This window comes from Marinobacter halodurans, from assembly GCF_004327985.1.
GTDB lineage: Bacteria > Pseudomonadota > Gammaproteobacteria > Pseudomonadales > Oleiphilaceae > Marinobacter_A > Marinobacter_A halodurans.
On record NZ_SJDL01000017.1, the window covers coordinates 1 to 96,296 of the forward strand.

80 protein-coding genes, 1 pseudogene and 1 CRISPR repeat array are annotated in these 96,296 nt (G+C 62.0%); of the genes and pseudogenes, 36 read left to right on the forward strand and 45 right to left on the reverse strand.

Annotated elements, in window-relative coordinates; genetic code table 11:
• Window positions 1–444 precede the first annotated feature (444 nt).
• Window positions 445–1,230, forward strand: a complete 786-nt coding sequence (locus EZI54_RS11825; RefSeq protein WP_131482097.1) for a CLCA_X family protein — start codon at window positions 445–447, stop codon at window positions 1,228–1,230.
• Between the two features lie 204 nt (window positions 1,231–1,434).
• Entirely contained in the window at window positions 1,435–1,869 is a 435-nt protein-coding gene (locus EZI54_RS11830) for a universal stress protein (protein WP_131482098.1), read from the forward strand.
• 99 nt (window positions 1,870–1,968) lie between these two features.
• Here EZI54_RS11830 and EZI54_RS11835 read toward each other — a convergent pair whose 3' ends face one another.
• The 3 genes from EZI54_RS11835 to EZI54_RS11845 form a co-directional block, all read right to left on the reverse strand.
• The gene (locus tag EZI54_RS11835; RefSeq protein ID WP_131482099.1) at window positions 1,969–3,180 is read right to left on the reverse strand and encodes an MFS transporter; all 1,212 of its coding nucleotides are present in this window, start codon (window positions 3,178–3,180) and stop codon (window positions 1,969–1,971) included.
• A 193-nt stretch (window positions 3,181–3,373) separates the two neighbouring features.
• Complete coding sequence (locus EZI54_RS11840) at window positions 3,374–5,803, reverse strand: response regulator (RefSeq protein ID WP_131482100.1); 2,430 nt, start codon at window positions 5,801–5,803, stop codon at window positions 3,374–3,376.
• A 213-nt stretch (window positions 5,804–6,016) separates the two neighbouring features.
• Complete coding sequence (locus EZI54_RS11845) at window positions 6,017–6,802, reverse strand: ZIP family metal transporter (protein WP_131482101.1); 786 nt, start codon at window positions 6,800–6,802, stop codon at window positions 6,017–6,019.
• Between the two features lie 253 nt (window positions 6,803–7,055).
• Between EZI54_RS11845 and EZI54_RS11850 the strand changes: the two genes are divergently transcribed.
• Window positions 7,056–7,721 carry an AbiTii domain-containing protein gene (locus EZI54_RS11850; protein WP_131482102.1) on the forward strand — a complete coding sequence of 222 codons (666 nt, stop codon included), beginning with the start codon at window positions 7,056–7,058 and terminating at the stop codon, window positions 7,719–7,721.
• A 97-nt stretch (window positions 7,722–7,818) separates the two neighbouring features.
• Entirely contained in the window at window positions 7,819–8,478 is a 660-nt protein-coding gene (locus EZI54_RS11855) for a DUF2238 domain-containing protein (RefSeq protein WP_131482103.1), read from the forward strand.
• Between the two features lie 6 nt (window positions 8,479–8,484).
• Here the strand turns inward: EZI54_RS11855 and EZI54_RS11860 are convergent, their stop codons facing one another.
• Together EZI54_RS11860 and EZI54_RS11865 are read right to left on the reverse strand one after the other, a co-directional pair.
• Complete coding sequence (locus EZI54_RS11860; RefSeq protein ID WP_131482172.1) at window positions 8,485–9,303, reverse strand: ATP-grasp domain-containing protein; 819 nt, start codon at window positions 9,301–9,303, stop codon at window positions 8,485–8,487.
• A gap of 84 nt (window positions 9,304–9,387) precedes the next feature.
• Window positions 9,388–9,801, reverse strand: coding sequence for a DUF2721 domain-containing protein (locus tag EZI54_RS11865; protein WP_131482104.1), 414 nt, complete (start codon window positions 9,799–9,801; stop codon window positions 9,388–9,390).
• A gap of 372 nt (window positions 9,802–10,173) precedes the next feature.
• Between EZI54_RS11865 and EZI54_RS11870 the strand changes: the two genes are divergently transcribed.
• Window positions 10,174–10,506: an anthrone oxygenase family protein gene (locus tag EZI54_RS11870; RefSeq protein WP_341352852.1), complete on the forward strand. Its 333-nt coding sequence runs from the start codon at window positions 10,174–10,176 to the stop codon at window positions 10,504–10,506.
• 127 nt (window positions 10,507–10,633) lie between these two features.
• Here the strand turns inward: EZI54_RS11870 and EZI54_RS11875 are convergent.
• From EZI54_RS11875 to EZI54_RS11890, 4 genes and pseudogenes are all read right to left on the reverse strand, one after another.
• Window positions 10,634–10,957, reverse strand: a pseudogene (locus tag EZI54_RS11875) (SDR family NAD(P)-dependent oxidoreductase); the annotation flags it as partial.
• 211 nt (window positions 10,958–11,168) lie between these two features.
• The gene (gene alr / locus EZI54_RS11880) at window positions 11,169–12,257 is read right to left on the reverse strand and encodes an alanine racemase (protein ID WP_131482106.1); all 1,089 of its coding nucleotides are present in this window, start codon (window positions 12,255–12,257) and stop codon (window positions 11,169–11,171) included.
• Between the two features lie 42 nt (window positions 12,258–12,299).
• On the reverse strand, window positions 12,300–13,634 hold the full coding sequence (locus EZI54_RS11885) for a D-amino acid dehydrogenase (RefSeq protein ID WP_341352853.1): 1,335 nt from the start codon (window positions 13,632–13,634) through the stop codon (window positions 12,300–12,302).
• 118 nt (window positions 13,635–13,752) lie between these two features.
• Window positions 13,753–14,109 carry a RidA family protein gene (locus tag EZI54_RS11890; RefSeq protein ID WP_131482108.1) on the reverse strand — a complete coding sequence of 119 codons (357 nt, stop codon included), beginning with the start codon at window positions 14,107–14,109 and terminating at the stop codon, window positions 13,753–13,755.
• 183 nt (window positions 14,110–14,292) lie between these two features.
• Here EZI54_RS11890 and EZI54_RS11895 point away from each other — a divergent pair, with 183 nt between their 5' ends.
• On the forward strand, window positions 14,293–14,787 hold the full coding sequence (locus EZI54_RS11895; protein WP_131482109.1) for a winged helix-turn-helix transcriptional regulator: 495 nt from the start codon (window positions 14,293–14,295) through the stop codon (window positions 14,785–14,787).
• A 26-nt stretch (window positions 14,788–14,813) separates the two neighbouring features.
• Here the strand turns inward: EZI54_RS11895 and EZI54_RS11900 are convergent, their stop codons facing one another.
• From EZI54_RS11900 to EZI54_RS11930, 7 genes are all read right to left on the reverse strand, one after another.
• Window positions 14,814–15,866, reverse strand: coding sequence for an MBL fold metallo-hydrolase (locus EZI54_RS11900; RefSeq protein WP_131482110.1), 1,053 nt, complete (start codon window positions 15,864–15,866; stop codon window positions 14,814–14,816).
• Between the two features lie 74 nt (window positions 15,867–15,940).
• On the reverse strand, window positions 15,941–18,190 hold the full coding sequence (locus EZI54_RS11905) for a glycoside hydrolase family 15 protein (RefSeq protein ID WP_131482111.1): 2,250 nt from the start codon (window positions 18,188–18,190) through the stop codon (window positions 15,941–15,943).
• Window positions 18,187–18,939: a TVP38/TMEM64 family protein gene (locus tag EZI54_RS11910; RefSeq protein WP_131482112.1), complete on the reverse strand. Its 753-nt coding sequence runs from the start codon at window positions 18,937–18,939 to the stop codon at window positions 18,187–18,189. Before EZI54_RS11910 ends, EZI54_RS11905 begins: the two co-directional genes overlap by 4 nt.
• A gap of 40 nt (window positions 18,940–18,979) precedes the next feature.
• Entirely contained in the window at window positions 18,980–19,339 is a 360-nt protein-coding gene (locus EZI54_RS11915; protein WP_165495739.1) for an EF-hand domain-containing protein, read from the reverse strand.
• A gap of 260 nt (window positions 19,340–19,599) precedes the next feature.
• On the reverse strand, window positions 19,600–20,583 hold the full coding sequence (gene egtD / locus EZI54_RS11920) for an L-histidine N(alpha)-methyltransferase (protein ID WP_131482114.1): 984 nt from the start codon (window positions 20,581–20,583) through the stop codon (window positions 19,600–19,602).
• A gap of 3 nt (window positions 20,584–20,586) precedes the next feature.
• Complete coding sequence (egtB, locus tag EZI54_RS11925; protein ID WP_131482115.1) at window positions 20,587–21,882, reverse strand: ergothioneine biosynthesis protein EgtB; 1,296 nt, start codon at window positions 21,880–21,882, stop codon at window positions 20,587–20,589.
• Window positions 21,883–22,140: 258 nt separating this feature from the next.
• Window positions 22,141–23,232 (reverse strand): DUF2156 domain-containing protein, encoded by a 1,092-nt coding sequence (locus EZI54_RS11930; RefSeq protein ID WP_131482116.1) that lies wholly within the window; start codon window positions 23,230–23,232, stop codon window positions 22,141–22,143.
• A gap of 304 nt (window positions 23,233–23,536) precedes the next feature.
• On the opposite strand from EZI54_RS11930, the gene EZI54_RS11935 reads away from it, so the two are divergent.
• The gene (locus EZI54_RS11935; RefSeq protein ID WP_242674441.1) at window positions 23,537–25,174 is read left to right on the forward strand and encodes a L,D-transpeptidase family protein; all 1,638 of its coding nucleotides are present in this window, start codon (window positions 23,537–23,539) and stop codon (window positions 25,172–25,174) included.
• A 43-nt stretch (window positions 25,175–25,217) separates the two neighbouring features.
• On the opposite strand, the gene EZI54_RS11940 is transcribed toward EZI54_RS11935, so the two are convergent.
• From EZI54_RS11940 to EZI54_RS11950, 3 genes are all read right to left on the reverse strand, one after another.
• On the reverse strand, window positions 25,218–26,423 hold the full coding sequence (locus EZI54_RS11940) for an MFS transporter (protein ID WP_131482117.1): 1,206 nt from the start codon (window positions 26,421–26,423) through the stop codon (window positions 25,218–25,220).
• A gap of 235 nt (window positions 26,424–26,658) precedes the next feature.
• Entirely contained in the window at window positions 26,659–29,553 is a 2,895-nt protein-coding gene (locus EZI54_RS11945; protein ID WP_242674442.1) for a mechanosensitive ion channel domain-containing protein, read from the reverse strand.
• Window positions 29,554–29,691: 138 nt separating this feature from the next.
• Window positions 29,692–30,384: a pseudouridine synthase gene (locus tag EZI54_RS11950; RefSeq protein ID WP_131482118.1), complete on the reverse strand. Its 693-nt coding sequence runs from the start codon at window positions 30,382–30,384 to the stop codon at window positions 29,692–29,694.
• Between the two features lie 166 nt (window positions 30,385–30,550).
• Here EZI54_RS11950 and EZI54_RS11955 point away from each other — a divergent pair, with 166 nt between their 5' ends.
• Window positions 30,551–31,756, forward strand: a complete 1,206-nt coding sequence (locus EZI54_RS11955) for a M48 family metalloprotease (RefSeq protein WP_131482119.1) — start codon at window positions 30,551–30,553, stop codon at window positions 31,754–31,756.
• A gap of 26 nt (window positions 31,757–31,782) precedes the next feature.
• Here EZI54_RS11955 and EZI54_RS11960 read toward each other — a convergent pair whose 3' ends face one another.
• The 3 genes from EZI54_RS11960 to EZI54_RS11970 are packed head-to-tail and all read right to left on the reverse strand — an operon-like array spanning window position 31,783 to window position 33,647.
• The gene (locus tag EZI54_RS11960; protein WP_131482120.1) at window positions 31,783–32,220 is read right to left on the reverse strand and encodes a RidA family protein; all 438 of its coding nucleotides are present in this window, start codon (window positions 32,218–32,220) and stop codon (window positions 31,783–31,785) included.
• A complete protein-coding gene (locus EZI54_RS11965) occupies window positions 32,217–33,143 on the reverse strand; it encodes a sigma-70 family RNA polymerase sigma factor (RefSeq protein WP_131482121.1) in 927 nt (308 codons plus the stop codon). The genes EZI54_RS11960 and EZI54_RS11965 overlap by 4 nt, the downstream gene beginning before the upstream one ends.
• Before the next feature lie 15 nt (window positions 33,144–33,158).
• Window positions 33,159–33,647 carry a carboxymuconolactone decarboxylase family protein gene (locus EZI54_RS11970; protein ID WP_131482122.1) on the reverse strand — a complete coding sequence of 163 codons (489 nt, stop codon included), beginning with the start codon at window positions 33,645–33,647 and terminating at the stop codon, window positions 33,159–33,161.
• Between the two features lie 152 nt (window positions 33,648–33,799).
• Here EZI54_RS11970 and EZI54_RS11975 point away from each other — a divergent pair, with 152 nt between their 5' ends.
• Both EZI54_RS11975 and EZI54_RS11980 read left to right on the forward strand, forming a co-directional pair.
• Window positions 33,800–34,291 (forward strand): GFA family protein, encoded by a 492-nt coding sequence (locus EZI54_RS11975; protein ID WP_131482123.1) that lies wholly within the window; start codon window positions 33,800–33,802, stop codon window positions 34,289–34,291.
• Window positions 34,292–34,407: 116 nt separating this feature from the next.
• The gene (locus tag EZI54_RS11980; protein WP_131482124.1) at window positions 34,408–35,430 is read left to right on the forward strand and encodes a class I fructose-bisphosphate aldolase; all 1,023 of its coding nucleotides are present in this window, start codon (window positions 34,408–34,410) and stop codon (window positions 35,428–35,430) included.
• Window positions 35,431–35,465: 35 nt separating this feature from the next.
• Here the strand turns inward: EZI54_RS11980 and EZI54_RS11985 are convergent, their stop codons facing one another.
• The 3 genes from EZI54_RS11985 to EZI54_RS11995 form a co-directional block, all read right to left on the reverse strand.
• Entirely contained in the window at window positions 35,466–36,041 is a 576-nt protein-coding gene (locus tag EZI54_RS11985; RefSeq protein ID WP_131482125.1) for a GNAT family N-acetyltransferase, read from the reverse strand.
• 76 nt (window positions 36,042–36,117) lie between these two features.
• Window positions 36,118–36,747 carry an HPP family protein gene (locus EZI54_RS11990; RefSeq protein WP_131482126.1) on the reverse strand — a complete coding sequence of 210 codons (630 nt, stop codon included), beginning with the start codon at window positions 36,745–36,747 and terminating at the stop codon, window positions 36,118–36,120.
• Window positions 36,748–36,866: 119 nt separating this feature from the next.
• Window positions 36,867–39,296, reverse strand: a complete 2,430-nt coding sequence (locus tag EZI54_RS11995) for a putative bifunctional diguanylate cyclase/phosphodiesterase (RefSeq protein WP_131482127.1) — start codon at window positions 39,294–39,296, stop codon at window positions 36,867–36,869.
• A gap of 242 nt (window positions 39,297–39,538) precedes the next feature.
• On the opposite strand from EZI54_RS11995, the gene EZI54_RS12000 reads away from it, so the two are divergent.
• Window positions 39,539–39,805, forward strand: coding sequence for a DksA/TraR family C4-type zinc finger protein (locus tag EZI54_RS12000; protein WP_131482128.1), 267 nt, complete (start codon window positions 39,539–39,541; stop codon window positions 39,803–39,805).
• A 7-nt stretch (window positions 39,806–39,812) separates the two neighbouring features.
• On the opposite strand, the gene EZI54_RS12005 is transcribed toward EZI54_RS12000, so the two are convergent.
• Both EZI54_RS12005 and EZI54_RS12010 read right to left on the reverse strand, forming a co-directional pair.
• Window positions 39,813–40,703: a patatin-like phospholipase family protein gene (locus EZI54_RS12005; protein ID WP_131482129.1), complete on the reverse strand. Its 891-nt coding sequence runs from the start codon at window positions 40,701–40,703 to the stop codon at window positions 39,813–39,815.
• 130 nt (window positions 40,704–40,833) lie between these two features.
• A complete protein-coding gene (locus tag EZI54_RS12010) occupies window positions 40,834–41,778 on the reverse strand; it encodes a hypothetical protein (RefSeq protein ID WP_131482130.1) in 945 nt (314 codons plus the stop codon).
• Between the two features lie 288 nt (window positions 41,779–42,066).
• On the opposite strand from EZI54_RS12010, the gene EZI54_RS12015 reads away from it, so the two are divergent.
• Window positions 42,067–42,351, forward strand: a complete 285-nt coding sequence (locus EZI54_RS12015) for a hypothetical protein (RefSeq protein ID WP_131482131.1) — start codon at window positions 42,067–42,069, stop codon at window positions 42,349–42,351.
• Window positions 42,352–42,470: 119 nt separating this feature from the next.
• Here the strand turns inward: EZI54_RS12015 and EZI54_RS12020 are convergent, their stop codons facing one another.
• Both EZI54_RS12020 and EZI54_RS12025 read right to left on the reverse strand, forming a co-directional pair.
• Entirely contained in the window at window positions 42,471–43,070 is a 600-nt protein-coding gene (locus EZI54_RS12020; protein ID WP_165495740.1) for a CBS domain-containing protein, read from the reverse strand.
• Between the two features lie 84 nt (window positions 43,071–43,154).
• Window positions 43,155–43,466 carry a hypothetical protein gene (locus EZI54_RS12025; RefSeq protein ID WP_131482133.1) on the reverse strand — a complete coding sequence of 104 codons (312 nt, stop codon included), beginning with the start codon at window positions 43,464–43,466 and terminating at the stop codon, window positions 43,155–43,157.
• Window positions 43,467–43,817: 351 nt separating this feature from the next.
• Here EZI54_RS12025 and codA point away from each other — a divergent pair, with 351 nt between their 5' ends.
• The 6 genes from codA to EZI54_RS12055 all read left to right on the forward strand — a co-directional run bounded on the left by codA (window position 43,818) and on the right by EZI54_RS12055 (window position 51,781).
• The gene (gene codA / locus EZI54_RS12030; RefSeq protein ID WP_131482134.1) at window positions 43,818–45,077 is read left to right on the forward strand and encodes a cytosine deaminase; all 1,260 of its coding nucleotides are present in this window, start codon (window positions 43,818–43,820) and stop codon (window positions 45,075–45,077) included.
• Between the two features lie 238 nt (window positions 45,078–45,315).
• The gene (locus tag EZI54_RS12035; RefSeq protein WP_131482135.1) at window positions 45,316–46,335 is read left to right on the forward strand and encodes an AraC family transcriptional regulator; all 1,020 of its coding nucleotides are present in this window, start codon (window positions 45,316–45,318) and stop codon (window positions 46,333–46,335) included.
• 302 nt (window positions 46,336–46,637) lie between these two features.
• Window positions 46,638–48,452 (forward strand): choice-of-anchor D domain-containing protein, encoded by a 1,815-nt coding sequence (locus tag EZI54_RS12040; RefSeq protein WP_242674443.1) that lies wholly within the window; start codon window positions 46,638–46,640, stop codon window positions 48,450–48,452.
• A 90-nt stretch (window positions 48,453–48,542) separates the two neighbouring features.
• On the forward strand, window positions 48,543–49,349 hold the full coding sequence (locus EZI54_RS12045; RefSeq protein WP_131482136.1) for a DUF6160 family protein: 807 nt from the start codon (window positions 48,543–48,545) through the stop codon (window positions 49,347–49,349).
• Between the two features lie 366 nt (window positions 49,350–49,715).
• Window positions 49,716–50,474: a substrate-binding periplasmic protein gene (locus EZI54_RS12050; protein WP_165495741.1), complete on the forward strand. Its 759-nt coding sequence runs from the start codon at window positions 49,716–49,718 to the stop codon at window positions 50,472–50,474.
• Window positions 50,475–50,890: 416 nt separating this feature from the next.
• On the forward strand, window positions 50,891–51,781 hold the full coding sequence (locus EZI54_RS12055; protein ID WP_242674444.1) for an NAD-dependent protein deacetylase: 891 nt from the start codon (window positions 50,891–50,893) through the stop codon (window positions 51,779–51,781).
• On the opposite strand, the gene EZI54_RS12060 is transcribed toward EZI54_RS12055, so the two are convergent.
• Both EZI54_RS12060 and EZI54_RS12065 read right to left on the reverse strand, forming a co-directional pair.
• Window positions 51,754–52,170: an ATP-binding protein gene (locus EZI54_RS12060; protein WP_131482139.1), complete on the reverse strand. Its 417-nt coding sequence runs from the start codon at window positions 52,168–52,170 to the stop codon at window positions 51,754–51,756. The two genes, EZI54_RS12055 and EZI54_RS12060, sit on opposite strands and share 28 nt — an antisense overlap.
• Before the next feature lie 116 nt (window positions 52,171–52,286).
• The gene (locus EZI54_RS12065) at window positions 52,287–53,222 is read right to left on the reverse strand and encodes a succinyl-CoA synthetase subunit beta (RefSeq protein WP_131482140.1); all 936 of its coding nucleotides are present in this window, start codon (window positions 53,220–53,222) and stop codon (window positions 52,287–52,289) included.
• A gap of 427 nt (window positions 53,223–53,649) precedes the next feature.
• Between EZI54_RS12065 and cfa the strand changes: the two genes are divergently transcribed.
• Window positions 53,650–54,798: a cyclopropane fatty acyl phospholipid synthase gene (cfa, locus tag EZI54_RS12070; protein WP_207389204.1), complete on the forward strand. Its 1,149-nt coding sequence runs from the start codon at window positions 53,650–53,652 to the stop codon at window positions 54,796–54,798.
• A gap of 11 nt (window positions 54,799–54,809) precedes the next feature.
• Here the strand turns inward: cfa and EZI54_RS12075 are convergent, their stop codons facing one another.
• On the reverse strand, window positions 54,810–56,243 hold the full coding sequence (locus EZI54_RS12075; protein WP_165495742.1) for a L,D-transpeptidase family protein: 1,434 nt from the start codon (window positions 56,241–56,243) through the stop codon (window positions 54,810–54,812).
• 289 nt (window positions 56,244–56,532) lie between these two features.
• Here EZI54_RS12075 and EZI54_RS12080 point away from each other — a divergent pair, with 289 nt between their 5' ends.
• Complete coding sequence (locus tag EZI54_RS12080; protein ID WP_131482143.1) at window positions 56,533–57,264, forward strand: murein L,D-transpeptidase catalytic domain family protein; 732 nt, start codon at window positions 56,533–56,535, stop codon at window positions 57,262–57,264.
• 461 nt (window positions 57,265–57,725) lie between these two features.
• Complete coding sequence (gene cysQ / locus EZI54_RS12085; RefSeq protein ID WP_131482144.1) at window positions 57,726–58,508, forward strand: 3'(2'),5'-bisphosphate nucleotidase CysQ; 783 nt, start codon at window positions 57,726–57,728, stop codon at window positions 58,506–58,508.
• A 174-nt stretch (window positions 58,509–58,682) separates the two neighbouring features.
• Here the strand turns inward: cysQ and EZI54_RS12090 are convergent, their stop codons facing one another.
• The 3 genes from EZI54_RS12090 to EZI54_RS12100 form a co-directional block, all read right to left on the reverse strand.
• Window positions 58,683–58,904: a DUF308 domain-containing protein gene (locus tag EZI54_RS12090; RefSeq protein ID WP_131482145.1), complete on the reverse strand. Its 222-nt coding sequence runs from the start codon at window positions 58,902–58,904 to the stop codon at window positions 58,683–58,685.
• A 439-nt stretch (window positions 58,905–59,343) separates the two neighbouring features.
• A complete protein-coding gene (locus tag EZI54_RS12095; RefSeq protein ID WP_131482146.1) occupies window positions 59,344–60,750 on the reverse strand; it encodes a sodium-dependent transporter in 1,407 nt (468 codons plus the stop codon).
• Window positions 60,751–60,972: 222 nt separating this feature from the next.
• Entirely contained in the window at window positions 60,973–62,073 is a 1,101-nt protein-coding gene (locus tag EZI54_RS12100; protein ID WP_131482147.1) for a Glu/Leu/Phe/Val family dehydrogenase, read from the reverse strand.
• 861 nt (window positions 62,074–62,934) lie between these two features.
• On the opposite strand from EZI54_RS12100, the gene EZI54_RS12105 reads away from it, so the two are divergent.
• Window positions 62,935–63,708: a sulfite exporter TauE/SafE family protein gene (locus EZI54_RS12105; protein WP_131482148.1), complete on the forward strand. Its 774-nt coding sequence runs from the start codon at window positions 62,935–62,937 to the stop codon at window positions 63,706–63,708.
• Here EZI54_RS12105 and EZI54_RS12110 read toward each other — a convergent pair.
• Window positions 63,598–64,482 (reverse strand): substrate-binding periplasmic protein, encoded by an 885-nt coding sequence (locus EZI54_RS12110; RefSeq protein ID WP_131482149.1) that lies wholly within the window; start codon window positions 64,480–64,482, stop codon window positions 63,598–63,600. The two genes, EZI54_RS12105 and EZI54_RS12110, sit on opposite strands and share 111 nt — an antisense overlap.
• Window positions 64,483–64,889: 407 nt before the next feature.
• Here EZI54_RS12110 and EZI54_RS12115 point away from each other — a divergent pair, with 407 nt between their 5' ends.
• Entirely contained in the window at window positions 64,890–65,762 is an 873-nt protein-coding gene (locus EZI54_RS12115; protein ID WP_131482150.1) for an MBL fold metallo-hydrolase, read from the forward strand.
• 423 nt (window positions 65,763–66,185) lie between these two features.
• Here EZI54_RS12115 and EZI54_RS12120 read toward each other — a convergent pair whose 3' ends face one another.
• The 3 genes from EZI54_RS12120 to EZI54_RS12130 are packed head-to-tail and all read right to left on the reverse strand — an operon-like array spanning window position 66,186 to window position 71,082.
• Complete coding sequence (locus EZI54_RS12120; RefSeq protein WP_131482151.1) at window positions 66,186–67,283, reverse strand: DUF4340 domain-containing protein; 1,098 nt, start codon at window positions 67,281–67,283, stop codon at window positions 66,186–66,188.
• 3 nt (window positions 67,284–67,286) lie between these two features.
• On the reverse strand, window positions 67,287–70,181 hold the full coding sequence (locus tag EZI54_RS12125) for a Gldg family protein (protein WP_131482152.1): 2,895 nt from the start codon (window positions 70,179–70,181) through the stop codon (window positions 67,287–67,289).
• The gene (locus EZI54_RS12130; RefSeq protein WP_131482153.1) at window positions 70,174–71,082 is read right to left on the reverse strand and encodes an ABC transporter ATP-binding protein; all 909 of its coding nucleotides are present in this window, start codon (window positions 71,080–71,082) and stop codon (window positions 70,174–70,176) included. The genes EZI54_RS12125 and EZI54_RS12130 overlap by 8 nt, the downstream gene beginning before the upstream one ends.
• A gap of 450 nt (window positions 71,083–71,532) precedes the next feature.
• Between EZI54_RS12130 and EZI54_RS12135 the strand changes: the two genes are divergently transcribed.
• Window positions 71,533–72,087, forward strand: coding sequence for an isochorismatase family protein (locus EZI54_RS12135; protein ID WP_131482154.1), 555 nt, complete (start codon window positions 71,533–71,535; stop codon window positions 72,085–72,087).
• Between the two features lie 59 nt (window positions 72,088–72,146).
• Window positions 72,147–73,505, forward strand: a complete 1,359-nt coding sequence (locus EZI54_RS12140; protein WP_131482155.1) for a nicotinate phosphoribosyltransferase — start codon at window positions 72,147–72,149, stop codon at window positions 73,503–73,505.
• 9 nt (window positions 73,506–73,514) lie between these two features.
• Here EZI54_RS12140 and EZI54_RS12145 read toward each other — a convergent pair whose 3' ends face one another.
• From EZI54_RS12145 to EZI54_RS12170, 6 genes are all read right to left on the reverse strand, one after another.
• Window positions 73,515–73,790, reverse strand: a complete 276-nt coding sequence (locus tag EZI54_RS12145) for an ACT domain-containing protein (protein WP_131482156.1) — start codon at window positions 73,788–73,790, stop codon at window positions 73,515–73,517.
• On the reverse strand, window positions 73,787–75,508 hold the full coding sequence (ilvG, locus tag EZI54_RS12150) for an acetolactate synthase 2 catalytic subunit (protein WP_131482157.1): 1,722 nt from the start codon (window positions 75,506–75,508) through the stop codon (window positions 73,787–73,789). The genes EZI54_RS12145 and ilvG overlap by 4 nt, the downstream gene beginning before the upstream one ends.
• 305 nt (window positions 75,509–75,813) lie before the next feature.
• Window positions 75,814–77,652, reverse strand: a complete 1,839-nt coding sequence (locus EZI54_RS12155; RefSeq protein WP_131482158.1) for a protein kinase domain-containing protein — start codon at window positions 77,650–77,652, stop codon at window positions 75,814–75,816.
• 67 nt (window positions 77,653–77,719) lie between these two features.
• A complete protein-coding gene (locus tag EZI54_RS12160; RefSeq protein ID WP_131482159.1) occupies window positions 77,720–79,318 on the reverse strand; it encodes a dihydrolipoyllysine-residue acetyltransferase in 1,599 nt (532 codons plus the stop codon).
• 26 nt (window positions 79,319–79,344) lie between these two features.
• Entirely contained in the window at window positions 79,345–80,322 is a 978-nt protein-coding gene (locus tag EZI54_RS12165; protein ID WP_131482160.1) for an alpha-ketoacid dehydrogenase subunit beta, read from the reverse strand.
• A 1-nt stretch (window position 80,323) separates the two neighbouring features.
• On the reverse strand, window positions 80,324–81,520 hold the full coding sequence (locus EZI54_RS12170; protein WP_123632775.1) for a thiamine pyrophosphate-dependent dehydrogenase E1 component subunit alpha: 1,197 nt from the start codon (window positions 81,518–81,520) through the stop codon (window positions 80,324–80,326).
• Between the two features lie 411 nt (window positions 81,521–81,931).
• On the opposite strand from EZI54_RS12170, the gene EZI54_RS12175 reads away from it, so the two are divergent.
• The 11 genes from EZI54_RS12175 to tssI all read left to right on the forward strand — a co-directional run.
• A complete protein-coding gene (locus EZI54_RS12175) occupies window positions 81,932–82,894 on the forward strand; it encodes a helix-turn-helix transcriptional regulator (RefSeq protein WP_131482161.1) in 963 nt (320 codons plus the stop codon).
• A 138-nt stretch (window positions 82,895–83,032) separates the two neighbouring features.
• Window positions 83,033–85,456 (forward strand): CRISPR-associated helicase Cas3', encoded by a 2,424-nt coding sequence (gene cas3, locus EZI54_RS12180; protein ID WP_207389205.1) that lies wholly within the window; start codon window positions 83,033–83,035, stop codon window positions 85,454–85,456.
• Window positions 85,457–85,473: 17 nt separating this feature from the next.
• Window positions 85,474–86,175 (forward strand): type I-C CRISPR-associated protein Cas5c, encoded by a 702-nt coding sequence (gene cas5c / locus EZI54_RS12185; protein WP_131482163.1) that lies wholly within the window; start codon window positions 85,474–85,476, stop codon window positions 86,173–86,175.
• 5 nt (window positions 86,176–86,180) lie between these two features.
• A complete protein-coding gene (cas8c, locus tag EZI54_RS12190) occupies window positions 86,181–88,178 on the forward strand; it encodes a type I-C CRISPR-associated protein Cas8c/Csd1 (protein ID WP_242674446.1) in 1,998 nt (665 codons plus the stop codon).
• A complete protein-coding gene (gene cas7c, locus EZI54_RS12195) occupies window positions 88,175–89,017 on the forward strand; it encodes a type I-C CRISPR-associated protein Cas7/Csd2 (protein WP_131482165.1) in 843 nt (280 codons plus the stop codon). The genes cas8c and cas7c overlap by 4 nt, the downstream gene beginning before the upstream one ends.
• Before the next feature lie 6 nt (window positions 89,018–89,023).
• Complete coding sequence (locus EZI54_RS25440) at window positions 89,024–89,311, forward strand: DUF4258 domain-containing protein (RefSeq protein ID WP_131482166.1); 288 nt, start codon at window positions 89,024–89,026, stop codon at window positions 89,309–89,311.
• Complete coding sequence (locus EZI54_RS12205; RefSeq protein ID WP_131482167.1) at window positions 89,311–89,535, forward strand: type II toxin-antitoxin system MqsA family antitoxin; 225 nt, start codon at window positions 89,311–89,313, stop codon at window positions 89,533–89,535. Before EZI54_RS25440 ends, EZI54_RS12205 begins: the two co-directional genes overlap by 1 nt.
• A 16-nt stretch (window positions 89,536–89,551) precedes the next feature.
• The gene (cas4, locus tag EZI54_RS12210; protein WP_131482168.1) at window positions 89,552–90,178 is read left to right on the forward strand and encodes a CRISPR-associated protein Cas4; all 627 of its coding nucleotides are present in this window, start codon (window positions 89,552–89,554) and stop codon (window positions 90,176–90,178) included.
• Window positions 90,175–91,194 (forward strand): type I-C CRISPR-associated endonuclease Cas1c, encoded by a 1,020-nt coding sequence (gene cas1c / locus EZI54_RS12215; RefSeq protein ID WP_131482169.1) that lies wholly within the window; start codon window positions 90,175–90,177, stop codon window positions 91,192–91,194. Before cas4 ends, cas1c begins: the two co-directional genes overlap by 4 nt.
• Window positions 91,195–91,204: 10 nt before the next feature.
• Complete coding sequence (cas2, locus tag EZI54_RS12220; protein WP_131482170.1) at window positions 91,205–91,498, forward strand: CRISPR-associated endonuclease Cas2; 294 nt, start codon at window positions 91,205–91,207, stop codon at window positions 91,496–91,498.
• A 178-nt stretch (window positions 91,499–91,676) separates the two neighbouring features.
• Window positions 91,677–95,208: a CRISPR direct-repeat array (repeat unit 32 nt; unit sequence GTCGCGCCCTCCGCGGGCGCGTGGATTGAAAC).
• A 267-nt stretch (window positions 95,209–95,475) separates the two neighbouring features.
• Window positions 95,476–96,296 (forward strand): type VI secretion system tip protein TssI/VgrG (gene tssI, locus EZI54_RS12225; RefSeq protein WP_131482171.1); only part of this gene is annotated, 821 nt, incomplete at its 3' end.

Sequence of the window (96,296 nt, forward strand, 5' to 3'; positions counted from 1 at the left end):
AGATTTAACGGTATCTCCCAACTCTCCGGTTATAGAGACAGCATAGCCTTCAGCACCAAATATTTTTGATTTGGAGGATTTCCATTGTTCTAAGTACGCTAATAGCTCATTCATGGTGAAACATAACATTTGTATATGAGTCGTCACGACCGTTTTTCCAACGACTCATATTTCATTTCCAACACGTCTCCAACCTAGGCAGAAAATCCCCTCAGGTCAATAACTTCCCATTATTCTGCTTTCTGGTTTTCCAAACAAAAATGATCATAAAGACCACTATCCTCATTTTCTGTCGAAGCGGCAACCTGCTGATTTAAAAGCCGAAGTCATAGATTTTCAAAATTCCGCCCAGTTCATGGTCGCAACGACTGTTTTTCCGCTTGCCAAGGCCTTGCGGGCCGGCATAAACTGTATATTTAAACAGTGCTTGCGCAGTTCCTGTCCATGCCCCGAACCTTCTACCGCCGAGGCCCGGATCACCGGGCCGGTTCCGATGTTTCCTTCCTCGATATGCGTCGCCGTTTCCAGTTCCGGTCGGTGGAGATCGGGCGGTGGGTGACGGAGCCGGAGAAGGCGCGCAGTGCCGGGCTGTTCTATGACGCGCTGTGCGACCTGATGACGATCCTGGGCGGGACGGAATCGTTGATTTCCCTGCGGGGGACACTGGGGCTGCAATACGGCATTGGCGGGCAGCGCGGCGTGTCGGCGCATTACACGCCGGCGACACGGAGCTTTTCGCTGGCCAAGAACGCCGGGCCAGGGAGTATCGCCCATGAATGGTTCCACGCTTTCGACCACTACATCTGCGACAAGCTCTATGCCGGCAGCCCGCCCGGTGCGTTTGCGTCCAAGCGCTGGCTGGGCAAGGAGCAGGGCGTCGATCATCCGCTGAACCAGCGCCTGCAGGCCTGCTTTGCAGCGGTGATGTTGGATGAGAGCGGGGATGCGCCCAGCGATCTGTTCCGGCAGTCGGTGAAGGCCGACAAGGCCGCAGGCACGTTGTATTTCAGTCAGCCGGAGGAGCTGTGTGCCCGCGCGTTCGAAGCCTTTGTGCAGGATGCCGACTGCAAGAATGCGTTCCTGGTCCGGGGCACGCGCGAGACCGAGGAGGCCAGGATGGGGCTGTATCCCCGAGAGACGGAAAGAGTACGGATCAATCGGGCCTTCGCGGACTATTTCGGGGCGTTGGGGCGGGCCCTGAAGGCAACTGGGGCGTCAGCCGTATCATAGGAGGATGTTTACCCAGGCCCCCGGCGAGTCCCGGCACGGATTACCCTCGACAAGGGCCCGCTCAAGTGACCGAGTTCCGGCATGGACGGTGGTGGTTGATCTCGACCTCAGCGGCAACCGCTGAGCAGTGCCCCCGGCAGGGTACTAGACTGAAATCATAGACCCGGGAAACGGGCGATCAACCACAGGCGAAGGAGTGAGGTAATGTATGAGCGTATTGTCCTGGCATTCGACGGATCGTTGGAAGGGCGCGCCGCTCTGGGCGAAGGCATGGCGCTGGCGGCGTTATGCGACTCGAAAGTGTACCTGCTTTCGGTCCTGGAACTGACCGGCTCCGCTGGATTCGGTGAGGGGATTCACCCGATCGACGACTTCGACGACGAACAGCTGGGCTACCTGCGCAAACTTGTCGACGAAGGCCTGGAGCAGTTGAGGGCGTCGGACGTCCACGATCCGGAAGGCCACGTAGCCTTCGGCGATCCGGTGGAGCACATTGCCGGGCTGGCGAAGGAGGTCCGGGCGGATCTGGTAGTGGTCGGCCACCGCCACCAGGGACTGTTGGCGCGCTGGTGGCAGGGCTCCCTGAGCCGGGCGCTTCTGGACGAAGTGGACTGCAGTATCCTGGTGGCGATGAACTGACGGATGCGGGGGCATCGCAAGACCTCGCAGGTTCGCACCATTGACCCCCCACGCGTCTGGCGATGGGCTGGGGCGCGGAGGAGGGAGAGAGGGGGACGGTTAGTCGGACTTCTGGAGCGCTCCGGCAACCTGCCCCCGTGGTTCCGTGAGCCAGAACAGCACCCCGGTGCCGCCCAGTGCTATCCCCAGCGTACAGGCGCCGGTCCAGCCGGCGAACTGGAACAGGTAGGCGGCGCCTGCCGAGCCGGCAGCGCCACCCAGGAAGTAACAGGTCATGTAGGCCGTGGTGATGCGGCTGCGCGCCTCAGGCCGGATCTGGTAGATGGCGCTCTGGTTGAGGATCTGGTTCCCCTGTACGCCCAGGTCCAGCACGATGATGCCGACAATGATGGCCGTGAGGTGATGCGGCAGTATGGCCATCAGCCCAAACGACAGTCCTATCAGGGCCTGGAACAGGCCGGTGCCGATCCGGGAGTAGCCCTTGTCGTGCAGGCTGCCGGCCAGGTTGGCGCACAGCGCCCCCGCCACACCCAGCAAACCGAACAGGCCTATCACCGAATCCGGATAGTGGTAGGGCGCCTGCGCCAGCAGGAAGGGAATGGTCGTCCAGAACGCGCTGAAGGAGGCAAAACCCAACGCGCCGTAGAGGATGCGGCGGCGTAGCAGGGCTTCCTCGCGCATCAGCGCCAGCACCGACAGCAGCAACCGGCCGTAGGGCATCCGCGATTGCGGGGGTTCCTCCGGCAGCAGTTGGCGCAGGGCCAATGCCTGGAACAGCATGATGCCCGCCGCGATCCAGTACACGGTGCGCCAGCCCAGCAGGTCGGCGATGCTGCCGGAGACCACCCGCGCCAGCAGGATGCCCAGCAACAATCCCGTCATGACCCGACCCACCACGCGGCCCCGCTCGGCATCGCTGGCCATGTGGGCGGCGAACGGCACCAGGATTTGCGCCACCACGGCCGTGATTCCGGTCACCAGCGCCGCCAGGATGAACAGGCTGCCGGTAGGCGCCAGTGCCATGCCGATCAGGGACAATACGGTAACGCCGGTAATCACCGTGATCAGCCGGCGCCGCTCCAGCAGATCGCCCAGCGGGACCAGCAGCATCAGGCCCGCGGCATAGCCGAGCTGGGTCATGGTGATGATGATGCCGGCGGTGCCGCGGCTGATGTCGAAGTCCCGGGCCAGGGTGTCCAGCAACGGCTGCGCGTAGTAGATGTTGGCCACCGCCAGGCCGCAGGCAACGGCCATGACGAAGGTCAGCAGGTCATTGGGACGCAGGTTGGGAACGGCCGGATTTTCAGACATGACGGTCAGTCTTCCCTGGTATTGGCGGTGGATGGTGATCGGAATCGGGATGTCAGCGGGCAGGCACGGGCTGTCGAATGGCAAGCAAGGCCGCCGCTATGGCAGAGAGCCGTCCAGTATACCTCACATACGGGCGAGGCGAGCGGATCGGCCATATTGCCGGAGTCATGGGCCGGCGGCGTTTGGGCGGGGATCAGGTCGCCGCTGAATACTGCATGGTCAGGCCGGGCTTCTGGATGAAGTAGCCCTGGAAATAGCGGATACCCCGCTCCCAGAACCGGGACAGGACCCGGGCATCCTCGACCCCGGTGACGATGATGGGGGTGGACCCCAAAAAGTCGTGCAGTTCGTTGATGAATCCGTAGAGCTCTGCGGTCTGCTCGCTGTGCCGACCCAGTTCGGAGCTGAGCTTCACGAAATCCACCGGTCCCACATCGCGCAGCATCTGGATGATGTTACTGTCCGGCGTGACGTGTTCGATGATCACCCCGCAACCGAGTTCCTGCAGGGTGCGGAACAGTTTGCGCGCACGTGGCACGTCCTTGACCACGATGGGTACGGAAAAGGCAAAGTAGATCCGGCGCTGGCCCTTGATGCCCGATCCCCGGATGACGTTGGTGATGAACGGCTGCATCTGCTCCACGTCTTCCAGCGGAGAGGACAGCTTGACGATCACGGCCTGTGATGCCGAGGCCCTGCCTTGCAGTTGGACGAGGCTGGCAACGGCACTCTCGATCACCCAGCGGTCCAGTTCGTAGAAGTTGCCGCGATTGCCTGCCGGTAGCCACGGCAGGAACTGGTGCGGCATATAGACCACCTGATCGTCATCCACCAGCCGGATCAGGGCTTCGGACAGGGTTTCCTCGTTGTCCATGTTCATCACGGGCTGGAAGTGCAGGGTGAAGGCCCGGGCGTCGATCAGGCTGCGAACCTGGTCGGTCAGCCCGCTGTGATTGGCTGCGCTCTCCTCGCGATGCCATTCCAGGCTGCCGCCCCCGGTCTTGAGGGCCTGGGCGCAGGCGGACTCGACATGGCCCAGAACCTGGTCCAGGTCCTGGGCGTGGTCCAGGTGCATCACTCCCATGGCCAGCGTCACCGGCTTGGTATCCTGGCCCGGTGACCAGCGCTGCCGGTTCAGCTCGGCATGGAACTGCTCGATGGCGCTCCCGGCGGATTGGTCCTGCGGTATATCAAACAGCAGCAGGAAGTAGCCGCCGCCCAGGTTGCAGCCGCGGCCATGGATTCTTGAATGGCTGGCTAAGTAGGACTCCAGCTGCCCGTTGAGATTGAGCATCGTCCGCATGCCATGGCGGGCTTTGAGGTATTCCTCATTGTCGATGGCCAACTGGAGCAGATAGTAGGGGGACGATGTCGTCCCGGGGTCCAGCGAGGCCATGCGCTGCTCCAGCCGGTTAATGAAATAGTCCTGGTTCTGCAGGCCGCTCGGCCCATGACGCTGGCTGAGCAGGTCGATCCGGGCGCCGATCAGTTGGGCCTTCATAATCTGCGCCTGCAGGCATTGCAGGAATGCCTCGTCGTCCAGTGGCTTCTGGAAGTAGGCGTTGCCGACGATGCTGTCCTGGCGGTGCCGGGTCTCCAGGTCCCTGGAGGCGGACACAAAGATCAGCGGGATCGTCATGTAACGCGGATCCTGGCGCAGGATGCGCGCCAGCTCGAAGCCGTTGCAGCCGGGCATCTGGTAATCCAGCACGATCACGTCCGGCTCGAACTGCTCGATCCGCTCCAGCAGGCGCACCGACTGGGACAGGGTGTCCGCCTCATAACCGCGGTCGGTGAGCAGGTCCTGGTAGTAGTCCAGCAGGTCCTTGTCGTCATCCACCCAGAGGACGCGCGGGCGGACATTGCGGGTGGTTTCGTGAATCTGTTCGATACGCCGGGCCAGGAAGTCCATGTCCAGCGGTTTGGTCAGGAACACATCGGCGCCCGCCTGCAGGGCGCGCATGCGGGCCACCATATCCGTTCGCGCCGACATGATGGCCACGGGCACCTTCGAGCCGACGTGGCTTCGCAGCCGATCCAGCCAGACCAGGCCTTCCAGCGGACCCTGCGGAAAGCTGACATCCAACAGGATCATCTGGTAGGCGCGTTCCTTGGCGTGCCTGGAATAGGCTTCGGGATCGGCAAACGTGTGCACGGTGTAGCCCAGGTCCGCCAGGCCGCGGTCGAGCTGGGCCGCCTGGTCCGGATCGTCCTCGATGACGGCGATGTGAAATTCGCCCCGGTCGGTGGGGCGGGTTTCGGTCGCCGGGGAGGCGGCCTGGTCGCCGTTGGCCACGGCGTCGTCAATGGCCCGCTCCAGGCGGGCCAGGGCGTCGGTGATCTGCTGGCGTTCCAGGGCGTTGGCTTCCAGGTGGAGCTGGGCATCCTCCAGGCGCTTTTCCAGTGCGCCGGCGGCTATGGTGATGGCCGGGAAGTGGAACGTGGAGCCGCTGCCGGTCAGCTTGTGCACGGCATGCACCATGTAGTTGAGCACTTTGGCGTCCCAACTCACGTGCCGCAGGCGATCCCAGGCGGTACGGATCTGGCGGATTCGCTGCGGCAGGCCCTGGATATACTGCTGTCTGAGCTGGAGGAATTTCTGGTCGGCGTTGCTGTCAGCCATCGAGCCTGTTTCCTGCCTTACGGTGTTCTGATTGGGGCGGAGGTTTTGAACGGACTGCGAACGCGTTCACAGTCAGACCATACTAGAAATCGCCGGTGAATGAGCGAATCTTTCACAGAGTTAATGCTGACTGAGCGGGCTTTCGTTGGGGCCCAAATCCAGCGATACGGCCCCATGGATGGTCGGGACCTGGGCGGCGGAGCATGACCGACATCAGCCGAGCGTCGCGTCCAGGAACATCATTACCGCGAAGCCACCCAGCAGGGAGAACGTGGCCAGCGTGCGGTAATCGTTGCGGTGGGTTTCGGGAATGATCTCGTCGCTGATGATGAACAGCATGGCGCCGGCGGCGAAGCCCAGCGTCCAGGGCATGATGGGCTCGGCCAGCCATACCATGCCGGCACCGAACACGCCGCCGATGGGTTCCACCAGACCGGTCAGCACGGCCAGGGCAAAGGCCTGCATGCGCGAGTGCTGGATCGTCAGCAGGGAGATCGCCACGGCAAGTCCCTCCGGAATGTTTTGCAGCCCGATACCGATGGCCAGGACGATACCGTTGCTCAGGTTGCCGCCGCCAAAGCCGACGCCGACCGCCATACCCTCGGGAAAGTTGTGCAGGGTGATTGCGATGATGAACAGCCAGATGCGTTTGATCTTCGCGCCCTCCGGCCCCTCGCGCCCGAGGGCGAAATGCTCATGGGGCAGGCGCTGGTGGATCTGGTAGAGCAGCACAGCGCCCATCATGACGCCGGCGATGACCAGCAGGGCGGCCATCCAGGTGTGGCCGGTGAGCTTTTCGCCGTATTCCAGGCCTGGCAGCAGCAGTGAAAAGAACGAGGCAGCCAGCATCACGCCGGCGGCGGCACTGAGCAGGCTGTCCTGCAGCCGGTCGGACAGGCTCCGCACGAGAAGCACCCCCGCCGCGCCCAATGCGGTGCCGTTGCCGGCCAGGAAACTGGCGATGGATCCCTGCCAGACGATACTCAGATCCGTAAACATGCGACTCCTGTTTACCGCTGGATTGCCGTGCCCCGACGGTACGACCGAGTATGGCACCCTGGACCGGCAACCGACGACTATCGCCACGATAGGGGCGCTATTACCTCCTGTTACGTCCTGCAACCAATCACTCACAGATCTGGCGGGCGCATCTGCCTATTTTTTGAGCATGCTTTGCCCGATCTTCCTCCGGTGAGGCTGCCCAAGGACAACAATACAGGACCGCTCCCGGCAGGTCCCAGGAGGTAATGGAATGGAAACACCGGTCGATGACCTGGACCAACGGCTCCAGGATGCCAATGATCCGCTCACTGACATCATGCCCGCCGCCATCACCCTGGCGATGATGTGCCGCCACCGCACCATGGCAAACTGGTTGCGGACCGAATTCGACGGCTATGGGGAAGGTGATCAACTGCCGCCATACCGGATCGGTTTGCCCGGCCACCTTGTGGCCCGCTCGCCCCAATACGGATGGATTCCCGCGCCCATCGACGATGAACAGAAAGAGACGCTGGGGCACCAGAACCTGCACGAGGGCGTGAAGTCGCTGGAGAAAACCTGCCTGGCCTGCAAGAAAGGCAGTGGCCATCGCATCACCTATGACCCTGAAAAGCTGGCTGAACTCCAGAGCCGTATCAATCTCAGCGCCGAACTGGCCATTACCGTATCCCGCGACACCTACTCCGATCTGCTGCGGGTGATCCGGTCGACGATCTACCTTTGGACCCAGTCCCTGATGGGAGCCGGTCTCGGTGGCGCCCATAACTCCCTGTCGGCCAAGGAACGCGAACAGGTGGCTCATCTGGACGACCCCACCCAGTTCTGGCGTCGGGCGATCACCGAGGTGGACACCCTGCCGGTGCCCGGTGTGCGGAACGTCGGCTTTCTGGAACGGCTGTTCGGCGGGGCCGGATAAAGGGGCGGCTACCGTCCAGGCGTTCAGCGGATCCGCGAATCAATCGGAGGCTCCCTGGGGGCATGGCGATTTGGCGCGTTCGTGCTAGATTAATCGCATGCGATTCCGGATCACCCACAGGCGCATCACCTTTGCCCTGCAGCTTGTGCTCGCGACGGAGGCGGCCTTTGCCCTCTGGGAAATGCACTGGCTGACCGCCGGCTTTACGCTGCTGATCATCGGCATCACGTTCTTTCCGGCGCTGCTGGAGCGTCGGTTCCGAATCTTCGTGCCACCGCAACTCCAACTGCTGGCCATCCTGTTCGTCTTTGCCTCGCTGTTCCTGGGCGAGGTCAGGGACTATTACACGCGATACTGGTGGTGGGACGTGCTGCTGCACACCAGCTCAGGCTTCCTGCTGGGGATCGTCGGCTTCCTGCTGGTGCATATCCTCAACGAGATCGAACGGATCGACATGCACCTGAAGCCCGGATTCGTGGCCTTTTTCGCGTTCATGTTTGCGGTGGGTTGCGGTGCCCTGTGGGAAATCTTCGAATTCACCATGGACCAGGTATTCGGGACCAACATGCAGAAGGCGATGCTGGGCGACCCCTCCGGCCTGACCGATACCATGTGGGATCTGATCGTGGACACCATTGGCGCCCTGGTGATTGCCGGGCTGGGCTATCGCTTCCTCAAGCACGGCCGGCGCGAGTCGTTCCTGGAGCGCTGGATCAATTCGTTTATCGAGCGCAATCCGCAACTTTTCGGCAACTGACTGGCGTCAGACAGCCTGGGGCAACGGTGGCACCGGGTCCAGCGGCGTATCCGGATCCTTGGGGGTCTCCATCCGGTGCAGGTAAGCCAGGATGGCATCCTGCAACCGGGTCCCCCGGTTGAGGCCCTGGTTGCCAAACAACCGGTTGAACTCCAGCACGTAGGGGTGCTCTCCCACCATGGCGATATCGAACCCGGCGTGGTCAACGCCCAGCTCGCGGGCCAGGGTCAGGGCCAGCTCCACCGCGGCGTCCGGCACCTCGGCGGTGTCGATCCGGCCGCCCCGCGCCACATTGTTGTAGAACCCCTGCGCCGCCTGATGCCGCCAGTAGGCGGTTACCACCTGATCGCCCACGATCACGACCCGGATGTCCCGGTCGATGGGCAGGTATTCCTGGGCGTAGAGCACCGGGGCCGACTCACAGTAACGCTGCCAGTCGGCACGGTTCTCGATCAGCCACACGCCTTCGCCCATGCTGGCCTTCGGATGCTTGGCCACGAACGGCAGGGGCATGGTGTCCCAGATCAGTTCCCGCTCCTGCGGGCCGTTGGGTTCGATCAGCGTCCACGGCGTATTGCCGGGGACCACCGTCTGGAAGGCGCGGGTCATCTCGATCTTGTCGTGGCCGATGCGGTAGCTGGCCTCGCTGGGAAATACGCGGCAGCCCAGGCCATAAACCAGCGCATTCAGTTGCCAGTATTCCGGGAACAGCACCCAGTCCGCATCGGCCAGGGCGTCCTTGTGTTTCAGGAAATGCTCCGGTTTGACCACCGTGGTGTCGGGGAAGCCGAGAGTGCGGAAAACGTCGAACGAAATACAGCGCATGGCAATGGAGCCGGTAGCCAGAATTGAGCGCATTTTAAGCAGAATGCGCCAAAAGGGAAGCGCGTATTTATACCGGGGGCCGGGTCAGGTGTTCGAGGTCGTGGTGGTCCGGTGCCGCGCCTCGAAATCCTCCAGCTCCACGTTGATGGCGTTGGTGGAAATAATGATCTCGTACAGTGAATAGAGCAGGGACAGCGACAGCAGCACCAGGCTGATACCGAAGCAGATCACGCCCAGCGTGTGGGCGCCCATGAACAGGGCGAACATGGAGATGGTGCAGAGCAGGAAACTGAGCACCCCGCAGGCCTGCATGCGTTTGGTGAGGGTGATGCGCTTGCGCAGGCCGCCGATCTGCCGCGCCAGGACCTGGTACTCCCGCTCGGTTTCCATCTGCTTGAGCTGACGAATCAACTGCGCCAGTACCAGGAACCGGTTGGTGTAGGCCAGAAGCAGCAGCGAAATGGCGGGAAACAGCAGGGCGGGGGTCGTCAGTGACAAAGTGGGCTCCTTGGAGAAGGTTTGCGTCGCCCGCCTATAGTGTAAGAATTTGACGGTGCCGTCGAGAGACGGTCGGGCCGCGGGTCGGTGCGACGGATCCATGACATGTCTCCAGTGAGGCCTCGTTGACGGATTCCCGTCTACTCGGCAAGGTTAAAGGGACACAGGACAAACAGTGGGTAAATCAGGCAGGACGCACTCGTGTCCCGCATGAACGGAGTCAACCAGGGAGGATCCACCGTGTCGATGGCCATGTTGCTGACAGTTCTAGCCGTAATGGGGTGTGGGCTGATTGCCGGACTTTTTTTCGCCTTTTCCACAGCCGTGATGGGAGCCTTGGGCCAGCTCTCTCCCGCAGCGGGTATTACGGCCATGCAACGGATCAACCGGGTGATCGTCAACCCCCTGTTCCTGGGCGTGTTTTTTGGTACCGGGGCCCTGTGTCTTCTGTTGATGGTGATGGCGGTGCCCTGGCGGGGTGAGACGTTCTGGCTGGTGCTCGGGGGCGCGTCCTACCTGGTCGGCAGCCTCGGTATTACCCTGATTTGCAATGTTCCCCTGAATCACAGACTGGCGCATGTGGCGGCCGAATCCAGGGAAGCGGACATCGTCTGGGCGGATTACCGGGAGCGCTGGGTCTGGTGGAATCACCTGCGGACGGTATTCTCGCTACTGGCCACGGCGTCGCTGGCGCTGAGCCTTTAGAGGGTGCAAAAGCTCCAGGGAAATAGGTTGGGCTGACGCAGGAAGCCCAACAACAACCTACGTGCTGACCGACGCTCGCGACGCTTTTGCAACGCCTCCCTTAACCGGAAGGCTGGTCGGGGTGGGGCCGGGCCATCTCCCGGTCCTGCAGGACGGGGAGATGGTGCGGGCCAAAGATACCGACGTTGTTGACCAGGATATCGGCGGTGGGCTCGGCTTTAACCAGCGCTTCGCAGCCCTCGGAAGTACCCACATCGGCGGCAACGCCCCGAACCTCGGCGCCGGGCGCGTTTTCCCGGACCTTGGCGACGGCGGCATCCACCGTGGCCTGTTTGCGGCCGTTGACGACGACGGTCGCGCCGCAGCCTGCCAGCCCTTTGGCGATGGCCAGGCCGATGCCCCGGGTGGAACCGGTGACGATGGCGACTTTGCCCAGAAGATCAATATTCATGGCAGACTCCTTTCAGGTTGGGGTTGCAGACTTGAATGTCCGGATGAATCAATCGGACAGGTCTGACTCCAGCAGGATGAGGGATACGGCCGAATCTGCAAACCCCGTAGTTTGCCTGAGGACCGGTGCCATGTGGGAGGGGACGCCAACGCCGGGAACCGTTACAAGCGAACCACGCCCGGAACCTGGCGGGGAAGACGCGGTGCGGTGGTCAGCCGCCGCGGTAAACCCGCGGCACCCGCTGCGTGATGCCGGTGAACAGGTGATAGGCGATGGTGTCGCAACAGGCGGCCACCTCATTGGCGCTGAGGCATTTGCCCCAGAGCTCCACCTCGCTGCCGGTGCCCGCGTCGGGCAGGTGGGTCAGGTCGACGGTCAGCATGTCCATGGACACCCGACCGGCCAGCCTGGTGCGCTGCCCGTCGACCAGCACCGGCGTGCCCTCGATCGCCTGGCGGGGGTAGCCGTCGGCGTAGCCCATGGCGACCGTGCCAATGCGGCAGCGCTGCGTGGCGACGAAGCGGGCACCGTAGCCGACCTGCTCGCCCGGTTCGACCCAGCGTGTGGCGATGACCCGGCTTTTCAGCGTCATCGCGGCCTGGAGCCGGCGGCTGTGGGGACTGTCCTTTTCCAGGGGGGATGCCCCGTAAAGCATGATGCCCGGACGCTGCCAGGCCTGGCGGGCTGGTTCGTGATCCAGCAACCCGGCGGAATTGGCGACGCTGGTTTCCACGTCCGGTGCTCGCAGTTCGGCGGGTATTCGCTCGATCTGGTTGGCCACGGAGATGCCCTCGGCGGCTTGCAGGTCCGCATTGGCCAGGTGGCTCATGACCACCACGCGCGCCACCTGGGGCAGCGACTGCAGACGCCGGTAGGCGGTCACCGCCTGATCGGGGGCGAAGCCCAGCCGGTGCATCCCGGTGTCCACCTTGAGCCAGACTGTCAGCGGTCCCGACAGCGCAGCGTCAGCAATCTGCTCCAGCTGTTCCTGGTTGTGGACGACGGCCCAGAATCCCTCGCGGGGGATGATTGCCAGTTCGCTGGCTTCAAAGAAGCCCTCCAGCAACAGGATCGGGTGCGTGAGGCCGGCCTGTCGCAGCGTCAGGGCCTCTTCAATGGAGGCGACGGCGAACGCTCCGGTCTCAGCCGCCAGACTGTGGGCGACCCGGGTCGCACCGTGTCCATAGGCGTCGGCCTTGACCACCGCCAGCGTGTTGCTGCCCGGCGCCAGCGATGCTGCGAGTCTGAAATTGGCGCGGATGCTGTCCAGGTCGATTTCGGCGACGGCCGGTCTGGCCATGGGGTTACCTCATGTTGTCGATGCGTGCTGATCGTTACGGGTTCATGACAGGTAGCGCTGGATGGACAGACCGTCTGTGGAGATCTCCGGCGTCCTGCCGTTGATGACGTCGGTGACCAGCCGGGCTGAGCCTTGCGACATGGTCCAGCCCAGGGTGCCGTGGCCGGTGTTCAGGTACAGGTTGCGCAGGGGCGTCTCGCCGATCACCGGCACGCTGTCGGGCGTCATCGGGCGCAAGCCGCACCAGAAGCTGGCGTTTTCCAGGTCTCCGGCGCCCGGGAACAGGTCATTGACCACGAACTCGGTGGGCTTGCGGCGTTTTTCCTTGAGGCTGAGATCGAAGTCGGCGATCTCGGCCGTGCCGCCGACCCGGATACGGTCGTCGAAGCGGGTGACGGCCACCTTGAAGGCTTCGTCCATTACCGTGGATTGCGGGGCGCGGTCGGCGTCCAGGATCGGCAGCGTCAGGGAATAGCCCTTGATGGGGTAGATCGGCAGGCGCAGACCCAGCGGGTTCAGTAACATCGGGGTGTAGCTTCCCAGGGCGACGACAAAGGCATCGGCCTGCACCGGGCCGTGGGAGGTGTGCACGGCGCTGATCCGGTCTCCATCCTTTTCCAGGGCTTCAATGGTGGTGTTGAGCCGGAACCCGACGCCGGCGTCGGCTGCGTGCCGGGCCAGCGCCTTGGTGAATTTGTTGCAGTCACCGGTTCCGTCCTGCGGGAAGCGCAGCCCGCCCACGAACTTGTCCGGCACGTTGGCCAGGGCCGGTTCATGCCGGACACAGCCGGCGTGGTCGATCACTTCGTGCTCCACGCCACACGCACGCAGCGACGCGAGATCCGCGCCGATGGAATCCATCTTCTGCTGGTCGCGGAACAGCTCGATGGTGCCCCGGTTGCGATGGTCGAAGTCCAGCGGGAGCTGCTGCGTGAGCTCGGCCAGGCAGGTCCGGCTGTATTCGGAAATGCGCAGCATCCGTTGCTTGTTGACCTGGTAGGCCTGTTCGGTGCACTGCCCCAGCATGCGGAACAGCCAGCTCGCTGTGCGCGGGTTGATGGAGCTTTTGCTGACCAGGATCGGTGCCATGTCCTGCATCATCCACTTCATCGCCTTGAACGGCACACCGGGCGCCGCCCAGGGACTGGTGTAACCAAACGACAGCATGCCGGCGTTGCCGAAGCTGGTTTCGTCCGCCACCGCCTCGCGACGCTCGATCACGGTGACCTCATGCCCCGATTGGGCCAGGTACCAGGCCGTCGATACACCGGCCACGCCTCCGCCCAGAACCGCAATCTTCATAGCCATGAACTCCCATCTGTTGTACTGGCGGCAAACGTGTTGTCGCCTCTTCAACGGAATTTTAAGGGAATTCATGGATGAAAAAGCTTCAAAAAAAGCATTTGTTCAGTGTAATAACCTGAAAAAATCGAGTTATGCAGTTTAAAATGCTTTACCTGTTGCTATCGGAATAAAGCCGGCGCACCGGCGTGGATTAAGGGGTCGCGGCGGCGACGACCGACATCTCCACCAGGATGGGAGGTCGTGCCATGCGGGCTTCGACGCAGGCCCGGGCCGGCTTCGGCAGCTCGGCAAACCACGCGTCCCAGACCTCGTTCATGGCGGCAAAGTCCTTCATGTCGTGGATGTAGATGGTGACCGACAGGATACGGTCGACGCTGCTGCCGGCCTCATCCAGCAGGTCCCGGACCTTGGCGAGGCAGCGTTCGGTTTGCTCGCGGATGTCCCAGGCTTCGTCCCCGGCGGTCTGGCCGCACAGGTAGACAACACCCTGGTGCTTGACGATGCGGCTCATCCGCTCGGTGGAATGGATGCGTTCGATATCGGACATGATGGGTTCCTCTCAATGAATGGGGGATGGGGTTGGCCCTATTCTAGTACAGGGAGGGGCATGAAAATGCCGGTTAAGCGCCGTTAATCCAGTGAAATCATCTGCCTTTGGTTATGATGACAGGCGGAAATTCCGATAAGGGCCCCGGGTTTCGGGCCAGGTTACGACAGGAGCAGCCAAGCCATGCCGACCACGACCGACCGGAAAAAACGCACCCTCGATCGTCTGGACCGCCGTATCCTCGCCGCCCTGCAGGATGATGGCCGCCTCAGCTACGTCGACCTGGCCGAGCGGGTCGGGCTCAGCTCCACGCCCTGCATAGAGCGGGTTCGCCGGCTGGAAAAGGAAGGCTATATCGAAGGCTATTACGCCCGCCTCAACCCGGCCCTGTTGGGCTTTTCGATGCTGGTGTTCGTGGAGATATCCCTGTCCTACCAGTCCCGGGACGCCTTCGAGACGTTCAACGAAGCGGTGGAAAAACTGCCGTTCATGCTGGAATGCCACCTGGTGTCCGGGGACGCGGATTACCTGATCAAGGCTCGCATCAGCGATATGTCCGAGTACCGGGCCCTGCTGGGGGAGATGCTGCTGGTGCTGCCGGGCGTGAAGAATTCCAAGAGCTACATCGTGATGGAAGAGGTGCAGGAGTCGATGCGTCTGCCGATCGACATCAGTTGATGCTCCCGCCCTGCGCGGGGCTGCGATCAGGCCGCGCCGTCGGCCAGGGAATCCGCGTTGCTGCCGGCATGGTCCGCGGCGTCCGCCGCCGCAAACGTGCGCGTCTCCCCGTGCTGCATGATCCGGAACCCGGCCGGCTCAAGGCTGGCCCCTTCCAGCGCCTGGTGCAGTCGCCGGGGCGGCTCGTCCATGGGTTCGTCGGTCAGCACGAAGGTGCCCCAGTGCATGGCCACCGATTGCCGGGCACCTATATCCTGGTGGATATGCACCGCCTCCTCCGGCGAGACATGGACCGGTGACATGAACCAGCGTGGCTCGTAGGCGCCGATGGGCAGCAGCGCCAGGTCGATCGGCGCGAACAGGTCGCCGATCTGGCGGAAGACACTGCCGTAACCGGTGTCGCCGCCAAAATACAGCCGGTAGCCGTCGATCTCGATCAGCCAGCTGCCCCACAGGGTGGCGTTACCGTCCCCCGGCCCGCGGCCGCTGAAGTGCTGGGTGGGAAGGAAGAAGACCTCGTCGCCCTCCGGCAGGCTCTGCGATTCCCACCAGCCCAGTTCAATCAGGTTGCGGATACCGCGTTTTTCAAACCACGGACGCAGACCGGTGGGAACACAGAAACACACGGCATCGCCGAAACGCCGGTGCAACTGCCGTACGGTGGTTTCGTCCAGATGGTCGTAATGGTTATGGGAAATCAGTACGCGATGGATGGTGGGCAGCGCTGAGACGTCCAACGGTGGCGGCGTGTAGCGTTTGGGGCCGACAAAGGAAAATGGACTGGCTCGCTCGGACAGGACCGGATCGGTCAGCACATTGAGCCCGCCATACTGGAACAGGAACGAGGCGTGCCCGAGCCAGGTCAGTTGGGGCGCCTGCGGCGGCCGGTTGAGCCGGTGGGCGTCCGGGTGCAGCAGGTGATAGCGCTTGCCCTTGGGAAAACGCCGACCCGGCGCCAGTTGCCAGCGCAGGAAATCGCCCAGCCCGTGGCTGACGGTGGGCTCGATGTTGCGAAAACGGCCATTGGCTCGACGGTGCTGTGCGGCGAGGTCGGCCAGTTTCTGACGGTCTATGGGCATGGTCCGGTGTCCTGCGGGAAGTCTCCTGCGAGCTTGCGGGAGCGGGCGTCGCAATGCAACCGGGCGCAATGCCCTCAGGCCGGTTGCCCCTGGGGCCTGAGGCTGACCGACACCGCCCCTTCCGGTGCCAGCACCGCCTGATGGCCGGGCAGCTCCACGGCAATCTGCGGAGGCTGGTCGTGCCAGTCGGCCTCCCAGTTGACCCGGGGGCGGTCCTCATCCGGATCGATCCGGAGGGTGATCGTCCCGAAACGGGTGGGCGCCGGGCCGAACCGGATCGGCTGCGACTGTTCCAGCCAGCGCGCGGGGATGCCGGCGCACAGGATCAGTCGATCGCCTTCCTCCCGTACGAAGCAGTTGCGGATCATCAGCACCCACTCGGCGGAGGCCCACACGTGGTGACCATCGCCCATGCAACCGCCGCCGGTGCCGGGATGGATGGCTTCAGGCCACTGGCCGGTGGGGGACGCCAGGTCGGCCACGGTGTCCATCAGGTCCAGGAAGCGCGGATCGCCGGCCCGCAGCAGCACCTGGGCCACATGCAGGGTGAGGTAGGCATTGAGCCCGGAGTGGATCATGTCCTGGTAGAAGGCGCCCTTGACGAAGCAGCGTTCCAGCAGGAACTCCACGCAGTCCAGCAGCCGCGGATCGTCGGGCTCGCAGAGCTGGGTCGGATAGCCCAGGGCCAGCGAGCCGATCGCGCCCGCGTCCAGGCGACGATAGGGCGAGGCGGGCATGCCCAGCCGGCCCAGGCGGTTCTGGCAACGCACCAGGCTGCGGTCCACCGCGCGGGCAAAGTCCTCGGCGCCGGTGCGGAATGCGCGACTCTCCTCCACCTCGCGTGCGGCCGTCAAATCCGCGGCGGCCTGCAGTCCGGCAATGCCCCAGAAGTCGTCCCAGAAATAGTAATCGTTGGGCCCCAGGTGTTCGGCGCTGAAGCCCGCCGGTAGCAGGCCGGCATGGGGCGCGTCCAGGTTATCGTCCAGGCGTTTGCGGATGATCCAGTGGGCACCGCGCTTGATCGGTCCCAGCCAGTGGGTATCGGGCTGCTGCCCGGTCAGGTCGAAATAGCGCTTGAGGACCCAAAGCACCTCGCCATTGGCATCCCATTCGCCCTCCTGGGAACGGAAGTAGCCGCGGGGCGTCTGGCGCTCGGGAAAGCGTGCCAGCGCCCGCTCGGCGCGCCGGGTCAGGCCCAGGCTGAGCAGGGCATTGATGATGAAGGCCGCATCCCGGAACCAGAAGCGCTTGTAGGTGAAGGGGCCGGGATAGACGTCGTCCGGCGAGTGCAGGATCAGCGAGGCGACCGCCGCATCGTACAGGAACTGGTAGCGGGGCTCGGGGCACTCCAGCCGCGCGTGATCGTCCCGTTCGTCGCGCCAGGCGTGGGGCGACGGCAGGCGCGTCGCGTGCTCGGTCAGGGGGACACTAGCGGTGATGTCGGTGGTCTCCCCGGCTTTGACCGGGAACAGGGCGGCCGCGGTCACCATGCCGACATCGCAGGCGCCCCGAGTCTGGTCGTCACGGTCCTCCAGGTGGATGTGGACATCCCCCTGCCGGTAATCGGAAACGTGGTGCGCTTCGGCCGGTTTACTGAAGGTGACGTGACGCTTGCCGTCGACGATCCAGGCGTTGCGATCGGGCGAGAGCTGAACCTTGTGGATGAAGCTGATCCCCTCGGGATTGTGGGGGCGCAGGGACAGCACCAGGCTGGCGTCGCAGTCGGCATGGGCCCTCAGGCGCATTTTGCAGACCGGCACCCCGTTCTCGACCGTCACCCAGGCGTGATTGGTCAGTCGCAGGCCATCCATCACGCAATCGGTGGTGACGCTGACGCCGTTATCCAGCGACTGCCACTGTTTACACTCCCGCATCCGCGAAGGCAGCAGGCAGCGGCCGTCCTGCGCCAGCAGCCAGCCGTCCAGGGACCAGCTGTCGAAGAACGGGGTCAGCAGGCCGCGGGGATCGACGATCGGCAGCTCATCGCAGTCCGGATGGCCGATGGCGGTCCAGTTGCGGTGGGTCAGGTTGATGTGGGTGATGGAAAAGGCGCGCGGCACGAACGAGGCGTCCTGCGGGTCGAACTGGCGTTCGATCCAGTAGGGCCAGACCCAGTCCAGGTTGTGCTGGATCACCCGGCTGTTGATCAGGCCGCGGGCGTGGAAGACCACCCCGGCACGCAGTAGCTCGATGGGTTCGCCCACTTCCGAGGGTTGGGCAAACTTGTGCAGCCGCGCCAGCAGGCCGATCGGGTCCAGGAAACCATGCTTGCGGGCCACGTAGCGAACGACAAAGCGCCAGGGCAGCCAGTTCAGCCAACTCACGGGGTATCCTCCACAATCTCTTCCTGTTCGGTATAGCGGGCCAGCGCCCGGCGAGCCAGCCGGTTGAGGTAGATGACGGCCATCACCGTGCCCACGAAACCGGCCCCGTAGATGGACCACTCCAGGGGGCTGCGACCGGTTTCCCGGATGCCCAGTGTGGTCAGGTCGGCCGCCAGTGAGCCCAGGTAGACGTTGTGCAGCGAGAACGGGATATAGCCCAGCAGGCAGCCGAAGAAGAAACCGCGAAACGAGACATGGGTCAGCCCGAAAAAGAAGTTGGACAGCTTGCTGGGGAAGAAGGGGATCAGCCGCGTCAGCAGCACGATCTTCCAGCCGTTCGGCGTCATCTCCTCGCTCATCACTCTCAGGTGCGCCCTGGCCAGGACGAATTGGCGCGCCCGCTCGCCGAACAGGTGGCGGGCGATCAGGAACGCCAGGCAGGCGCCCAGCACGGTGCCGGCAACCACGTACACCGTGCCCTTGAACACACCGAAGACGAAGCCGGCGCCGGTGGTGAACAGTACGCCCGGCAACAGCAGGACCATCACCACCGCCATGATCAGGATGAACAGCACGGGAGCCCAGGCCCCCTGGGCGTCGAACCACTGCAGCAGGTCCACCACACGTTCATGGATGCCCAGGGCATACAGGATGGCCAGCAGGATCGCGACGAAGACGATACTGGCCACGATGCCCAGCAACGGGGACTTCTTCCAACCGGCCCGTCGTTCCAGTTCAGCCTGTTCCATGTATCGGGTCACCTCCTTGCCTGTGCCTTATAAGACCGGCCTATGGCTGTTTCTCTCCGCTGGATTCCTCGCTCTCTCCGTTGAATTCCTCACGCGTGATAACACCGTCGTCGTTATGATCGTGCTGTTCCAGTAAGGACGAGGGCTCGTTGTCCTTCGAACTCCGGTCGTCACCGGCGGCACTCGCGCCGTAAGGTGTCAGTTCGTCTCCGCTGAGCACGCCGTCGTTGTTGACGTCCAGCTGTTCGAAGGTGGTCTGGTCCAGGGCGCCGCGGTCCATACCCAGGCCCCAGATGTGGGAGTTGCTTTCCCGGACCGGCTGGCCGGTGGTGGCATCGCCCGCCCCCAGGGCGGGCAGGGCCAGCAGGCAGGTACTCAGTGCCAGTGTCAGTGTCGTCAATCCGATCCTCATGAAGCACCCCCTTTGAGGCTGTCGAAGGAAGCCATCGATAACGCCTTCTGGCTGGAGCCTCTCCTTTAACTGTGGTGCAGGATCCTGTCCTTCTCAACCCATGTTAATGAATAGCAATGGAAAAAGCCGATCCCGATCGGCGGCGGTGAGCGTCCGGGGAGGTCGTCCATGATGCCGCAACAGGAACTCACGGCTGTTGCTGCTTCCTCCCCGGAACCACGTTGATCACGATCCCGGAACTACGGTGATCACGATGGCGCGATCCGGCAGAAATAGACGGAGAACAGGGACTGGGCATCGCTCCACTCCGACTCGACCTGGAAACCTGCCGCCGTCGCCAGCCGGTCGAACTGGTCGAAGGTGTATTTGTAGGAATTTTCCGAGTGGATGGTTTCCCCCTCCCGAAAGGCGATGGGCCGGCCGGCGCACTGGACGGTCTGGTCGCAGTCGCTGCGCAGGTGCATTTCGATGCGTCGGGCGTCCGTGTTGTAGAACGCCCGATGGGAGAACCGATCCGTATCGAAGTCCGCCGGGAGGATACGGTTCAGGTGGGTCAGGGCATTGAGGTTGAACGCCGCCGTGACCCCGGCCTGATCGTTGTAGGCCGCGTCCAGCACATCCGTGTCCTTGTGCCGGTCCACCCCGATCAGCAGGCCGCCATCCGCACCCACCAGGTCCCGCACGGATCTCAGGAAGTGCCGTGCCATGGACGGGCTGAAATTGCCCAGAGTGGATCCCGGGAAGAAGACCACCCGGCGTCCGGGGCTGTCCGGAACCACCAGTTGATCCAGCTGCGAGAAGTCGGCGCAGACCGCCTGGACGTCCAGGTCCGGAAAGGCGCCGGCGACAGCCCCGGCCGATTTCAACAGGAAGTCGGCGGAAATATCCATCGCCAGGTAGTGGGCGGGTTGCAGGGCATCCAGCAGCAGGCGGACTTTTTCGCAACTGCCGCAGCCGGGTTCAATCAGCGTGGCGTCCGGGCCCAGGTGATCGGCAATCTCGCCGGCCTTGTTGCGCAGCACCATACGCTCACTGCGGGTGGGGTAATACTCGGGCTGCTCGGTAATCGATTCGAACAGCCGGGAGCCCTGTTCGTCGTAGAAGAATTTCGGGCTCAGCGTTTTCTGGCGCTGGCTGAGACCGTCCAACACTTCGGCCACCAGGTCGTGCCGGGGCGGGTGCATGTTGGTGTAGGTGACTTGGGGGGCGATGGCGGTAGCGGTATTGGGCATCCTTCAGCCTCCATTGCGGGCCAGGCGCAAACCGCTGAACTGCCAGCGGTCCGGCGGATAGAAAAAGTTGCGGTAGGTGGACCGCACCTGGCGGCGATCGGTGACGCAGGAGCCACCGCGCAGCACCAACTGGTTGCACATGAACTTGCCGTTGTACTCGCCGATGGCACCCGGTGCCGGCTGGTAGCCGGGGTAGGGGCCATAGGCGCTGCTGGTCCACTGCCAGATGCTGCCGAACAGCGTGTGGTCACCGGCGTGTCCGGGATGGTAATGGCCTCGTTCGACGAAGTGGGCCTCCTCCCGGGCGCCGTCGGGTTCGGCCTGCGCGGCACACTCCCATTCGAATTCGGTGGGCAGGCGGGCACCGAACCAGCGGGCAATCGCATCGGCTTCGTATCCGCTCAGGTGGCAGGCGATGCCGTCCGGGTCGAGCGGTTGCAGGCCATGCAGCGTGAATTCGAACCAGGCGTCGTCCTGGCGGATCCAGTAAAGCGGCTGGGTGGCTCCGGTGCCCTGGATATGGGTCCAGCCGTCCGCCAGCCAGAGCGCAGGCTGGTGATAGCCGCCGTCGCGCATGAAGGCCAGCACATCGCCGTTGGTCACCGGGCGACTGGCGAGTTCGAAAGGCTCCAGAAATACCCGGTGGCGCGGCGTCTCGTTATCGAAGCAGAAGCCATCCTGCGGTGTCGTTCCGATCTGGCGGATGCCGCCGGAATACGACTGCCAGGCCAGCTCGACGGAAGGCGTGGTTGCGTCGCGGGCCGGGGCCTCGATATAGGTCGGGAACAGCGGGTTGCAGGCGAGGTTGTACTTGAGGTCGGTGAAGAACAGCTCCTGGTGCTGCATCTCGTGTTGCAGACCCAGCTCCGTGCGTTCGGCAATGGTCGCGCGGTCCGGCAGGTCCCGGGCCAGCAGGTCGTGCATCGCCGCGTCGACGGCGTGCCGGTAGGCATAGACCTCCTTCACCGTGGGTCGTGACAGCAAACCGCGCTGTGGTCTGGGGAACTGCTCGCCCACACCGTTGTAATAGGAGTTGAACAGATACTCGAAGCGGGGGTGAAACGGTTGGTAGCCCGGCAGGAACGGCTTGAGCAGGAACGTCTCGAAAAACCAGGTGGTGTGGGCCAGGTGCCACTTGGCGGGGCTGGTCTCCGGGATGGCCTGCAGGCCGTAGTCTTCGGTTTCGAGCGGGGAGCAGTAGTGTTCGAACAGGCGGCGGACGTGATCGTATTCGGTATGCAGGTCTTGGGCAGGCCGGTCTTGGGGGGCCCGGTCAGCAAGCTCACTGGATATCGGCATGGTGCACTCCTTTGCAGGGGCATCGTGGGATGAATGGCTTGTCTTATTAACCGTCGGCGATGTGGCAACGGCATGACAGGCCATGCCTCTGTCACTTCCCGAAAGCCGGGATCGCAGGAAGTGTTGGCGTGTTTAAGCATAGATGGTCAGACGGCATCGAGCCGTTCTGACCAGTCTACTCAGCCTGGAGAGGCTTTAAAGGGAGGTTACCGGAACGCAACGTACCGAAGCCGACAGGTGTCAACCGTTCCGATGCGGCTACAGCCGCATGGCCGTATCGCTGGCCCATTGGGTCGAGAGGGACAGCACACCGGTGCCCTGCAGGATCGACCAGGCGATGCCCAGCACCGAGCTGCTGTCGGTGGCAATGTACCACTTGGCCTCGCGGGCCCGGTAGCGGCTCTTGTGGTAGCCCAGCGCGCGGAAGGCGTAGAGTCGGTTGCCGTGGTTGTAGAGAAGCTGGGCGACCCGGCGGATCATGGGCCGGTCATGGGCCATCGACTCGACGTTGTAGAGCGGGGCGATGCCCAGGGAGACTTCATTGACACCTTCATCGCGGAACCGGTCCATGGCCTGCAGGATGATGTAGTCCAGCAGCCCGGTCGGTGCCCGCTCCTGATCCTGGCGCAGGATGTTGGCGGTATAGCCGGCGATGCGTCCCTCGCGGAAGTAGGGATCGAAGAACACGTAACCCACCAGCGAGCCATCCAGGTAGCCGTAGAATTTGCGCACGCCCCATTCCTCGCCCATCACCGGTGGCCGCGTCAGCAGGCTCAGCTCCCGGGTGCCGACGGCCTTGGTGCGGCGCCACTGGCTGGAGATGGTGGCGACCTGGTAGGCGTCCACCTCCTCCCAGGGCTGTTCGTGGACGGTCACCGGACTGCGGCGATGGAGATTGGCAGCATGGCGCAATTGCTTCTTGTGCTTGCCGGCCAGCGAGAAATCGGACAGGTCGATGCTGAACTCCGTCCCGAATTCGTTGATGCGGAACCCGAAGGCGGCCAGGTCGCGGCTGACCGCTGCATCGATGCCCACGAACAGGTGGCGGCCGGGTACCTGCTTCAGGAACCGGCCGAGCAGCCAGGGCCGGGCCCTGGCATCGCAGACCGGATTGGCGAAAACGATATTGAACCGAAAGCCGGGTATCCGGACCACCCGGTAGGCGATGAACCCGACGCTGGGGGCGCCAAAACGGGGTGTGTCCTGCTGCAGCGTGAAGTAGGCACTGGACTGGCTGCCGTAGCGGGCCAGCAGGGCCTGACAGTCCGCCAGGGTGAGATTGCCGTCGCAATCTTCATTCGGCGAAAAAGACGCCTGCAGTACCGTCGAGGATGAAGGTAGCGAGGTCATTCGGAACGTCCTGTTTCGTGTTGGTCGTTTTTTGATCTTTTTGTTTATTTTTACACTCCTGTCTTCCGGGCGTATAGCGTCAACCTGATTCGATTGCCGGATTCATGACCAGACGCACACTATATGGCCCAGACTTGTCATTTGTTAGGAATATCTATTGTCAAACAATGTGATCTTTAAGGGCTGGTTAATAAAAGCGGTGCCGCTATGCTTTAACCCATTGGAGTGGCGCCGGTAAGGTACCTGGCCACTGTCGAATGGCTTCGACGACGGTGTAAGGGGAGGTGGAGAATGGAGCGAATGAATGTTTGAAGGATTTACCAGGTGTGTGTTGGCGGTACTGATGGCCGTCGTGCTGGCCCCGCAATGTGTGGCGAGCGAACAGTTGCGCGAGCGGATCGAGGCGCTCCAGGCCGGCTATGCGGCCGCCGCTGGCGGCGAACCGCTGATTGCGACCCGCGCACTGGGCGACTTCTACGAGGCGCGGGGCTATACCCGTGCCTGGATCCGGCCTGAGCTGCAGGATGCCTGGATGAACGTGTTGGAGGGTATTGCCAGTGATGGACTGGCTCCCCGCGACTACCATGCTGAGGCCCTCGCCAGGCTGCTTGAGGACGACGGGGCATCACTGGCTCCGGAGTCACAGGCCGACCTTGACCTGTTGTTGTCCGACAGCTTCCTGCTGCTGGCGTCGCACCTGCTCGATGGCAAGGTCAATCCGGAAACGGCCGATCCCGAGTGGAAAGCCGACCGGCACGAGCGCGAGCTGTACAAGATGCTGGCCCAGGCGCTGGATAGCGGCAACCTGGTGGCGACGGTCGATGCCCTGCGTCCGTCCCAGGGCGGCTATCTGGCGTTGCGCAGCGCCCACAGCCGGCTGGCGGCCATGGCCAACATGGCTTGGCCACCGATTCCGGATGGACCATCGCTACGGGTTGGCGACAGCGATGAACGGCTGTCGGCGATCCGACAGCGCCTGCGCCTGCTGGGAGACCTGGATGCCCCGGAAGCGGGGGAGCCGGTTGCTGATAACTATGACGCCCTGCTGGAGTCCGCCATGAAGTCGTTCCAGCGTCGTCATGGCCTCGAGGACGACGGCATCATCGGGCCGGCAACCCTGGCGATGGTTAACCTGACACCGGCGCAGCGGTTGGAAATGGTGGATCTCAATATGGAACGCTGGCGCTGGCTGCCGGACACCCTGGGCCCGCGCTATATCCTGGTCAATATTGCCGCCTTTGAGCTGGAAGTCGTGCAGGACGGGCAGGTGGTGCTGGAAAAACCGGTGATCGTCGGGCAACCCTACCGCCGCACGCCGGTGTTCAGCGACCAGATTCGCTACCTGGTGTTCAACCCAACCTGGACGGTACCGGCCAAACTCATCGTCCAGGACAAACTGCCGCAGATCCTGCAGGACCCGGGTTACCTGGAGCGCCTCGGGTTCCAGGTGTACCAGGGATGGGGAACGGACCGTCGGCGGGTGGCTCCGGCTGGTGTGGACTGGACCCGGGTGTCCGCCCGTAACCTGCCGTACCAACTGGTGCAGGCGCCGGGGCCGCAGAACGCCCTGGGGCAGGTGAAGTTCATGTTTCCCAACAAATACGACGTGTATCTGCACGACACACCGTCACGGGAGCTGTTTGCCAAAAAAGCGCGAACCTTCAGTTCCGGATGCATAAGGCTGAAGGATCCGCTGGAACTGGCTGAACTGCTGTTGAAAGGAAAAGCCGGTTGGGACGACGCCCGCATACGCTCCGTCCTGGCATCCCGGGCGACCACCACGGTCCTGCTGGATCATCCGATGCCGATCCATCTCCAGTACTGGACCGCCTGGGTCGATGGGTCTGGAACGCTGCAGTTCCGGTCGGATGTCTACGGCCGCGATCCGGCGGTGCTGGCGGCATTGCACAAAGCCCGTACGCCAGGCACTGCAGCGCAATAGGCGTGGTTCAGTGGCACCGTCCGGTTCATTCGAAGACGGGCCACTAATCGGGTTCTGCGACCAGTTGCGCGCCGTTCTCGTTACGCCAGGCCATCATGAAGATGCCCAGTCCTGCAGCGGCCATCGCCGCGCCAACGTAACCGGTGGACTGCCAGCCCAGTCCGGCGGTAATCGCCATGCCGCCGAGCCAGGGGCCGAGGGCATTGGCCACGTTGAACGCAGCGTGGTGAGAGGCGGCCGCCAGCGTCTGGGCCTCGTTGGCCACGTCCATCAGACGGGTCTGCAGGGCGGGACCCAGGGCCGACATCTGCGCCACCAGGAAGCAGATCAGCAGCAGACTCCACACCGACCCCGTGGCCAGCGGAAACAGCATCAGCATGCCAATGGCCCAGATCAGCAACAGGCCGACACTGCGGAATTGCAACCGGTCGAACAGCCAGCCCCCGAGGATATTGCCGACAAAGCCGCCCAGGCCGAAGACCGCCAACGCAATGGGAATCCAGAACGGGTCTACGCCGGTGACGTTCAACAGGGTCGGCGCCAGGTAGCTGAATACGCAGAACATGCCGGCAAAGCCGATGGCGCCGATGGCCAGCGCATACCAGAGCTGCGCTCCGCGGAAGGCCCGCACCTCATGCAGCGGACGGTTGCGCGGCTCGTCCCGGTTCAGCGGCAGGAAGAAGAACACCAGCACGGCGGTCAGCGCGGCGATGCCGCCCACGAACAGATAGGCGTAGCGCCAGTTGAGGGATTGCCCCAGCACAGTCGCCAGCGGGTTGCCGATCAGCAGCGCCAGCGTCAGCCCCATCATCACCCGGCTGACCGCCTTGGCCCGCTGGTTGGCCGGCACCAGCGAGGCCGCCACCAGGGCTGCCACGCCGAAATAGGCGCCATGGGGCAGGCCGGCGATAAAGCGGAAGAGCATCAGCGAGTCATAGCCCGGCGCGAGGGCGCTGGCGATATTGCCCAGTGCATAGAAGGCCATCAGCAGGATCAGCAGATGACGGCGGAACAGTCGCGCACCGAGAATCGCCAACAGTGGCGCGCCGACGACCACGCCCAGCGCATAGGCGCTGATCAGGTGACCGACTTCGGGCTCGCTGACGCCCAGGTCGCTGGACAGGTTGGGCATCAGCCCCATGATGGCGAATTCACCGGTCCCGATACCGAAACCGCCCATGGCGAGGGCCAGTTCGATCAGCAATACCTTGAATTTTGAAAACTCATGCAGTGGCGTCTGGGCCGACATGGTGTCCCTACTGTGTCAGGAAGCCCCGCAGTGATCGCGCGGGTGGGATCAGGGGCAAAATGGAAGTGATCAGGATACGTATTATCCGTGTGAGCCGGTCGGAGCGGTATAAGCGATTCCGCGAATGCCGGGAGGTTTGGCGGTTCCCGGCATTCGCTGTACTCCATTGGGGCCATTGCCCTGCCGGGCGGTTCGGACCGCTTCGATCGTCGAAGTCTTATCCGGCCGGCCCTGGTCAGGAGTCGTTCGGCTTTGAGCCCTCAGGCGAAGTGTCCGGTCCGCTGGACATCGGATTTCCCATGCTGCCTGTCGGCTGTACCGGCGCTGCGGTACGGATGTGAATATCCCGTTGCGGGAAGGGGATTTCCACTCCGGCTTCGCGCAGGGCCCGGGTGATGGTCGAATGCAGTTCGTGGGACAGGGGCATGAAGTCCATCAGGTCGCGGACGAAGGCGCGGATCTCGAAATTGATGCTGCTGTCTCCCAGCCCCACGCAGAAGACCGCCGGTGCCGGGTCCTCCACCACGCGCTCGTTATCCAGGGTGACGCGGTAGAGAACGTCGCGCACCTTGTCGACGTCGGATCCGTAGGCCACGCCCACCCGGATGATGACCCGGGTGATCGGGTCCGACAGGGTCCAGTTGGTGAGGTCCTGGGTAACGAAGGTCTTGTTGGGGATGATCTGCTCCTTGCGGTCCCAGTCCATCAAGGTGGTGGCGCGGATGCGAATACGGGTGACCGTCCCGGTGATGCCGTCGATCGTCACGGTGTCCCCCACACGGATTGGACGTTCGAACAGCAGGATAATGCCGGAGACGAAGTTGGCGACGATTTCCTGGAGACCGAAGCCCAGGCCGACACCCAGCGCGGCCACCAGCCACTGCAGCTTCGACCACTGTACCCCGAGCACGGCCAGGGAAACGGTCACGCCGATGAAGACGATGATGTAGGTGGCCAGCGTCGTGATGGCGTAGCCGGCGCCGGGTTCGAGGTTGAGGCGGCTCAGGATCATCACTTCCAGTGTCCCCGGCAGGTTCTTGGCCGCCACGATGGTGCCCGCCACGAACAGCAGGGCCACCAGGACGTCACCCAGGGTGATCGGCAGGTCCTCGCTGTCGGCCCCGGTGCTGATGCTCCACAAGGTGACGTTATCGAACAGTTGCAGGGCCGGGATCACGTCCTTCCACATGAACCAGAGGCCGGTGGCCGCAATGGCCAGTGCCAGGATGCGCAGCAGCGACGTACTCTGCTGGCTGATGTCCTTGAGGTTCATCTCCGGCATGTCCAGGGCCGGTGGCACCCCTTCGCCGGTGGATTCGGCCGCTTCCCGGGCCTCGGCCATCCTGCGTTCGTTGGCGCGCTGTTCCAGCAGTCGCTCCAGGGTCAGGCGACGCTCCCTGACCGACAGCCCCCGCAGGCCCAGGTAGTAGAGCAGGGTGACGAACGCCAGCCAGCAGATGGAAATGAACAGGCTGCCCTCCAACTGGACGGCGGTATAGTGGTAACCCATCAACGAGGCCAGCGCCAGCAACAGCGGCGTGCCCACGGCCAGCAAGTGCAGGAGGCGCAGCGTGCGGTCGTTCGTTCGCGCATGACGTACCGCCGCCACCGAGCGGTGGGCAAAGGAAGCCAGTGCCGCCGAGGCCACCAGGAACAGGATGCGTCCCAGGCTGTCCCGATAGACTGAACCGTCGGCGGTTTCCAGGGTCGGCATAATGATGGTAATCGGGATCAGCACGGCCATCAGGATCGGGATTTCACGCCGGATAGCCTGCAGCGTCTTCGGGTTCCACTTGAAGTGCCGTTCCCCCAGCCCGGCCTGGCGGGCCACCTTGTGGACCAGGTTCAGCAACAGCATGATGAAGGCGGCCGCGCCGAAACCCTTGGAAATGGCGCCGAAGAATTCGTTGCCTTCCTTGATCAGTAGCGTCCCAAAAGACAGTAGCAGAACGCCGGGCAGCGACAGCAGCAGGCTGTAGAGCAGGGCCATCAGGGTCATGGGAAACTGGTCGCGGCCCACGTTGCCGACGTATTCGCCGCTATCGATCAGCGCCTTGCGGATGGTCCGGCGTTTGATCAGCAGGGCCACGACCGCGAGGATCAGCGCTGCCATGCGGAAGCCCCGCTCGTTGATCGAGGCACTGATCGCCGTCTTCATCGCCGACCACTGGAGCGACGACACAAACCAGGTGAGCGCCTGGTACAGCTGGCTGAAGGTGTCCTTGCCGACGACTTCGGCGCTGGGCAGCCAGAACAGGCGCTGCTGCAGCAGTTCCTGGTAGGCGTCGACCCGGTCCCGCAGTTGGGTCACGGTGCTGTAGTAATCGTCGAGGACTTCGATGTGGTCGGTGACCGCCTTGTGCAACTGGCGCAGCAGGTCGGCCCGCTTCTGGCGCAACCGCCCCCGGGCATTGTTGTCCGGGTTCATGATGGCCTCGTACTCTTCCAGGCGCAGCTGTTCTTCCCGCGCCGCGGACAACTGGTCGCGGATGCCTTCGGTCAGGCCTTCGGCGATGGTCTGGCGGCGCAGGCGGTCGAGCCGCTGGCGCAGCAGTCGGGCGTAGTCATCGGTCAGGTTCAGGCCGGCCTTTTCCAGGCGCAACTCGAAGGTCTTGTACTCGTCGTCCAGGCGCTTGAGCAGGCTGTCGGCGTAGGCGAGCCGGTCGCGGCTGCGCTCCAGCGCCCCCAAGCGATCATCGAGTGAGTTGCGCAGGGACTGGATCTGCTGGCGGATATCGGCCGTCTGGGCCGAGGGCAGCTGGCTCTGGAGCGGCTCGCCGACGTCGTCATCGATGGCCGGCTGCACCGGGTTGGGTGAGGGCTTGGGCGGCGGTTCTTCTTCCTTGGTCTGATCCTTGCCATCCTTGCCCTGGCTGTCGCCGGATGCGTCGTTCTCCTGCGAGGCGTCGGATGCTTCATCCTGTTGGGCGGCCTTGTCACCGCTTTCCTGCTTGTCCGGGTTGCCTGAAGACGATTCCTTTTCCTGGCCGGAATGGGGCAGGAGCTCGGTCAACGCCGACTGAGCGTGAGCGGTTGTCACGCTGAAACACACCAGCAGGAGCAGGCAGCGCAGCAGCCATAGCGCTGGAGAGACCTGTCGGCGAGAGAGTCGGGACTGTCTTAACATCATGAATTGGAAGCGTCCTGTGCCCGTGAGCCCCCACTAGTGTAACCAGAAAGACTCGCGGATGAGAGCCGGCTGCCATGAACAGGTTGTCAGGGAAGGATCCGGCGCAGCCGGCTGGGTAACGGGATCAAACCCGGTGCATTATCCGACGGACGCAATCTCGTGGGCACTCAGGCGGCGGAAGTCGCCGGGCGCCAGGGCCGGGTCCAGCTGGATTTCGCCCATGCGTTCGCGATGCAGGGACGCTACGCGGTTGCCGACCGCGGCGAACATCCGCTTTACCTGGTGGTAACGGCCTTCATAGATGGTCAGGCGGGCCTCGCGCCCGGCCAGCGCCTCAAGCTGTGCCGGCGAGGTGGTCAGCCGCTCGTAGGGCAGGTAGATCCCCGCAGCGAACTGCGCCGCCGTGTCCGGCGAGATGGGATGGACCGTCGTGACCCGATAAACCTTGGGGTGCTTCACGCGGGGTTCCGTCAGCCGGCGGGACCACAGGCCATCGTTGGTCAGTAGCAGCAGGCCGGTGCTGCTGCGGTCCAGCCGCCCGCCGATGTGCAGGTCCGCTCGCAGGGGCTCCGGCAACAGTTCCAGGACGGTGGGGTGCTGTGGATCCGTGGTGGCGCTCAGGTAACCGGCCGGCTTGTGCAGCATCAGGTAATGGGCCGTCCGGGACCGGAGCACGGTGCCATCCAGCGTCAGCCTGCTGAACCGCCCCACGGTAGCGGTGGGGTTGCGTTCGGTTATCCCGTCCTGGCTGACCCGGCCGCCGGCAATGGCCTGTCGGGCCGCTTTGTGGCTGCAGCCGGTGTGCTTGCTGATAAAACGGTCGAGTCTCATGACGGCGATTATGCCACGGACGGGCGGATCGTTGGTTGCATAAGCGATACATCTTTTCACAGAGGGGGCGTCGCTTATCGACTAATATCCAAAGCGATGCGCCGGCCAGGAGTCGTCGCTGTGCTGGATTTAAAAGGAAAACGAAGACACATCGAGGGATCGTTCAATGGATTTGGTGTACAAGCATGAGAAGCCGCTGTTCGTGATCGCGGCGGTCCTGTCCGGCCTGTTCTGGCTGGCACTGGTGGTGGGCACCTTTGGCATTGCGTTGCTTTACCTGCTGCTCGGCTACCTGTTTTTCCTGTTTGCCCATTCGGCATTCATTTCCCACCTGAAGGGTTCGGGGGTGCGCATCAGCGAGGCGCAGTATCCGGACCTGCACCGCAAGCTGGTGGTCAACTGCGAGAAGATCGGGCTGACAAAGGTGCCGGAGGCCTACCTGCTGCGGGCGGATTTCTTCAACGCCCTGGCAACCAAATTCCTGGGCCGGCACTTCGTCGTGCTGTTCACCGACGTGGTGGATGCACTCGACAGCCAGCCCGGTGCCATCGACTTCTACATCGGCCATGAGTTGGGGCATATCCATCGGAAACACCTGTCCTGGCGCTCATTCGTCATGCCGGCATCGATCCTGCCGGTGCTGGGAGCGGCGCTGCGGCGGGCCGAGGAATACACCTGCGACCGCTACGGGGTGGCCTGCTGCGAGTCGGAAGATGACATCAAGGCGGCGATTGCGGCGATTGCCGCCGGCGATACCCGCTGGAAAACCCTTAACGTGGACGCCTACCTGAGCCAGGTGGAAGCGACCAACGGCTTCTGGATGTCGTTCAACGAACTGACCGGCGACTATCCCTGGCTGAGTAAGCGCATGGCCGCCGCCATTGCCCTGCACCGGGGCGAAACCGTGCGCCAGCCGCGGCGCCACGGGTTTGCCTGGTTGCTGTCGCTGTTCGTGCCCCGGGTCGGTGGTGGCGCCGGAGGGTTTGCATCATTGATGATCACCGTCGCCATCATTGGCATTCTGGCGGCGGTTGCCATTCCCGCCTACAAGGATTATGTCGAGCGGGCCCGCTATCAGGATGCCTACGGCCAGTTGCAGCAGGTCCAGGGCGACGTGAGTCGGTATGTCCAGGCGAATAACGAGTGGCCGACGTCGGTGCAGGCCCTGGGTTATCCGGGGGAGGTGATTCCCGGTAACCATTATGAGGTGGATGTCTATGACGACGGCATTGTCGCCGCCAACATGGGGACGGACAGTTTTGGAGAGCCCCGCTACCTCGTGCTGGAACCCGCGGCGACCGACAGCGGCCTGCAGTGGCGTTGCTACGGCCAGAACGCCGAGGCCAAGTTCCTGCCGCCGGCCTGCCGCTGACCCCGTCCCGATGAGGCGCCTCTCCGTCAGGGAGCGGGCGCCTCGTTCGGCAGGACCGCAACCGCTTCCACCTCGAACAGCATGTCGTCCAGGGCCAGACGCGGCACCGGAATCAGTGTTTGTGCCGGTGTTGGCGCCGATCCCCAGGCTTCCCGGATCTCGTCGGCCAGAACGCCCAGCTTGTCTTCATCGTGATCCACCACCAGCGTTGTCAGTTTGGCGATGTCCGACAGCTCGCCGCCGGCGGCATTGAGGGCCACCCTGAGATTGGCCAGCGCCCAGCGGACCTGCAGGTGAAAGTCGCCGGGGAGTTCGCCGTGGACGTTCTCGCCTCCCTGGCCGGCGATGAACACCAGACGGCTGCCCGGGGCAATCACGGCGAGATGCGAATAGCCGTTCTCCGTGGGGTCGTAGAGTCCTTCCGGATTGGACAGGTGCAGTGGAGCATCGTTCTGGTGACTCATGCGGGCGACCTCCCGTTGTCGGTTTGCAGAGCGTTCCTCATGGAGTCTGGTGCGAGATGGGTCAGGTGATCCAGCTTATTCGGGTTGCGGATCACATAAATGTTGGTAATCCGGCCGTCATGCAGGGCCACCGAGGTGGCTTGAAGGATGCCATCGGCCTCCAGGGTCAGGATGCCCGGCAGGCCGTTGAGGGTGACCCGTCGGGACCAGCGGGGAGGGTAGACTTTCTTGCGCGCCAGGCCCGCGAAGAAGCGGCTGATCCGGTCTGATCCGTAGATCAGTCGCAGGGCCGCCGAGCGAATACCACCGCCATCGGTGTGCAGCACCACATGCTCGGCCAGCACCGCTCTGAGGGTCCCGGTGTCGCCGGAACGCGACGCGGTGAAGAAGGCTTCGGCCAGGCGCTCGCCCTGGTCCGGGTCGGCCTCGAAGCGGGGGCGGGCAGCCTGCACGTGGTGGCGGGCCCGTTTGGCCAGTTGGCGGCAGGCCGACTCGCTGCGATCCAGTGCTATCGCCACCTCCCTGAAATCCATCTCAAAGACGTCGTGCAGCAGGAACGCCGCCCGCTCCAGCGGCGAGAGGCGTTCCAGGGCCAGCATCAGGGCGAAGGACACGTCATGGGCCAGGTCGTTGACTGCATCCGGGCCATCGGACTCGTGCACGACGGGCTCCGGCAGCCAGGGGCCGACGTAGGTCTCACGCTGGTGCCGGGCCTCCTTCCAGCGATCCAGGCAGAGCCGGCTGACAATGGTCGACAGGTAGGTCCCCGGGCTGTCGACACCACGGGTATCCATGCCGTGCCAGCGCAGGTAGGCCTCCTGCACCACATCCTCGGCGTCGGAGACGGTGCCGAGCATGCGGTAGGCCAGGCCTTTCAGGGCGGGTCGATGGGTTTCGAAGTCAGTGGCGGATCCCTGGCTCATGGTGCGTTTCCTCGACTACGCGGTTGCTTTTGTTCGAACCGATGCCTTGGGAGTCCGGGCGCCACCGGTCGCATGAACCCGGCGGAAACCGACGGCGATCCGGTTCCAGGTGTTGATGGCGCCGATCAGAAGCGTCAGCTTGACCAGTTCTTCCTCCGTAAACTGGGCCCTGGCCTGCTCGAAGTCGGCATCCGGGGCCCCGGTATCGGCGATCCGGGTCAGTGATTCCGTCCAGGCCAGTGCGGCCCGCTCGCGATCGCTGAACAGCGGCGAATCCCGCCAGGCGGCCAGCACGTGCAGGCGTTCTTCCGTTTCGCCGGCCTCGCGGGCATCGCGGGTGTGCATGTGCAGGCAGTAGCCGCACCCGTTGATCTGGGACGCGCGAATCCGCACCAGCTCCACCAGAGCGTACTCCAAACCGCAATCGTGGAGGTAGCGTTCCAGGCCGACCATGGCGTCGATGGCTTCCGGTGCGGCGGTGAAGGGATTGAGTCGGGATTGCATGGGTGTTGCTCCTTTTCGGTTGGATTCACCGATAAGACGATTCAGCCGGACCGAATGTGACATCGACATAGAAAAACTTGCCTTTTCTCCGGGTGGCGCGTGCGTTAGCGTTAACAGGAGACCAACCATACCCTGCCAACCGGGAGAGGCCCATGAAACTCGATGGATCCTGTCACTGTGGTGCCGTTCGCTTTGCGGTGGAGTCCGCGCATCCCTATCCGTTCAATCTCTGTTACTGCACGATCTGCCGCAAAACCGGCGGGGGCGGTGGTTACGCCATCAACCTGGGTGCCGACTACAACACCCTGAGGGTCTGGGGCGAGGAAAACATTACGGTTTACCATGCCCGTATGGCAGACGCCGAGACCGGAACCATCGGGGAAAGCTCGGGCCAGCGCCACTTCTGCAAGGTCTGTGGCAGTGCCCTGTGGCTGTACGATCCGAACTGGCCGGACCTGGTCCATCCCATGGCCTCGGCGATTGATACCGAGCTGCCCGAGGCGCCGGAACGCACCCATCTGATGGTGGCGTTCAAGCCGGAGTGGGTACCCCTCAAACCGGGGCCGCGGGACCGGGTTTTTGACGAATACCCGGACGAATCCCTGGCGGAATGGCACCAGAGACTGGGGCTGGAGGATCGCTGATGCCGGTAACGCCGGTATCCGGATGACGGGAGAATTACCGCTGTGTTGGAACGCTTGCCCCACCGGTTCAAATGGGCAAGTATCGAAAGATTCGTGGACACAAGGAGGGTTTCACCATGTCGAGTAGCGCTGAGCTGCAGAAAACCATTGAAGACATGATCGATGCCGAGCGTGGCATTCTTGCCGCCGACGAGAGCACCGGCACCATGACCAAACGCCTGGCGGCCGTGGGCGTCGACTCCACCGAAGAGAACCGGCGCTGGTATCGCACCATGCTGCTGTCCACGCCCGATGTCGGCAAGTACATCAGCGGCGTGATTTTCTATGAGGAAACCCTGGGCCAGAAAGACGACAACGGCACGCCGCTGGCGGAGTTGGCCGCCTCCCAGGGCATCGTGCCCGGCATCAAGGTCGACAAGGGCAAGGGCGAGCTGCCGGGCGCTCCCGGTGACATGATCACCTATGGCCTGGACGGCCTCGCCGAACGCCTGGATGGCTACAAGGCCCAGGGCGCGCGCTTTGCCAAGTGGCGTGAGGTCTACCCCATCACCGACCATAACCCGACCGCACTGGGGCTGACGGCCAATGCGGAAATGCTGGCGCGCTATGCGGCCGTTTGCCAGGCCGCCGGCATCGTCCCCATCGTCGAGCCGGAAGTGCTGATCGACGGCAATCACAGCATGGAACGGGCGGCCGAGGTGAACGAGCAGGTCTGGCACGCGGTGTTCCATGCCCTGCACCAGCATGGCGTGGTGCTGGAACACATGATCCTCAAGCCCAGCATGGTCACGCCCGGCAAGGATCGCGGACCGGCTGCGCCGGAGGAGGTAGCGGAGATGACGCTGCGTATCCTGCGCCGGACCGTGCCGGCGGCCGTGCCCAGCATCAACTTCCTGTCCGGCGGACAGACCCCGGAGCAGGCCACGGCCAACCTGAACGCCCTGAACCAGCTGCGCGACAGGGCGCCGTGGCAGCTGAGCATGTCCTATGGCCGGGCTTTGCAGGAGCATGCGATGCAGGCGTGGGGCGGGGATCCCGCCAACCGCGAGAAAGCACAGCAGGCCTTCTTCAAGCGTGCCCGCCTGAACAGCCTGGCGCGGCAGGGACAGTATCAGGCCCAGCAGGAACAGGCCGCCTGAGCCCTGCCGGGACCGGCGGCTTACAGGGCCGCCGGTCAGACGCGCTTTGTCAGCAGAAAGACCTTGCCCGTGTAGGGATAACACGGGTGAGGCACCACCTCCCGCGACTCCACAATCCGGTACTCCAGGCGCTGGTAAAGCTGCATGGCGCCTGGACTCTGCTCGAACACTTCCACACTGGCGAGGTCACAGCCCTTCGCGTGGGCCCACTCCGGTACCCGTTCCATCAGGGCCGTGCCGATACCCTGGCCACGAAAGGCCGGATAGGTGGCCAGCATGTTGATGTAGTAGGAGCCCGGCACGCACTGTTCCAGTTCCACCAGCGGACGGATGAAATCCGGCAGGTCTTCCAGGTCCTCGGCGGCGTCGGCATCGGGCAGGCGGTAGCCCAGTAGCATGCCCATGACTCGCCCTTCGCCCACTGCGAGATGGGCATTCCTGTAGGAAAAGTTCTGGCCGGGGCTGGCGGCTCGCTCGGCACCGTATTCCAGACTGCTCTGATCCGGGCGGCGCGCCAGGTCCCAGAAATGGGCGGGAATCCCTTCACCGGCCATCAGGGCGAGTTCGGCTATGGCAAGGCCGTGGTCGGGCGTAGCGCTGATTATGTCCATATCGGCGATTCCTGCGCAGCGGGCTTACCCTTGTTATAGCCCGCTCCGGGCCGTCGGGCCAGATGGTGCCGGTGACTCAGGGGGAAGGATTGGGGGTTGCGACCGGGACGTCGTCGGGGCGGCTGCTCCAGAATGGGTAGGGCAGGCCCGCCAGGCGGTTGAGGGTGAAGGCCTGCAACAGGAGCATGGTGACGCCCGCCATGAGTACCGGCAGTTGATCCAGTCCGGGCATCAGTCCCAGGGAAACAATCAGCGCCGTGGCACCGGCGGGCGGGTGCGGCACGCGCAGCCATACCATGGCAAAGCCGGTGGCACCCAGGGAAACGGCGGCGGCGCCCACGCGGGCCGGATCGACTCCGGTGGCCATCGCCGACGGAGCATCGGCGATGCCAAACAGGTGCAGGCTGGCGTAGCCCATCAGTGCACCGATCAGGTGGCCGCACAACGTATTGCGTGGGGACGCCGGGGCGGCCATCGGGACGTGGAACAGGATAAACGCCGTGGCGCCCAGGGACGGAAAGATGAATGCCTGCTGGGTGATCAGGGCGACAAAGGCGATCAGCGCAATGCTGACCGTCCCGTTGAGGAAACTGAAACCTGCCATGACCGCCCGGTGGCTGTAGCGTGCGGTCAGCCGTTCCAGGTGCAGTGCCCGTAGCACGCCGGACACCAGTTGCCAGCGCAGTCGTTCGTTGCGGATCCCCATTGATCATGCCTGAGTAAAAAAGGGCCGCAACCATATGCCCTGGTTTGGTGCAAAATCAAGTCGGAAGCCGGGATTCAGTTGACCCGAATCATGACATGCCGGGGGCAGAATGGTCCGGGCTATCGAACCTGTTCGCTCATGGATGGCTCGCCGTCCGGATTCGGGCGGGAACCGGAATAGAGCAGTTCCCGGAAGCGACACGGATGATGCAGGCCGAATCCCTGCAGGTAATCCACGCCCACCTCCCTGAGCAGCTCGGCTGCGGCGGCGCCCTCGACGCATTCGGCGACGGTCAGCTTGTCCAGCGTGCGGCCGATGTCGTGGATGGCCCGCACCATGGCCAGGTCGTTCCGGTCACGGGTGATGTTCCGGACGAACGAGCCATCGATCTTGAGGCAGTCTACCGGCAACTGCCGGAGATAGCCGAACGACGACAGGCCCGTGCCGAAATCGTCCAGCGCAAAGGTACAGCCCAGTTGCTGCAACCGCGTCATGAACGCCCGCACATCGAGCAGGTTATGTACGGCGGCGGTCTCGGTAATCTCGAAACAGAGTTTGCTGCCCGGCACATTATGGGCGTTGAGCTCGTCGAGGATAAAGTCGGCCAGGTCCGGATGATCGAGCGTGCGCCCCGACAGGTTGATGTGGCAGGCGTCGAGCGCGTCCAGGTGCTGGCGGGCCCGGGCCAACTGCCCGATCACTTCGCTGATGACCCATCGATCGATCTTGTGGACGACGCCAAAGCGCTCCGCGGCGGGCAGGAAAGCGGCGGGCGAGACCGTTTCCCCCTGCTCGTTGGTCAGCCGTATCAGCACCTCATAGCGCAGGCCCTGGCGATTGTCTGCGGCTGGCAATATCCGCTGTGCGTCGAGATAGAAGCGGTTTTCGTTCAAGGCGGCCTGAATCCGGTTGATCCAGGCCATTTCGCCACGCTGCAGGTGTAATTGGCGGTCGTCGGAGGAGGACACGTAAACCCGGTTGCGACCGCCTTCCTTGGCCATATAACAGGCGATGTCCACCGAACGCAGCAGTTCCACGACATCCGGCGCCCCGGCGGAGATCGGGACCACGCCGATGCTGGCGCCGACGCTGTGGGTCTCTCCCTCCCAGGTGAAGGCGATGGAGGTCAGCGCCTGGCGGAGTTTTTCCGTTACGCCGGCGGCCGTCTCCAGGGGGCAGTTCTGCAGGATCAGGCCGAACTCGTCGCCGCCCAGGCGGGCCAGGATGTCTCCCTCCCGCAGGCGCGATTCGGCGAGCCTGGCCACGTCTCTGAGCAATTGGTCGCCTGCCGCATGACCGGAGGTATCGTTGACGACCTTGAACTGGTCCAGATCGAGGAAGCACAGGGCATGTTCGGAGCGTTCCGCCCGGGCGCGGCCGAGTGTCTTCGCCAGGCGGTGTTCGAACTCACGCCGGTTGAACAGGCCGGTCAGGGCGTCGTGGGTGGCCTGATAGCTCAGCTCCGAGGCCAGTCGGCGGGACTCGGAGATATCTTCCAGCATCACCACGAAATAGGTGGCCTCGCCGGCCCGCCGGTTCACCATCGAAACCGTGAGCCGGGCCCACAGGTGTTCGCCGCTGCCCTTCTGCAGCCGCTGTTCCAGTGTGTAGCTGTCCATCCGACCCCGCAGCAGGGCCCGATGCGGCCCGGCATCCATGGGTAGGTCCTCGGGATGGATGCGCTCCATGAATGGGGTATGCAGCAGGCGATCGTCCGGTGTGTCGAGGATCTGGCAGGCTGCCTGGTTGGCGTCGATTACGATCCCCCGGGAATCGATCTGGAGGATGCCCACCGCGCTCTGCTCGAATATGGAGCGGAACTTCTGCTCGCTACGTTGCTGGATCTGCGCCAACCGGGCACCCAGGCGCCAGGCCACCAGCGCCAGCAGGATCAGTAGCACCGCGCTCACCACGGACAGGGCGGTCGTGGTCCAGCGTGCCGCTTCGCCCATGTCCACCCGGAACCGGCGGGCATAGACCTGCAGTTCCTGGTTGACCTCATCCAGTCGTGCCTGGACCGTACGGATCTGGTCTGTGTCTGGGCTGGACGAGGCCCACATCCCGGCGAGCGACTGGGCGATCCGGTTGAGCTCGAGCAGGTATGGATCCGTATCGCGCCAGGCTTCGACGGCTTTATGGAAGACCCCGAGGTCGGCAAAGTAGCGGAACAGCCTGATCATGCCGGCGAGGTCGTCGGGGTGGTTGTCGCCCCGCAACATGCCCTGGCGGGCGGCCTCGTAGTTCAGCGGGCGCTCTTCCATGGCGAGACGGGCGTCCATATCGCCCAGTGGGATATCCAGCCACTGGCGTGCGAGACGCAGGTCTTCCGGCCGGCCATGGGCGGCGTAGGCGTCCAGGTAGGAGACCGCCGTCAACTGGGCCCGCGACCAGATACCGTTGCCGCCGACATAGCCGGCAATGGCGGACTGGATCTGCACCGCGGAAATCGTAAAGCCGACCGCCGTGACCAGCAGAATGATCAGGCAGGTCACCAGTCCAGCCGTTTTCAATCGATGGGGCCGTCTGCCACGGACAGACGTAGATGCCATTCAGGCCTCCTTGCATAACGACGATGCGGTCAAACACCCCGGCATCCCTGCGCAGTCAAGGGCAGGATCGAACCCGTTCAGGTGCAGTACGACCCTGTGCCCGAACTTGTACTAGAACTGTAGTCCCAAATGACAAGGATTGCGGCGTTCTTGACACAAGTTGACAGTTGGCGCCGGGTCTGTGGTCATTGCCCGCGACGCGTTATGATAGAGGCATCTGCAAGCCAGCCGGGAGAAACGTTATGGCCGGAGGATGGGCGCGAGACGGCGCCGTTCAGGATCAGATCGACAGCACGGTGGAAGAGGCACTGGAGCGGGCGCGCCGCCAGTTGCCCGAGGGCGAGAGCCTGACCCATTGTGAAGAGTGTGAGGCCGAGATCCCGCCGGCCCGGCGTGAAGCGTTGCCGGGCGTGCGCCTCTGTGTCCAGTGCCAGGCCGAGCACGACCGGAACGAACGCCCGGTGGCCGGCTACAATCGGCGCGGCAGCAAGGACAGCCAACTGCGGTAGGTGCTTCCTAACAGGCCTGGGCCAGGTTTTTTTCCTGGCCGGATTCCCGGAGATAGACGCTGCCGGCGCGCATGCCCTGCTGATAGCCCTGGTCCAGTTTGGCCGGGTCGGTGGTCAGGCGTTCCACCGGAAATTCATCCGGCGGTGCGATCACCCGGACGCGGCAGTCGTCGGGTGGATGGTCGATGAAGTCCAACGTCGCGTTATAGCGGTACGGACGGGTTCGGATCGCCTCGTAGAGTGCCGGGTGGGCACCGAAGAGAGGTCGCATCAGGCCGGGAAAGCGTCCCGGCTTCTTGCGGAATCCACGCGGCTTGGACAGGACCACGGTGATGTCCCGTGCCCCCTGCTCGTAGGCCCAGCGCACCGGGATCGAATCGGCGATTCCGCCGTCGGTCATCGGCTCACCGTCGATCCGGGGGAAATCCCGGAAGGCCACCGGAATCGAGCAGGAGGCGGTGAAGACATCGTGCAGGTTGTCCCGGTCAATCCGATAGTAGCGGGGCTCGCCGCTGTTGATGGCGGTCGTGCCCACCCACAGTGGAATCGCCTGCCGGTGGAACCGCTCGAGATTGAGCCAGACCTCGGAAAAGGACTGCTGCCAGAGCCAGCGCACGTCGCACAGGTGGCCGCCGCGCAGGAATCGTCGCCAGTTGATGAATTCCGGCCGGCAGGCGTGATCGGTGATCACCCGGTAATTGCGGCCGAAATCGCCGGCCAGGTAGCCAATCAGGTTGGTCGAGCCCGCCGAGACGCCAACGGTGAAATCCCAGGGAACATGATCGTTGGCCAGGAAGGCATCGAGCACACCCGCGGCAAAAATGCCGCGCATGGCCCCACCTTCGACAACCAACGCTTGCCTGGAGGGCGTTTCACTGGATACCGCGTTCTCAGCCATGGGCTTCTCCTTGCCTGGGTGACGATCGCTATCATGCTAACGATTGGAAAGGCTCGTAGAAAATCGGCAATGGCTATGGCTGTGATGGATTTTCTACCCGGCGGATGACCGAGATCAACGGTTGGAGCCGTCAGAGAATTTCCACGCCTTCGCACTTGTAGTGACCGAGAAAGGTATCCTCCTGCAGGACATGGCCGTCCAGATCGAAGCAGAACAGATAGGTTTCGGTATGGTCGCCGATTTCAACACTCTTCAGGCCGATGCATTCATTCGCCCGCCCGGGCACCAGTTTGAAGGAAGACACCCCACGCTCGGGAACGCGCTCACCCACGGTCAGCGTGCGGATATCCTCGAAATCCTCGTCGGCAATGATCAGCGTATTGCTGCCTTTCTCCCGCTCGTCCACCGGCTCATCGAATGGCTCATGGGAGATCTTGCGGGGGAAGAACAGCCATTCACGGCGTTCCGGGTGCCACTCCGCCGCCTCGTGGATGACATAGCCGTCTTCGCCAACGCCCAGGGCATCACGAATCCGCCGGTAACGAGCCTGCCAGTCGAGGCTTTCGAGCCGATAGTCCCGATCCAGTTGCTTGACCCATTCCTCGGCGGGTTTCTTGCCGTGACTGCCGACGACCAGGCTGTCGTCCTTGAGCGTCGCCCATTCGCTCTTGAAACCCTTGAAGCATTCGTCGCCGCTGCCGGTCATCAGGATCTGGCGGGGCACCAACTGGTTGCCGTTGCGGATCTCGCACACCAGCCCCGTGCGGTCGTCGAAGGTCAGCAGGCGTTCGCCGAACATGACCAGTTCGGAGAATTCCGCGCCGCGGCCGCCTTCGGCAATCAGGCTGATCAGTCGGTGTTCGCCCCCGGCTTCCGGCGCGATCTCTTCCAACTGGTAGCTGTCGCCGCGCCGGTGCAACCGGTCATAACGTAACGTTGCCTGCCAGGCTACCTGGCCATCCTCCAGTTCCACCTGGGTGTCGTGATCCTCATCGGTGATGATCACGAGGGTATAGGTGTCCCGGTCGGCGGAATAGCGGTTGAGCCGCTGTTGATCGGCTGGCTGTGCGGACATGCGTCGGTTCACCTCCTGGTCGGATCGTGGGGTGGACAGCATTTTCCACACTGGCGCGGTCGCTCGCGGGCGTCAAATTAAGGGATTGTCAGGATGACCCCGGAGGCGAGCAAAGTGATCAGGCTGCCTGAGCGAGCGAGAGGTCGCAAGCCGCCTCGACCCGCCGGACGGCGTTTGGCAGGCCGGCCCGTCGATTGATAAAACCCGGTGATAGGAGCAATCTGTACCTATGAAGACCGCCCGGCGAGAACGCCCGGTCAGTGACGAACCTCCGAGGAGGTGAGCATCATGAACAGGTCTAAACAGTCCGTCGACAAGAGAACCGAGTCAACGGGCCGGCAGATGCCGGAATTCTATATGCCGGCCATGCCACCGGTGGCCCTGACTGAGGAAATGGATCACTGGTATCGACTATGGCGTAGGCGTCGCCACCTCCGCCAGTTGCTGGTGCTGGACGATGCTGCGCTCGAGGCGCTGGGTTTGAAGCGCGAGGATCTTGAGTGGGCCACTCACCGGCCCTGGCGGGAAGACGCTTTCGAAGCGTTGCGTGAGCGCCGGGAACACGCGCACTGAAACGTGTCCCGGCCGTTGCTCCCGCTTATCCACGCCTGCATGAAACGCAGGTGGCCGGCGGCGACCATGGCTGGGTGTATCGCCGCCGGAACGGTCCGCGGGTAGGGGTGGTCAGCGAATCACTCGAAGTGACCGTGAACCGCGTTGACGATGTCCGAGAAGGACCGGGCGCGGGCGCCGCTGTCCAGGGCAATATGCAGGCGGCGGGCCACCAGGCTGGCCGAAATCAGACCACACAGGCAGGTGCTGCCGGGGTTCTCGGAATCGTCCTCGAAGACCAGGAAATGGTCCGTGTTGGCCCGGTTGAACGTTTCCACCACATCGCCGATACGCATATCGTGCAGGTTGCGGATGTGGATGCTCGGGAACTCGCTGGCCGGACGCATGATGTCCCTCACATGGACTTCTTCGACGCCGACACTCATGGCGTGGGCCTTGGACATGGCTTTCTTGCCCAGGATGTCCTTCAGCGAAATGATTCCCACAAACTCGCCCCTCCGGTTGACGACCAGTTTCAGCGGGACATCCGCGGTCTTCATCATGATCCGCGCCTCGGGGATGGGGGTATCGGCACTGATGGTGGCCGGGCGCTTCTTGCGGAAGTCCCGCATCACCGCCGTGGCCGGATCATCCGGTGTCAGCTCGGGGGACAGGTTCGGCTCCACAATACGCTGGTTGCCAATCACTTCGCTGGTGGGTAATGCACGGTAATTCATCATAAAGCAGATACTCTCAGCTTGATTTCGTTGGGTGTCCGGCAGGCGCGGGAACGGCGCCATAAGCCGGTAACGGCAATCACGGAATCAGTGCTGAGCAGGAGGACCCTGGGGTTGGACCGGGTAGTAGACTTCCCTGGCCTGTTTGGCGGGTTGCGGCGTGTTTCCCGCCAGTTGCTGCAAGCCAACCAGCGCTATGACGCCAGTCGTGAGGATAAAAACGAAAAAGTCGCCTGGGGACGGGCCATCGTCGGCCAGATCGCCGGTCATATCCATGCTGAAACCGCTGACCACCGCCTGATCCACCGCCAGGTTGGACGGATGGGACAGGGTACTGCCGATGGCGAAAAGCGATATCGCCAGAACGATCAGTATGCGTGTGACTGCGGAGTTCAGCATTGCGTCTACCTTGTGGCCGACTGCATGGAGACCTGGAAACGATACCCTGTTTTCAGGTTCTACTTTAAGTATAGGGGCGAACCCCCGGGTTTAAACAGCGTAGATTTACTTATTTTGTAATAGTTTATATCTATAAGTGACAATCAATCGGGTGCAGGTGCCCCAGGGTGCACCGGTTGTGAGTGGCAGCCGGCCTGACTGGCATTCTGTCCCCTGTCGTGCAGGTTGCACAATCTTTGTTGCGCCGACCATGCTTGTCCCCATCGCCGTCAGTATGGGCGGTGCGGCCGCCATCAACCGGGCGTTCGGCAGGTTCGTCAATGGCGGCATCCACCTCTCTGGAGACATGATATGACCTCACAAGCAAGTGCCATTACCCATGCCCGGTTGCCGGGGCAGACCGGCCTGTTCCGGCTGCCGATCACCGGCGGCCGGTTTGGGACGCCACAGGCACTGGAGCCGTCGGCGCCGGTGGCAGAGGGGGAACTGGATGCCGGCGGCAACCTGGTGACGCCACCGTTCGTCGAGCCCCATATCCACCTGGACGCGGCCCTGACGGCCGGTGAGCCGCGCTGGAACCGCAGCGGGACGCTGTTCGAGGGGATCGAGTGCTGGGCCGAGCGCAAGCCGATGCTGTCCAGCGACGACGTCATCCGACGGGCTGAAGACACCCTGCGCCTGTTCGCCGCCCACGGCATCCAGTATGTCCGGACCCATGTGGACGTCACCGACCCCTCGCTGGTGGCCCTGGAGGCCATGGTGGACGTGCGCGAGCGGGTGCGCGAGTTCGTCGACCTGCAGATCGTGGCCTTTCCCCAGGAAGGCATCCTGTCGTTCCCAGGCGGTCGTGACCTGATGGGCAGGGCATTGGAAATCGGTGCGGATGTGGTTGGCGGTATCCCGCATTTCGAACATACCCGGGACTATGGCGCGGAATCGGTGCGTTTCCTGATGGACCTGGCCGAACGTCACGACCGGCTGGTGGATGTCCACTGCGACGAGATCGACGACCCGGCCTCGCGCTTCCTCGAGGTGCTCGCTGCCGAAGCCCTGGCCCGGGACTACGGAAGCCGGGTGACGGCCAGCCACACCTGTGCCATGCACTCCTACAACGACGCGTATTGCAGCCGGCTGTTCCGGTTACTGACCCGGGCCGACCTCCGTCTTGTGGCACTGCCCACGGAAAACCTTCACCTGCAGGGCCGCTTTGACGGCTACCCCAAGCGTCGCGGGATTACCCGGGTTCCGGAACTGCTGGACGCCGGACTCAAGGTGGCGATGGGGCAGGACTCGATCCGTGACCCGTGGTACCCGATGGGCAACGGCAACCTGCTGCGCACCCTGGATGTCGGACTCCACGCCTGCCACATGCTGGGTATGGACCGGATCGAGACGGCGCTGGAGTTGATCACCGACAACGGGGCCGCCGTGCTCAACCTGCCGGAGTACGGCATAAAGGCGGGGCTGCCGGCCCGTTGCGTCGTGCTGAACGGGGCGACACCGTATGATGTCCTGCGCAACCAGTCGCCGGTCCTGGCCTCAATCCGGGATGGGCGGGTGCTGGTGGAGCGGGAACCCACCCCACTGACGGTCAGCGGCTGGCCCACCTGACGTGGTCGACCGTTCACGTTGGCCGGTTGTCATATCCGGCCAACCTGTACAAAGTGTGACCGGTTGGCAGAAAGCCATGGTGTGACGCTTCCTATACTCCGGAAATCTCCCCGCGGTCTGTACCGGCACAAGTGACCGGTGCATTGGAGACGTTCTTCTGGGCGACAGGGAAAATCGCCAGCAGTCAGAGGCTCGAGAACAGCAACCCTCTACATGTCTGACTCAGGGATGAAACGCGATGCAACCATCCAACCGCATGGCCTATAACGTGCCAATCGTCTCGATGCGCTATGCGCGCCGTTTTGTGCGCTTCATGGAGAGCAAGGGTATTGGCCGGCAGGCGCTGCTGAAGGAGAGCGGCGTTGATCCGGCCCAGCTCGCCAACCCGGATGCGTTCCTGTCGATGAACCAGGTTATCGGGATCCTCAACCAGGCCGAATGGCTGATCCAGGATGAACGCACGCCCTTTGAGTTTGGCCAGCAACTGGATTTTCCGGCCCATGGCCTGCTCGGCTATGCGCTCCTGGGACAGCAGGAGCAGGATCAGCGCAAGCTGGTGAGTATGATCGTCCAGTACCTGCGGGTGGGCCTGCCGGTGATGGAGATGGAGTTGAGTTCCACCGGCACCAGCCTCTGCATTCGACTGCGGGACAACTGGGACCTGGGGGATCTACGGGCCTTCATGGCCAAGATCTACATGGGCAGCATCCACGCGTTGGCGTCGCAGGTCTGTCGTGACTTTCGCTTTGAATTCGATTTTCCGACTGCCCTCAGTCCCCGCTGCTGGCAGACGCTGGCCCGCGGTGCCGAAATGCAGTTCGGCAGTCGTTTCAACCAGGTCACCATGCCGCTCACCGGTCGACCGGTGGCCGACGGGGAGCGGAACCTGGCCTATTCTCTGGCGCGGGCCCGCTCGCGGGAGGAAATGGAGCCGGACTCCGTGCGTGAGATCGTCACCCGCGTCCGTGAGCGCCTGATGAACCATCCGGGGCGCGGCGGCGACCTGGATACCGTGGCTGCCGACCTGGGTATGAGCCCACGTTCGCTGCGCCACCACCTGGCCCTGGCGGGGACCTCGTTTCGTGACATCCGCAACGACATCCGCCGGACCTACGCCAACCGCTACCTCACTGAAACCGACCTGCCGCTGGAGGTGATTGCGGACAGGATGGGATTCAGCGATCAGGCCAGTTTCACGCGCGCTTTCCGGCGCTGGACCGGTCAGACTCCGGGCGAAGTGCGCCGCCGCCGTCGCTGAACCCTGCTTCCCGGAATTTGATCCACTTCACGATTCCAGCGAATCGCCCGCGCGCTTTCCTTTTTTGTCAACGTTCTTGCCGTTTCTGGCAATGACCGCCCGGGGACCCAACCCGCCTAATAACCGTGATGCACTGTGCCCGAAGCGGGCCGTGCGAATAGCCCCGGCTGCTTTCACGGGGCCCTGGCAGTTGTCTGTCGTGACGAATGCAGACGACAAGGAGACGCCGCAAGATCGGACCTCATCGATGCAGTCTGCGAGCCCTACAAGAACAGTAAATACGCTCACTTAGAGGACGAATCATGAATTCGACGACTGTACGCAGGAAAACGCGCCTGTTGCCGGCCGCCATTGGCGCTGCGGCACTGATGGCGGCCAGTGGCGCTGCGACCGCCGAGCCCGTATCCCTCACCCTGGAATACACCTGCCCATTCCCGCTGATCGGGGACCAGCCCATCGTGGCCGAGATCTCCTCGGACATTCCCTCCGAGGCGACGGTGGGTGAGGCGATCGGCCCGTTCCAGATCGAGGCCATTACCACCGTCAACGAGACCTCGCGCACCGGCCTGAAGCTGGTGGGTTCTGCCACGATCGAGGGAACGGCCACATCCACCAACATCATCAGTACGGTGACCGGCGACCAGGAAATCGTGGTGCCGCTGACCATTCCGCAGTCGGACATCCCCGACACCAGCGGGTCCTTCACCATTCCGGCCTCCGGCGAAGCCCCGGCCCAGACCTTCACCACCGACCAGGTGGGCGAGGGCACCATCAACGTCGGTGGCCTGGTACTGGAGATGACCGCCCGCACCGCGGACGGCAGCATTGCGCCGGACCCCATCGGTCAGTTCACGGCGGACTGTACCCAGGTGGCCGACCAGGACACGGTCCTGCAGACCTTCCAGGTCGTCAGCGGCGAGACGGATCCGGACCCGGCCATTGCCGTGGCGCCTGAGGAAGTGGACTTCGGCGACGTGCAGTCCGGCCTGACCGGCGAACAATCGGTGACGGTCTCCAACGAAGGCGGGGCGGCCCTGGGTATCAACGGTATTACGCTGGGTGGCGCCAATGCCGATGCCTTCATGCAGACCAATAACTGTACGACGGTCGCACCGGGTGAAAGCTGCAGCGTCGACCTGACCTACTACGCCAGCGGCGAGGGTGACCAGACCGCCACGCTGACGATCCAGTCCGGCGATCCGGATAACCCGACGGTCGAGATTCCGCTGACCGGCACCAGCTACATGCAGGCCCTGCCGGCAATCAGCGTGGAGCCGGCCAGTGTCGACTTCGGCACCATCCAGGTGGGCACCAGCAGCGAGAAGACCGTGACCGTCAACAACACCGGTTCCGCGGTCCTGAACGTAACGGCCATCTCCCTGGGTGGCGCCAATGCCGGCGACTTCATGCAAACCAGCGACTGCGCCACCGTGCCCGCGGACCAGAGCTGCACCGTCACGGTGACGTACACCGCCAATACCGCCGCGGTCAGCTCGGCCACCCTGACCATCGAGTCCGACGACGCCGAGAACCCGGCGGTGGATGTGGCCCTGACCGGTGAAGGTGACGATGGCAGTTCCGGCACCGTCGACTTCCTGCTGGACCTGGAAGGCAGCACGCATATCAAGGCCTCCGACTCCAGCCTGCCGCTGACCGGTAGCATCGACGCGGTACTGAACCTGGCCACCGGCATGTACACCGCCGACCTGAATATCGAACCCACCCAGGGCTCGTTCCGCATCCTCAAGCTGTTCAAACGCCTGAAGGCAACGGCGAACGTCGAGTTTGAGCCGGTCGATGACACCACCGGTACCCTGATCGACGGCACCTTGACCGCCAAGTCCACGCTGTATGTGCACGTGCCCAAGGTCACGGTCAACCTGTTCGGCTTCCAACTGCCGATCGGTGGCGGCGAAGAATGCCGCACCGTCGAGCCGGTCACCATCGACATGCAGACGCCGGACGGCGAAACCTTTGCACCGCTGGACGGTGGCAACCTCACCGGCACCTACGCGCTGCCGCCGCTGGAGCATTGCGGTGGTCTGACCGACATCCTGAACCTGTTCCTGGCAGGGGAAGGCAACACCATCGACCTGGCGCTGACGCCAAACCTGTAAAGCAGCACCGGGCGCCCCGCGGGGCGCCCGGATGCCCGCGGTAGGGGCCAAGAGGGCCCCGATAACAACAAGCAACGAGGGAACATCACGATGAAAAGCCTGAAACCCACAGCCCTGGCGCTGGCTGTATCCGGACTGCCCCTGGCGGCGCAGGCCGAACTGAAGGCGCTCGACGACTCCGCGATGGGTGGCATAACCGGCCAGGCCGGCGTCACCATCGAACTGGAAACCCAGGTCAACATTGGCGAGGTCCGCTATACCGATGAAGGCACGCTGGCGGTCAGCGACGTCTTTATCGGCGGTGCCAACCGCGACGACATGTTCTCGGAACTGGGCTTTGCTATCCCCAACGAGGCCACCGACCTGATCGATAACATCAAGATCAACATCGACGTGCTGGCGGACGGCGATGCGGCGATCGATGTCTTTCCGCTCTACGGTTCTCCGATCGACTTTGCGGTGCGCACCGGCGCCTGGGAACTGCGAGGCGATACCGACAGCACCTTGCTGATGGATAACCTCTCGATCGAGGGTCTTGCCACCGAGATGAAAATCCGCGTGGACACCGCGACCGACAAGCTGAACCTGAAAACCCGCTTCGCCATCGACGACATGGATGTGGACGTCCCCTTCATGGCTGTCGGCATTCGTGACCTGGAGCTGACTGGTGCCGGCTATGACGACTCACCGAACATCGTCACCCTGGGGGCGATTGCTGACATTGACGTCTACAAGGCGCCCAACGGGGCCGGGAACGACAGTCTGGCGGTGGATCTCAACACCTTCGATGCGGACATGAACATCGGTGGCGTGCTGGTGGGGGGAACCTCCATCGGCTCGGTGGCGTTTGACGACCTGTCGATACAGAACACGCAGATGCGGATTTACGGTCACTGACCACCAGGGCACCAACAGGCCTGATCCCCTGGTGCTGTCGGCCAGGGGATTTTTTTTGGGGAGACGCCGTGCGCACTGGGGTAGCGGCAATACCCGATGCGGGCAACGCCTCAGAGGGTTTCTGGAATTCCGACGACCTCTTCAACATGATGAACTATTATTAATGGTGAGTGAGAACCCAGGGACGGCCACCCATTTTCCGGCACAGGCCAGACGGGAGGTTGGCCTGGCGTCCCCAGACCAGGGAGCCGCGCATGCTCGCGAATCGCACTGAGAGTCAAAGGCGACCCCGCGGTATCCGGCGGCTCCCCGGAGGTTTCTGGTTTGAGTGCGTTTCCCTGTCGCATTCTGGCTTGCGTGTTTTTTTTGCAAATCGCCCTCTGCGGGGCCGCCAGGGCTGAGCCGGTCGATCACACCGCGGAAGGCCCGGTTCTCGTGGCGGCGCTGGCCGAAGTGGATTACCCGCCTTTCTACTACACCCGGGAAGGTCACCTGACCGGTATTTCCGTCGATGTGATCAACTACCTGGCGGACAAACTGAACCTGCGCATCGTCTACCAGCGCTTGTCCTGGCCGCGGGTCCTGCAATCCCTGGAGCGTGGCCATGTCGACCTGGTGACCACCTTCTACTACACACCGGAACGGGCCCGGGATGTGATCTACGTTCAGGAGCCCCACGCCACGGAAGTCAACGCCTTTTTCACGCGTATGGATTCCAAGCTGACGTTCGACGGCGACCTCCATGAGCTGGAAGGACACATGATCGGGGTTATCCGCGGCTATACCTATGGCCTGGCCTTCGACGATGCGGATTTCCTGCACAAGGATCCCGTGCTGGATGAACGGACGCTGGTGCGGATGGTGGTGGGAGGGCGTTTTAACGTCGCCATAGGCAACCCCTTTGCCATCCGGCTCGAGGCCAGGCGCCAGGGTGTTGAGGACCAGATTCGCCTTATTGATCCACCGGTGGATCTCAGTCCGATCTACATGGCCATCAGCCGCCAATACCCGGATGCCAGGGCGCTGGCCGATGCCTTCACGGACACCATACGCAGGCTGAAGGCTTCCCCCTACTATGACGAGCTGCTCAGGCGCTATGACCTGGATGAACGGGCAGAGGAGTGATGCCGGCACCCATGAGCGTGCCGGCACCGTTCAGGGTCAGTCGACGCGGGCAGCGGTCCTGTTCGGCCATGGGAAACTCCTCGGGAGCGGGAGGAATTTAACGCGCCAGATAATGGTCTGCCAAATAGAGGTACCGCGAAACTCTCAACCCTTGGCGACGGCAGCCCGTGTCTCTAAAGTGGAAGCATCGAAAGAGAGTGCTGTAAACGTTTCAGGAGTGTAGGTTGGGCTGACGCAGGAAGCCCAACAATAAGGGGGCACCGGACGTCTCCGTTATCGCATATAGGATTGGACCATGAATTCTCAAAAACCGGCTGGTTAGAGAAGATTGGCCGCAAACCCTGTGTGTTGGGCTTCCTGCGTCAGCCCAAACTACGCGTCGCTCGCAACGTCCTCGAATGTATTGGAGCTCATCTATGACCACCGACCCTGCCCTCGAAGTCAATGAACTCTCCCGGCAGGCGGGCGAGCAGCTGTCGGCTTTTATCCAGCATCATCCCAATCTGTTGATCCTCACCGGTGCCGGCGTCAGCACCGATTCGGGCATTCCCGACTACCGTGACGGGAAGGGCGCCTGGAAACGCAAGCAGCCGGTTCAGCACCAGTCGTTCATGACGCAGGATGAGGTGCGCCGGCGCTACTGGGGACGTAGCCTGATCGGCTGGCCGGTGATCCGTAACGCCCGGCCCAACCCGGCCCACTTCCTGGTGGCCGAGTTTGAACGGCGGGCCCACACCCGCCTGGTGGTCACCCAGAACGTGGATCGCCTGCACCAGCGGGCCGGCAGCCGGTCGGTGCTCGACCTGCATGGCCGGGCCGACGAGGTCATCTGCATGGACTGCGGGTATCGCTGCAACCGGGACGAGGTGCACGAGCGCTGCAGCGACATGAACCCGGACTATCGGCATTTCACGGCAACGACCGCGCCGGACGGGGATGCCGACCTGGAGGTGGATTTCAGCGACTTCCGGGTCGCCGATTGCCCCCGCTGCGGCGGTATCCTGAAGCCGGACGTGGTGTTTTTCGGGGACTTCGTGCCCAAGCAGCGGGTGACACAGGCTTTGGATGTGTTGCGCGAGAGTGATGGCCTGCTGGTGATTGGCTCATCGCTGATGGTGTATTCCGGGTTCCGCTTTTGCCGCTATGCCCGGGAGTGGGGCAAGCCCATGGCGACGCTGAACCTGGGGCGCACCCGGGCGGATGATATCTCGACCCTCAAGCTCGACGCCCGGATTGGCGAGACGCTCCAGGCTGCGCTGGCGCACCTGCCCGTTCCCGCTTACGGGCCCGGCACCGGATCGAAATAGCGGGTCAGCTCCAGGATATTGTGCTCCTTCGTACGTCGGTAACGTTGCTCATCGGTTAACTGGCGGACGAGCGGCGATCCGGTGCGGGCGGATGGGGCGCCGCATTTCGGGTAAGCATCCGTTAACGGGTCGAAAGGGCGGCCATCGTCGATGAACCGGAGCTGTACCCGGCCTGGATCGAGCTCCAGTTCAAGGTGCAGGTGAAGGGTTTGATGCCGGGTCTTCCCGACGTGGAAGATATCCACCGCCACGCACCCCAGCACCTCCTTCAGATCAGCCGCTGCCGCTTCCGGTGCGCCCGCTTCGGCGAAGTGACCGCCCAGCCAGCGCAGCGCATGGGGCAGGTCCGTAGCGTCCATCAGTTGCAGACTGAGGGTTGTGGTCGTCATGAGTCGCTGCCTGTCCGTGCAGTGAGCCGGTTATCAACGTCTTCCTTTGGGGCATGCGGCAGATGTCTGTTTCCCACCAGTGTAGAGGATGTCCGCCAAACCGGCAGGTAGCCTTCCTAATCCAGGGCCAGGCGGACGATAAAGATACTGCGGGGCTGTTTGATGTGGGTGGTGAAGATCACCAGCCGGCGGATTTCGTCCATATCCATGGTGCGGCTCTTGGGTGCGTTCCTGATGTCGGACATCGGTATCTGGAAACGGTTCAGGCCGGGTTTGACATGCAGTCGCCGGTTGAAGCGGTCGCTGTAGACGCCATGGCCGCGGTCATGGACGATGTCGTTGACCCGGATGGTCATATCCAGCGGCGTGTCGTCCGGGTTGAACAGGACCACTTCCAGCGAGTCGTAACCGCGCCAGTCTTCCGGCAGGTTGTCCAGTGAGGCGCCCGAATAGAGGTTGATACCCAGCAGGTCCATGCGCAGGCTGTGGTGGAAGCCATCCACATCGCTGGCGTGCTCCTGGGTCCGGTGGACGCGGCCCCGCCAGTAATGCAGCGGGTGGGGATCGTCGAAGTTGTACAGCGTCGGTAACTGGTTGGCGATCCGATACTGCTGTTCCGCCACCGCGGCGACGGTCTGGAGTTCCAGCAGCAGCAACACCGCCGCCGTCAGGCGCAGTGTCCAGTTGAGGACCCGGCGCCAGCGGATCGCCGGTGGACGATAGCCCCAGGCCAGTACCAGCCAGGTACCGATCAGGTTGCGGAAGATGTCGTGCCAGTCGCTATCCCGTCCGACGTTGCCCTGGATCAGCTCAATAATGACGCCCACTCCGGTGACGAACGCCGTGCAGGCAAGCCACAGCCAGGCTCCGCTGAGCCACCGGCGCGGGCGCACGGCCAAGGTAAACAGCGTGAAGAAAAGGATATGCCCGAGATTCCAGGCCGCTTTGAACAGCGGGCCGGATGACCAGTCGGGGCCCCCCACGAAGAAAAACGGCAGGAGGATGAGTGCGGCAATGGACGCCGGCCAGTTGTATTGGGAGCGGGCTAACATGGAATGCGATCGTACTGTAAAGCGAGGCATGCTGTCCCGCATCTGACTAAACTTTAAGGCACCACGGATCAACGCCTGGGCGGTTCCCGGCGTTCAGGCGATTATCCGGGGCTCTTCGCGGCAGGATCAAGGCGTGGCCGGGCTTGATCCGGATGATTCCGTGCCGTTGCGGCGGCGCCACGTCTCCTGTAGTGGTTAGGAGGCTACCTTGTTGGTGGGGCTGTCAGCGAAACGAAACGGGGTTCGGGCAATCTAACAATCAGGCGGTCTATGCTTCGTCTGTGGTTGTCATAGACACAAGCTGGGTTAACGGTAAAAACAATCTAATTCAAAATCACAATAGCTGGAAGTTATTTTCAAGGGGGTATTCAGACCAGTCGCCCGTTACAGAACCGGGCCACGGCAGTAGGAGCTACGCGTTATGGATATGGCTACCAAGTCAAAGTCGCCGTACCTGTCCGAGAACAAGTCTGTCCATCGCCTGATGGAGGACCTGATGGCGCGGGCGGGTGTCGAGATTGGGGGAGAGCGTCCCTGGGACATGCAGTTGAAGGCACCGGGCGTCCCCGAGCGGATTTTTGCTGGCGGCAGCCTCGGTCTCGGCGAAAGCTACATGGACGGAGAGTGGGACGTCGAACAGCTCGACGAGTTTTTCCACCGGATCATTCGCGCCCGCCTGGAAGAGAAAGTCCGTCCCTCCACCGTTCTGTGGCAAGCCATCAAGAGCCGGCTGGTCAATCGCCAGACCCAGCGCCGGGCACACCAGGTGGGCGAACAGCACTACGACCTGGGTAACGATTTCTACGAGGCGATGCTGGATCGTCGCATGACCTACACCTGTGGCTACTGGAAAAACGCGACCACCCTTGATGAAGCCCAGGAAGCCAAGCTCGATCTCATCTGCCGCAAGCTCCAGCTGGAACCCGGTATGCGCGTCCTGGACATTGGCTGCGGGTGGGGCAGTTTCATGGCCTATGCTGCTGAGCATTACGGGGTGGAGTGTGTCGGTGTCACCATCTCCCGGGAACAGGTGCACTGGGCCCGGGAACACTACCCCGACCTGCCGCTGGAATTCCGCATGCAGGATTACCGGGAAGTCGACGAAACGTTCGACCGGGTGGCCAGCGTCGGCATGTTCGAGCACGTTGGCGACAAGAACTACCGCACCTTCATGGAAGTGGCGCACCGCTGCCTGAAGGATGGTGGGCTGTTCCTGCTGCATACCATCGGCAAGAACGAGCGCAAACCCTATTCGGATCCCTGGATCGACCGCTACATCTTCCCCAACGGTGAGCTGCCGTCCGTCGGCCAGATCGGCGATGCGGTGGATAACCTGTTCGTGGTGGAGGATCTGCACAACTTCGGGCCCGATTACGACCGCACCCTGCTGGCCTGGTACGCCAATTTCGAGGCTGCCTGGCCGCAGTTTGCCGACCGACTGGGTGAGCGTTTCTACCGCATGTGGCGCTATTACCTGCTGTCCTGTGCCGGCATTTTCCGGGCCCGGGACATCCAGCTCTGGCAGTGGGTGCTGTCCAAGGGCGGAACGGACGACGTCTTCCCCCGTTACAGTTAGCCAGGGGCCCCCTAATCGTCCAGAAGCGCCAGCAGGGGCCGATCACTGCCGTACACATCCGGACGGTAGGTGATCTGTCCGCTGGCGTCGGCTTCCGCCGTCCAGTAGGCCATCAGGATATACACCCCGTGGGGCAGGGGAACGTTATGGGATTCGCCGGAGGCCAGCGCGTTGTCGAACTCGCGTTGGCGTTCGGGACTGGCATCCCGGAACAGCAGCCGGGTGAGCGTCATGGCTCCCTGGACCCGCACGCAGCCGGAGCTGTAGAAACGGTTGGGCGAGCTGAAGAGCCCGGCGGCCGGTGTGTCGTGGAGGTAAACGGCGTAGGGGTTGGAAAAACGGATCGCCACCCGACCCAGCGCGTTGCCGGGGCCCGGATCCTGGCGAAACGTCAGTCCCTGTGGGTGATTCCAGTCCACTTCGCTCTGTTGCCGTTCCTCGCCGGAGCGGTCAAGGATGCGGATGTTGCGGTCACGGAGGTAATCCGGGTCGCGCCGGATGGCGGGCAGGGCGTCCTTCAGGAAAATGCTGCGGGGCATGGTCCAGTGCGGATTGACCGTGACGTGGGTGATCACTGACTTCAGCTCCGGGGTGGCCCGTTTGGGGCGCCCGACCTGGGCCTTGCCCGACCAGACCCGCTCGCCGTCTTCATAGAATTCGATCCGCGCGGCGGCGATATCGACTAACACCAGCGTTTTCTCCATGTCCCGCGACAGCCAGCGCAGCCGCTCCAGGTTGGCCCGGATCTGCTGCAGGCGTTGCTGCGGGCTGACGTTGAGCTGTTGCAGGGTTCGCCGGCCAACCTTGCCGTCGACCGCCAGACTGTGACGTTGCTGGAAGTGGCGGACGGCCAGTGACAGCCCATCATCGAAGGACCGGCTCATGACATCGGGCCGCGGGGGAAGGGGCAGGTAGCCCTGGGCCTGGAGCCGCTGGCGTACCCGTGCCACACGATCCCCGTAGTCGCCGGTTGCCAGTGTCGGTCCATCCGGTATCCCTACCCAGTGGTCCGGCAGGGTGGTTCGGGCCCGGGCATACCCCTTGCGCAGGTTCCGGTAGCGATCCGTATGGGGCCGCGCGTCGGCGAAGGCGCGATCCATGTCATCCAGGCCGGCGATCGCCTGGTCCACCAGTGGTCCGGGATCGTCCACCGAGGACACGTTGGCCGAGCGCCAGATGGGCGGGGCCTCCTGATGGAACGCCTTACCGTAGCGCAGATCGGACAGGGCCCGCAGATAGGCGTCGGTTGCCAGACGCCTGTCGCAGTCGGGCAGCTGTCCCCAGGTCGTCAGGTGAGCCAGCGCCTCCTGCAGTTCCGCAAGCCAGTAGTCGGAGGGTGCCAGACCATCGTCCGTGAGGGATTGCAGATGCTGGATGAGCCCCCTCAGGTGTGCCGGTTCGGACCAGGGTGACGAGTGACCGGTTTGCGTCGCGAAACGCGCCATGGCCTCCCTATGGAAGTCCGACGTGTCCGGCAGCGCCTCGCATCGATCGGGATTAAGGCGATGTAATGCTTGGGCCTGTGCCGCAAAAAGAGCGAGGCAGAAAGCAGTTACAACGTAACCGGCCAGTGTCCATACGTTCCTGAGTGTACGAATTTTGTGCAACTGGATTCTCATCTCAGAAATCCTTGGATAAAATGCGTCATCCTTTCGGGGCACCGCATCGCTTCAGCTCCGGAAGCCGCCACTGGCAAAGTCCATGCGGATTCGAACGCACCCGAGGGAGAGAATCATGATCGACAGACGCTTGCAACGCGTTCTGGCAGTCGTTTTGGGCGTACTGTTTTCACAGCTTCTGGCACTACAAAGCCATGCAGCGGCCTTCGACAAGGCGCTGTACAACAAACTCAGCAAGGCCGCTCCCAATCTGAGCCATAAGGTGCTGCAACAGGCGCTACAGGCTTCCGAGTGTGCCGTCAGCCACGGGATTCGCTCGCCGAAGCGTCTGGCCGTGATCGATTTCTCCCTGCCTTCCTCCGAAAAACGTCTCTGGCTGTTGGACCTGGAAACCGGGGCATTGGTTCTGCGCGGACTGGTCGCTCACGGCAAGAATTCCGGAATGACCGAGGCCACGGCGTTCTCCAACGTCGAGGGCAGCTTCCAGTCCAGCATCGGCCTGTTTCAGGCCGGTGAAACCTACCGTGGCCGGCATGGCTACGCGCTGCGCCTGGACGGTCTGGAAAAAGGCGTCAACGACCTGGCCCGGCAACGGGCCATCGTGATCCACGGCGCGGAATACGTGGCCCAGTCCTGGGTCCAGCGCTACGGCCGCATCGGCCGCAGCCACGGCTGCCCGGCCGTGAGCAACAAGGTGATCCGCCAGGTCGTGGACAATCTCAAGGGCGGCCAGTTGGTCTTCACCTACTATCCCGACCAGGAGTGGCTGCAATCCTCCAGTTTCCTGCACTGCGGCTCCACGCGTATGGCCGGTGCCGACGACCGGGGCGACGATAGCAACATCTGATGGGCAAGGCGGCGGGCCGTGCCTTTGGCCCGCTCCCGACTGCGTCCGTCCTCCTAATTCCCTTTGCCCGATTTCCTGAAATCCTCCCGCCTGGATCATCGGGGCCATTTGTCGGTCTCTCCCTCAAACCATAGTCAATACGAGCGGAGTCTGGCCATGGTTGCAGTGCCTGCCGTTCGTGGAATCCGGTCAGTTCCGGTCGTGACGCATTGAAAAGGATGGCCATGAACGCGTCGGGAAGCAAAGATCGAGGAGACCGGCGAAAAGAAGATCCGGGTCCGTTGCACGCTGACGGCCGCCGGCAGGATCTGCGTCGAGAGCGATGTGCTGGCGGTGCGGGTGCCGGCTAGCTGGTTCGAGTGCCCCGGGTTTCCTCATGCCGACTCGCGTCGCAGTTGCAATCGGGTTCCGTTAGACTTGGCCCCTGATCGAATACAATTGCCCGTCAGAAAAGGACACCCATGGCTTCGAACTCTTCATTACTTCCGGAGGTGGTCCGGATTGCCGAGGCGGCCAGCGCCAGGGTACTCGAAATTTACGAGACCGATTTTTCCGTCGATCACAAGGCCGACAAGTCGCCGATCACCGAAGCGGATATGGCCTCCCACCACATCATCGTCGAGGGCCTGCGAGCCCTGACGCCGGACATTCCCATTCTTTCGGAAGAATCCGCCAATGCCCCCTGGGACGAGCGCCGTTACTGGACGCGCTTCTGGCTGGTTGATCCAATCGATGGGACCAAGGATTTCGTCAATCGCAGCGGTGAGTTCACCGTCAATATTGCCCTGGTCGAGCAGGGCGAGCCGGTAATGGGCGTGGTGACAGCTCCGGCGCTGGGCGAGGTTTACTGGGGCCTGAAAGGCGAGGGTGCCTGGAAGCGCGACCGGGCAGGCAAGACGCTCAGGCTCAGCGTCGTCGAACCGCCGGCCAGCAAGCGGGTGGTGGCCAGCAAGAACCACCTGAACGACGAAACCCGGACCTTCATTGAAGCGCTGGGCGAGCACTGTCTGGTCCAGGCCGGCAGCTCCCTGAAGTTCTGCCGCATCGCGGAGGGCGAAGCTGATATCTATCCCCGCCTCGGCCCGACCTGCGAATGGGATACCGGAGCAGCACAAGCCGTACTCGAAGCCGCCGGAGGCAAGGTGCGCAAGCTGGATGATTCGCCCATGGAGTATGGCAAGGAAGACGTGCTCAACCCTTACTTCGTGGCGTCCGGCAGTTGGTATGAGCCGGGCGGCGCTTGAATAGCCGGCCCGGTGAGGAATTGCCCTTCGCGGGACAGGGTAGGGGGAGACGCGGCGGGGACTCAATCCACGGATCCCACTTGCCTTGCTGTATGAATCCGTTGCCGGCCATCACCGCCGCCGGAGCGCTTTCCTGGGCGGGTATCAGACCCGCTCCTGCCACCTCTCGGTCCCCTAGGGACGATGTTGCTCCTTACGGCCGATGATATAGAACACCAGCGCACCCAAGCCGACCAGGATCATAACCCAACCAACGTTTTCGGCCATGTCGGTGTTTTCGGCACCGGGTGCCATCAGGGCCACGATGCCGACGATGATGCTGAACACCGCACTTAGGAAGAGGACAATCAGACTTTTGCGGGGCTCTTCGGTGACGACTTTCTTGGGATTATCCATACTTACCTCCACTCGCTTCCGGCGAACGCGGCGCCCGATGCAAAATCATTCGAGCACCGGGCCTTTGGCCATGGGCGACTCGCCCTTTGGCCTGCTCGCGAACGGCGGCTTCTGATAGTCATTGTTGTAGCGCAGAGTCCAGGATCAAGGGCTTTCGCTTTACAACTTCTGTAGACACTTTACGCCGTTCGCCGGGGGCTGTGGGCCAGGATGACGTAACCGAAATGTTGTTACCGGACTGCAGGCTTCAACGTGTGTAGGGATATCTGACGGAAACAGAAGCGCTTAACCGGCGATGCATGCCGGTAGCGGCCAAGCGAGGGTGGAGAAATGGACACGAATGTCGATTCACACCGGTCTCCGACATCGGTCGACACGGATTCTTGCTGGGGAAGTGAGGGGGAATGGCCGGGCCCCGAAGGAACCCGGCCGGACTGGATTACACCAGGTTGTAGATAAACACGATCGCAACCGCCACCGGTGTCAGGAAGCGGATGGTGTTGTACCAGAGATTGAAGCCGGCTGCTGGCAGGTTCAGCTCGTTCTCCAGTGCCTGACGGGACATGAACCAGCCAGTGAACACGGCCACCAGCAGGCCACCCAGCGGCAGCAGGATGTTGGCCGTCAGGAAGTCCAGCAGGTCGAAGATGGTCTTGCCTTCGAACATGGCGAACATACCCAGCGGATGGATATCCGACCACAGGTTCAGGGACAGGATGGAGGCAATGCCCAGCGCCCAGCAGGCAATACCGGCGCCCAGGGTGCTGACGATACGGTTCATGCCTTTCTGCTCTTCCAGCCACTCCACCAGGGGCTCCAGCAGGGAGATGCCCGAGGTCCAGGCGGCAAAGATCAACAGGATGAAGAACAGCGTGCCGAAGAAACTGCCCATGGGCATCTGACCGAACGCGAACGGCAGGGTCTGGAAGATCAGGCCCGGCCCGGCTCCCGGCTCGAGGCCGTTGGCAAAGACGATCGGGAAGATGGCGAGACCGGCCAGCAGGGCGACGACGGTGTCGATGATGGACACGGTGATGGACGTCCTGGCAATCGAAACGCCCTTGGGCAGGTAGGAACCGTAGGCCATCATGACCGCCATGCCCAGGCTCAGGGTGAAGAAGGCGTGGCCGAGGGCAATCAGGACGCCCTTGGTGGTCAGCTTGGAAAAGTCAGGCTCGAACAGGAACGCCACAGCATCGCTGAAATGGCCGGAGGTCATGGCGTAGCCCACTACTACCAGCAACAGCACGAACAGCGCCGGCATCAGGATACTGACCGCCTTTTCCAGGCCGGCGCTGACGCCGCGTGCGACAACCACCATGACCAGCGCCATAAAGACGGTGTGCCATAGCAGAAGGGTTCCCGGATCGCCCACCAGGCCCGAGAAGATCGCCCCAATGGCGTCCGCGTCCTTGCCCGCAAGTTGGCCGGTGGCCGCGGTGCCCACATAGGACACGGCCCAGCCGCCGATGACGGAGTAGAACGACAGGATCAGGAAGGCCGCCAGCACGCCGACGGCGCCGACAATGGGCCAGGCCCGGGAGAGGCCATCGAGCCTGGTGATCTGGCGCAGGCTGTTGACCGGGCTGTGTTCGCCACGGCGGCCGATCATGACTTCCGCCATCATGATGGGAATGCCGATCGCCGCAATACAGACCAGGTAAACCAGAACGAAGGCACCGCCGCCGTTCTCACCGGTGATGTAGGGGAATTTCCAGATGTTTCCGAGGCCGACCGCGGACCCCGTCGCGGCCAGGATGAAGGCCAGACGTGACGACCAGTGGCCGCGATTCTTTGTGCTTGCTCCCATGACGCCCTCTGCGCTGCCGGAAGGAGTGGTAGACATAAGCATAGTCTCCTGCGAATGCATTGTTGTTGTTGGTCATCCCCGAAAGCTGCGGGCAAACGGTGGGCTAACCGCCCGGTGGCACCACAGCTTCCTGTTCTGTGCGATCCTGCTGCGAGGGAAGCACCTTAAAGGGCCTCCGGGTCCAGTGTCTGTCAGGGATTCCCAGGGGACCGAGGCCAGGGTCTGGCCCCGGCCTCATCAACGGCTAACTCAATGATTTCAGCTCACTTTGGCCAGCTTGCCGGTCGTGTGCCGAGGTTGAGCGGGGGTATGGCGGAAGCGCTCCTCCGCCAGAAGGTTCGCGATGGTACCCGTTGGCAGGCCCTCGCGGCTAGAGCGCCGGAAGATTTCGTCCAGGGTGTCGCCGATGGACTCCACGTGGGCACGGACCTTGTTGTGGTCGTGGTCGGTGCGTTCATGGAAAACGTCGATGATACCGCCGGCATTGATGACGAAATCCGGCGCATACAGGATGCCGCGCTTGAGCAGCGCCGCATCGTGTTCGGGGTGTTCGAGCTGGTTGTTGGCCGCGCCGGCCACCACTTTGGCCTGCAGCTTCGGAATGCTGGTGTCGTTGAGCACGGCGCCCATGGCACAGGGAGCCACCACGTCCACCGGCAGCGTCAGGATCTCGTCGGCGGAGACCGGTGTTGCACCCAGTTCGTCGACCGCGCGCTGCATCTGGTCCTGGTGAATGTCATAGACCCACAGCTTGGCCCCCGCTTCCTTGAGGTGGCGGGCCAGTCGGAAGCCGACGTTGCCGATGCCCTGGATGGCCACTTTCAAACCCTCCAGGTCGCTGCGGCCGAGACCGTGCCTGACCGCCATGCGCAGGCCCACGTAGGTGCCGTAGGCGGTAGCCGGTGACGGGTCGCCGTTGCTGGGCAATCCGTCGAAACCGATGTGTTCCTTGATGCCGGCAACGTGCTCGGTATGACGGCCCATGACCTTCAGGTCAGCGACGCTGGTGCCGGAGTCCTCGGCGGCAATGTACTGGCCACCCAGTTTCTCCAGGAACCTGCCCATGGATTCCAGCAGGGCCTCGGTCTTGTGCTGGCGCGGATCGCCGATGATCACCGACTTGCCGCCGCCCAGATCCAGGTTGGCCAGCGCCGACTTGTAGGTCATGCCGCGTGACAGACGCAGCACGTCGCGCAGGGCTTCCTCGTCGGTGGCGTAGGGGAACATGCGGCAGCCGCCCAGGGCCGGGCCGCGCGAGGTGTTGTGGATGGCCACGATAGCCTTGAGGCCGGTTTCCGGGTCGCAGAAAAAGGACAGGTGTTCGTGGTTATCGAACTCAGGATGGCTGAATACGTTCATGGCGTTTCACCTTACTTCCGGGGCCGCCTGTACCCTTGTGGGGCGGACAGGAGGCTGGTGGTTTTTCGGGCGACAGTGGGATTGCCATCTGCCGCCTGCTTTTAAGTTTAGTCTGCTTGAGCCCCTTGGGGTTCAGACGGCTTTGCCAGCGATCTGGTGCTGCCGCTGGCTTGTCGGGTTACGCATAGCGAATCACCGTTGGCTGGGTGTGCGCAGGCACGACCGGTTATTGCTGGACGCGACGACACGAAAACCGGGGCGTCATCACCTGTAGGGCGCGATGGCGGCGTGGGGACTCGGTGTGATTCGTGGTGATGCGTCTTGCGACGAAGCGTCTGTCAGGGGCGATCGACGAGCGATCAGGGGCATACGGGATAGGGTGGACAGCGCCTTGAACAGGCACGATCCCATCAGGGGTGCGGTCGATTGATTCATTGTTGAAATCCTTTCCACGTTGCCGGATCTCGGCTGCCGTGGTCGTGTTGTTCTTGTAAGCCCGCTTGTGGCCGGGTGATCGATTTCAGTGTCCTGCTGGTTACCCTCGTGAGGTGCAGGACAGCGAATAACCTAGAGGGTTCGGCAGTCGGCGTCAATGCCCAGAAACTGACCAGTCTGTAACGCATCGTCACCGCACCGGGGTGCCCGTGTGGATAGTCCCAGGAAATACAGGTGGTTATAAAAATGAACAACTCGTCGAAACAATTCCGGCGGCCCACCACTTTGGACCAGAGGCGCATGAGAAAAGCGTGTGCCGGGAGAAACCGGCAAGAGGTCGGGGAATAGTTGCCGATGTGAATATTAATCCAGGGTATCGACGTATACACTGCCTTGTTTTCATTGAGGTTATCCGAGCCGGGTGCTATGTCTGATCTATCCGCAGTCCAGTATGTCCTGATTGGCCTGATCTTCGTCTGGAGTGGCTTTGTCCGCTCGGGGTTGGGGTTCGGCGGTGCCGTGCTGTCGCTGCCGTTCCTGCTGTTGGTCCACGACAACCCGTTGGCTTTCCTGCCGATCATTGCCATCCAGTTGCTGGTGTTTTCCGGCCTGACCATCGTCATGAACAACCGCAAGAGCCAGGCGGCCAGGCAGCCGCAGGGTGGGACTGTGGACTGGCGTTACCTGGGCCGTATCCTGGCCATCATGATCGTTCCCAAGCTGATCGGCGTTTTTGGTCTGGTGACCCTGCCACCGACGATCATGAGCACGATCATTTTTGGCATCGTGACCGTCTATTCCATTTCCTACCTGTTGGATCGCCCCTTTCGCAGCAGGAACAGGGTGGTGGACGTGGTCTTCCTGATGCTGGGCGGCTATGTCAGCGGCACCTCGCTGATCGGCGCCCCACTGGTGATCGCCGTGGTCGCCCAGCACCTGCCCAAGGAAAAGCTGCGGGACACGCTGTTCGCCCTATGGTTCATCCTGGTCACGATCAAGATGGCGGCCTTTATCGCTGTCGGTGTCGACCTTGAGTTGAAGCAACAGCTTTGGCTGCTGCCCTGTGCGGCGGTGGGGCATGTGATTGGCCTACGGTTCCATGACTACATGCTCAAGGCGGAGACGCCGGTCTTCTTCCGGGTACTGGGGGCTGTCCTGCTGGTGGTCAGCTGTATCGGGCTGTGGAAGGGGCTGGCCTGAAGCGTCAGTGGTCCCCGGCGTGATCGTGCCGCTGTCCGGCCCGTCGAGCAGGTTGATATAGGGCGCGTAGATGGCCTGGCTGTCGACCTTCCTGGCCGCGTTATTGAGACGTTCAATCAGTGCGGTCTCTGCTCGCCTGACGGCAAACCCGGCATCGATCTGTTTGACCAGCCGGTAGTAGACCGGCTTCGTGGTTTGTTTCCGGATCTGGCTGACCACGGACATGCGTTCAAAGATCACTGCATTGACCCGCCCGGCCAGCATCATGTTGACCACCCTGGGTAGCGACCCCTCCACGAAACAGTCCCGGTCGAGTCCCGTCAGTTCGGAGATAAACGCCGAATTGCCGAAGGGCGTGCCGATCAGTATTCGACGGGCCGCTTCTGGTTCAAGGTCGTCCGGGTCCGGGCTGAACACGTCCATCCTGGTGGGAACCCGGTAGTCCAGCTCGATGGCATAGTCATAGAAGCGTTCCGTCTCCAGACCGAACGGGGTGTGGCCGATCAGGTCGACGTCACCGGCCATCAAGGCCAGTTTGGCCCGGCTGTAGGGCATGATCGACACGTGCAGGCGCATGTTCGCCTGTTTTGCGAGCGCCCGAAGCCATTCGACGCTCTGCCCGGAGCCGTCTTCCCGGATCAGCGGGGGGAGGGGTTCCAGACCGACACGAAGGGTTTCCTGCGCCTGTGTGAAGATCGGCGCGGCCAGGATGCAGGCAGCAATGAGGTTTATTAACCTTTTGATGCGATGGTGTTTTTCAAGAGATTTGGTCATGCTGAAAAGCATAGCAGGCGCCCTTGGTGCCGCCATTTCTCCACCCTGCATGCGGATACGATTGGCCCGACCGACACGGTAGCTTCCGGGGGGCATGAGCGGTATCGGACTGCCATGTCCTGTTGTCTCCCGGGCCAGGCGGGAATTTTGGTGACCTGCTTGCTCTCTCATCATCTGTCTGGGTGTTTTTTGACCCAGAACATATTCCCACGGCGCCGAAGGTATAGGGTCCAATCGTAGGTTCTTTTTTTAAAACCACCTAACTCAGTGGATTGCACGTATTCAGCCAGGTTCTCAAGAGGTGGTATCCAGTGACACATTGGGAAATTCAATTTTACGATTTATTCATAATTGATCTAAGCTTATAACAAAATGCAACCCTGGCTGCGGCCAGAAGGTGGATCGCCATGACGACACAGATACCTCAAGTGAAAATGTTCTTTGACGAGCCGACCAACACGTTCAGCTACGTCGTGCGCGACCCGGCAAGCCGGGCTTGCGCCATCGTCGATTCGGTCCTGGATTTCGACTACGCGGCGGGCCGCACGAATGTGCGCTCAGCAGATGCGATTATCGACTACGTTCGGAGTAATGACCTGTCCGTCGAGTGGATCCTCGAGACCCACGTCCATGCCGACCATCTGTCGGCATCGCCCTACCTGCATGAAAATCTGGGCGGCCGGACCGGAATCGGTGCCCACATCATCGAAGTCCAGGAAATATTCGGTAAGGCGTTCAATGCCGGTACCGGGTTTGCCCGCGACGGCAGTCAGTTCGATCGCCTTTTCCAGGAAGGCGACACGTTTCGGATCGGCAGCCTGGAAGGGCGCGTCCTGCATACGCCCGGCCACACACCGGCCTGCTTGACGTATGTCATCGGTGACGCGGCCTTTGTTGGCGATACCCTGTTCATGCCGGACTATGGCACCGCACGCTGCGATTTCCCGGGGGGCGATGCCCGCACGCTGTACCATTCCATCCAGAAGGTGTTGTCGCTGCCTCCGGAGACCCGCCTCTTCCTGTGCCACGACTACAAGGCACCGGGGCGTGAGGCGTATGTGTGCGAGACGACGGTGGCCGAACAGAAAGCCCACAACGTCCATGTCCATGATGGCATTTCCGAGGACGACTTCGTGCGCATGCGCCGGGAGCGCGACGCCACCCTGGGCATGCCGCGACTGATCCTGCCGTCCGTGCAGGTGAACATGCGGGCGGGCCACATGCCTCCGGCCGAGGACAACGGGCAGGTTTACCTGAAGGTCCCGCTCAACCTGTTCTGAGAAGCCTGGGGTGTATTGACCCATGAGACGGCAGTGGTTGCGGAGCCGAAGGACATGCCATTAGCCGCGGGCTTCTGAAGCGTCGGACAAGTAGGTTAGGCTGACGCAGGAAGCCCAACAGAGGCCATCCCGTAGCAGAAAGGGTGACCCGACAAAGAACAGGCTCGGAAAGGGGCCAATGCGCGCGGTGAATGGAAACCCAAGAGGGCATGAGTGGGTTACCGGAAGAGAGTTGTTGGGCTTCCTGCGTCAGCCCAACGAATGCCGGCCGTCGCTCGCAACGCTTTTGCAACACCCTCTTTAGCTTCTGAGGCGCCGAAGGTGCCCCGGAAACACATGCCAGGAGCAACACGATACCCACAAAAAAGCGGGTGCCCATCATCGATGGCACACCCGCTTCGGGTTTAGGGCGATAGGGCCGGCTTACTCCGCCGGCTCGTCGTCCGCCTTGTCGTTGGCCGGCTTGTTGCTGGCCGTGTCGGCTGCCTGCTTGTCATCAGCCGCTGCCACCAGCAGCTTGTCGGGCGAGGCCGCTTTCTCCAGCGTTTGGCCCAGCGTCGCATTGATCCGGAACGTCCGGTCCTGGTCGGATACGGACAGGAACCAGGGTTCGGCTTTGGGCTGCTGGCCGGCTTTGGCCTTGGTCTTGTCCGCCGCCGTGTTATCCGTTTCCGCCTTGGCAAACGTATAGGTCACCGACTTGCCGTCCTGCTTGTCGAGCTTGATCGTCAGGTTAGGCTGGGTCAGTGCCTGCTTGGCCGCATCGGCATCGGCCAGTGACTGGATGCGCAGGCCGGACATCTGGCCCGCCAGGGTGGCCGCCGCCTTGGTATCCAAGGTCTTGCCGCTGGGCAGGCCGTCCACATGCCATGGGGCCGGTGCCCTGGTCTTGTCCGCCTTGTCGCCATCATCCTTGCCTGCCGGCTTGTCAGTGGTCTGCGTCAGCTTCAGGTCGCCGACCTCGATGGCGGCGATCTTGTCGATGGGCGTGGTCAGGATTTCCTTGTCCAGCCAGCTGTCGCTGTCGACCGGTGCCTGGTAGGCGGCCAATTTGACCCGGTAGATGTTGCTGTCGCCTTTCAGGCGGGCGTAGGACTGGTCGGCGCCCGGTGAGCTGCCGAGGTAGACCGTGGCCACATCCTTACCATCGCGGCGCAGCACCAGGCGGCGCTTGAAGTCGTCCTTCGCCACCTTGAAGCGGCTTTGGGCGTCAGCCGACGTGGCCACTGGAATACCCTGCCTGGCGGCAACCAGCGCGTCCACCAGTTGGTTGGCCTGGTCACTGTTGGCCGGGAAACCATCCAGTGAGGGCAGTTGCCACTGGTCGTCCTGGCGCTTGAGCGTCAGGGACGATTGGGGCCCGTCGGCGATGACGATTTCGTCCAGGTTATCCAGCGACGCGCTCAGCAGGGGCTGATCGGGTGCCACATCGCTGATGTCCTTGTGCGACATATTCAGGCCGAAGGCCAGCAATACCTGGACCCCCAGCAGCACGGCGAGTATTCGAACCGTTTTTGCCATCCGTTAAACCTCCGCAAGAATCCGTTGATAGCGACGACGGTCGCCGGCACGCACACTACGACGCCACAGCCAGACCAGTAGCAGCGCGAGCGCCGCCAGGCCGTAGTTCAGGTATTCCCAGAAGCGCTGGGTGTCGTTGTCCATCGGCACCAGGGTGCGGGCAAACTGGGTCTGGCCGCGAATGGCGAGCAGGCCCGGATCCTCCAGCGACCAGTCGATGGCGTTCTGCACCATGTCGATGGGCTTGGTGTAGACCGTGCCCAGTTCCTGGGACACCAGGTTGAGCATGGTGTCGGACGCAAAGGCGTTGCTGGCGATCAGCACCAGCCGCGATGAATCCGGCGACTGCTTGATCACACTGGTGAAGGTCGGCTTGTCGGCCTGCTTCTTGCCCTTGGCGTTCTTCGTGGCCTTGCCGCCCTGGTCGTCCGCGGACTGGGCCAGTGGTGACTGGCGGTCGGCGTAGTAGGACTGGAACTGCCCCTTGATCGCCACGGCCAGCGTCTGCGCTTTGGGCTCGCCCTGGGTGGCGAAGCCGAGCTGCGGGTACTGGTTCATGTTGGGGATGGCCTGGGTGCCGTCGGTGGTCCAGGTCTGCGGCGAGCTTTCCAGCAGGCGGGTGACCTTGCGATCGCCCATCGTTTTCTTGTCGATGGTGATCGGTGACGCCCAGCCCAGGGTCATCTGGTCCAGCGAACGGGTCACCGGATGCTTCGGATTCAGCTCGTCGCCGCGCAGGTCCGGGAAGGGCGCGTAGGGCACCATCTGGATCTCGCGGAAGTTCATGCCGCCCACATTGCGGGTGACCGGGACCGGCAGTGAGGAACTCTGGGCATCCAGCACCATTTTCTTCTGGATCGTGATGCCCATTTGGGCGAGCCAGTCTTCCAGGCCGGACTTGGTTTTCTCCATGCTCAGGGAACGGCCGGCGCTGACCTTGAACGGGGAGGTGGCCATCACGATCCGGCCGCCACGCATCAGGAACTGGTCGATGGCAAAGCGCTGCTTGTCATCCAGGTCCTGCGGGGCGAGCACCAGCAGCAGGTCGGTCTCCGCCGGTACCTTGCCGTCGGACAGTTGGCTCTGCTTGACGCGGACATTGTCCTTCAGTGCGGCCATCAGCTTCTGGTATTGGGACTGCGGCGGCATACCGCGCATCTGGCGCATGCGGGCCATCGGGTCCTGCGGTGCGACGACGGTGACCGTCTTCAGCACCCCCGGCGTCAGCCGTTGCAAGGCCGCTTTGACGGAGCGCTTCATGGCCGCTTTGTCCAGAGTGTCGGGCAGGGGCACCGGCACCACGTTGTCGCCGCTTTGCAGGGTCATGTTGAACCAGAACGGCTGCGGGTCGGTCAGGCTGGCGATGCGCGGCTGATAGCCGTACTGCTCGGTGAGCTGATCGCCCAGTTTGCCGCCGTTGGCGTCCGGGTCCTCGATCTGGATGGACAGTTTGTCCTCGTGACCCTTGGCCATGTCCTTGAGGATATCGGTGACGTTGCCTTTCAACTGGACCAGTTCCTTCGGCAGTTTCTGCCCGGAGGAGAAATAGCCGTGGAAGGTGACCGGCTGGTCGAGGGTCGCGAACGCGTTGTCACCGGCGCGATAGGTGCTGACCAGCTTGTGGATGGTGCGGGTCAGCTCGTATTCCGGACTCTTCAGGGCGACGTCGAGCTTGTTGTCGCTCTGGGACTTCACGTCGATCAGGTCGCGGAAACCGAGCACTTCATACTGGTCGCCGTAGGACACCACTACGTTGAAGTAGGCGTTGACCACGGAAGACTGGTAACGGCTGGCGGTCTGGAAAGGCACCGGCTTGATGCCATACCGGGACGCCGCCTGTTCTTCCACCGCATGATCCTTGGTGGGATCGAGGAACTGCACCTGGACGTTCTTGCCGCCGGCAATGGCGTATTCCTGCAGCAGGTCGCGGATGCGGGGGACCAGCGGTGCCAGCAGCGGATGGGTCTTGTCCGAGAAGTAACCACGGATCACCAGCGGTTCGTGCAACTGGTCCAGTTCGTGGTAGGTGGCATCGGACAGGGAATACATCTGGCTCTGGGTGATATCGGCGCGGGCGCTGCTGACCGGGGTCAGCCAGGCGTTGGCGACGACGAAGTTGGCGATGGCCAGCATGCATACCCAGGTCCAGCCCCGGTGGCGGCGATTGGGCGGGTTGCCGGCCCAGCGCATGCGCTCCAGGCTCAAACGGTTCAGCACCAGGAACACGCCGGTGATGGACAGGTAGTAGTACAGGTCGCGCAGGTCGATCACGCCGCGGGTGATGGAATCGAAGCGGCTGCCGGTGCCGATCTCCTCCAGGAAATGGGCAACCTGGTGACCGAACAGGTTGGTCAGCAGGCTGGAACCCAGCAGGTAGAAAATGCCGCACACCAGGGTGGTCAGGATCAGCGACACGATGGGGTTGTCGGTGCGGCTGCTCATGAACAGGCCGATCGACAAATAGGCCGCGCCCAGGAACAGGGTGGCGACGTAGCCGCCGATGACCGGACCCCAGTCCAGCGGGCCGATGAAGGACACGGTGATGGGCAGCGGCAGCGTCATGGCCAGCGCCAGCACCAGCAGGCCCATGCCCGCCAGGAACTTGCCGCCGATCAGGTGCAGGGGGCCGACCGGGGAGGTCAGCAGGCTTTCCACGGTGCCGGAACGGCGTTCCTCGGACCAGCTGCGCATGGTCAGCGCACCGATCAGGAAAATCAGCAGCAGCGGCATCCACTCGAACAGTGGGCGCACGTCGGCGATGTTGCGGGCAAAGAAGGCCTCGCCCCAGAACACCACAAACAGGGTGACCGCCAGGAACACGCCCAGGAACAGGAAGGCGGCCGGTGAGGCGAAGAAGCCCCGGAATTCCTTGCGGGCGATCGTCATCAGATCATGCATGGGCGGTCTCCTCGTTCACCTCGGCAAAGACTTTCTCCAGGTCACGGCGCTGGGGTTCCAGCGCGTGTAGCGGGATACCGGCGCGGGTCAGGGTCTCGACCACCTTCGGCGCACAGTCCAGCGGTGCATCCAAGTGGTAGCGCCCGGGCTGGTCGTCCACCGGGGTCAGCGCCTGGATCTCGTCAAGGGACGTCAGGTGTGGGCGCGGGTCGCCTTCGACGCTGAGCAGCAGGCCGCCGGATTGCTGCAGCTCCTCCAGCTTGGCATCGACGACCAGTTCGCCTGCGCGCATGATCAGCACCCGCTCACAGACCGCCTGGACTTCCTGCAGGATGTGGGTGGAGACAATGACCGTGGCGTGCCTGGCCAGGTCCCGGATCAGGTCGCGCATCTGGCGGATCTGGGTGGGATCGAGGCCGTTGGTGGGTTCGTCGAGGATCAGGATGTCCGGCGAGTGCAGCAGCGCCTGGGCGACACCGACCCGCTGGCGGTACCCTCGCGACAGGGTCTGGATGCTGGCCGTGGCTTTGGCTTTGAGGTCGGCGCGGCGGATAGCGTTGGCGATGGCCTTGTCGCGCTTGTCTTCCGGCACGTCGTGCAGCGCCGCCTGGAAAGCCAGGTAGTCGATGACCGTCATCTCCGGCCAGACCGGGCAGTTCTCCGGCAGGTAGCCGATGCGTTTCTGCATCATGCGGGTATCCGGGCCGAGCACCAGGTTGTCGATCTTCACGGTGCCGGCTGTGGGTTCGAGATAGCCGGTCAGCATCTTCATGATCGTGGTCTTGCCGGCGCCGTTATGGCCCAGCAGACCGACCACTTCACCGTGACCGATCCGGAAGCTGACATCCCTGACCGCCGTCAGGTCGCCGTAGCGGCGAGTCAGGTTTTCCACCTGAATCATGTTGGTTCTCCGTCGATTCCATGAGTTGGGAAATGGGGGGTCGGGCAAGTCCCTGCCAGCGCAGGGCTGATGTCAGATCGGGGGCGGTGGGGGAGGGTGGTAAAGGAAGCCGTTGTTTGTCGATAGAACGGTCGATCTTGCATCAGTCATCGCAGATTCCGTGATTCCTGTTATTTGAAAATGTGGCGGAACCGGCCGCTCGGGGTTCCGGGAACGGTCCGGAATGGAAGGACTGACACGTTTCGGCGAAGTTCCTGATGGCAATTGAGCGAGATCAACTGTCGCCAGGAGCGGCTGTTGGGAAGGGCCGGGCAGGAATGCCCGGCCAGTCGGTCCTGTTGTCGTCCTGCTTGCAATTTCCGCACAAAAACCCAACGCTGTTAGTGGGAGCCTTTGTCGGAGACTCACAAACCTGTCGAGCCCTCCCCGCCCGGGGGCAAGGAGTTCAGCATGGTGACTTCCAACAACTCGGCGTTGTTACTGGTTGATATCCAGAACGATTTCTGCACTGGCGGCAGCCTGGCGGTCCCCGGCAGCGGTGAGATTATGCCGGTCGTGAACGCCGCCATCACCGATGCCCAGGACAAGCGCTGGCCGATCATCGCCTCCCGTGACTGGCATCCGGTGGATCATTGCAGCTTCAACCACCGCGGTGGTCCCTGGCCCGTGCACTGTGTCCAGGACACTCACGGTGCGGCCTTCCATCCGGAGATGGATCTGCCGGCCACGGCGATTCGTGTCAGCAAGGGCACGGCTTTCGAGACCGATGCCTACTCCGCCTTCGATGGCACCCAACTGGAGCAGTTCCTGTCACGTCGAGGCATCAAGCACTTGCAGGTGATGGGGCTGGCGCTGGATGTCTGTGTCAGGGCTACCGTGCAGGATGCGTTAAAGCTGGGATTCGATGTGGAGTTGCTGGCCGCAGGCACCCGCGCCGTGGATGCCGACCAGGCAGACGACGTGCTGAATCAGCTTGAGGAAGCCGGTGCGACGGTGCTTCGCTGAATCGGTCGTGGTACGCCGTTGCCCTGACAACCAGAAACCGGATCCGGAGGAGAATGTTTATGGTCGAAGAGAAAGACCTGGCACTGCTGGTTGACCTGTATGAGTTGACCATGGCACAGGCCTATTGGGCGGAGTCGATGGACGACACCGCCGTTTTCAGCCTCTTCTTCCGTAAACTGCCGCCACATCGCAATTTCATGCTGGCCTGCGGTCAGCAGCATATTGCCCGGATCATCGAATCGCTGCGCTTCTCGCAGGAACACATCGACCGCCTGCGTGGCATGGACCGTTTTGACGACGACTTCCTGGACTGGCTGCGCCGCTTCCGGTTTACCGGATCCATCCATGCGCTGCCGGAAGGGACGCCGGTGTTTCCCCAGGAGCCGCTGCTGGAGGTCGAAGCGCCCATCGCCGAGGCCCAGTTGCTGGAAACCCTGGTCATGAACTACGTGCACCTGGAAACCGTGCTGGCGTCCAAGGCGGCGCGGCTGGCCCTGGCCGCAGACGGCAGACCGGTGATCGATTTCGGCACCCGTCGCATGCACGGACTCGATGCCGCCTATCGGGGTATTCGCGCCTTCCGTATGGGCGGCCTGACCGGAACCAGCAACGTGCTGGGGGGACTGGATTTCGACCTTCCCGTCCGCGGCACCATGGCGCACAGTTTCGTGCAGGCCTGCGCCGACGAAATGGCAGCCTTCCGGGCCTATGCCCGGCTGTATCCCGGAACGACCCTGCTGGTGGACACCTACGACACGGAAAGCGCGGTCGCCGACATCATTGACTGGCTGAAAGCCGAGCCGGACGTGGACATCGGCGCGATACGCCTGGATTCCGGTGACATGGCGGAGCAGGCCTTCCATTGCCGCCGCATGCTGGATGAGGCCGGACTGACGCAGATCCGGATTCTGGCCAGCGGCGGCCTGGACGAGTACAGCATTGCCGAATACCGCCGCAACGACGTGCCCCTGGATGGTTTCGGCGTCGGCACCGCGGTGGGGGTATCCAACGACGCACCCACGCTGGAGTTGGCCTATAAGCTGACCGAATACGCCGGCAGACCACGCATGAAAAACTCGCCCGGTAAGCAGTCGTATCCCGGGCGCAAGCAGGTCTATCGCTGCCAGGACAGCGCCGGCCGCTCTATCGGCGATCGCATTACGCACCGGGAGGAGGCGGCCGACGGCACGCCACTGCTGGTGCCCACCCTGCGTGCGGGCCGGGTGGTCGCCAATGCTATCGCGCCACTGGCGGATGCCGTCGCCTACTGCCACGAGGCGGTCACGGCCTTGCCGGAGGCCCAGCGCCAACTGGACGACGCCGAGCCTTATCCGGTCACCATCAGCGACCGGCTCAAGGACCTCCAGGCCCACACCCTGGAGAGGGTGCGGCCCCATCCGCCAGCCCCTGACGATTGATCGGGTGCGTCAGGCGCTCTGGCGGACGCCCGTCAGGGCCTGCTCCGGGCCTCGCAGGGAACACACCGTGTGCAGTTTCTCGATCTGGCGGCGCAGCGTGTCGATGGAGCGCTGACCGCTGAGCACCATGTCGATGGCCAGACCGTCGGCGTCGGTGCGCACCTGCATTTCCTCGATCCGGAAGCCGCGAATGCGGGCCACCTGGCACAGACGCTCCAGCGCCGCCGGCTCCGGTCGCATACGGCAGGAGAGGGTGTGGGTCTTGTGATCGGCTGAACTGGTCATGCTGCACTTTCCTTGTTTTTCGCGGAGGTTGAGGTTGGGCGCTGGCTCTCGTCCAGCATGTCCCGGTTCGAGGCGCCGGGTTTGACGATCGGCCAGACGTTTTCCGAGCGATCGATGCGCACGTGCAGGAGCATCGGCCCGTCGTAGGCCAGGATGGTCTGGATGCCCCGGCGAACCTGGTCGGTGCGCTGGATCGCCAGGGTCGGGATGTCGAAGGCCCGGGCCAGGGCCAGGAAGTCCGGGTTGTCGTCCAGGTCGATCTGGCTTTCCCGGTTCTCATAGAAAAGCTCCTGCTGCTGGCGGACCATGCCCAGGCACTGGTTGTCCATGATGATCAGCTTGATGGGTAGCTTGTGCCGGCGGATGGTGGCCAGCTCCTGCGCGTTCATCATGAAAGAGCCATCGCCCGTCACGTTGATCACCGGCCGGTCCGGGAACGCAAACTGGGCGCCGATGGCCGCCGGCAGTCCGAAGCCCATGGTGCCGAGGCCGCCGCTGCTCAGGTGGTTGCGGGGGTGATCGAAACGACAGTATTGCGCGACCCACATCTGGTGCTGGCCCACATCGCAGGCGACGATTGCATCCCGCGGGGCAATATCGGTCAACTGGCGCATGAATTCGGGGCCGGAGATCGGCGCATGGGGATCTTCGTTGATCGCGGTCTGGAAACCCTGGGTCTTGCGCCAGGTCGCGCACTGTTGGCGCCAGTTCTCGATGGTCAGCGGCTGGCGGATCAATGCGTCTGCCATGCTGTCGAGGATGTCCCGCAGTTCACCCCGGATGGCCAGATCCGTTGCCCGCAGCTTGCCGAGCTCGGCGGCGTCCGTATCGATATGGATGACCTTCGCGTTGGGCGCAAAGGTGGCCACGGCGCCGGTGGCCCGATCATCGAGCCGGGCGCCGACCACCAGCAGCAAATCGCAGGTGTCGACGGCCATGTTGGCCGCCTTCGAACCGTGCAGGCCGAGCATGCCCATCTGGTCCGCGTTGTCGTAGCCCGGGTTGCCGATGCCCTTGAGTGTGACGACGTTGGGCAGGCGCGACGCTTTCGCAAATCGTCGGAAGGCCGATTCGGCATGGGCCAGGCTGACGCCGCCACCGCTGTAGAGCAGCGGCATGTTAGCCTCGCGCAGCATGGCGAGCGCTTCGTCGATCTCGGCCGTCGGGTCCGGCAGTGGGGTGGCGGTGGTCGGCGCCGGGGCTTTCGGCTCGCCGATATCGGTCAGCAGGATGTCCTTGGGAATGTCGATCCAGACCGGTCCCGGGCGGCCGGAGCCGGCCAGTTGCAGGGCCTCTTCCAGGATCGCCGGAATCTCCGGCGCCTCGGTCACCAGGTAGCTGTGCTTGACGATGCCCAGCGTCATGCCGAGCACGTCCGTCTCCTGGAACGCATCGGTGCCGATCAGGCCGGAGGGCACCTGGCCGGTGATGACCAGCATCGGGATTGAATCCCGGTGGGCGTTGGCCACGCCGGTGATCAGGTTGGTGGCGCCGGGGCCGGAGGTGGCCATGCACACGCCGGTGCGGCCGCTGGCCCGGGCGTAGCCGTCGGCGGCCAGGGCACAGGCCTGTTCGTGCCGGCAGAGCACATGCTCGACACCCACATCCTCGGCGACCAGTGCGTCGTACAGCGGCATGATGCAGCCGCCGGGGTAGCCGAATACGGTGTCGATCTGGTGACGCTGGAGCGCGTCGAGTATGTGCTGTGCGGCGTTCACGTTCGTCTTCCTTCTCTTTTGATTTTTCGAAGCCAAAAAAAAGCCCCCGGGACCTTTCGGTGCCGGGGGCTTTCGGTGTTCTGACGGGTTGTTGGTCTAGCTCATCCTGTCATCCACGCAAAAGCCCCCGGTTGGCACCACGACCACCAGGACTAGCTTTACGATGACGACGACAGGATTGAAATTCATGGAATCAGTCTTTTGACCACAACAATTTGATTGGCAAAAACATAACCTGAGGTTCTGCCTGGGAGCAACCCTTTTTTTTACAGAAAGGGAAAATTTGGGACATTGCGCAGATGGTATCAGGCTTTTTCAGCCCTTGGATTTTTTGGGTAGTAACGGTCCGGCAGGCGCTCGATGTGGGGGAAGAAGCGCGTGTCCTTGTAGGGCATCTTCATGAAGCCGGACACGCCCAGCCCGGTGATCTGGTCGACGGCGGACAGGATATCGTCCAGGTACCGGCGGAATTCCGCCTCCCGGTCGGGATCCAGCAGCCGGTAGTGGCTGTGGATCTTCAGGTGCCGGGGCAGGGCCTCGAAGATGATCATGCCGGTGTGGTGGATCGTGTTCAGGGCTTCCAGGGCCTGGATGATGGTGTCCGGCAGGACCAGGAACTCCTCCGGGTCCGGGCCGTCCTCGAAGTAGGAATGGACCCGCGAGTCGTCCTCGATCTCCGGGGCGGCGCTGACCTCGTAGGGCAACTGCATCTCCGGTGTGATCCGGAAGGGCTGGTCGGGATCGTCCCGGTCGATGTGCAGGGTGTCGCGGGCGTTGAACAGGCAGCTCTTGAAGATCCCCTGCCGGTAGATGGCCTGGGCCAGACTGACCATGTTGTTCACCGCCGTGACGAACGCGTCCCGCAGCGACGGATCGTGCAGGTTCAGGGACGTATCGACGTAGATACCCTCGGTTTCCCAGCGAATCGCCAGGCCGCCCTCCACCGGGTACTGGCCGAGTCGGCTCACCGCGGCGAGGAAGGCCTTTTCGGTTTCCCCCATGCCCTGCATGAAGTTCTTGTAGTAGCGGTCCAGCTGCACATCGTTGACGTCGCTCAGGGTTTCCGGGGCGCCTTCCTCGCGCAGGAACGCCTTGCGCGAGCTGTAGACGACCGTATCGATCTCCCGGTCGGAGTGGCGGGTCCAGACGGGCACCATCGGGCTGGGCGGCGAATCCGGCAGGTCGATCATGACGGTGCGCGCCATCCGCGGCATTTCCCGGAGGTAGTAGTCACCGGCCTTGCGGCGCGTGTCCGGATCCGGGTCGAGCAGGCCGTCGAGCATACGCGCAAACTCCATGGGTAACCCCAGCGACGTGGCCGGAATGGCCCGATGGCCGAAGCGGCAGGACTGACCGGAGGCCAGGGCATAGAGCGTCCCGGCGGCGCCCTGTTCGTCGAAGCGCGGCGACGACAGCCCGCCGTGGAGCTGTTCCTCGCCGATAAAGTAGACGTCTCCCAGGCGCGCGTTGGTCTGCTGGAGGTTATCGGACATCAGCTCCATGACGTTGGCGGTGACGAACTGCTGGTTGGCGTCCAACTGTGCGTACACGGCAGACCCCCAGTCGATCAGGGCGATGTTCTCGGTCTCGGCGTCGAAGACGAGATTGGAAGGCTTGATGTCGCCATGGACGATGGGGCGGCCGGCGGGACCGGACTCCAGGCGCAGGTTGCGCAGGATATCGGCCAGTTGGTCGGCGATGCGCATTACCAGGCGCGGCCGCAGGCGGCCCTCGCGCAGGGACACTTCTTCCAGGTTGATCCCGGGCGCCCGTTCCATCACCAGGATGGGCTGGTTGCGGGCGCGCTGGAAGGCAATCAGTCGCGGCACGCGGGGGTGCTCGACCTGTTCGAGGATATAGGCTTCATCCTCAAGCCGGTCCTGCAGGTGCCGGGGCAGGTTGACGCGCGTGAACTTGAAAACGTGCTCCAGGTCACGCGCGCCTTCCAGGGCGAGTCGCCCGGAAAAGACAAAGCCATAGGCGCCCTTGCCGATCATCTCGATGTCGCGATAGCCCAACTGGCGGAGCTGGTCGGTACACAGCGCCACCCAGTCCTTCAGCTTTTTGGCATCGTCCTGGCTGAGCAGGTAGATCGACTGCTCTTCCGGGATGTAGAACTGTTGCAGTTGGGCCTGTTGCGACATTCGGGGCTTCTCCAGGGCCCCGGCTCAGTGGCCGGGGCAACACACCATCAGCGGTTATCAGGCCTCATCAGCCGAGATGAAGCAACATGGTTTGCGGTGACTCCAGGTAGCGCTTCCAGAGGTTACTGAAGCGGGCCATGGTGCCGCCGTCGATGATGCGGTGATCGCCGCCCCAACTGGTGGTCATGATCGCCCGTTCCACCACCTGGCCATGGGCGTCGAAGCGCGGCAGGTGCTGGGTCCGGCCCAGGGCCACGATCGCCACTTCCGGCGCGTTGATGATGGGTGCGGCGTAGGTGCCGCCCAGCGCACCGATGTTGGAGATGGTGATGGTGCCGCCCTTCAGGTCCTCCTGGCTCACGCGCCCGGATCGGGCTGCCTCGGTCAGGCGCGCGACCTCATCCGCAATCTCCAGCAGGGTCAGTTGCTCGCAGCCCTTGACGTTGGGGACGATCAGGCCGACCTTGCTGTCCACGGCCATGCCGATGTTGCACTGCGGCTGGTAGTGGATTTCGGTGACCTCCTCGTTGATCTGGCTGTTGAAGATTGGATACTCCTGGATCGCCAGCGCCATGGCTTTCATGATGAACGGCATCAGCGTCAGGCGGCTGCCGCGGGCCTCGGCCTCCGGCTTGAGCTGTTGGCGCAGGGCCAGCAGGTCGGTGACGTCGATGTCCTCACTGAAATTGAAGTGGGGAATGGTCGACGCCGATTCCACCATGCGCTTGGCCATGACCGCCTGCATGCCCCGGATCGGTTCGACGCGCACCTCTTTTGGGGCGGTGCCGGCGCGACGGGCCTGGGGCTTGTCTTCCGTGGCTGCTGCAGTGGCGGCCTCGTGAGCAGAAGGCTGGGGATTTTCCAGGTGGTTCAGCACGTCGGCCTTGAGCACGCGGCCGTCCTTGCCGGTTCCCGGAATGTCGGCCAGCGTCAGCTCGTGCTCCCGGACCAGGCGCCGGACGGCCGGACTGGCCGGGATGCGCGGGCGTTCGCCGGATTTTGCCGGGGCGGGCGCCTTGCTCGCCGGTGCCGGTTCAGCGGCCTGGGGGCGGGACTCGGCCCGGGGCGCTTCACTATCCTCCTCCCGGTCACGGGGCACGAACGCGAACAGTGGGGAGTGGACCCGGGCCAGCTCGCCCGCCTGGTAATACAGCTGGGTAACGCGGCCGGCCTTGGGGGCGGTGATCTCCACCATGGCCTTGTCGGTGGTGACGTCGACCACCGGCTGGTCTTCCTCGATCTCGTCACCCTCGGCAATGCGCCATTCCACCACTTCGCACTCGACGATGCCCTCGCCGATATCCGGCAGGATAAAGTCCTCGGTCTCGCCGTCGGCGGACGGCGCGGTTTCGCCCTGGTGTTCGGCTTCGGCGGCCGGTGCGGCCGTCTCCGTCGCCTCGGCTTTTTCCGGTGCCGGGGCGTTGTCGCCGTCCACTTCCACCAGCTCAAACAGCGGCGCGTGGACCTTGGCGATGTCGCCTTCCTGATGATACAGACGCGTCACGCGACCCTTGTAGGGGGCGGGGATTTCCACCAGCGCCTTGTCGGTCATGACTTCGGCCACCGGCTGGTCCTCTTCGATGATGTCGCCTTCGCTGACCAGCCATTTGACCAGCTCGCACTCCACGATACCTTCGCCGATATCGGGCAGAATAAAATCACTCATGGTTACTCTCCTGTGCTGGAACCGATCTAGAAATCAACGCTTTCCCTGATGGCCTCGTAGACCTTCAGGTGATTGGGCAGGTGCTCTTTTTCCAGCACCAACGGGAAGGGCGTATCCATCCCGGTGACCCGCGCGATGGGGGATTCCAGATACAGGAAGCAGCGTTCCTGGATGGTGGCGGCGATTTCGCCGGCAAAGCCGCCGGTCAGCGGCGCCTCATGAGTGACCACCAGGCGACCGGTCTTCAGCACCGATTGCGCCACGGTTTCCACATCCCAGGGCAGGATGGTACGCAGGTCGATGACTTCGCAGGAGATGCCTTCTTTCTCGGCCTGTTCGACCGCCTGTTCGATCACCTCCATTTGCGCGCCCCAGCCCAGGACCGTGATATCGGTGCCTTCCTTGACGATCTCGGCCTCGCTCAGCGGCAGCTCGTATTCCCCTTCCGGAACCTCGCCGACCGACGCCCGGTACAGGCGTTTGGGTTCGAAGAAGAGGGTCGGGTTGGGATCGTGGATCGACGCCAGCAGCAGGCCCTTGGCCTGGTGCGGGTTGCGGGGCACGACGATTTTCAGGCCGGGGGTGTGGGCAAAGTAGGCTTCCGGCGACTGGGAGTGATACAGACCGCCGGCGATCCCGCCGCCATAGGGCGCCCGAATCGTCAAACCGCCCACGTTGAACAGGTTGCCGGAGCGGTAGCGGTACTTGGCCGACTCGTTCACGATCTGGTCGAAAGCCGGGAAGATGTAGTCCGCAAACTGGATTTCGGCCACCGGCGTGGCGCCCTGGGCCGCCAGGCCGTTGGCGAAGCCGATGATGCCCTGTTCCACCAGCGGGGTATTGAAACAGCGGTCCTTGCCGTACTTCTGTTGCAGGTGGCTGGTGGCCCGGAAGACACCGCCAAAGACACCGACGTCCTCACCGAAACACAGCACCCGGTCATTGGCCGCCATCGCGATGTCGAGGGCATCGTTGATGGCCTGCAGCATGTTCATCTTGGCCATGTTACGCCCCTCCTTTCTTGGTCTCTGATACCGCGCCGGCGCTCTTCGGATAGGCGTCCGGATACTTGCGGATATGCGCCTTCAGCTTCTCGAACTGACGGTTCAGGGACGGAGGGACCTCGTCATACACATCGGTGACGAGGGATTCGAGCGGGGGTGGCGGGCGCTTCTGGGCGCGCTTCATGGTTTCCAGCACTTCCTTGCGGAGGCTTTCCTGTAGCTGCTTTTCTTCGTCCTCGCTCCACCACTTGTGCTTCATCAGCCAGCGCTGCATGCGCAGGATCGGGTCTTTTTCGCGCCAGACCGCTTCCTCATCCTTGCTTCGGTAGCCGGACGGGTCGTCCGAGGAGGAGTGAGCGGCCAGGCGATAGGTCATGGTCTCCACCAGCACCGGCCGGTTTTCCTCGACGGCCAGCTTGCGGGCGGCCTTGGTGGCTTCATGGACGGCCAGGATGTCGTTACCGTCGACCCGGATGACATCCATCTTGTAGCCATAGGCTCGCGGCGCCACACCGTCGGCGGCAAACTGCTCGGTGGCCGGGGTAGAGATGGCGTAACCGTTGTTACGGCACAGGAAGATGACTGGCACCCGATGGACGGCGGCCATGTTCAGCGCGGCATGGAAGTCGCCTTCGGAGGCGGCGCCCTCGCCGAAATAGGTGATGGTGCAATGGCCGTCGCCGGCCAGCTTCTGCCCGTAGGCATAGCCGGTGGCCTGGGGAATCTGGGTGGCCAGCGGAGAGGAGATGGTCATGTAGTTGAGCTTGCTCGATCCGTAGTGAACCGGCATCTGACGGCCCTTGCCGTAGTCCAGTTCATTGCCGAACAGCTGGTTCATGAACTCATCGATGGTAAAGCCGCGATAGGCCAGGGCGCCTTGCTCCCGGTACTGCGCCATGATCATGTCGGCGTCGTCCAGGGCGGCGGCACTGCCGATCACGGCGGCTTCCTCACCCGTGCACTGCATGTAAAAGCTCAGGCGGCCCTGGCGCTGGGCGGCGAGCATGCGCTCGTCCAGTACGCGGGTCATCACCATCGCCTTGTAGATGCGAAGGGCTTTGTCCTTGTCGAGGTCCGGCTTCTTGCCGCCCTTGTAGAGCGTGCCGTCCTGTTTCAGGAGCTTGAAGGTGGGAATCCGGAATTCCGCACCGTCGGTAAACACCGGAGAGTAAACAACCTTGGATTTTGTTGTTGTCATAGTCCTCTTCCTGGGGTAATGGCTTGAGGAACAAAATGCCCCTTGTGAGGGCACCGTTGTCAGTTGAGCTTTCTCCGACCGCAGGTGCATGGGCCATACGGCGTCCTCACACTCTGACCATCAGGATAGCTCTTATACGCCCGCGCATCGGGTTTGGGTAAAACCGTCTGGACGGGCGCGAAGTTGACCTTAACGTAAACTGCGAGATTTGGACAGACTTTAAACGCGACATGATTGCCGGTGTCGGGTGAGCCCTGCGCAGGGCAGCGTTTCTACAAGCTCAACCATGATGATCAGGGGTATCTCCTTGATGCGTTGTTTCTTCCGATCTGCTGCAGTGGCACCCCATGACCATAGAGGCTACGCTTTTTGTTGCTTGAAAGGGACTTGAATTGCTATAAGGACGCTGACTTGAGCCGTTTCGACCGCATTTACCGTATACACGATATTCTCCGCAGTGCCCGTCATCCCGTACCTATGCGTCGATTTACGCAGGCGCTGGAAGCCTCCCGCAATACACTCACCCGCGACTTTGAATATCTGCGTGACACCTTGGGTGCGCCGCTGGTCTATAACCGCGAGCGCAACGGTCACGAATACGATCCTGAGGCGCCGGTATTCGAACTGCCCGGCTTCTGGATGAATCCCGGCGAACTCTATGCCCTGTTGGCCTGTGAGCAATTGCTGGAGGCTGTCCAACCCGGGATGATGGCGCACCGGTTGGCCCCATTGAAAGAGCGCATTCGTCATCTGCTCGGCGAAACGGGCCATGATGCAGAGCGCATCAGCGAACGCATCCAGGTTCAGCCTATGCAGGTGCGCAACTCGGCCCGACGGGTTTTTGACCCCGTGGCTGAAGCCACGCTTTGCGCCAAAGTGTTGGACATCAGTTATCACGGCCGCTCGAACGCGAGCGCGACCCGGCGCCGTGTTCACCCTCAGCGCCTGCTCCATTACCGCTCAAACTGGTACCTGCTGGCTCACTGTGAGCAGGCCGCAGCCCTGCGTCTTTTTTCGCTCGACCGAATCTCACACCCCGACATCCTCGATGAAGCGGCTATCCCGGTGGCTGCCGCTGACCTGGATGCGTACACCTCCTCCAGCTTCGGCATATTCGGTGGCGAGCCAAAGGGCATCGCCCACCTGAGGTTTTCGGACCACGCCGCACAGTGGGTTGCCGATGAGCAGTGGCATCCGGACCAGAGTGGTGAGTGGCGGAGCGATGGCTTCCACCTGGAAGTCCCATACGCGGACACGCGGGAACTGGTGATGGATATCCTGCGCTATGGGGCGGATGTGGAGGTGATGGGGCCGGGGGAATTGAGGGACGAGGTGGTTGAGCGGGTAAGAAAGATGGCTGGCCTGTACTGTTAATTTGGACAGTGGTGCGGGGATTGGTGCAGTAGCCAATGTAGGCTCACTAGCATGTTTTAAACTTTGCGAGGCAGGTGTCGTTTGAAGAATACAAAGTATATGGCCCACAAACGGCAAACTGACGGAGCTGACCAATCAGTGTACGAGCACCTGCAGGAAGTCGGTGACCTTGCTGAAGAGTTTGCTCGGAAGATAGGCCTAGAAGGTGCGGGACGACTGATTGGTCTCCTACATGATTTCGGGAAATACAGTTCACAGTTTCAGAACTATATCAAATCGGCAACAGGCGATTACGACAGGGATGATGACGATTACGTCGATGCAGTTTCACTGAAAGGAAAGATTGATCACTCCAGTGCGGGAGCTCAATGGCTGTGGAAGAAAATGAGGGTGTTTGGCGGTGCTGGTCAGGGAGAGCTCTGCGGTCAGATACTCGCGCTCTGTATAGCTTCCCATCATAGTGGCCTGATTGATTGTGTCGACCGGAACGACAGGCTTGTTTTCAGCGAGCGAATGGCAAAGCCTGAAGCAAAAACCCATGTTTCGGAATGCGATGCCAGCGCAGACAAGGAGCTTATTGAGCAGATCAAGGCTTTGGCGGATGTTGGGTTGGTAAAGGAATTGTTTGGCAAGCTCCAGAATCTTGCTGATTTCGACAGAGGAAGGCGCGAGGGTTTCACGATCGCCGAACATTTCAGAATCGGCTTCCTGACTCGCTTTCTGCTCAGTTGCTTGATTGATGCCGACAGACTGAATAGCGCCGAATTTGAAATGCCGGAAAGAGTTGTCGAGCGTGAAGCCAGGGTAGGTAATCAATCATGGCCGATAGCGATTGGCCGGCTGGAGGAAAAGTTGGCGCTCTTGTCGGCTAGGAACCATGTTGATGAACTTCGAAGCGAAATATCAGAAAACTGCCGGTCTCGAGCTGCAGGTAAGCAAGGCATATACACATTGACAGTCCCGACAGGTGGTGGGAAAACCTATGCCAGCCTGAGGTATGCACTGCATCACGCCCAGAACCACGGTCTGGACCGGATTATCTACATCATTCCTTATACGTCCATCATTGAACAAAACGCCCAGGCGATCAGGGATCTAATTGAGCGTGATTCCGATGACTTTCCCTGGGTGCTGGAACACCACTCGAACCTGGAGCCGGAGCAACAAACATGGCAGAGCAAACTGGTTTCAGAGAATTGGGACGCACCGATTGTTCTGACTACCATGGTGCAATTTCTGGAGACCTTGTTTAGTGGGGGAACCCGGAGTGTTCGTCGGCTCCACCAGCTCGCAAACACTGTGCTGGTCTTCGACGAAATACAGACCTTGCCGGTTAACTGCGTCCACCTGTTCTGCAATGCGGTGAATTTTCTGGTGGACCATTGTCGCACCACGGCTGTTTTGTGTACGGCGACTCAGCCGCTTCTGAACCAGTTGAGGAATCCGGACCAGGGCCAGCTTGTTATCCCCGATGATAATGAGCTGGCGGGCAATGTTGCTGAGAGCTTTGAGGCCCTTAGCCGGGTTAATATCGACAACGCATGCAAGCCGGGCGGTTGGTCACTGAATGAAGTTTCCGAGTTAATTATGGAGCAGTACCAGATCGTCGGCAGTTGCCTACTGATCGTGAATACCAAAGCCTGGGCCAAGTCGGTTTACGAAGCCTGTAAGGAGCATGTGGGCTCAGAGGCTCTGTTTCACCTGAGCACGAACCAGTGCCCCGCCCATCGCAAGCAAATGTTTGGCGTGATTCGATCCCGTCTTGACGAGGGGTTACCGGTTCTCTGTGTTAGTACGCAGCTTATAGAAGCCGGGGTTGATATAGATTTTGCCTGCGTTATCCGTTTTGTAGCTGGGCTAGATTCGATTGCCCAGGCTGCCGGAAGGTGCAATCGAAATGGCCGATTGAAAGATGATGCCGGCAACCTGCGAAAAGGGCATGTGTATGTCGTTAACCCGGATCATGAAACCACCGGCATGCTTGAGGATATTCAGGTAGGTAAGGAAATGGCCCACCGGGTGCTGTCAGAGGCACATGACGACTTTCTCGCGCCAGCAGCAATGAATCGATATTTTGAATATTACTTTTTCAACCGGGCTGGTGAAATGGCTTATCCGTTGACGGCCAAACAGGTGGGGAGAGAAACAAGCATTTTGAATCTGCTGAGCGCAAATTGCGGCTGCAATGCCGAGTATCCCGGACGTGCGGGACGAATACCTCTCATGAAGCACTCTTTCCAAGAGGCAGCAAGACAGTTTAAGGCGATTGATGCACCCACTGAGGGGGTCATCGTGCCATACGGAGAAGGCATTGCACTGATTAACGATCTGTGCGGTATAGGGAAAGAGTTTGATCCGGGAACCTACTACCGAAGGCTTCGTGATGCACAGCAGTTCAGTGTCAATCTGTTTCCGAACGTGTTTACGAAACTGCGGGAGGTGGGGGCACTACATGAAATTCAGGAAGGCTACGGTATCTATTATCTGAAAGAAGAACATTATAGCGAAGCTTTTGGCGTGAGCGCCGAAGTGGTGGCCAGCCATTCATTTCTGAGCGTGTAGAACGCGGGAGTTGCAACATGCAAAACAGTATCAGTTTCAGGGTTTGGGGGCGCTATGCCCTTTTCACTGATCCGGTTACCAAAATTGGTGGGGAGAAGTGTTCTTATCATGTCCCTACATACGAGGCGATAAAAGGAATTCTTAAGTCGATTTACTGGAAGCCGACGATTACATGGATTGTGGACCGGGTTCGGGTTATCAAACCGGTCCGGACCCAGACCAAAGGCACCAAGCCACTGGTCTGGGGCGGTGGCAACAGTCTGGCAATTTACACATTTCTGCGAGACGTAGAGTATCAGGTTGAAGCCCATTTTGAGTGGAACGAGCATCGCCCGGAACTCGCCAATGACCGGGTAGATGGGAAACATTTTGCCATTGCGAAACGCATGCTTGAGCGTGGTGGGCGCCAGGATATTTTTCTTGGGGTAAGAGATTGTCCTGGCTATGTCGAGCCGTGTGATTTTGGCGACGGTGTGGGTGCCTACGATGATCTGGATGAGTTGGGCTTTGGTTTGATGTTTCATGGATTCGACTACCCCGATGAAACGGGTTTTGATGAGCTTCATAGCAGGTTTTGGCGCGCGACGATGAAGACGGGGGTCCTTGAATTTCCGCGCCCGGAAGCCTGTGAAATTCGCCGGTTTGTGCGGGAAATGAAGCCCAAGAACTTTGAGGAAAACGTGAATTTTCTTCCGGTAGAGCAGGAGGGGGTCCTGTGAGCTGGATGGCGAAGCTGCATGAAACCTACGAGAGGGGTATGGAGCTTACCACCGCAGACGGTAACGCATTGATGCCAATTAGCCACACCCTCCAGAACGCCCACATCAATATAGTTCTGGATGATAAGGGCAATTTCAAACGAGCCAGCGTACTGGAGAAGACTCAGATCGTTCTTCCTGCCACGGAGAGTTCCGCCGGCAGGAGTAGTGGCGAGGCGCCGCATCCATTAGCTGACAAGCTTCAGTATGTGGCTGGCGACTATCAAGCTTATGGCGGAAAGAAGAAAGCCTATTTTGATGGTTACATTTCGTTACTCGAGGATTGGTGCAACTCGGAGTACTCCCACCCAAAGGCCATAGCAGTTTTACGTTACACCGAAAAAAGAACAGTTATTCAGGATCTTGTAGCGTCAGGTATATGTCAGGTGAACGAAGCAGGAAAGCTGCGTAGTGACTGGACCACTGAGGATGGAGAGATTCCCGGATTGTTCAGGGTGCTGCCAAAAGAGCAGGGAAAAACGGAACAGGGAAATGCACTGGTTTGCTGGACTGTTGAATCGGAAGGCGATGCAAATTCCCAAACATGGCGTGATGAGAGCCTTCAGAGAAGCTGGATTGAATACAATGCGCGAAGTGCCGGTAAACCAGACCTGTGTTATATCTCGGGGGATCAGTTACCTCGCGCCAGTAACCATCCCGCCAAGCTGAGACACACCGGCGATAAAGCTAAACTTGTATCCGCGAACGATACGGCGGGCTTCACATTTCGTGGTCGGTTCAATCATGCTGAACAGGCCGCTGGTGTCAGCCTGGAGGCCACTCAAAAAGCGCACAATGCACTCAGATGGCTCATATCACGGCAAGGGTATCGCAACGGCGATCAGGTAATGGTTGCATGGGCCATCTCAGGCAAGCAGATTCCAGAACTTCTCGCTCCCACTCATGAATTTGATCTGACTGATTTCGGCGTCGTTGATGCTCAGGACGACTCCGACAATGATCCAGTCATTGATCTGACCAAAGACCTCGGCCAACGTTTCGCGCAATCCTTAAGTCGTTATATGGCAGGTTACCGCGCAAAACTCGATCCGATAGAAAGTGTTGTGGTTATGGCACTGGACTCAGCTACCCCAGGGCGGATGGCTGTTACATATTATCGGGACTTCATGGCTGAGGAGTACCTGGGAAAGATCGAAACCTGGCACCGGGAGTTCGCCTGGCCACAACGGGTACCTCGAGAAATGCCAGGCAATGGTCGTAGCAAGCGAACCGTCATCACATGGCCGATTAGTGCCCCTTCACCCTGGGCCATCCTGAATGCTGCCTACGGTGATGTCATAAAGAGCAATGAGACGCTGAAGAAAAGTCTTTACGAGCGTCTGTTGCCTTCGATAACGGAGGGCCGACAAATTCCTGTGGATATCGTGAACCTGGCAGTCCGGCGAGCATCCAACCGGAACAGTTCTGAACGATGGGAGTGGGAGCGAAATCTGGGTGTTGCCTGCGCCTTGTATCGTGGGTTCCATGCCCGTCACCCCAAGCAGCCATTCAGGAGAGAATACAACATGGCTTTAGATACTGAATATCACTCCAGGGATTACCTCTATGGGCGCCTCCTGGCTGTCGGGGAGCGTATCGAGGAAATGGCCATGCTCGTGGCCTCAGAACCGGCACGATCAACTCAGGCGAGTAGGCTGATGCAGAGATTTGCTGATCGGCCGGCCTCAACCTGGCTGACAATCGAAAAAGCGCTGGTGCCGTATCAGCAAAGACTGAAAAGTAAGAGGCCAGCACTAGAGAGCGCATACAAGTCCATATTAGACAGCATCTGTTGTGCCTTCGATAGTCCCAAAGAGTTCAATAGCGATAAGCGGCTGAGTGGTGAATACCTTTTAGGGTTTCATTGCCAGCGCAAGTGGTTACAAGACTACAAACTGTCTGGCGGGCAATGGGTTGCCAAGGCTACGGCTGAGATCACGACGGAAGAAGGAATGGAGCAATGAGTACACTGTCCAGAAAAATTGATTTTGCGGTTGTTTTTTCAGTAAAAAACGCAAATCCCAATGGTGACCCGTTGAATGGAAACCGCCCGAGAACGGATTATGACGGGTATGGCGAGGTGTCAGACGTTTGCCTGAAGCGTAAAATCCGTGACCGTCTTCAGGGGATGGGTGAGGCTATCTTCGTGCAGTCGGATGAGAAGAAGCAAGATGGGATGACCAGTCTGCGAAATCGTGCGGAATCCGATGAGTTTGGCCTGGGCAAAGATGCTTTCAATGCCAAAAAAAGCGCGCCTGGGGAAACGGCAGCCCAGGCTTGTAAAAAATGGCTTGATGTCCGGGCTTTCGGGCAACTGTTTGCTTTTAAGGTGGAGTCCAAAGACGGTGTGTCCATACCTATTCGTGGGCCAGTGTCGATCCACCCTGCTTTTAGTATTGAGCCGGTCAGCATAACAAGCTCGCAGATAACAAAAAGCGTGAGCGGTGAAGGGGATGGCAGCAAGCGTGGGGCCGATACCATGGGCATGAAGCACCGCGTTGACGACTCGATATACGTTGCCTTTGGTGCAATGTCTCCTCAGCTCGCCGAAAGGACTGGGTTCAGTGATGAAGATGCGGATAAATTTAAACAGGTGTTGCCTAAGCTTTTTGAGGGCGATGCGTCGTCTGCCCGACCGGAAGGGAGTATGGCTGTTGAAAAAGTTATCTGGTGGGAGCATGCGAGTAAAGGCGGACAATACTCGTCAGCAAAGGTTCATCGGTCACTGAGAGTCAGTGAAGACGGAACGATATCCCTGGATGAGCTGGATGGACTTGCTCCGGAAATCATAGAGGGGTTTTGATCAGGGATGAGACAATGTTCGTCTGTTTCATACACGGGCCATGCCCTCAGAAGAATGTTTGAGAGAGGCCTGTCGAGCGAAGAAGTTGTCTATGTTATCCAGGCTGGTGACATGATAATGGATTATCCGGATGACCGACCATACCCCAGTCAACTTCGGCTTGGTTGGGTTAACAACAGAGCTATTCACGTGGTTGTCGCGCAGGAAACTGAAAGCTGTGCGTGCTACGTGATAACTGCCTACTACCCAACTCAGGACGTCTGGAGCGAGGACTTCAAAAGCAGGAGGTCGTGATGAAGTGTTTGATCTGCAAGCAGGGTGAAATTCACCCGGGAACCACAACGGTTGCCCTAACCCGGGGTGAAACAACCGTTGTTATCAAGAATGTGCCTGCCGACATTTGCGAAAACTGCGGCGAGTATTACCTGAGTGAAGAGATTTCCGGAAAGATTCTGGTCATGGCAGAAGAAGCGGTAAAGCTCAACCACGAAGTCGAGGTGATTCAGTTCGCCGCCTGACGAAGGCCCGCTGCACATGCAGGACGAAAAGCTCATACCTCTCTCGGCGCTGCAACACTACGCCTTCTGCCCCCGGCAATGTGCCCTGATTCACAATGAACAGGTATGGGCGGAAAACTGGCTGACGGCTCAGGGGCAAGTGTTGCATCAGAGGGTGGATAGGGGAGACCCGGAAACCCGCAAGGGAATCCGGTATGAGCGGGGCGTTCTCGTCAGTGCGGAGTCGCTTGGAATAACCGGCAAGTTGGACCTCGTTGAGATCGACTTGGCAACGAGGGCCATGAAACCAGTGGAATACAAAAGAGGTAAACCAAAGCAAGACAACTGGGACCGGATTCAGCTTTGTGCTCAAGGGTTGTGTCTTGAAGAGATGCGTGGTCAGCAAGTGGATTCAGGATCATTGTGGTATTGGCAAACCCGTCACCGGGATGATGTTCCATTTACTGAGCAATTGCGAGACGAAGCCCGACAGGTGATTGCGGATGTTCGTGACCTTCTCACCAGCGGTAAAACTCCCAAGGCCGCTTATGCGAAAAAGTGTGACGCTTGCTCCCTGTTCGACCTCTGTAATCCAAAGCTTTTGAACAGGGATCGAAGCGCCCACTACGTCGACGATCTGTTCGATGACGGGGATGCACAGTGAAAAAACTTCAAAACAGTCTGTATATCACCCGGCAGGGCGCATACGTCCACAAGGAGCGTGAAACTATTGTCATTGAGCATGAGCGCCAGAAACTGATGCAGGTTCCGATTCATTCTGTATCCGGGCTGTTCTGCTTTGGCAATGTTTTGGTATCCCCAGCGTTAATGGGCTTTTGTGGGGAGAAGGGCGTAAACCTTGCCTTTTTCACGGAGTATGGCCGTTTTTATGGCCGGTTGCAGGGCAAAAAAGCCGGGAATGTGTTGCTCCGGCGAGCTCAATATCATGCAGATAGCAAGACAGCGCTGGAAATTGCGCGTTCATCGGTGGCAGCAAAGCTGGTCGGTGCGCGGAATGTCCTGTTGCGCCACCAGCGCAATCATGGAATTTCTGGTTCGGTGGAACGTGCTGTCAAACATTTGGCTGCATCCATCAGGCTGGCGCGATATGTGGATAATCTGGATTCGCTTCGAGGTATTGAGGGAGACGCCGCAGCTACGTATTTTTCGGCTTTCGAAGAGCTCATCAATGAAAATCTAAGGGGTGACTTTCCATTTTCCGGGCGCAATCGCCGCCCACCCCGTGACCCCGTCAACGCCCTTTTATCGTTCGTTTATGCCATTCTCGGGCAGGATATCAGTGCAGCCTTGAATGGCGTGGGGCTTGACCCCCAGGTTGGTTTTTTGCACGCAGATCGGCCAGGGCGAGATAGCCTTTCCCAGGATCTCCTGGAAGAATTTCGGCCCTGGTTGGCGGACAGGCTTGTATTGAGTCTGATCAATCGAAGACAACTGAAAGCCTCTGACTTTATTACGGAGTCTTCTGGTGCGGTCAGGATGTCTGACGATGCGCGTAAACAGTTGCTGGTAGCCTATCAGGAAAGAAAGCAGCAGGAAGTGATGCATCCGTTTCTCAAGGAAAAAGTGCCGATAGGGATTGTTCCACATCTACAGGCGATGTTGCTTGCCCGCCATCTGAGAAACGATCTGGAACGTTACCCACCTTGTGTGCTCCGATAGGAACCCTACAATGATGGTATTGGTTACATATGATATTTCTCTGGAAGACACTGGCGGATCCGCTCGTCTGAGGAGAGTTGCCAAAGCATGTTTGGATTATGGAGTGAGAGTTCAATACTCGGTCTTCGAATGCGAAGTTGATCCGGCCCAATGGACTTTTTTCAAAGACCGGTTGCTGAGCCTTTTCGATGAAGAAAAGGACAGCCTGCGGTTTTATAAACTGGGGAAAAACTGGAAGAACCGAATCGAACACCATGGTGCCAAACCTGCACCCGATATATTCCGGGACGCAATGATTCTTTGAACGCTAACCGGCGGTGCTCATTAAAAACCCGGAATGTTAGCGAAAAGCCAGGGCTGTTGTGGTGCCTGGCTTTTTTCTTATGAGGTAAAACTTTTTCCAGTCAGAGGCCGTCAGAAATGGTTAGGATAGCGTTTTGGAGTGGTTGGTCGTTTATAAGTCAATAAGATAGGATGGGGCGGTCGCGCCCTCCGCGGGCGCGTGGATTGAAACATCAAGGCGCTGCTGCTCTGCCTGGCGCCATGGGGTCGCGCCCTCCGCGGGCGCGTGGATTGAAACCTGTTCGGAGACGCCCTGCTGTTAAGCGTGGGTAGTCGCGCCCTCCGCGGGCGCGTGGATTGAAACTGCGAACTGGACTACATGCATGAGCAGAAAATCAAGTCGCGCCCTCCGCGGGCGCGTGGATTGAAACCAGGGCAGGGGCGTGATTAGCCCCTACGACTATGGTCGCGCCCTCCGCGGGCGCGTGGATTGAAACCGGATGGAAGTGCAAGATCTTGGCATTGAGTGGCGTCGCGCCCTCCGCGGGCGCGTGGATTGAAACAGTAGTATTTGCTCAGGCTAATACTATAATACAACGTCGCGCCCTCCGCGGGCGCGTGGATTGAAACACCGTGGCCGATATCACCGGTGAAGCCGACCCATGTCGCGCCCTCCGCGGGCGCGTGGATTGAAACCCTAAAATCCAGATATACCGCGCCTTACCGCTTAGCGTCGCGCCCTCCGCGGGCGCGTGGATTGAAACCCCGGTCTGCGGACGTTAGCGCCTCGTCATCGGGTCGCGCCCTCCGCGGGCGCGTGGATTGAAACTGGGGAGTAAGGCTATTCGGAATGCGAGGAAGATGTCGCGCCCTCCGCGGGCGCGTGGATTGAAACCAGTGGCGCCAGCCGTTGGGGCAGTGGAATCCCCGTCGCGCCCTCCGCGGGCGCGTGGATTGAAACCGATGGGAGACCGAGGGCGACTCGCTGATCCTCGGTCGCGCCCTCCGCGGGCGCGTGGATTGAAACGGGCTCGTCGCCCTGACGACCGCGCAGCTGTCAAAGTCGCGCCCTCCGCGGGCGCGTGGATTGAAACGGGTCTCCGATCCATCTTGCGGCGCGTAAACTGGTCGCGCCCTCCGCGGGCGCGTGGATTGAAACGCCTCGGCCTGCGCGATCGCGTCGATGATCTGCGTCGCGCCCTCCGCGGGCGCGTGGATTGAAACTCGTTGGTCGCGCCGCCTTTCACGAACGGGACCGTCGCGCCCTCCGCGGGCGCGTGGATTGAAACGTTGGTGGTGATCTCGATGTTAGGCATTGGAAGCGTCGCGCCCTCCGCGGGCGCGTGGATTGAAACGCCGGCCCATTTTGCCTCAATGCCGACGTCGGTCGTCGCGCCCTCCGCGGGCGCGTGGATTGAAACTCGTTGGTCGCGCCGCCTTTCACGAACGGGACCAGTCGCGCCCTCCGCGGGCGCGTGGATTGAAACAGATATATTTTGAATTCGTTGATCGCTGCCTGGCGTCGCGCCCTCCGCGGGCGCGTGGATTGAAACATCAGGCCGTCGATCGTGTCGCGGATTGTCCCGAGTCGCGCCCTCCGCGGGCGCGTGGATTGAAACAAGGACGGCAGCGGGCACCAGGCATACCCGGCCAGTCGCGCCCTCCGCGGGCGCGTGGATTGAAACTACAAACTCGACCATGACGCCCCCGTTAGATCAGAGTCGCGCCCTCCGCGGGCGCGTGGATTGAAACATAAAGCCAGGGGGTAAGCCGTGAAGTTGTCCAGGTCGCGCCCTCCGCGGGCGCGTGGATTGAAACCACAAGATATTGGGGTGTAGTACCCAGTCCATCTGTCGCGCCCTCCGCGGGCGCGTGGATTGAAACCAAAAGGAACAAATCCGCGCCCTGGAACGGGACAAGTCGCGCCCTCCGCGGGCGCGTGGATTGAAACACGTAGGTCATGCGGTGGTATTTCGACGGGGCGGGTCGCGCCCTCCGCGGGCGCGTGGATTGAAACTACAAACTCGACCATGACGCCCCCGTTAGATCAGTCGCGCCCTCCGCGGGCGCGTGGATTGAAACAGGTTGCCCGGCCCCCAGTTATAGGCCGCCAGGGTCGCGCCCTCCGCGGGCGCGTGGATTGAAACATGTAGCGCGCCGCGTAGTGGATGGACGCCACCGTCGCGCCCTCCGCGGGCGCGTGGATTGAAACCAGGCCACACTCGCGTACCCGCATCCTGGCGTAGGTCGCGCCCTCCGCGGGCGCGTGGATTGAAACTCGCCCACGGAACTGGAGTGGCCGGCCTTCCAAAGTCGCGCCCTCCGCGGGCGCGTGGATTGAAACTACGGCAGCGAGAGGACGGAATATTGACCGCAGTGTCGCGCCCTCCGCGGGCGCGTGGATTGAAACCTGGTAGGTCGCATCCTTGCCCGGTGACACGTAGTGTCGCGCCCTCCGCGGGCGCGTGGATTGAAACAAAGGCCAGTTTGGTTTTGGTGACAAAATCCAGGTCGCGCCCTCCGCGGGCGCGTGGATTGAAACAGCTCCAAATAGCCGTTTTCGAGCGTTCCTGTGTGTCGCGCCCTCCGCGGGCGCGTGGATTGAAACACATGCTGCAGGGAGCCCATATACAGCGCGGCCAGTCGCGCCCTCCGCGGGCGCGTGGATTGAAACCAGAAAGACAGGCTGATTGCGGAGCGTCTTTCGCGTCGCGCCCTCCGCGGGCGCGTGGATTGAAACACGAAAAGCGGGAAGACGGCAGAAGCTGCGACAGTCGCGCCCTCCGCGGGCGCGTGGATTGAAACTTGATTGAGAGGATCTCGCCGATGCGATAGCGGGGTCGCGCCCTCCGCGGGCGCGTGGATTGAAACGCGGGCTCGCCCCCTCCCCTGCGGACCTGCCAGGTCGTCGCGCCCTCCGCGGGCGCGTGGATTGAAACGGGCGGGTACACAGGAACAGCGGGTTGGATTGAGTCGCGCCCTCCGCGGGCGCGTGGATTGAAACATAACGCGTCAGCCTGCACAACTCGCCCTCACGGGTCGCGCCCTCCGCGGGCGCGTGGATTGAAACCAGATCTTGAAGGTGACCCCCTTCTTCGTCTGGCGTCGCGCCCTCCGCGGGCGCGTGGATTGAAACCGAAGTGGACATTACCGGCCGCGTCGGTCCATTTAGTCGCGCCCTCCGCGGGCGCGTGGATTGAAACTTTATGAGGGCGGGCAGAACCAGTCACCTATGGAGTCGCGCCCTCCGCGGGCGCGTGGATTGAAACCTCGAGCTGGCGGAGCATGCTGGCGGTGATCTTCAGTCGCGCCCTCCGCGGGCGCGTGGATTGAAACTGGAATCTGGCCCTCGATACCGCGCGGTCAAAGCGTCGCGCCCTCCGCGGGCGCGTGGATTGAAACTAAAAACACCCGTCCCGGGCCCGCGTTGGGCGGAGTCGCGCCCTCCGCGGGCGCGTGGATTGAAACTTGCGGCCTGAAATCCAGTCATAAACCGTCTTCGTCGCGCCCTCCGCGGGCGCGTGGATTGAAACAACAAGTTGGATCAGGTGCGGGTGGCCCTGGAAATGTCGCGCCCTCCGCGGGCGCGTGGATTGAAACTTTTGTGACCGGCGCCTGTTGGCCTGCCGGGCGCGTCGCGCCCTCCGCGGGCGCGTGGATTGAAACTCCTGCCCGGCCGTGAACCCATACCGCCCCGCAGGTCGCGCCCTCCGCGGGCGCGTGGATTGAAACCTGGTTGATGCCGAAGGTGATCCAGAACAGCATGAGGTCGCGCCCTCTGTGGGCACGCGGAGGGACCGCTGCCAATTCCCATATTTACTCCTCGGCCACTCCGTTCCCCGCCTTCGCGGGGTGGGCCGTACTGACTTCGTTGCTGTTTGTTGTGAGCAAATAGTGCTTATTGCCAAGGTTAGGCCCGTCCGATATGGTTGACTTCGTTTTAGGTTGTCACCGTGCTCAGGATGAGTGCGACTCCTTTTCAAGTTCAAGGAAGAGACGATGCGTGATCATACTGGTTTGCAATTCACGGCCCGCCTTGGGTCGTTGCCCGACGATACCTTTGTCGTGGCCGCCTTCGAGCTGAAGGAGGCCTTATCCCGACCGTTTAAACTGACCCTCAAGCTGGCCAGCACCTTCGCCGACCTCGCCGCCAGCGATGTGCTGGACCAGGGCATGGAACTGGTGATCTGGCAGGACGGCCAGGCCCTGCGCAACGTCCAGGGCGTGGTGACGTCTTTCAGCCGGGGCGACAGCGGCCACCGCCGCACCCGCTATGAAGTCGAGGTGCGACCCGCCCTGTGGCGCCTGGGGCTGATGCACAACAGCCGCATCTTCCAGCAGCAGACGCCGGATGTGATTCTCGGCACCCTGCTGGACGAGCGCGGGCTGGTGGACAAGACCTTTGATCTCAAGCGCCCGCCCCAGGAACGGGAATACTGCGTCCAGCACCGGGAGACGGATCTGGCGTTTTTATCCCGCATTGCCGCCGAGGAAGGCTGGCACTACCGCTTTGACCCGACCACCGCCGGTCAGCCCATTGTGATCGCCGACCACCACCGGGACGCCCCGCAACTCCCGGAAGTGGGTTACAACGCCACGTCCGGCGGTTCCCACAAGACCCCCTGCGTCTTCCAGTTCAGCTACACCGAGACCGTCTCCGTCGCCGGTGTGGCCCTGAAGGACTACACCTTCAGGAACCCCGCCTACGCCCTGATGCACCAGGCCCATGCGGCGGACCTGGACAGCCAGCGCAGCGACTACGAGCACTACGACTACCCGGGCCGCTTCAAGGGCGATGCCTCCGGCCAGCCCTACACCGA

What these genes read in the sequence shown, in the direction of transcription:
- EZI54_RS11825 (WP_131482097.1), top strand. Translation starts at nt 445, where the DNA reads ATGCCCCGAACCTTCTACCGCCGAGGCCCGGATCACCGGGCCGGTTCC.
- EZI54_RS11830 (WP_131482098.1), top strand. Translation starts at nt 1,435, where the DNA reads ATGTATGAGCGTATTGTCCTGGCATTCGACGGATCGTTGGAAGGGCGC.
- EZI54_RS11835 (WP_131482099.1), bottom strand. Translation starts at nt 3,180, where the DNA reads ATGTCTGAAAATCCGGCCGTTCCCAACCTGCGTCCCAATGACCTGCTG.
- EZI54_RS11840 (WP_131482100.1), bottom strand. Translation starts at nt 5,803, where the DNA reads ATGGCTGACAGCAACGCCGACCAGAAATTCCTCCAGCTCAGACAGCAG.
- EZI54_RS11845 (WP_131482101.1), bottom strand. Translation starts at nt 6,802, where the DNA reads ATGTTTACGGATCTGAGTATCGTCTGGCAGGGATCCATCGCCAGTTTC.
- EZI54_RS11850 (WP_131482102.1), top strand. Translation starts at nt 7,056, where the DNA reads ATGGAAACACCGGTCGATGACCTGGACCAACGGCTCCAGGATGCCAAT.
- EZI54_RS11855 (WP_131482103.1), top strand. Translation starts at nt 7,819, where the DNA reads ATGCGATTCCGGATCACCCACAGGCGCATCACCTTTGCCCTGCAGCTT.
- EZI54_RS11860 (WP_131482172.1), bottom strand. Translation starts at nt 9,303, where the DNA reads ATGCGCTGTATTTCGTTCGACGTTTTCCGCACTCTCGGCTTCCCCGAC.
- EZI54_RS11870 (WP_341352852.1), top strand. Translation starts at nt 10,174, where the DNA reads ATGCAACGGATCAACCGGGTGATCGTCAACCCCCTGTTCCTGGGCGTG.
- alr (WP_131482106.1), bottom strand. Translation starts at nt 12,257, where the DNA reads ATGGCCAGACCGGCCGTCGCCGAAATCGACCTGGACAGCATCCGCGCC.
- EZI54_RS11885 (WP_341352853.1), bottom strand. Translation starts at nt 13,634, where the DNA reads ATGAATTCCCTTAAAATTCCGTTGAAGAGGCGACAACACGTTTGCCGC.
- EZI54_RS11890 (WP_131482108.1), bottom strand. Translation starts at nt 14,109, where the DNA reads ATGTCCGATATCGAACGCATCCATTCCACCGAGCGGATGAGCCGCATC.
- EZI54_RS11895 (WP_131482109.1), top strand. Translation starts at nt 14,293, where the DNA reads ATGCCGACCACGACCGACCGGAAAAAACGCACCCTCGATCGTCTGGAC.
- EZI54_RS11900 (WP_131482110.1), bottom strand. Translation starts at nt 15,866, where the DNA reads ATGCCCATAGACCGTCAGAAACTGGCCGACCTCGCCGCACAGCACCGT.
- EZI54_RS11910 (WP_131482112.1), bottom strand. Translation starts at nt 18,939, where the DNA reads ATGGAACAGGCTGAACTGGAACGACGGGCCGGTTGGAAGAAGTCCCCG.
- egtD (WP_131482114.1), bottom strand. Translation starts at nt 20,583, where the DNA reads ATGCCCAATACCGCTACCGCCATCGCCCCCCAAGTCACCTACACCAAC.
- egtB (WP_131482115.1), bottom strand. Translation starts at nt 21,882, where the DNA reads ATGCCGATATCCAGTGAGCTTGCTGACCGGGCCCCCCAAGACCGGCCT.
- EZI54_RS11930 (WP_131482116.1), bottom strand. Translation starts at nt 23,232, where the DNA reads ATGACCTCGCTACCTTCATCCTCGACGGTACTGCAGGCGTCTTTTTCG.
- EZI54_RS11935 (WP_242674441.1), top strand. Translation starts at nt 23,537, where the DNA reads ATGTTTGAAGGATTTACCAGGTGTGTGTTGGCGGTACTGATGGCCGTC.
- EZI54_RS11940 (WP_131482117.1), bottom strand. Translation starts at nt 26,423, where the DNA reads ATGTCGGCCCAGACGCCACTGCATGAGTTTTCAAAATTCAAGGTATTG.
- EZI54_RS11945 (WP_242674442.1), bottom strand. Translation starts at nt 29,553, where the DNA reads ATGATGTTAAGACAGTCCCGACTCTCTCGCCGACAGGTCTCTCCAGCG.
- EZI54_RS11950 (WP_131482118.1), bottom strand. Translation starts at nt 30,384, where the DNA reads ATGAGACTCGACCGTTTTATCAGCAAGCACACCGGCTGCAGCCACAAA.
- EZI54_RS11955 (WP_131482119.1), top strand. Translation starts at nt 30,551, where the DNA reads ATGGATTTGGTGTACAAGCATGAGAAGCCGCTGTTCGTGATCGCGGCG.
- EZI54_RS11960 (WP_131482120.1), bottom strand. Translation starts at nt 32,220, where the DNA reads ATGAGTCACCAGAACGATGCTCCACTGCACCTGTCCAATCCGGAAGGA.
- EZI54_RS11965 (WP_131482121.1), bottom strand. Translation starts at nt 33,143, where the DNA reads ATGAGCCAGGGATCCGCCACTGACTTCGAAACCCATCGACCCGCCCTG.
- EZI54_RS11970 (WP_131482122.1), bottom strand. Translation starts at nt 33,647, where the DNA reads ATGCAATCCCGACTCAATCCCTTCACCGCCGCACCGGAAGCCATCGAC.
- EZI54_RS11975 (WP_131482123.1), top strand. Translation starts at nt 33,800, where the DNA reads ATGAAACTCGATGGATCCTGTCACTGTGGTGCCGTTCGCTTTGCGGTG.
- EZI54_RS11980 (WP_131482124.1), top strand. Translation starts at nt 34,408, where the DNA reads ATGTCGAGTAGCGCTGAGCTGCAGAAAACCATTGAAGACATGATCGAT.
- EZI54_RS11985 (WP_131482125.1), bottom strand. Translation starts at nt 36,041, where the DNA reads ATGGACATAATCAGCGCTACGCCCGACCACGGCCTTGCCATAGCCGAA.
- EZI54_RS11990 (WP_131482126.1), bottom strand. Translation starts at nt 36,747, where the DNA reads ATGGGGATCCGCAACGAACGACTGCGCTGGCAACTGGTGTCCGGCGTG.
- EZI54_RS11995 (WP_131482127.1), bottom strand. Translation starts at nt 39,296, where the DNA reads ATGGCATCTACGTCTGTCCGTGGCAGACGGCCCCATCGATTGAAAACG.
- EZI54_RS12000 (WP_131482128.1), top strand. Translation starts at nt 39,539, where the DNA reads ATGGCCGGAGGATGGGCGCGAGACGGCGCCGTTCAGGATCAGATCGAC.
- EZI54_RS12005 (WP_131482129.1), bottom strand. Translation starts at nt 40,703, where the DNA reads ATGGCTGAGAACGCGGTATCCAGTGAAACGCCCTCCAGGCAAGCGTTG.
- EZI54_RS12010 (WP_131482130.1), bottom strand. Translation starts at nt 41,778, where the DNA reads ATGTCCGCACAGCCAGCCGATCAACAGCGGCTCAACCGCTATTCCGCC.
- EZI54_RS12015 (WP_131482131.1), top strand. Translation starts at nt 42,067, where the DNA reads ATGAACAGGTCTAAACAGTCCGTCGACAAGAGAACCGAGTCAACGGGC.
- EZI54_RS12020 (WP_165495740.1), bottom strand. Translation starts at nt 43,070, where the DNA reads ATGATGAATTACCGTGCATTACCCACCAGCGAAGTGATTGGCAACCAG.
- EZI54_RS12025 (WP_131482133.1), bottom strand. Translation starts at nt 43,466, where the DNA reads ATGCTGAACTCCGCAGTCACACGCATACTGATCGTTCTGGCGATATCG.
- codA (WP_131482134.1), top strand. Translation starts at nt 43,818, where the DNA reads ATGACCTCACAAGCAAGTGCCATTACCCATGCCCGGTTGCCGGGGCAG.
- EZI54_RS12035 (WP_131482135.1), top strand. Translation starts at nt 45,316, where the DNA reads ATGCAACCATCCAACCGCATGGCCTATAACGTGCCAATCGTCTCGATG.
- EZI54_RS12040 (WP_242674443.1), top strand. Translation starts at nt 46,638, where the DNA reads ATGAATTCGACGACTGTACGCAGGAAAACGCGCCTGTTGCCGGCCGCC.
- EZI54_RS12045 (WP_131482136.1), top strand. Translation starts at nt 48,543, where the DNA reads ATGAAAAGCCTGAAACCCACAGCCCTGGCGCTGGCTGTATCCGGACTG.
- EZI54_RS12055 (WP_242674444.1), top strand. Translation starts at nt 50,891, where the DNA reads ATGACCACCGACCCTGCCCTCGAAGTCAATGAACTCTCCCGGCAGGCG.
- EZI54_RS12060 (WP_131482139.1), bottom strand. Translation starts at nt 52,170, where the DNA reads ATGACGACCACAACCCTCAGTCTGCAACTGATGGACGCTACGGACCTG.
- EZI54_RS12065 (WP_131482140.1), bottom strand. Translation starts at nt 53,222, where the DNA reads ATGTTAGCCCGCTCCCAATACAACTGGCCGGCGTCCATTGCCGCACTC.
- cfa (WP_207389204.1), top strand. Translation starts at nt 53,650, where the DNA reads ATGGCTACCAAGTCAAAGTCGCCGTACCTGTCCGAGAACAAGTCTGTC.
- EZI54_RS12075 (WP_165495742.1), bottom strand. Translation starts at nt 56,243, where the DNA reads ATGGCGCGTTTCGCGACGCAAACCGGTCACTCGTCACCCTGGTCCGAA.
- EZI54_RS12080 (WP_131482143.1), top strand. Translation starts at nt 56,533, where the DNA reads ATGATCGACAGACGCTTGCAACGCGTTCTGGCAGTCGTTTTGGGCGTA.
- cysQ (WP_131482144.1), top strand. Translation starts at nt 57,726, where the DNA reads ATGGCTTCGAACTCTTCATTACTTCCGGAGGTGGTCCGGATTGCCGAG.
- EZI54_RS12090 (WP_131482145.1), bottom strand. Translation starts at nt 58,904, where the DNA reads ATGGATAATCCCAAGAAAGTCGTCACCGAAGAGCCCCGCAAAAGTCTG.
- EZI54_RS12095 (WP_131482146.1), bottom strand. Translation starts at nt 60,750, where the DNA reads ATGTCTACCACTCCTTCCGGCAGCGCAGAGGGCGTCATGGGAGCAAGC.
- EZI54_RS12100 (WP_131482147.1), bottom strand. Translation starts at nt 62,073, where the DNA reads ATGAACGTATTCAGCCATCCTGAGTTCGATAACCACGAACACCTGTCC.
- EZI54_RS12105 (WP_131482148.1), top strand. Translation starts at nt 62,935, where the DNA reads ATGTCTGATCTATCCGCAGTCCAGTATGTCCTGATTGGCCTGATCTTC.
- EZI54_RS12110 (WP_131482149.1), bottom strand. Translation starts at nt 64,482, where the DNA reads ATGACCAAATCTCTTGAAAAACACCATCGCATCAAAAGGTTAATAAAC.
- EZI54_RS12115 (WP_131482150.1), top strand. Translation starts at nt 64,890, where the DNA reads ATGACGACACAGATACCTCAAGTGAAAATGTTCTTTGACGAGCCGACC.
- EZI54_RS12120 (WP_131482151.1), bottom strand. Translation starts at nt 67,283, where the DNA reads ATGGCAAAAACGGTTCGAATACTCGCCGTGCTGCTGGGGGTCCAGGTA.
- EZI54_RS12125 (WP_131482152.1), bottom strand. Translation starts at nt 70,181, where the DNA reads ATGCATGATCTGATGACGATCGCCCGCAAGGAATTCCGGGGCTTCTTC.
- EZI54_RS12130 (WP_131482153.1), bottom strand. Translation starts at nt 71,082, where the DNA reads ATGATTCAGGTGGAAAACCTGACTCGCCGCTACGGCGACCTGACGGCG.
- EZI54_RS12135 (WP_131482154.1), top strand. Translation starts at nt 71,533, where the DNA reads ATGGTGACTTCCAACAACTCGGCGTTGTTACTGGTTGATATCCAGAAC.
- EZI54_RS12140 (WP_131482155.1), top strand. Translation starts at nt 72,147, where the DNA reads ATGGTCGAAGAGAAAGACCTGGCACTGCTGGTTGACCTGTATGAGTTG.
- EZI54_RS12145 (WP_131482156.1), bottom strand. Translation starts at nt 73,790, where the DNA reads ATGACCAGTTCAGCCGATCACAAGACCCACACCCTCTCCTGCCGTATG.
- EZI54_RS12155 (WP_131482158.1), bottom strand. Translation starts at nt 77,652, where the DNA reads ATGTCGCAACAGGCCCAACTGCAACAGTTCTACATCCCGGAAGAGCAG.
- EZI54_RS12160 (WP_131482159.1), bottom strand. Translation starts at nt 79,318, where the DNA reads ATGAGTGATTTTATTCTGCCCGATATCGGCGAAGGTATCGTGGAGTGC.
- EZI54_RS12165 (WP_131482160.1), bottom strand. Translation starts at nt 80,322, where the DNA reads ATGGCCAAGATGAACATGCTGCAGGCCATCAACGATGCCCTCGACATC.
- EZI54_RS12170 (WP_123632775.1), bottom strand. Translation starts at nt 81,520, where the DNA reads ATGACAACAACAAAATCCAAGGTTGTTTACTCTCCGGTGTTTACCGAC.
- cas5c (WP_131482163.1), top strand. Translation starts at nt 85,474, where the DNA reads ATGCAAAACAGTATCAGTTTCAGGGTTTGGGGGCGCTATGCCCTTTTC.
- cas8c (WP_242674446.1), top strand. Translation starts at nt 86,181, where the DNA reads ATGGCGAAGCTGCATGAAACCTACGAGAGGGGTATGGAGCTTACCACC.
- cas7c (WP_131482165.1), top strand. Translation starts at nt 88,175, where the DNA reads ATGAGTACACTGTCCAGAAAAATTGATTTTGCGGTTGTTTTTTCAGTA.
- EZI54_RS25440 (WP_131482166.1), top strand. Translation starts at nt 89,024, where the DNA reads ATGAGACAATGTTCGTCTGTTTCATACACGGGCCATGCCCTCAGAAGA.
- EZI54_RS12205 (WP_131482167.1), top strand. Translation starts at nt 89,311, where the DNA reads ATGAAGTGTTTGATCTGCAAGCAGGGTGAAATTCACCCGGGAACCACA.
- cas4 (WP_131482168.1), top strand. Translation starts at nt 89,552, where the DNA reads ATGCAGGACGAAAAGCTCATACCTCTCTCGGCGCTGCAACACTACGCC.
- cas2 (WP_131482170.1), top strand. Translation starts at nt 91,205, where the DNA reads ATGATGGTATTGGTTACATATGATATTTCTCTGGAAGACACTGGCGGA.